The following is a 114241-nucleotide window of genomic DNA, read 5'->3' as shown; positions in this document are numbered from 1 at the left end:
TAGTTTCCGGATCTAAGATCAAGAGCTAACCCCCTCACCCCAACCCTCTCCCCCAAGGGGGCGAGGGAGGAAAGGGAGCCGATCTCGGTCGCTTTCCAGACCTGAGTTCAACTCGGTGTTTCAAGTCAGCGTAACTCGAACATCCACCTCGGTCAGTCCCCTCTCCCTCCGGGAGAGGGTTAGGGTGAGGGCTGGTTTTTCAGGTTGCCGAAAATCGCCCTAAAAACGCGACCCCGGCTCTTTCAAAAACGCCAACTCCTCAACCGTAGACTCCCGCCCCAACACCGCATTGCGATGCGGAAACCGTCCAAACCGCGCAATCACCCGTTGATGCCGCTCGGCATAATCCAGGTTATCGGCAAACACCCCGCGCTCCGCCTCCGGCTGTTCGGCCACCAATTCGATGAATCGCGAGACTGCTTCATTCTGCACCGCAAGGTTTTCGCAGTGTTCGAAGACGAGGTAGATGAAGAGGCGCTGAATCGGTTTCAACTGCCGGTCGAAATCCGCCGCGATGCCTTGGGCAACCAGTTTCTGCGCCCGCAGATCGCCGGAAAAAGCCTTGGGTGTATCGCGAAAGATCATTCGCGGGAGCTGATCGAGCAGCAGCACCACCGCCAGCCAACCTTCGGGACGTTGCGTCCACTCGGTCAATTCGCCGGCGAGGGCCTGATCGACAAAGACCCCGAAACGCTCACGCGCTTCGAGGTCCTGACTGTCTTTCTTGCCGAACCACAACTTGCCCTGTTGTGCCGTCACTTCAGTCGCTGACTCGGCATGACCGAACCACCAATCGAGCAACGGCTGCCAGGGCGCGGTCATGGTTTATTCCTTGTGGTAAGCCGTGGCGCGGGCGACTTCTTCTTTCGAGCCGAGGAACACCGCTACGCGCTGGTGCAGGCCTTCAGGCTGGATGTCGAGAATGCGCTGGTGACCGTCGGTGGAAGCGCCGCCTGCCTGTTCCACCAGGAACGACATCGGGTTGGCTTCGTACATCAGGCGCAGTTTGCCTGGCTTGGACGGCTCGCGGCTGTCGCGCGGGTACATGAACAGACCGCCACGGGTCAGGATGCGGTGCACGTCGGCAACCATCGCCGCGACCCAACGCATGTTGTAGTTCTTCTTCAGCGGGCCTTCTTCACCGGCCAGCAGTTCCGAAACGTAGCGCTGTACCGGGGCTTCCCAGTGACGCTGGTTGGACATGTTGATGGCGAATTCCTGGGTGCTTTCAGGAATGGTGATGTCTTCGTGGGTCAGGACGAAGCTGCCCATTTCGCGATCAAGGGTGAAGCCCTTCACGCCGTTGCCCAGGGTCAGGATCAGCATGGTCTGCGGACCGTAGATCGCGTAACCGGCTGCAACCTGCTGGGTGCCCGGCTGCAGGAAGGCCTTTTCATTCAGGGCTTCGTTCTGGCTCAGGTATTCGTTCGGGCAGCGCAGTACCGAGAAGATGGTGCCGACCGGCGCGTTGATGTCGATGTTCGACGAACCGTCCAGCGGGTCGAATACCAGCAGGTAGGCGCCTTTCGGGTATTTGCCCGGGATCTGGTAGGCGTTGTCCATTTCTTCGGACGCCATGCCGGCCAGGTGACCGCCCCACTCGTTGGCTTCGAGCAGGATTTCGTTCGACAGCACGTCGAGCTTCTTCTGCACTTCGCCTTGCACGTTTTCCGTGCCCATGCTGCCCAGAACACCGCCGAGGGCGCCTTTGGACACGGCGTGGCTGATCTCTTTGCAGGCACGCGCCACCACTTCGATCAGGAAGCGCAGATCGGCAGGAGTGTTGTTGCTGCGGGTCTGCTCAATCAAATAGCGACTCAGGGTAACGCGGGACATGGACGGCTCCGGTGGAATGGGGGGCTGAAAACCCGCGCAGTTTACAGGGAGTCTGAAACCGTAGCGAGCAATGACGCCCGCTAACGTGCGTCGGGTGCAATTCCTGCTATCAGACGTGATCGAACCGGGAGAGTTCAGGCACGGGATTCAGCGTAGTTGGAAACCCGACGGGTGTGGAGGCCACACCCGTCTTATTCAGGGCTTCGCCGGCGGCTTGCGCAGCAGACTGAAGGCCATCGCGGCCAGAAACAGCACACTCAACAGTAATACCGCCCACAATCCGATTTTCTTCCAGTTGGTCTCGGCGACAGCTGCTGTCGTCGCCGTCGTTGTCTGCGTCGCGACTGCATCGCCCTGTACCGTGGCCTTGCCCAACGTGGCCAGTTTCTCCGGTTTGAAATCGGGGATCAGCGTGCTCAGCGGCAGGTTCGCCGTTCTCACCGTCGGATTGCCCAGCGCCAGGCTGTAAGGCCCGTCACCGCGTGCAAGAAAGATCACCTGAGTGGCGCGCACCGCGTACTTGATGCTCGGCGCCTGTTCGCCGAGGCCGCCGCCGCGTTCGTCGACTGTCAGCTTCAACTGCTGGACGGTCTGCCCGTAAAGCTGCAATTCGTTCTGCACCACGTCCTGGCCATTCTGGGTCAGGCGATAGAGCAGACCGCTGCTCAACGGCTGCCATGGCAGACTGGTTTCGCGGCGTCCCGCCAGCGTCACCGGTGCCAGGCTGTTGGGCTGTTTCAATTCGACCTGGACCCGCTCGACATTCAGCCCCATCGGCAACTGCCAGGTGTATTCCCCGGCCTTGGTGCTGCTGCCGGCCAGCGCTGGCGACCAGACCAGCGGCAACGGCAGGTTTTGCGGGTCGCTGCTTTTCAACTGCGCCGAAGTCAGGGTCGGGGCCGCATTGGGCGAATCCCACAACAACCGCAGATAGCGCGCCGATTGCCCCGGCAGCGCGACTTCATGCTGTTCGATGCGTTCATCGGAAAAAGTCAGGCGCGCGACCTGGCCTTCACCCCAGGGTTGCCAGTGCTGCAGGTCGTCGCTGGCCTCGATGCTGAAACGCTGGAAACCGTCGCGCTCGCTGGTCCAGTCGAGGATCAGTTGCTGCAACGGTGCCTTGATCGCACTGGCATCCAGCAGCCAGCCGCGCAGCACTTCCTCGCCCGCTTCCAGTTGGCTGGAGGGTTGCACTTCCACCAGCGTGCCGGTGGTCGTCGACTGCACGCGCACACTCGGCGCGCGTTCGGTGGCATCCGCCGAGTTGTACAGCGGGAACCACTTCACCGTGTTCATGTGGCCGTCGTCACGGGTTTGCGCCGATTCCCGGGCCAGCGCATAGGCCTGCGGTTCACCGGCGGCGTTGAACACCCGCAGGTCACTGAGATCGGTCTGGCGGGCCTGCAATTGCACGCTCAGCGGCAGTTCGAGGCGATACCACGGGCCGGAGCCGCTGACCGACAACGGCACCTGCGCGGCAAAGTCCGCCGGTTTTTCCTGGGCGCCGGCCGTCATGGCCACACCCAGCAACAGCCACCCGAGATTAAGCTTGCGACTCAAGACGACACTCCTTCGGTTTCCGGGGCCGGTTTGTCCGCCGCCGGTGCAGCTTCGACGCGTTTGGGCGGCAGTGGCGCGAAGTAACCCACCACCAGCAGCAACACGCCGACGCCGATAAACGAGACGATCCGCGCCAGTCCGCCACGGTTGCTCAATTCGACAAAAATCAGTTTGGCCACCACCAGCGCAATCAGCGCCGCACCGATCAGCCACACTTCGCGGCGATGGCGCAGGTGCCCGCCGATCATCAGCCCTAGCGCCATCAGCGTCCAGACGATGGACAGCCCCGCCTGCACCAGCATCGATTCGAGCAGCAGGTCCAGCTCGAACGGGATCCCGGCCCAATGGTGCGCGGCGCGGGTCACCAGCGCGGTGCAGAAGGCGAACAGCGAAACACCGGCGATCAGTTGCGAGGCGTGAGCGGCGTAATCCTTGCGGATCGACAGCTTGGCTACCGCGCTACGCGACCAGACATAAACACTGAACAACGCGATCAGCAGGCCCAGCTCCAGCGGGTTGATCAGCGGCACGTAAGGCAGCGGTTCGGCGTTGCCGTCGCTCACCCCGTTCGCCAGCCAGAACCAGACGAGCATCAACACCGCCAGCGGCGCCGCCGCGTACAGGCGGTACTCGCGAGGGAACGCAGCCACCGGCCACGGCCAGTTGCGCGGTGCAGCCATCAGCAACAGATACACGCTCGGCAGAATCGCCCAGCCCAGCCAGCGCCAGGCGTTGTATTGCTCGGACAACAGCAGCAAGCCGTAGCGCAACTCCAGCGCCAGCATGCCGATCAGCAGCCAGCAACCGAGCACATGCGCCATGCTCAAGGCTCGCGCCGGCAGCATCGGCGCCAGACGCCGCAGGCTGAAGAAATGCACCGCGAACACCGCCGCCCACGCCAGCCAGCCGAAGTTCGCCGCCGGGTGATAACGCGAGTGCCACGCTGCAAGCAACACCAGTCCGGCCGCCGGAATCAGTAGGGTGCAGAGCAACCCGAGCGACGGCCATTTCAGGCGCAATGCCAACAGCGTCCACAACGCGACACTCAACGCGGCGACCAGCAGCAACAACGTCGCTTGCAGATTCAGCGGCGCAAAACGCAGCACCTCACTGATCCACGCCAATGCCCACCAACCGGCGCCCCACACCAGCAGCACTTCGGACAACCGCTGCAAACTCAGCACATCGAATGCCGAAGCGTGATTACCCAATTGCAGGCGCCACGCACCGATCATCGCTGCCAGCCCAAGCACCAGTGGCGTCCAGAATCCGCCATGGGCCAGCGGTCGCAGACCCTCGCTGGACAGCGGCCCGAGCAGTTCGGGACCGGCCAGCAAGAACGCCGCGCCGCCGATCAACTGCAACAACAGACCGAAGACAAAACTCACGCGCTGCTTGAGGTACAGACTGAGCCAGATGATCAGCAAGCCACTGGCCGCCCACACCGCGCTTGCGGTCTGCCACGGCAGCACGAACAACACCGCCAGATTGATCAGCACCAAACCCGCCAGCAGCACTACCGACAAGCCGCGCAGCAGGCGAACATCGCTGCGCACCATCTCGTCGCGCGCCGCCAGCAACATGCCGGCGATCAGTGCCAGACCGATCAGCGAGGCGCTGAGCAAACCGCTCCAGCCAGCGCTGAACACGGCCGCCGAGTCCTCGCCCGCCCCTTGCAGACGCAACAGGAACAACGCACCGCCGAGCAGTTGCACGGCAAATGCGGTGAACAGGAATGTGCGCGATTGCAGGCGCAAGCCGGCGAACAAGGTCACCAATCCGGCCAATGCCCAACTGATGGCCGTGGCCTGAACGAAGAAAAACAGCGGCGCCAGCAGATAGAGGAAGCCCAGGCCCAGACTGGCCATCACCGGCAAGCTCTCGCGCTCCCACGCCGAAGTCTGGTCCGGCAACGCCTTGCGCAATTGATAGAAGCTGAATAGCAGCGCCAACCCGAGCATCAACGCGCCCAGCGGCGCACCGTCGAGCAGACTGGCTTCGCCAGCGCGCAAGTGGCTGGTAAACGCCAGCGCCGAACCCAGTTGCAGAAGCATCGCAAACGCCCGGGCCAATGGGCGATGTTGACGCAGACCCAGCCAGAAAATCCCCGCGCCCTCCACCACCCAGGCCGCGGAGGTCCAGCGCGCATCCAGCCCCAGCGGAATCGCCAGGCTGGCGAAAATCACCCCGAGTGCCAGGCAAGTTTCGCCCAGCAGCAGCGCTCGGCCACCCATCAATACCCGGGCGAGCGCCATGTAAATCATGCCCAGAGCCAATGCGCTGAACGCGGCGGCAAATTCCAGATGCTGCACCAACGCAAATTGCAGACCGAAACCCACCAGCGGCGGACCGAACAGCATGGTGCCGTCGACGTAATCACCCTTGCGCGTCGACCACTGCAGCAGCGCCTCGCGATCGCCTTCCGCCGGGGCGTCCGGCATGTCCAACAACTTGCGCCGGGCGAACAGCAGGCCGATGGCCAGGTACATCAGGAAGAACAGAATCAGGAACGGCTCGGTGCTCCACAGCAATTCCGGCGCATACGAACGCAGGCCCCATGCGAAACCGATGCCGAAGGTGCCGACGAAGCCGATCAGGTTGAGCAGGCGCCAGGCCTTGAACCAGGCGATGGCCAGAATGCCGGCGTTGAGCAACGCGAAATAGCTGAACAGCGCGACATGGTTGCCGGCGCCGGTAGAGGTCAGGATTGGCGCGGCGAAACCGCCCAAGGCCGCAACGCAGGCCAAAGCCAGGGAATCCTGAGTGATGGCCAGAATGGCCGAGAACACCGTCACGGCGACCAGCAATCCCAGCGCGGCAGACGGATCGAGCAGCGGGTGCAGGCGCATCGCCGCAAACACCGTCAGGTACAACACCGCGATCCCGGTGCCCTGCAGCATCAAGGCGTAGCTCGTGTTGCGATGGCGCAACCACCAGCCCAGCGCCAGCAATCCCAGCGCCGCCGCCGCGACCCCGGCGTAACGCATTTCGATCGGCACCACCATGCCTTCGGTGGCGTAGCGCAGCAGGAAGGCCAGGCCGAAGAACAGCAGCACCACACCAACCCGCAGCACGGTGTTGCCACCGAACAGCCAGTTGCGCGCAGCACTGATGCCGCGCTCGATGAGGTTCGGGCCACGGGGTTCGGCAGGTTGCTGCGGTTCGGGAGTGTCGGGGGTTACGGCGTCGAGCTGCCAGACATCCGCCGGCAAAGGTTGACTGGTTTCGCTGGCCACAGCGGAGATCGGTTCAAGTTCGGGCGGCAGTTCCCAGACCAGCTCGGGGGCATTGGCAGGGGCTTCTTCGGCGACCAGGACCGGCTCGACAGCGACTTGGGTAGTCGGCTCGACACTGGGCGGCGTGGTACGCACACCGGCGCCTTCGAGCAGGAACAGCCGCTGTTCGACAGCCTGCAGAGCGACTTTCGCCTGTTCAAGTTGAGTCTTGTGCTCGGCACTTTGCGAGCCGAGCCGGGCGATCCGGATCGTCTGGCCTATCACCAGGCCCAGCAGCGCGCCCAACAGCGCGGAACTGAACGACTCGTCGAGCAGCCAACCGAGCAGCAGCCCGATCAACATGAACATCCATTGCATGGTCGATATCCCTGAGCAGCCCCGGAACGGGGCGAAATCAGGGCTCAGTATATCGGCCCGGCCCAACAAGCGTGGGGCCGGGCGCACATTTGTCGCTAAAAGTTACTCCAGCGCCTTCCAAATATCCGTGGCGTACTCGCGAATCGTCCGGTCCGACGAGAACCAGCCCATCCGCGCGGTGTTCAGCACCGCCGAACGCCACCAGTTGTTGGAGTCGTGCCAGAGCGCATCGACGCGCATCTGCGCTTCCCAGTAAGAATCGAAGTCGGCGCAGACCAGGAAGCGGTCGTAGTCCACCAGCGAATCGATCAGCCCGGTGTAACGCGACGTGTCATCCGGCGAGAACACGCCGCTGCGGATCGCCTGCAACACGTCATTGAGGCGATGGGACGCCGCAATGTCCGGCACCGCGCTGAACTCGTGATTCTGCTTGCGCGCTTCGACCTGCTGGGCGCTCAGACCAAAAATGAACATGTGCTCGGCGCCGATGCGTTCGCACATTTCCACGTTGGCACCGTCGAGGGTACCGATGGTCAGCGCGCCGTTGAGGCCGAACTTCATGTTGCTGGTGCCCGACGCCTCGAAACCGGCGGTGGAGATCTGCTCGGACAAATCCGCCGCCGGGATGATGCTCTCCGCCAGACTGACGTTGTAGTTGGGCAGGAACACCACCTTCAGCAACCCGCGTACGGTCGGGTCGTTGTTCACCACCCGGGCGATATCGTTGGTCAGTTTGATAATCAGCTTGGCCTGGTGATAACTGGCCGCCGCCTTGCCGGCGAAGATCTTCACTCGCGGCACCCAGTCGGTTTCCGGCTGGGCACGAATCGCCTGATACAAGGCCACGGTGTGCATGAGGTTGAGCAACTGACGCTTGTACTCGTGGATCCTTTTGACCTGCACGTCGAACATCGCCGCCGGGTTGACCGCAATCCCCAGACGCTCGTGGATCAGGTAGGCCAGCGCTTTTTTGCTGTGCAGCCGCTGCTCGGCGAAGGCCTTGCGGAAGGCCGCTTTTTCGGCGAACGGTTCAAGGTCCAGCAGGCGCTCTTCGGGGTTGTCCAGCACATCCGGGCCGAGGGCATCCACCAGCATCGAGGTCAGTTCGGAGTTGGCCTGGTACAACCAGCGGCGGAAGGTGATGCCGTTGGTCTTGTTGTTGATCCGCTCCGGATAGAGCTTGTGCAGTTCGGCGAACACGGTCTTGCGCATCAGTTGCGTGTGCAGGCCCGACACGCCGTTGACGCTGTGGGAGCCGAGGAACGCAAGATTGCCCATGCGCACCCGGCGGCCGTTGTCTTCCTCGATCAGCGACACCGCGCGCAGCACGTCGAAATCGTGAATGCCCTTGGCCCGCAACGAATCGATGTGCTGGGCGTTGATCAGGTAAATGATCTGCATGTGCCGCGGCAGCATGCGTTCCATCAGGCCCACCGGCCAGGTTTCCAGTGCTTCGGGCAGCAGCGTGTGGTTGGTGTACGACAGCGTATCGACGGTGACTTGCCACGCCGCGTCCCAGGCCACGTCGTAGACATCCACCAGAAGACGCATCAGTTCGGCGACGGCGATCGAGGGGTGAGTGTCGTTGAGCTGGATTGACGCGTGATCGCCGAGGGTCAGCACCGAGGTGTGCATGTTGCGATGACGGCGCAGCAGATCCTGAAGCGACGCCGCGACGAAGAAGTATTCCTGACGCAGGCGCAGTTCCTGACCGGCCTCGGTGCTGTCTGCCGGATAAAGAACGCGGGAGATACTTTCGGCCCGGGCCACTTCGGCCACAGCGCCCAGGTGGTCACCGGCGTTGAAGCGCTCCAGGTGCAAGTCCTCCATCGCCCGGGCGCGCCACAAGCGCAAGGTGTTGACGCTCGCCCCGCGCCAGCCGACCACCGGAGTGTCGTAGGCAATTGCCCGCACCGTTTCCGCCGGGTGCCAGACCTGTTTGCTCTTGCCGCTGACATCGGTGACGGTCTCGACGCTGCCACCGAAGCCGATGCTGTAGACGACCTCCGGCCGCTCGAACTCCCACGGGTTGCCGAAATCCAGCCAGTGCTCGGTCTGCTCCTGCTGCCAGCCGTCGACGATGGCCTGGCGGAACAGCCCGTGCTCATAGCGAATGCCATAACCGTGACCGGCGATGCCCAGGGTCGACATGCTTTCCATGAAGCACGCCGCCAGCCGTCCGAGGCCACCGTTGCCCAGCGCGGCGTCGGGCTCCAGCAGGCGGATGCGCTCCAGATCCACACCCAGTTCGGTCAGCGCCTCACGGGCGACGTCGAGCAGACCGAGGTTGCTCAGGCTGTCGTACAGCAAACGGCCGATGAGAAATTCCAGCGAGAGGTAATACACCCGCTTCTGACCTTTGCGGTAGATCTGCCGGGTGTGGTCCATCCAGTGCTCGACCATGTGGTCCCGGGCTGCCAGGGCGATGGCTTCGAACCAGTCATGGTCGAAGGCGTGATCCGGGTCTTTGCCCACCGCGTAGGTGAGTTTGGTCAGGACGGCGTCGCGGAATGCGGCCACCTCTGCTTCGCGAACTAGTGGTTCTTGAGTCATCGATAGGACCTCGAGCGAGCGGGGAATTGTCAGAGCCTAGACGGTCTGACCGACGGTGGTGGCTCTGGTTCGGCAGTTTTTCCTGAGAGTGCGGGATCGTCCGGCAATACCTTGGCGAATGCCTGAATGAATGCAGGGGCCGTGCCGAATTCTCGACCCTGCTCATGACAGAAAGAAAAAATCTGGCGAAAGGTTGTTCAAAAATCCACCAGTCCCGGTATGATCGCGCGCCCTGATGCACACGCCTGGTAAACCCCGATGATGAAGCCCAACCTGATCGCCGCAGCCGAGATCGACCGTCTCGATACCTGGGCCAAATATTCGGCCCCGATGTGCGGCTCGTGCGTTTCCAGCTGCTGCACGCTGCCGGTCGAGGTCAAGATCAAGGATCTGGTGCGCATCGGTGTGGTCGACGAGTTCGAACTGGGCGACCCGCCGAAGAACATCGCCAAGCGCCTGCAAAAGGAAGGTCTGGTGGAGCGCTTCAACCAGAAGTCGGGGATCTTCACCCTGCAGCGCATGAGCAACAACGATTGCTACTACCTGGATCGCAAGAGCCGGCTGTGCACCATTTATGACAAGCGCCCGGACACCTGCCGCAACCACCCGAAAATCGGCCCGCGCCCGGGGTATTGCGCATACAAGCCGAAGGAAGTGGAGCGGGTGCAGAATTCGCGGTCGATCGAACGGTTCTAAAAGCCGACCCTCACCCCAGCCCTCTCCCGGAGGGAGAGGGAGCCGACCGAGGTGTCTTGCGCCATCCATCAACCTGAAAAACCGTGTTGATTATGGATTCGGTAAAGGCCTATCAAGTCGGCGTAATTCTTGAGCATCCCCGTACCAGTCCCCTCTCCCTCCGGGAGAGGGCTAGGGTGAGGGGCTCTTGATCTTCAAGGTCCACTCCACATTCCCCCAGACAAACAAAAACGCCCCCGGTCTCTCGACCGGGGGCGTTTTTTTAAGCCAGGGCTAAATTACGCCTTGGCTTTCTTGGCAGCGCGGGTACGCTCGCTTTCGTCCAGGATCTTCTTGCGAAGACGGATGGACTTAGGAGTAACTTCGCACAGCTCGTCTTCCTGGATGTATTCCAGAGCCTGTTCCAGGGTGAAGCGAACAGGTGGGACCAGAGCGATGGTTTCGTCTTTACCCGAAGCACGCATGTTGTCGAGCTTCTTGCCTTTGGTTGGGTTCACGCCCAGGTCGTTGTCACGGGAGTTCTGACCAACGATCTGACCGTTGTAGATCTCCTGGCCGTGTTCTACGAACAGCTTGCCACGAGCCTGCAGGGTTTCCAGGGAGTAGGTCAGTGCCTTGCCGGTTTCAACCGAAACCAGAACGCCGTTCTGACGGCCGGACATGTGGCCCGACTTCACTGGAGCGTAACGATCGAAGATCGAGGTCAGGATGCCAGCACCGTTGGTCAGGGTCAGGAACTGGTTACGGAAACCGATCAGACCGCGAGCAGGGATGTTGTATTCCAGACGAACACGGCCCTTGCCATCCGGCACCATGTTGCTCAGGTCGCCTTTACGCAGACCCATTTCTTCCATGACCTTGCCCTGGGATTCTTCAGGGATGTCGATGGTCACGTTTTCGAACGGTTCCTGCTTCACGCCGTCAACTTCACGGATGATCACTTCAGGACGGCCCAGGGCCAGCTCGAAGCCTTCGCGACGCATGGTTTCGATCAGTACCGAGAGGTGCAGCTCACCACGGCCGGATACCTTGAACTTGTCAGCCGAGTCGCCTTCTTCAACGCGCAGTGCAACGTTGTACAGCAGCTCTTTGTCCAGACGATCCTTGATGTTACGGGAGGTCACGAACTTGCCTTCTTTACCGCAGAATGGCGAGTCGTTTACCTGGAAGGTCATGGAAACGGTTGGCTCGTCAACGGTCAGAGGCTTCATCGCCTCGACGGTGTTGATGTCGCACAGGGTGTCGGAGATGAACAGCTCGTCGAAACCGCTGATGCAGACGATGTCGCCCGCAGCTGCTTCTTCAACGTCAACGCGGTGCAGACCGTGGTGACCCATCAGCTTCAGGATACGACCGTTGCGGCGCTTGCCGTTGGCGTCGATAGCCACAACCGGAGTGTTCGGCTTGACGCGACCACGAGCGATACGGCCAACACCGATAACACCCAGGAAGCTGTTGTAGTCCAGAGCGGAGATCTGCATCTGGAACGGACCGTCACGGTCAACAGCTGGCGCTGGAACGTGGTCGACAACCGCTTGGTACAGCGCGGTCATGTCTTCGCCCATGGCGGTGTGGTCCAGACCGGCGATGCCGTTCAGGGCCGAAGCGTAAACAACCTGGAAGTCCAGTTGTTCTTCGGTAGCGCCCAGGTTGTCGAACAGATCGAAGATCTGGTCCAGAACCCAGTCAGGACGCGCGCCCGGACGGTCAACCTTGTTGATCACCACGATCGGACGCAGGCCGGCTTCGAAAGCCTTCTTGGTCACGAAACGGGTTTGCGGCATAGGGCCGTCTTGGGCGTCGACCAGCAGCAGCACGGAGTCAACCATGGACATTACGCGTTCAACTTCGCCGCCGAAGTCGGCGTGGCCCGGGGTGTCCACGATGTTGATGTGGTAGCCGTTCCAGTTGATGGCGGTGTTTTTCGCCAGAATGGTAATGCCGCGCTCTTTTTCCTGGTCGTTGGAGTCCATCACGCGCTCGTCGTTGAGCTCGTTGCGCTCCAGGGTGCCGGATTGACGCAGGAGTTTGTCTACCAGGGTGGTCTTACCATGGTCAACGTGGGCAATGATGGCGATGTTGCGTAGATTTTCGATCACTTGTGTATCTCGATCAGAGGATTCGGTTTGCTGACAAGTCTTGGCAGCGATTAGCAGTAGTGTCCGGCATGGCCGTTACAGCTTGACGGCGGTGTCGGGGGGCCGGTGACGCAGGCCACAGGCAAACAGCCCCGGGCACTTAGCTCGGTCGATAAACGCGCACATTGGCATGCCCCTCACTGAGCAAATGGTGAGCATGCAGGCGACTCATCACGCCTTTGTCGCAATACAGCAGGTACTGGCGAGTAGGGTCCAGTTCCTTGAAACGTGCGTTCACTGCATAGAACGGCATCGTCTGTACTTCTATGCCCTCGAGTTCCAGCGGCTCATCCTCGGCGGCATCCGGGTGACGGATGTCGATGACGATCTGGCCGGCCAGTGCCTCGCTGACTTCTTCGATTTGCAAATCCTGGCCCAATTCGTCGATCACCCGATCGATCGGCACCAGTCTGGCGTTTGCGAGCGCACGCTCGAGCACCGCCATGTCGAATTCCTGCTCTTCGTGCTCGACCCGGCCACGTTTGGCGGCGGTCTTCGGATTGACCGAAATGACCCCGCAGTACTCCGGCATGTGCCGGGCGAAATCGGCGGTGCCGATCTCGTTGGCCGTGTCGATGATGTCCTGCTTGTGGGCGACGATCAGCGGACGCAGGACCAGTTTGTCGGTCACGCAGTCGATCACCGACAGGTTCGGCAGCGTCTGGCTCGACACCTGGGAGATCGCCTCGCCGGTGACCAGCGCATCAATATGCAGGCGCTCGGCGATGGCCGAGGAGGCGCGCAACATCATACGCTTCAATACGACGCCCATATGACTGTTATCGACCTTGCCGAGAATTTCGCCCAGGACTTCTTCAAATGGAACACTGACAAATAGCACGCGTTGCGAGCTGCCGTACTTCTTCCAGATGAAATGCGCGACTTCCATCACGCCCAATTCGTGGGCACGACCGCCCAGATTGAAGAAGCAGAAGTGCGCCATGAGGCCGCGACGCATGATCTGGTAGGCCGCAACCGTCGAGTCAAAGCCCCCGGACATCAATACCAGCGTCTGCTCCAGCGCACCGAGCGGGTAGCCGCCGATGCCATTGTGCTGGCTGTGGATGACAAACAACCGTTTGTCGCGAACTTCGATGCGGACTTCGATTTCCGGCGCTTTCAGGTCGATTCCGGCGGCACCGCACTCACGGCGCAGCTTGCTGCCGACGTATTTTTCGACGTCCATCGAGCTGAATGCATGCTTGCCCGCACGTTTGCAGCGCACCGAGAAAATCTTCCCGGCCAGTGCATCGCCGTAGTGCTGCTTGCACTTCTCGGTGATGTCGTCGAAGTCGCCCAGCGGGTACTCGTCGATCTGCAGAAAGTGCGCGATGCCCGGCATGCAGGTCAGGCGCTCCCCCATCTCTTTCAGGGCCTTGGGATCGGTCACGCGGGTTTCCAGCTCGAGATTGTCCCACACGCCGTTCACCACCACGGCCGGGTCCAGGTCGCGGAGCACGGTGCGGATGTTCTTGGCCAGCTGGCGGATGAATTTCGTCCGGACAGGTCGGCTTTTGATAGTGATCTCGGGGAAGACTTTTACGATTAGTTTCATGAAAACAGCGCGCGCTGGGCCAGCCGAAAAAGGGGGCGCGGATTATAGCGGAAATTGCTCAAGGTTTAACCAGTTAATGTGCAGAAGGTTTTGCATGCACCAAAACGGGTCATTTTCGACTTATGGCGCTACATTAAAGGGCGAGATTTTCAGCCTTTATGCGTTTCGCACCTTAATAAGCGTGAATTTGGGGCAAAAAACCCATGCTGGGGCACTGGCATGCAATTTGCTCCCTTGTGAGGCAGGTTGCCTTGGCAGAGTATTCGCGCCGGCATCACCAACATTTAAGGGCATCCACTACCAGCCCTAAGCCACCCGGAGGACACTATGTCGAAGTCGGTTCAACTCATCAAAGATCATGACGTCAAGTGGATTGATCTGCGCTTCACGGACACCAAAGGCACTCAGCACCACGTGACCATGCCGGCTCGCGATGCGCTGGAAGACGACTTCTTCGAAGTTGGCAAGATGTTCGACGGTTCCTCCATCGCTGGCTGGAAAGGCATCGAAGCCTCCGACATGATCCTGCTGCCGGACGACGAAACCGCCGTTCTGGACCCGTTCACCGAAGAGCCGACCCTGATCCTGGTCTGCGACATCATCGAACCTTCGACCATGCAAGGTTACGATCGCGACCCGCGCGCCATCGCCCACCGTGCCGAGGAATACCTGAAGACCACCGGTATCGGTGACACCGTATTCGCCGGTCCAGAGCCTGAGTTCTTCATCTTCGACGAAGTGAAGTTCAAGTCCGACATCTCCGGTTCGATGTTCAAGATCTACTCCGAGCAAGGCTCGTGGATGTCCGACCAGGACGTGGAAGGCGGCAACAAGGGCCACCGTCCAGGCGTGAAAGGCGGCTACTTCCCGGTTCCGCCGTTCGACCACGACCACGAAATCCGTACCGCCATGTGCAACGCACTGGAAGAAATGGGTCAGACCGTTGAAGTTCACCACCACGAAGTGGCGACTGCCGGTCAAAACGAAATTGGTGTCAAGTTCAACACCCTGGTGAAGAAAGCTGACGAAGTTCAGACTCTGAAATACGTTGTCCACAACGTGGCCGATGCCTATGGCCGCACCGCGACCTTCATGCCGAAGCCTCTGTACGGCGATAACGGTTCGGGTATGCACGTTCACATGTCCATCGCCAAAGATGGCAAGAACACCTTCGCTGGCGAAGGTTATGCCGGCCTGTCCGAGACCGCCCTGTACTTCATCGGCGGTATCATCAAGCACGGTAAGGCCCTGAACGGCTTCACCAACCCGGCCACCAACTCCTACAAGCGTCTGGTGCCAGGTTTCGAAGCTCCGGTGATGCTGGCCTACTCGGCTCGCAACCGTTCCGCCTCGATCCGTATTCCTTACGTCAACAGCCCACGCGGCCGTCGTATCGAAGCACGTTTCCCGGATCCGGCTGCCAACCCGTACCTGGCTTTCGCAGCACTGCTGATGGCCGGTCTGGACGGTATCCAGAACAAGATCCACCCAGGCGATGCCGCTGACAAAAACCTGTACGACCTGCCGCCTGAAGAGGCGAAAGAGATCCCGCAAGTTTGCGGCAGCCTGAAAGAAGCCCTGGAAGAGCTGGACAAGGGCCGTGCGTTCCTGACCAAGGGCGGCGTGTTCTCCGACGACTTCATCGATGCCTACATCGCGCTGAAATCCGAAGAAGAAATCAAGGTCCGCACCTTCGTACACCCACTGGAATATGAGCTGTACTACAGCTGCTGATCCGGTAGCGCTGCGCTACGCGGCGTGACAAAAGAGAGGCCTCCTTCGGGAGGCCTTTTTTATTGGCCGGATGTTTACCACCCGAGCCATCCCCGCCCGACTGGCCTATGCTGCAACCCATCGTTTTCGTTTCCGGTCGATTTCATGGGTCGCACCTTTCTCTACATCCTGTTGCTGATCGCCCTGCCCGCCGCCGCGCAGATCTACAAGTACACCGACGCCAACGGCAACACGGTGTACAGCGATCATGCGCCGGACGGCGTGAAGGCGCAGCCGGTGGAGTTGCCGCCGCTCAACAGCGTCCAGCCTCAGGCACCGAGTGCGCCGTCGTCGGACACGGCCAACCGCGCGCCTGCGCGCAATGCCTATGAAGTGCTGGAGCTGACCGGCCTCCCCACCGAAGAAGCCCTGCGCGCCAACAACGGCACGTTCACCGTCAGCGTGCTGATCAAGCCGCGCCTGCAACCGCCGCATCAATTGCGTCTGTTGCTGGACGACGCGCCTTACGGCCAGCCGAGCAATGTGCCGATCCTGCAACTGGTGAACGTCGACCGGGGCGAGCATCGGCTGGCGGTTCAGGTGATCGATGGCGAGGCGATCATTCAGCAGAGTCCGGCGGTGGTCTTTACCGTGCAGCGGGTGCACAAGCCATGACTCGCGGATTGATTGCCGTGTGTCTGGCCCTGTTTGCGCTTGGCGCATCCGCCGAAGTCTTCACTTATGTCGATTCACAGGGCAATCGGGTCTATACCGATCAACCGCGCGGCAACGCCAAGCGCGTGCCACTGGCCACCAGCAATCGCATGGCCTCGAACCCGACCGGGGCGGCGCCCATCACCACGGCAAAAAAATCAGCGGAGCAACCGCTGTTCCGCTACGACATGCTGCGGGTGCTGGTTCCCGAGCCGGACGCGACCATTCGCAGCAGCGCCGGCGAATTGATCGTCAGCGTCACCAGCGAACCCGGTCTGCAAAAAGGTCATCGCTATCGCCTGCTGCTGGACGGCCAGCCCACCGGCGAACCCGGGCTGAGCCCGGTGTTCCCGCTGAGCAATATCGATCGCGGCAGCCATAACCTGTCGGTGGAGATCCTTGATGCGCAGGACCGCATCGTCGAGCGCACGGCCAATCAGCCGTTCCATATGCAGCGCATTTCCTTGGCCCAGAAGCGTCAGGTCAAACCCTGCACCACCGACGACTACGGCGTTCGCCCGGAATGCCCGTTGAAAGACAAACCCGTCGAACCGAAAAACCCCTTCCTGCGTTTCTTCTAACGCCGTTCAGCTTTGCGCACTATATTGGTGCAACAGTCTGCACCGTACTCACAATCCAACCCATTTTGGTTCGAAAGTACCCGCCAGGGCCGGCTGATCGCCACGCAAACGAGCGTCAAACGCCCGTTTCAGGGGATGAACGCTTCTTTTCGGAGCCTTGGTTTGGTTTTTGCATTTTCCTCGCACCGGCGCTTCGTTTCTCGCGCACGCCTTGCTCCAAAAGAGGTCCTGATGACCATAAGCGACGCACTCCACCGATTGCTGCTCGACAACCTGACCACCGCCACCATCCTGCTCGACGCCGAATTGCGCCTCGAGTACATGAACCCTGCGGCGGAGATGCTGCTGGCCATCAGCGGTCAGCGCAGCCATGGCCAGTTCATCAGCGAGCTGTTCACCGAATCCACCGAGGCGCTCAATTCGTTGCGCCAGGCGGTGGAACAGGCGCACCCGTTCACCAAGCGCGAAGCGATGCTCACCGCCCTCACCGGCCAGACCCTGACCGTGGACTACGCGGTGACACCGATCCTGAGCAGCGGCGCGACCCTGTTGTTGCTGGAGGTTCACCCTCGCGACCGCTTGCTGCGGATCACCAAGGAAGAGGCGCAACTGTCCAAGCAGGAAACCAGCAAGATGCTGGTGCGCGGCCTCGCCCACGAGATCAAAAATCCGCTGGGCGGCATCCGTGGCGCCGCGCAATTGCTGGCCCGGGAGCTGCCGGAGGACAGCCTGCGCGACTACACCAACGTGATCATCGAAGAGGCCGACCGCCTGCGCAATCTGGTCGACCGCATGCTCGGCTCGAACAAACTGCCGTCGCTGGCACTGTGCAACGTCCACGAAGTGCTGGAGCGCGTCTGCCAGCTGGTCGAGGCCGAAAGCCAGGGCTGCATCACGCTGGTGCGCGATTACGACCCGAGCATTCCGGACGTGCTGATCGACCGCGAGCAAATGATTCAGGCAGTCCTGAACATCGTGCGCAACGCGATGCAGGCGATCAGCAGTCAGAACGAGCTGCGCCTGGGCCGCATCAGCCTGCGCACCCGCGCCATGCGCCAGTTCACCATCGGCCATATCCGCCATCGTCTGGTGACCAAGATCGAGATCATCGACAACGGCCCGGGGATCCCGGCGGAACTCCAGGAAACCATTTTCTTTCCCATGGTCAGCGGACGTCCGGACGGTACCGGACTCGGCCTGGCCATCACCCAGAACATCATCAGCCAGCACCAGGGCCTGATCGAGTGTGACAGCCATCCAGGCCACACCACCTTCTCGATCTTTCTGCCACTGGAACAAGGAGCCACATCGACATGAGCCGTAGTGAAACCGTGTGGATCGTCGATGACGACCGTTCTATCCGCTGGGTCCTGGAAAAAGCCCTGCAACAGGAAGGCATGACCACCCAGAGCTTCGACAGTGCCGATGGCGTGATGAGCCGCCTGGCCCGCCAGCAGCCGGACGTGATCATCTCCGACATTCGCATGCCGGGTGCCAGCGGTCTGGATCTTCTGGCGCGGATTCGCGAGCAGCACCCACGACTGCCGGTCATCATCATGACCGCGCACTCCGATCTGGACAGCGCTGTCGCCTCCTATCAGGGCGGCGCATTCGAATACCTGCCCAAGCCGTTCGACGTCGACGAAGCGGTGTCGCTGGTCAAGCGCGCCAACCAGCACGCCCAGGAGCAGCAAGGCCTGGAAGTGGTGCCGGCCCTGACCCGCACCCCGGAAATCATCGGCGAAGCGCCGGCGATGCAGGAAGTGTTTCGTGCCATCGGGCGTCTGAGCCACTCCAACATCACCGTATTGATCAATGGCGAATCCGGCACCGGTAAAGAACTGGTGGCCCATGCCCTGCACCGCCACAGCCCACGGGCGGCTTCACCGTTCATCGCGCTGAACATGGCGGCGATCCCGAAGGACCTGATGGAATCCGAGCTGTTCGGCCACGAGAAAGGCGCGTTCACCGGCGCAGCCAACCTGCGTCGCGGGCGTTTCGAACAGGCCGATGGCGGCACGCTGTTCCTCGATGAAATCGGCGACATGCCGGCAGACACCCAGACCCGACTGTTGCGGGTGCTGGCCGACGGCGAGTTCTATCGCGTCGGCGGGCATGTGCCGGTCAAGGTTGATGTACGGATCATCGCCGCGACTCACCAGAATCTGGAAACCCTGGTCCACGCCGGGAAATTCCGTGAGGACTTGTTCCACCGCCTCAACGTGATCCGCATCCATATTCCGCGCCTGTCGGACCGTCGCGAAGACATCCCGACCCTGGCCAAGCACTTCCTCAGCCGCGCCGCGCAGGAACTGGCGGTGGAGCCGAAGTTGCTGAAAAGCGAGACCGAGGAATACCTGAAGAACCTGCCATGGCCGGGCAACGTGCGGCAGCTGGAAAACACCTGCCGCTGGATCACGGTGATGGCGTCCGGGCGCGAAGTGCACATCGGCGACCTGCCACCGGAACTGCTGAGCCTGCCGCAGGATTCTGCACCGGTGACCAACTGGGAGCAGGCGCTGCGCCAGTGGGCCGATCAGGCTCTGGCGCGCGGTCAGTCGAGCCTGCTCGACAGCGCGGTGCCGGCGTTCGAGCGGATCATGATCGAGACGGCGTTGAAGCACACTGCCGGGCGTCGCCGTGACGCGGCGGTGCTGCTGGGCTGGGGCCGCAATACCTTGACCCGCAAGATCAAGGAGCTCGGCATGAAGGTCGATGGCGGGGATGACGATGAGGGTGATGAAGGCTGAGATTCAGAGCCAGCCTGCACCGCCGCAAGGCACCGTGACCCGTAATCGGGCACGGTCGCTGACTCAACCTGGTATCGCAACACGCTGAAAAAGCCTTCCGGTGAAAAGACGAAGGCCCCGTATTACGGGGCCTTCGTCATGGTGTCAGGCTTTTTTGTTTCAAAACGATAAAAACTGGCACGCCCCCTGCAATAACCCTTTCAGGTGATTCGATTCACCCACCCTTTCGGGGGCCTTGGTACAGGCAGGCCGGGGATTCCCCTCTTTACACCGGGCTCATCAAGCCCACCCTTTTGGGGCCCTTGATACAGGCAGGTCAGGGGTTCCTTCTTTACACCGGCTCAGCACGCCATGCGATGAGCCCGCCCGTTTCGGGAACCTTGGTACAGGCAGGCCGGGGATTCCCTCTTTTATTGCTCCCGGAGACGGATCTCCAGCCGCCAGCGGTCATCGACCGCCTGGCCGGCCCACTCCCCTTGCAGCGGCCGCGCTGCCAGCACCGTCAACAGCAAACCACCGTCACTCAACCGAGTCCGCCAGTTCACGTCCTTGCCGTTGAGCTTCAACTGGCCCTTTTGTGCCTTGCCCTCGGCCTGAAACAACAGGGCGAGCGTGCCATCGACGATTTCGCCATGCAGCTTCGGTTCATTGTTGAACCAGACCGCCAGACCGCCATCGATCACCTCGACCTGCTGCAGGACGCTCGGGTCAGGCGTGGTCAAACGGCCGATCATCATCCCGACCATCAGGCCGAAAATCGCCAGCGAAGCCATGACTCGCGGGAATAGTTTCGAACGTGGGTCGGCTGGCGGCGTAGAATGCGCGTCATCTTTACCTTCGGAGCCGTGCATGTTTCACGTCATCCTTTTTCAACCGGAAATTCCACCGAACACCGGTAACGTTATCAGGCTGTGCGCCAACAGCGGCTGCCACCTGCATTTGATCGAACCGCTGGGCTTCGAGATGGACGACAAGCGCCTGCGTCGTGCCGGTCTCGACTACCACGAGTACGCCACGCTGCAACGCCACGCCGACCTCGCCAGCTGCCTGGAAAGGCTCGGCCACCCACGGCTGTTCGCCTTCACCACCAAGGGTTCGCGACCGTTTCACGATGCCGCGTTCGTCCCGGGCGATGCCTTCATCTTTGGCCCGGAAAGCCGTGGCCTGCCGCCGGAAGTGCTGGATGCCCTGCCTGCCGAACAGCGCCTGCGTCTGCCGATGCGCGAAGGCTGCCGCAGCCTGAACCTGTCCAACACCGTGGCAGTGGCCGTGTACGAAGCGTGGCGGCAGAACGGCTTCAAGTAACGATCACCGCCCATGAAAAAAGCGCCTGTAACGGCGCTTTTTTCGTTGTTGCATCGACCGCTTACTGAACGGTCGGAGTCTCGCCGGCTTCCTGCATGCGCTGCAGCTCTTGCGCGTACAAGGCGTCGAAGTTCACCGGGGCCAGCATCAGGGCCGGGAACGAACCGCGGGTCACCAGGCTGTCCAGGGTTTCGCGAGCGTACGGGAACAGGATGTTCGGGCAGAACGCACCCAGAGTGTGGCTCATCGAAGCCGCGTCCAGGTTCTTGATCAGGAAGATACCGGCCTGTTGCACTTCAGCGATGAAGGCGACTTCTTCACCGTTTTTCACGGTGACGGACAGGGTCAGCACGACTTCGTAGAAATCGCCTTCCAGCGCTTTCTGACGGGTGTTCAGATCCAGACCGACGGTCGGGTCCCACTGCTGGCGAAAGATCGCCGGGCTTTTCGGCGCTTCGAAGGACAGGTCGCGAACGTAGATGCGCTGCAAGGAGAATTGCGGTGCGGTTTCTTCTTCGCTGGCTGCAGTGTTCTGTTGGTCAGTCATCTCAGATCCTTTCTGATCTTGGGTCTTTTGGGTTCTTGGTGAGGTGCAGCAGTTCAGGCCTTGAGCAGCGCGTCGAGCTTGCCGGCGCGCTCCAGGGCGTACAAATCGTCACATCCGCCGACGTGGGTGTCGCCGATCCAGATCTGCGGCACGGACGTGCGTCCGGCTTTCTGGGCCATGGCGGCGCGCACTTGCGGCTTGCCATCGACCTTGATCTCTTCGAACGCCACGCCTTTGTTCGCGAGCAGGTACTTGGCGCGCGAGCAGTAAGGGCAGTAATCGCTGGAGTAGACGATGACTTCGCTCATATCACTTCACCAGCGGCAGGTTGTCGCCTTTCCAGCTGGAAATCCCGCCGGACAGCTTGGCGGCGGTGAAGCCGGATTTCATCAGCTCGCGGGCGTGGGTGCCGGCAGTCTGGCCCAGGGCGTCGACCAGAATGATGGTCTTGGCCTTGTGCTTTTCCAGCTCGCCGATACGGGCGGCTAGTTTGTCCTGGGGAATGTTCACTGCGCCAACGATGTGACCGGCGGCGTATTCCTTGCTCGGACGGATGTCCACCACCACGCCGGCTTCCTTGTTGACCAGTGCGGTCAGCTCGCCCGTGCTCAGGCTTTTACCGCCGCCCTGCACCGTATGCGCCAGCAGCAAAGCCAGCAGTACGACGAAGATACCGACAAGAATGTAGTGGTTAGTGGCAAATTCAATCAGGTGAGCAACCATCGAAGGAGGTTCCAGGGCGTTAAAATGTCGGCCAGTATACACAGCCACTATGGTCGGCCAAACCCCGTCCGGCGGTGACGCCGCAGGAACTTAGCTTTAAACTGCCACTCCCTTTTCCATCGCCCTCTTCTTTATTAGCCACGAGTGGATTCCATGACTACCACGCCTAAACCTTTGGTCCTGATGATTCTCGACGGCTTCGGTCACAGCGACAGCCCCGAATCCAATGCCGTCTTCGCGGCCAAAAAGCCTGTGCTGGATCGCCTGTGGGCCACCGTGCCGAACGGCCTGATCTCGGGCAGCGGCATGGACGTCGGCCTGCCGGACGGCCAGATGGGCAACTCCGAAGTCGGCCACATGAACCTGGGCGCCGGCCGCGTGGTGTATCAGGACTTCACCCGCGTGACCAAGGCGATCCGCGACGGCGAGTTCTTCGAGAACCCGACCATCTGCGCCGCCGTGGACAAAGCCGTGGCTGCCGGCAAGGCCGTGCATTTCATGGGCCTGCTGTCGGACGGCGGTGTTCACAGCCACCAGGACCATCTGATCGCCATGGCCGAGCTGGCCTTCAAGCGTGGCGCCGAAAAAATCTACCTGCACGCCTTCCTCGACGGCCGCGACACCCCGCCGAAAAGCGCCGCGTCGTCGATCGAACTGCTCGACGCGACCTTCCAGGCCCTCGGCAAGGGCCGCATCGCCAGCCTCATCGGCCGCTACTACGCCATGGACCGCGACAACCGTTGGGATCGCGTAGCCCAGGCCTACAATCTGATCGTTGATGGCAAAGGCGAATTCAACGCCGCCACCGCCCAGGAAGGCCTGGAAGCCGCTTACGCCCGTGGCGAGAGCGACGAATTCGTCAAGGCCACCAGTATCGGCGAGCCGGTGAAGGTCGAAGACGGCGACGCCGTGGTGTTCATGAACTTCCGCGCCGATCGCGCACGCGAGCTGAGCCGTGTGTTTGTCGAAGACGGTTTCAAGGAATTCGAGCGTGCACGCCAGCCAAAAGTGCAGTACGTGGGCCTGACCCAGTACGCCGCCAGCATCCCGGCCCCCGCAGCCTTCGCGCCGGGCAGCCTGGAAAACGTGCTCGGCGACTACCTGGCGAAAAACGGCAAGACTCAGTTGCGTATCGCCGAAACCGAAAAATACGCCCACGTGACTTTCTTCTTCTCCGGCGGTCGCGAAGAGCCGTTCCCGGGCGAAGAACGCATCCTGATCCCGTCGCCAAAAGTCGCCACCTACGACCTGCAACCGGAAATGAGCGCGCCGGAAGTCACCGACCGCATCGTTGAGGCCATCGAGAATCAGCGCTACGACGTGATCGTAGTCAACTACGCCAACGGCGACATGGTCGGCCACAGCGGCGTGTTCGAGGCAGCGGTGAAAGCCGTTGAATGCCTGGACACCTGCGTCGGCCGCATCGTCGAAGCCCTGGAAAAGGTTGGCGGCGAAGCCCTGATCACCGCCGACCACGGCAACGTCGAGCAAATGGCCGACGAAGCCACCGGCCAGGCGCACACCGCGCACACCACCGAGCCGGTGCCGTTCATCTATGTCGGCAAGCGTGACCTCAAGGTCCGCGAAGGTGGCGTACTGGCGGACGTGGCGCCGACCATGCTCAAACTGCTGGGCCTGGAAAAACCGGCGGAAATGACTGGCACTTCGATTCTGGTCTGATATCAAAAACGCCCTGTAATCAGCCTGAAACGGCTTTTTATGACGAACGCCTCAAAGCAGTTGGCTTTGAGGCGTTTTTTTTGCCGCGTGGGGCGGGCATACTAGGCCGTCCCTTACCCTGGTGCCGCCCGCCCCTATGCTTCGCGTCCTGATCGCCCTCGCTCTGACATGCCTGCTCCAACCGGCCTTCGCTGACGAGCGTGCGCAAACCCAACAGCAGTTGGACGCCACGCGTCAGGACATCGCCGAGCTGAAAAAGCTGCTGGGCAAGCTCCAGGAAGAAAAATCCGGGGTGCAAAAGGAGCTCAAGGGCACCGAAACCGAGATGGGCAAGCTCGAAAAGCAGGTCGATGCCCTGCAAAAGGAGCTGAAGAAGAGCGAATCCGAGCTGCAGCGGCTCGATGCGGAGAAAAAAACTCCAGAGCGCGCGCACTGAACAGCAGCGACTGATCGCCATCCAGGCCCGCGCGGCCTATCAGAACGGCCGGCAGGAATACCTCAAGCTGCTGCTCAACCAGCAGAATCCCGAGAAATTCGCCCGCACCCTCACCTATTACGACTACCTGAGCCAGGCCCGCCTGGAGCAGCTGAAGAATTTCAACGAAACCCTGCGCCAGCTGGCCAATGTCGAAAAAGACATTTCCTCGCAGCAAGCCCAGTTGCTGGTGCAGAAAAGCGATCTGGACACCCAGCGTGACGCCCTCGACAAGGTTCGCAAGGAGCGCCAGCAAGTGCTGGCCAAGCTCAATGACGACGTGAAAGCCCGCGACCAGAAACTGGCCGCCCGCGAGCAGGATCAGGCAGACCTGTCTAAAGTCCTTAAAACCATTGAAGAAACCCTGGCCCGCCAGGCCCGTGAGGCAGAAGAAGCGCGGCAGAAAGCGCTGATCGCCCAGCAGGAAGCCGAAAAAAAGCGTTTACGTGAGGCCCAGGCCCGCGTTGATGCGGACTCGGACACCAGCGACGCCCCACGCCCAAAAGCCAGACCAACCCCTGGCGCGCTGGTTTCCAGCAGCGGCGAGACGTTCGGCGGCCCTTTTGCTGCCACTCGGGGAAAACTTCCATGGCCGGTTGATGGTCGACTGCTGGCACGCTTCGGTGAAACTCGTGGCGACGATGCCCGCACCAAGTGGGACGGCGTGATGATCAGCGCCGCCGCCGGCAGCCAGGTGCATGCCGTACACGGCGGGCGCGTGGTGTTTGCCGACTGGTTGCGCGGTGCCGGGCTGCTGGTGATCCTCGACCACGGCAACGGCTTTCTGAGTCTTTACGGTCATAACCAGACGCTGCTGAAGTCGGCTGGTGACGTGGTAAAAGCCGGTGAGTCCATCTCCACTGTCGGTAACAGTGGCGGGCAGGACACACCAGCGCTGTATTTCGCAATTCGTCAGCAGGGTCACCCGAGTGATCCGGCGCAATGGTGTCACGCGCAAGGATAAGCGCGTCGCCTAATTCAGGAGTTCGTTCGACATGCTGCATTTGTCCCGCCTTACCTCGCTGGCCCTGACGATCGCCCTGGTGATCGGCGCGCCTCTGGCGTTCGCCGCTCAACCGGCCCCGGCTGTCGCTCCGGCAGGCACTGCCGCGACTTCCAAGGCCCCGTTGCCGCTGGAAGAGCTGCGCACCTTTGCCGAGGTCATGGATCGGATCAAGGCCGCCTATGTCGAACCGGTGGACGACAAGACCCTGCTGGAAAACGCCATCAAGGGCATGCTCAGCAACCTCGACCCGCACTCGGCCTACCTCGGCCCGGAAGATTTCACCGAGCTGCAGGAAAGCACCAGCGGTGAGTTCGGCGGCCTGGGCATCGAAGTCGGCTCGGAAGACGGTTTCATCAAGGTCGTGTCGCCAATCGACGATACGCCAGCCTCGAAGGCCGGCATCCAGGCCGGTGACTTCATCGTCAAGATCAACGGCGCACCGACCCGTGGCCAGACCATGACCGAAGCCGTGGACAAGATGCGCGGCAAGATCGGCCAGAAAATCACCCTGACCCTGGTCCGCGATGGTGGGACGCCGTTCGACGTGACCCTGGCCCGTGCGGTGATCCAGGTGAAGAGCGTCAAGGCGCAACTGCTCGAATCGGGTTACGGTCTGATCCGCATCACCCAGTTCCAGGTCAAGACCGGCGAAGAAGTCTCCAAGGCCCTGGCCAAGCTGCGCAAAGACAACGGCAAGAAGCTCAACGGCATCATCCTCGACCTGCGCAACAACCCGGGCGGCGTGTTGCAGGCAGCGGTGGAAGTGGTCGACCACTTCATCACCAAGGGCCTGATCGTCTACACCAAGGGCCGGATCGCCAACTCCGAGCTGCGCTTCTCCGCCACCGGCAAGGACGAAAGCGAAGCGGTGCCAATGGTTGTGCTGATCAACGGTGGCAGTGCCTCGGCTTCGGAAATCGTCGCCGGCGCCCTGCAAGACCAGAAACGCGCCGTGGTCATGGGCACCACCAGTTTCGGCAAAGGCTCGGTGCAGACCGTGCTGCCGCTGAACAACGACCGTGCGCTGAAGATCACCACCGCGCTGTACTTCACGCCGAACGGCCGCTCGATCCAGGCCCAGGGCATCGTCCCGGACATCGAAGTGCGCAAGGCCAAGATCACCAACGAGGCGGACGGCGACTACTTCAAGGAAGCCGACCTGCAGGGTCACCTGGGCAACGGCAACGGCGGCGCGGACAAACCGACCGGCTCCGGCGGCAAGCCGAAAGCCATGCCGCAGGATGACGATTACCAGTTGGCCCAGGCCCTGAGCCTGCTCAAAGGTCTGAGCATTACGTCCGGCCGTTGAGGATGTCTTTGCGTTTCGTCTTTGTCCTGCTGTGCTGTCTGGCGGGTGCTGTTCAAGCAGAACCTGCCAGACCGACACCGCAAAAAGCCTACCTGACACTGATCATCGACGACCTGGGGCAGAACCTGCCCCGGGATCGCCGCGTGCTGGCCCTGCCCGGGCCGGTGACCACGGCAATCATGCCCGACACCCCGCACGCCACCGAATTCGCCCGCGAAGCCCATCGCGCCGGCAAGATCGTGATCCTGCACATGCCGATGGACCCGGCCACCGGCCCGTTCGCCTGGCATCCCGAACTGCCCATCGAGGAGCTTGAGAAGCGTCTCGACGCTGCATTCAAAATGGTCCCCTACACCGCCGGCATCAACAACCACATGGGCAGTCGCATGACGGCTCAACCGGTGGCGATGGCGTGGTTGATGGGTGAGCTGCAACGACGCCACAAGTTCTTCGTCGACAGCCGCACCAGCGCCCAGACCGTCGCGGCGCAACAGGCGCAGAAGATCGATCTGGCGAGCGTTTCGCGGGATGTGTTTCTCGATGACGAGCGCACCGAAGCGGCGATTTACACCCAGTTGCAGACAGCAATCAGTCTGGCGCGTAAACAGGGTTCGGCGGTGATGATCGGCCATCCTTATCCACAGACCCTGGCGGTGCTGGAGCGGGAGCTGCCGAAGCTGAAAGCTCAAGGCATCGAGTGGATCGACATCAAGCAGATGATCAGTGTGCGCAGCAATCGCGCCACGGCGGCCCATGGCAAAGACGGTGTCTACCGGTAACAAGCGGTCACGAAGCAATAGATAGATACCGCAGCCAGCCCCCTCCCTACCCGGATATTGACACCCGTCGCGGCGACTTCAGGCCGCTTTATTCGGGATCAATCATGAACATCCAAACGTCTCTCAACTCATCTGTTCGGCAGATGGAACCCATTGCGGTTGAAAACCTGCTGATCAATTTCACCACCGAGTTTCACCGGATCTGGGACAACACCGGATCGAAGTCAAAACCCGGCAGCTTCTGGCGCCCGACACCGGCTCCCGACCTGCTGCCCGGGTATTTTCCGCTGGGCGATCTCGTTGTCTCCGGACGGGACAATATCAACGACAGGCAGGTGATGGCGGTCGTCCGTGAGGGCGATCCGCAAAACGCCGGAACCGGCAAGGGGCCGGCACTGAGCAGGCCTGATGACTACCAATGGGTATGGAGTGATTCAGGTTCGCGCGCCAACGGTGACTGCTCCGTCTGGCGGCCCATCCCGCCCGAAGGTTATGTCGCACTCGGAATGGTCTGCTCCAACGACGGCAGCAAGCCTTCCTTCAACGCCGTTCGTTGTGTGCGAGCCGATCTGGTAGTCGCCTCGAGTGCCAACGCCTTGATCTGGAGCGACAAGGGCAGCGGAGCCGACCGCGACTTCAGCACCTGGAGTATCAAGCCCCCGAGCGCACCCGCCGGGGAGATATTCTTTGCCCCTGGTACCTTCATCGGCGTCAGGGGCTACAGCAAACCTGGGGCCCCCATGACGGCCTACGCCTTGCGGATGCCAATCCCGCTTCAGGTCGAAGCCCCACTGGCCGCCCCGGTACTCACCGGGCATGATGCCGCCGCCGCTCTCCCCCTTCAAAAGTCACGCAAGTCGTCCGGCTGCCGTGGTTTGCGGTCAGCGATCCGGTGATGACCAGCCTTGTACAACTGCGTCACTCACCGTTCTATCGCATGGAACGAACCGACCGCTACTTGCTCGTCGGCCAGGGCAAGAACAGCACGGATGTGCACCAGGCATTCAGGTGGAGGGCCGGCCGAGCCCAGTCATTCGAGATGATGCGCGCCTTCGCCCGCAACACCGGTATCGATATCGGCAACCAGTGGCCGTCGGAAATGAATACGACTCAACCGGTCATCGCCTGCTCGGCCAGACTGGGCGACAGTTTCTGCAACACGGAATCGGCCCCCTATGAGTGGGCAAACTCCTCGGAGGCAGAGGTGATCGCGCTGGTTGCGCAAAAAAGGTTTGCCGCCGTGTATCTGGTGCAGAGCGACTACCGACTGCTGCGCGGAGATGGCTCACCCGTGGAAGGTCATCTCAGTTATACCGACATGGATAGCCTGCACCTGGTTGACTACCCGTCCGAGCCGGAACCCGCGCAGGAGCCGAAGACCGAGCCAGAACAACGGCTGCCGATTGAACCGATGAAAGAACCTGCAAAGCAGCCGACAGTGGAACCTCAGGTCGATCCGCAACTGCCGGTCGAGTCAGCGATGGTTACAGATACCGTCCCATGATCTCGTCGACCACGCCATCCTTGCGCATTTGATCCAGCGCAGCCTGCAACTTGGCAACGGTTGCATCCGGCACTTCCTTGTTCAGCGCCAGATACAGTTCGGCGCTGTTGAAGCGCAGCACGGTTTTCAACCCGGTCACGCCATCCTGCCGCGCCAGATAACGCCCGGCAGGATCGCCGGTGGCCCACAGGTCGATCTGGCCGCTGACAAGTTTTTTGGCGTTGTCCTGATCGCGCAATACCACCACCGGTTTCAGCCCCTGCTTGGCCAGGGTCTCGGCAATCGCGTCGCCCTTGTAGGCGCCGATCTTGTATTTGCGTGCGTCATTGAGGGTTTCGAGGGTGATCTTGCTGTCGGCCTTGGCCAGCATGACCCAGTCATCCGGGCCGATGGGGCCGACCCACTTGAACAGCGTCTCGCGATCCGGCAGACGTGCCATGACGAACGCACCGTAACCGGGATTCTCCAGGGCCAGCTTGTAGACCCGCTCCCAAGGGAAGCGCAGGGTCAGGCTGTAAGTGATGCCGGCACGCTTGAACATCTCGCGCACGATATCTGTGGCGATGCCATTGATGTTTTCGTCCTGGGCGAAATTCTTGCCGTTCTTCGCCATGTTGTACGGCGGGAAGTTTTCGGTGAGGAGCACCAGATCGGTGTCGGGATTTTCTGCGGCGTGGCCAGTGTTGATCAACAACACGGAGGCACTGGCGAGGGCGAGAAGCAGGCGTTTGATCATGTCGGGCTACCGAAATCCATGGCGTGCCCAAGAGTGCCTCGGGTACGCCATGCTGTCCACTGGCCTGTATGGTTTAACGCATTACGATGCCGCGTTTGGCCATGTAGGCCTTGGCTTCCTGAACCGTGTATTCGCCGAAGTGGAAAATACTCGCCGCCAGCACCGCGCTGGCATGACCTTCAAGGATGCCGTCAGCCAGGTGCTGCAGATTGCCGACACCACCGGACGCAATCACCGGAATGCCCAGCGCATCGCTGATGGCGCGGGTCACGCCGAGGTCGAAGCCGTTTTTCATGCCGTCCTGATCCATGCTGGTCAGGAGAATTTCACCGGCACCCAGGCCTTCCATTTTCTTCGCCCACTCGACCGCGTCGAGGCCGGTCGGCTTGCGGCCGCCGTGGGTGAAGATTTCCCAGCGCGGGGTTTCGCCCGGGCCGGAAACCTTCTTCGCGTCGATGGCGACGACGATGCATTGCGAACCGAAATGCTGCGCCGCTTCGCCGACGAATTCCGGATTGAACACGGCAGCGGTGTTGATCGACACCTTGTCCGCACCGGCATTGAGCAGGTTGCGGATGTCCTGCACGGTACGCACGCCACCGCCGACGGTCAGCGGGATGAACACCTGGCTGGCCATGCGCTCGACGGTGTGCAGCGTGGTGTCGCGGCCATCGACGCTGGCGGTGATGTCGAGAAAGGTAATCTCGTCGGCACCCTGCTCGTCGTAGCGACGGGCGATTTCCACCGGGTCGCCGGCGTCACGGATGTTCTCGAACTTCACACCTTTGACGACCCGGCCGTTGTCCACGTCCAGGCAAGGGATGATGCGTTTGGCTAACGCCATTGGCTTAATCTCCGATTAAGAGTTGCAAGCTTCCAGCTGCTAGCTGCAAGAAAGAGCAGATCGCGACCGCGCCTCTGACTTGCAGCTCGAAGCTTATAGCTTGAGCTGGCCGCGTAGCCATCACAAAAAGCCTGTGCCTCTGCAACATCCAGAGTGCCCTCATAAATCGCGCGCCCTGTGATGGCGCCGATGATGCCCGGTGCCTTGGCGTCGAGCAGCGACTTGATGTCACCCAGGTTGTGAATACCGCCGGAAGCGATCACCGGGATCTTGGTCGCGGCAGCCAGCGCAGCGGTGAACGGTACGTTGCAGCCCTGCATCATGCCGTCTTTGGCGATGTCGGTATAAACGATCGAGGATACGCCGTCGGCTTCAAACTGTTTGGCCAGGTCGATGACCTGCACCTGGCTGATTTCAGCCCAGCCGTCAGTGGCGACAAAACCGTCTTTGGCGTCGAGGCCGACGATGATTTTTCCCGGGAACGCGCGGCAGGCTTCGGCAACGAACGCCGGCTCTTTCACCGCTTTGGTGCCGATGATCACGTAGCTCACGCCAGCCTTGACGTAGTGCTCGATGGTTTCCAGCGAACGGATGCCGCCGCCGATCTGGATCGGCAGGGTCGGGTAGCGCTTGGCAATCGCGGTCACCACTTCGCCGTTGACCGGCTGGCCTTCGAAAGCGCCGTTCAGATCGACCAGATGCAGACGACGGCAACCGCCCTCCACCCACTTGGCAGCCATGCTCACCGGGTCATCGGAGAACACTGTGGAATCTTCCATGCGGCCCTGGCGCAGACGTACGCAGGCACCGTCTTTGAGATCGATAGCGGGAATAATCAGCATGCTTTTTCCTTCGTCAAAAGAGCTGCAAGCTGCAAGCCATAAGCTGCAAGCGCGCACGCGTGTGTACTTCTTGCAGCTTGCAGCTTGAAGCTTGCCGCTGCCCTAATTCTTCTCGAGCGCCCACAGGTCGCTTTCGATGCTTTCAAACCGCTCCTTGAGCTGGGTCTGTACATCGAAAATCGCCCTGTTGTAATAGTGCGGAGCAATTTCGCGGGTAAACAGCTCAAGAATTTCCGCCGCCTCGAACGAACCCAGGTCCAGTTCGAAACGATCCTCCATGAACCGCTGGATCTTGCGATTGGCGTCGCTTTCCTGCTCGGGCGTGAGGGTCAGGATCGGCGGTTTCTTCTTGGTGGCCATTTACCAGCGACCGTCCCACGCTGCGAAGTTCTGCAGCAATTGCAGGCCATGGGTATGGCTCTTCTCCGGGTGGAACTGCACGGCGAAACGCGACCCTTCGGCCAGCGCTGCGGCGAAATCGACACCGTAATGACCGCTGCCGACCACCTGCCGCGGGTTGCCGGCGGCGATGTAGTAGCTGTGCACGAAGTAGAAACGCGCCAGGTCCGGGATGTTGTGCCACAGCGGGTGATCCACCGACTGCTTCACTTCGTTCCAGCCCATGTGCGGGACTTTCAGGTGCTCGCCGTCTTCATGCAGGTCTTTGCCGAAGAACTTCACCGCGCCCGGGAACAGGCCGATGCAGTCGACGCCGTCGTTTTCTTCGCTGGTGTCGAGCAAGGCTTGCATGCCGACGCAGATGCCGAGGAACGGGCGGTCCTGGCTGACTTCACGTACCAGCGAGTCGAAACCGAGGCGACGGATCTCCGCCATGCAATCGCGAATCGCACCGACGCCGGGGAAAACCACGCGGTCGGCTTCGCGGATCACGTCCGCATCGCTGGTGATCAGCACCTTGCCGGCGCCGACGTGCTCGAGGGCCTTGGCCACCGAGTGCAGGTTGCCCATGCCGTAATCGATGACTGCAACCGTCTGCATTACAGCACGCCCTTGGTCGAAGGCATCTGGCCGGCCATGCGGTCGTCAAGCTCGACGGCCATGCGCAGTGCGCGGCCGAAAGCCTTGAACACGGTTTCGATCTGGTGGTGGGTGTTGGTGCCACGCAGGTTGTCGATGTGCAGACTGACCAGCGCGTGGTTGACGAAGCCCTGGAAGAATTCCTGGAACAGGTCGACGTCGAAACCGCCAACGGTGGCGCGGGTGTACGGCACGTGCATCTGCAGGCCCGGACGGCCGGAGAAGTCAATGACCACGCGCGACAGCGCTTCATCGAGCGGCACGTAGGCGTGGCCGTAGCGACGGATGCCTTTCTTGTCGCCGATGGCTTGTGCGAAGGCCTGGCCGAGGGTGATACCGACGTCTTCCACGGTATGGTGGTCGTCGATATGCAGATCGCCCTTGCATTGGATATCCAGGTCGATCAACCCGTGACGGGCGATCTGATCCAGCATGTGCTCAAGAAAAGGAACACCGATGTCGAATCGGGCCTTTCCGGTGCCATCAAGGTTGATCGAGGCTTTGATCTGGGTTTCCAGAGTGTCGCGCTCGACAGACGCCTTACGTTCGGCCATCACCAGCTCCGCAAAATCATTGGGCGAAAAAGGCAGCCATTATAGGCACGCGGGGCCGAAACAGAAACACGAGACGTGATATGGCAGACGGATAGAAGCCCCGGCTGTCGCGGGTAGACATGTCCATACAAGCCATTACAGGCAGCCTGAAAGCAAATGTGGGAGCGGGCTTGCTCGCGAAAGCGGTGGGTCAGCCAACAGTGATGTCGACTGACCGGACGCCTTCGCGGGCAAGCCCGCTCCCACAGGGGTTCTGCGTTTTAACGGTTACTTAGTGAAACAGAACCGCCGTCTTCTGCAAGGTCACCCACACACCCCACGCCAACGGAATCCCGACCACCAGCCACGCAGCGATTGCCAGCGGCTTGCTGCCCGGCGCGGCTTTCCACTCCAGCACGGTGCTGCTGTCAGCACCCTTGTCGTGGCCCAGCGCCTGCTCGGCCGCCAGTTCGGCGTCGGTCATGAAGTACTTGTCCGCCACCGGGCGCACCAGCAGGTTGCACAGGAAACCCAGCACCAGCAGGCCGGCGAGAATGTACAGCGTGATGTCGTAAGCCGCGGCGCGTTCAACGCCGATGCTCAGCTGATACTCACGCAGGTAGTTCACCAACACCGGACCCAGCACGCCAGCGGCGGCCCATGCCGTCAGCAGACGACCGTGGATCGCGCCGACCATTTGCGTGCCGAACAGGTCGGCCAGATAGGCCGGAACGGTCGCAAAACCACCGCCGTACATCGACAGGATGATGCAGAACGCCGCCACGAACAGCGCAACGTTGCCCAGGTGACCGAGGTTCGGGATCAGTGCGTACAGCGCAAAACCCAGCGCAAAGAACACGAAGTAAGTGTTCTTGCGGCCCAGGTAGTCCGAGAACGATGCCCAGAAGAACCGACCGCCGATGTTGAACAGGCTCAACAGACCGGTGAAACCGGCCGCAATCGCAGCGATGGAAGCCAGTTGACCGGCATCCAGTTGACCGAACGGCAGATCATTGCCCAGCAGCTTGCCGCCGAACACTTCCTGCAACAGTGGCGAAGCCATACCGAGGATGCCGATACCGGCCGACACGTTCAGGCACAGCACCAGCCACACCAGACGGAACTGCGGGGTTTTCCACGCCACATTCACGTGAACGTGACGGTGGGTGATCATCGCATTCGAGGCTTTTTTCGCCGGCGCGGTCCAGCCTTCAGGCTTCCAGCCGGTTGGCGGCACGCGGTAAGCCAGCGCACCACCGATCATGAACACGAAGTAGATCGCGGCCATAGCCACGAAGCTCTGCCATACGCCCACGCCAGTTGGCGATGCGAAATGGCTCATCAGTGCGGTTGCCAGTGGAGCACCGACCATCGCGCCGCCACCAAAACCCATGATCGCCATGCCGGTGGCCATGCCGCGCTTGTCCGGGAACCACTTGATCAGGGTCGAGACCGGCGAGATATAGCCCAGGCCCAGACCGATACCGCCGATCACGCCGGAGCCGATCCACATCAGCCAGATCTGGTGGGTATAAATACCCAGCGCGGAAATCAGCAGACCACCGCACCAGCACAGTGCCGATACAACGCCGGCCTTGCGTGGCCCGGCGTGTTCGAGCCAGCCACCCCAGATCGCTGCCGAGCAGCCGAGGAAGATGAAGAACAGGGTGTAGATCCAGCCGAGCATGGAGATCGGCCAGTCGCATTGCGACGAGAAGACTTGTGCGATGAAGCCCATGTCCGGCGCGCAAGCCACCGGCGCGGTGATGCCCAGTGCCTTGGACAGCGGCAGCCAGAACACCGAGAAACCGTAGGCCATGCCGATGCACAGGTGAATGGCCAGAGCGGCCGGTGGGACCAGCCAGCGGTTGAAACCGGGCTTGGCGATGATGCGTTCCTTGGACAGGAACGCAGGCTGGGCGGCGCTGAGGCCGTCCGCCGTGATGCTCGTGCTCATTGTGTATCCCCCAATTATTAGTATGTGTTCGTCAGCCACTGCTCACCCCCGGCCTTTATGCACGCAGGCATGACCGTGTTAGTGGGTGGAGCTCCTTGAAGCGCGACCAAAAGTCGCAGAGGGACGGACGAACGGGCGAAGGTTACCATCTGCACGTGACAGAAAAACCAAACTGATATCACCTTTTTCGAGTCATCTGATCTCATATCACCGGGGAACCCTCCCGCCGACCGTTGTCGAAGCGCTGCACGCCGCGGTTCAAGAGGCTCCTCAGGACACCGCACCAGCACGGGGTCAGGCAGCGCTATACTCCCCGGCTAAATTACGAATTCGACTAACTACAAGGACTCGCCCATGAAAGCGTTCGGCAAAATCCTGGGTCTGGTACTTCTCGGGTTGTTGCTGATCATTGTGGCGGCGGGCTTCGCCCTGACCCACTTCTTCGATCCCAACGACTACAAAAACGAGATCCGCCAGATAGCCCGCGACAAGGCCCACATCGAGCTGACGCTCAATGGCGATATCGGCTGGAGCCTGTTCCCGTGGCTCGGCCTGGAACTGCACGAGGCCAGCGTCGCCACCCTGATCAAGCCTGACGAGCCGTATGCCGATCTGCAGATGCTCGGTCTGTCGGTACGCGTGCTGCCGCTGCTGCGCCGCGAAGTGCAGATGAGCGACGTGCGCGTCGAAGGCCTGAACCTGCGCCTGAACCGCGACAAGAACGGCCACGGCAACTGGGAAGACATCGGCAAGCTGCCGACTGCCACCCCTGCGCCGGGCAGCACCCCGCCAGCGGCCGCCGGCGAACCGGTCGCCGAAACGCCTGCCCAGCCGGAAAAGCCGCCGCAGCCGATCCGCCTCGACATCGACAGCCTGACCGTCAACAACGCCCGGGTTGAATACAACGACGAGCAGACCGGCAAGCAGTTCAGCGCCGAAAGCATCCAGCTGAGCACCGGTGCGGTGCACGATTCGACCAACATTCCGCTGAAAGCTACGGCGTTCCTGAGCACCAATCAGCCCGTGCTGCGGGTACGCACCGAGCTGAACGGCGAGCTGCGCATCGAGCGCGCCCTGCAACGCTACAAGTTCGAAGACCTGAAGCTGTCCGGCGAACTGACCGGCGATCCGCTGCAAGGCAAGGCCATGACATTCTCCGCCCAAGGGCAGATGCTGCTGGACAAGGCAGCAAACGTCGCCGAATGGACCGGGATCAAGATCTCCGCCAACCAGTTGCGCGCACTGGGCGAACTGAAGGCCAACGATCTGGACAAGACCCCGCAAATCACCGGCGCGATCTCCATCGCCCAGTTCGACCTGGCGAAGTTCGTCGACAGCATCGGCCAGACCCTCCCGGCTATGGCCGAAGGCAGCCTGAGCAAGGTCGAGCTGGTCAGCCGTGTCGCTGCCACACCGACCAGCCTGGCGCTGGACAACATCAACCTGAAACTCGACGACAGCAGCTTCAGCGGCCGCATCGCCGTCGAAGACTTCGCCAAGCAATCGCTGCGGGCGATCCTCAAGGCCGACACCTTTAACGTCGACCGCTACCTCCCGCCGAAATCGGAAAAAGCCGCCAGCGCCACCCAGGCACGTCAGACCGAAGTCGCCAGCACCGAAGCCGATGCCATGGCCGGCGCCGGCAGCACCCCGCTGCCGGACAAGCCGAGCAAAAGCGCCTGGAGCACCGAGCGCCTGTTCCCGGTGGAGCGCTTAAGCAAGCTGGACGTGAACGCCGACCTGACCTTCGGCCAGTTGACCCTCGACAAGCTGCCGATCCAGAACGCTGCGCTGAAAGCCACCGGCCAGGGCGGCCTGCTGACCCTGGAGAACCTGCGCGGCGAGTTGTACAACGGCGACTTCGAAGCCAAGGGCACGCTGGACGTGCGCCCGAATGCACCGCTGTTGAACCTGCAAACCCGAATCAACCGCGTGCCGGTGGAAAAAATCCTCGAGAGCCAGGGCAAGAATCCGCCGGTCAAAGGCCTCGTGAACCTCACGAGCACCGTCACCGGTAGCGGCAACAGCCAGCAGGCGCTGATCGATACCCTCAACGGCAACGCCAGTTTCGTGATCAACAACGGCGTGTTGCTCAACGCCAACCTTGAACAGCAACTGTGCAAAGGCATCGCCACCCTCAACCGCAAATCCCTGAGCGGCGAGCCGCGGGGCAAGGACACGCCGTTCCAGGAACTCAAGGGCAACCTGACCTTCCGCAACGGTGTGGCCAATAACCCGGACCTGAAAGTGCGCATCCCGGGCATGGCCGTCAACGGTGACGGCGACATCGACCTGAAAGTGCTGGGCATGGACTATCGCGTCGGCATCATCGTCGAGGGCGACACCAGCGCCATGCCGGACCCGGCCTGCCAGGTCGGCGAGAAATTCGTCGGCATCGAATGGCCGCTGCGCTGCCGTGGCCCGCTGGAACTGGGCGCCAAGGCCTGCCGTGTGGACAACGAACGGCTCGGCCAGGTCGCGACCAAAATGGCCGGCGACAAGCTCAGCGAAAAAATCGACGAGAAACTGGGCGACAAAGTCAGCCCGGAACTGAAAAACGCATTGAAGGGGCTGTTCAAGCGATGAGAGCGGAGCAGTTTTCCACGGCGGTGCTGGAATGGTTCGACCGCCACGGCCGCCATGATTTGCCCTGGCAACAGAACATCAACCCGTATCGGGTGTGGGTGTCCGAGATCATGTTGCAGCAGACCCAGGTCAGCACCGTGCTCAATTACTTCGACCGGTTCATGACTGCGCTGCCAACGGTCGAGGCTTTGGCCGAAGCACCGGAGGACGAAGTGCTGCACCTGTGGACGGGCCTGGGTTACTACACTCGTGCGCGCAACCTGCAGAAGACCGCGAAGATCGTCGTCAGCCAGTACGGCGGCGAGTTTCCCCGGGATGTCGAAAAGCTCACCGACTTGCCGGGCATCGGCCTGTCCACCGCCGGCGCGATCGCCAGCATCAGCATGGGCCTGCGGGCGCCGATCCTCGACGGCAACGTCAAGCGGGTGCTGGCGCGTTTTACCGCGCAGGAGGGCTATCCGGGCGAGCCGAAGGTCGCCAAACAGCTGTGGGCCAACGCCGAGCGCTTCACGCCGCAGGATCGGGTCAACGCCTACACTCAGGCGATGATGGATCTGGGCGCCACGCTGTGCACCCGCAGCAAGCCGAGCTGTCTGCTGTGTCCGCTGGAAAAGGGCTGCGAAGCACACATGCTTGGCCTGGAGACCCGCTACCCGATCCCCAAGCCGCGCAAAGCCATTCCGCAGAAACGCACGCTGATGCCGCTGCTGGCCAACGAGGACGGCGCGATTCTGCTTTACCGCCGCCCGTCCAGCGGATTGTGGGGCGGTTTGTGGAGCCTGCCGGAGCTCGACGACCTCGACGACCTGCAACACCTCGCCGCACAGCACTCGCTGGAACTGGGCGAGCAGCAGGCGCTACCGAGCCTCGTCCATACCTTCAGCCATTTCCAGTTGTCCATCGAACCCTGGCTGGTTCAGGTGCAGGAAGCCGGCGGTCACGTGGCCGAGGCCGACTGGCTCTGGTATAACCTCGCCACCCCGCCGCGCCTGGGCCTCGCCGCCCCGGTCAAGACCTTGCTCGAACGCGCGGCCACCGTCTTGAATGCAGGAGAGTCGACATGACCCGCACCGTAATGTGCCGCAAGTACAAAGAACAACTCGAAGGTCTGGAGCGCCCACCGTACCCGGGCGCCAAGGGCCAGGACATCTTCGAACACGTCTCGGCCAAGGCCTGGGCCGACTGGCAGAAACACCAGACCCTGCTGATCAACGAAAAGCGCCTGAACATGATGAACGCCGAAGACCGCAAATATCTGCAGGGCGAAATGGATAAGTACTTCTCCGGCGAGGAATACGCCCAGGCCGAAGGCTACGTTCCGCCAGCGGAATAATCAGCGGAAATCGGGGGTCTGATCGTAAGCGACGGAATTAATTTAAGAAATTTTAAAAAAGTCGTTGACGTAAATCCGAAAAACCCTTTTAATGCGCCCCGTTGCCCAGATAGCTCAGTCGGTAGAGCAGGGGATTGAAAATCCCCGTGTCGGCGGTTCGATTCCGTCTCTGGGCACCAAATACCGAAAACCCTGAATCGCAAGATTCAGGGTTTTTTTATGCCCTCAAGAAAGTAAAGCCCACGAAGCCGGGGCTGAGCGCCACGTAATCAGATCTGCAAGGAAGCTAGATGAGCAGCAATGGAAGCACGCAACGAGACAAAAACGCTGATGGCTCAAGATTCCAGACGTTGGACAAGCTCCTCAGCTTTATCGAAAAGCACAACTGGAAGCTGTTTAAGGTTGCATCGCTGGCCTTCGGATTTTTGATCTTCCTGGTCTACTTTTGCCAAAACGGTTTTTATCCAGACTTCGACCTGTTTAGCTTCGCATCCCTGCTGGCAGCGGCGGCCCTCATTGGAGGAGCAGTTGTGGCGCTGGTCAGTGTGGGATTGGTGGCGCCGGGCTGGTTCTGGTCCGAGTTGTTTTTTGAAGAACGCTCCATTCGCGAGGAGCTCAAAAAACACTTCAATGACGAAAAATCTCAGCACAGACTGAATCATCGGTTGGTAATCGGCTATTTCCTCCTGCCTACATTTCTCTGCCAATTCGTATTAGTCATCGCTCTTTACTACACACAAGGCGGAGCCTCTGGACTCACAATTGGACTATTTATTTCGCCTTTGATCGTAAGCCTGTTGTTCGGAGCTGCCATACAGAGAGGCTATTCGCTCCCGTCAGGAAGCTGGTGGAAATTCGCCATCACCGCGCTCGGCTCTGTCTTCCTGTCAAACCTTATCGCCATGCTATTCAGCGGTTTTGCAGCCGCGAGAATCCTCCCGACTCACGCATACATTGGCCAATACCCATTCATGGCAGCTGGCCTGTTCATCACGCTACTGACATTTACACTTCTCACAATCGCCTTGAGAGATGGCAAGCGCTACGCGCTTATCTTGGGGCCATTGCTGGCGATCGCCTTTATGGCCAGCATCAGGACGTGGGAAGTACTACCGAGCAATATCGTCAAACAGCTCGGCATTGGTAATTACGAAGCGGAGCAATTGCTGCTAGACGATGACCTTTGCGAAAAGTACAAAGCCATCGAGAGCTACGGACTCAAAAACGACTGCGCCTTGAATGACGTCCACGTGGTTTGGTCGATGGGCGGTCTTTCCGTGGTGAAATGGCAATTTAACGGCAAAGAGATAAAGGTGAAGATCTCCAGCGATTCGATCCTTTCCACAAAGGTTGCAGTTCAGCAAGCCTCTCCCAAATCGTAATTAGCTCTGCCTGGATCAGGATCAGAAGGTGCCCCAGACACCAATTACTGGCATCCTAGCGCCCATCAAGTCGCCTGAGGGCGACCCGCCTTTTCAGGGCCTTGCTGCACAGGGATGATTGTTCTCCAGCCGGGTTATCCCGCTTTACGTCCTCCCTTGCTGCCTGGCCCGTGCCGGTGTTTACCGGCCGCACGCAATGAGAGGAACACCCGTGAACCAGCAAAACCTGGCCGATTTCATCTGGAACGTTGCCGACGTCCTGCGCGGCGATTTCAAGCAGTCCGAGTTTGGCCGCATCATTTTGCCGTTCACGGTGCTACGCCGACTGGAATGTGTGCTGGAGCCAACACGGGACAAAGTACGGACCCAGTTCACGGCACTCAAAAGCACTAGCGTTGATCTGGACCTTATTCTGCCGGGCGTCGCCGCAGCCACGTTCTACAACACGTCGCAGTACGAGTTGGCCAATGTTGGCGCCACCAGCACACGGGCCAACCTTGAAGACTACATCGCCAAATTTTCAGCCAACGCCCATCAGGTATTTCAGCATTTCAACTTCAGCGACTGGCTGAACCGCCTCGAAGGCGCCAACCTGCTTTTTCTGGTCACACAGAAATTCGCCGGAATCGACTTGCACCCCAACACCATCAGCAACCATGAAATGGGCTTGGTGTTCGAACACTTGATCCGCAAGTTCGCTGAGTCAGCGAATGACACTGCCGGTGAGTTTTTCACCCCGCGCGATGTAGTGCGACTCACCACCACGCTGGTGTTTGCGCCCGACCATCAAGCGCTGAATGCCAAGGGCGTAGTGCGTACGGTATACGACTGCGCCGCAGGCACTGGCGGCTTCCTGTCGTCCGCCATCGAGCAGGTTGCCGAGTGGAACCCCAATGCTCGTCTGGTCCCGTACGCGCAAGAACTGAACCCCGAAACCTATGCGATCTCGCTGGCAGACAAGTTGATTCAGGGTTTCGAGACCAAGAACATCAAGCTGGGCAACACCCTTTCCCACGATCAACTGCCTCACGAGCAGTTCGACTATTGCCTGGCCAACCCACCATTTGGCGTCAAGTGGGAGAAGGTACAGAAACAGGTTCAGGATGAGCAGAAACACAAGGGCTTCGCAGGTCGCTTCGGTGCTGGTCTGCCTCGGGTGGGTGATGGCTCGTTGCTGTTCCTCATGCACTTGTTGTCCAAGCGCAAACCTGCTGAACAGGGCGGCAGCCGTATGGGTATCGTGTTGTCAGGGTCGCCATTGTTTAACGGCGGCGCCGGATCGGGAGAGTCCGAGATTCGCCGCTGGATTCTGGAAAACGATTGGCTGGAAGCCATCGTCGCGCTGCCTAACGACCTGTTCTATAACACTGGCATCGGCACTTACATCTGGATTCTGTCCAACCATAAAGACGCTGCTCGCAAAGGCAAAGTCCAGCTGATTGACGCCACAGCGATGCACGCCCCAATGCGCAAATCCTTGGGGAGCAAACGCAAGCTGCTCTCGGAAAGCCAGATTGCCGACATCGCCCGCCTGTATGACGCAGGCGAAGATGCATCGAACAGCAAAATCTTCGACACCACGGATTTCGGCTACCGTCGCATCACCGTCGAACGTCCGTTGCGCCTGCGCTTCAGCATTTCGCCAGAGAAAGTAGCGGCCTATGCCCAAACCAAGGGCGCCGACTACATCGATCAGTTCGCGGCAGTGTCGGGCAGCTTCGACAATCTGCCTGCATTCCTCAAAGCGGCCGGTGTGAAAAAACTCGGTAAACCGGCCCAGAAGGCCCTGTTCGCATGTTTCGGTGAGCGAGACCCTGAAGCCCAACCTGTTCTGGACGACAAAGGTCAGCAACAAGCTGACAGCGACCTGCGAGAAAACGAAAACGTCCCGCTCAATCAGCGTATCGAAGACTACTTTGCCCGTGAGGTGCTACCGCATGTTCCCGATGCGTGGATCGATACCAGCAAGTGTGATGAGAAGGATGGGCTGGTCGGCATCGTCGGTTACGAGATCAACTTCAATCGCTACTTCTACCAGTACCAGCCGCCCCGCTCGCTGGCCGAGATCGACGCGGACCTGAAGGCCGTAGAAGCAGAAATTGCTGCGCTGTTGAACGAGGTGACGGCATGAGTCATTACAAGCCGTATCCGGCTTATAAGGATTCTGGGGTGGAGTGGTTGGGGAAGGTACCGGAGCATTGGGTAGTAAGTCGATTACGCTTCGCGGCAGAACTCAATCCCCCCATCAGTCAGGCAGTTTTATCGAATCTGGACGCAGAAGTGTCTTTTTTGCCTATGGAGAAGATAGGAGAAGATGGCTCCATCAATTTGGAACTCACACGCCCAGTTGCGGATGTGCGTAACGGATACTCCTATTTTGAGAATGGCGATGTGGCTTTTGCGAAGGTCACGCCTTGCTTCGAGAACGGAAAAGGCGCGTTGTTGCGTAATCTCGTCGGTCACATAGGATTTGGCACTACCGAAATTACTGTCCTGCGCGCCAAAGAAAAAATAGACCCCCGCTTTCTAAACTATGTCGTTCAAAGTGATCGGTTTAGAGGCTTTGGGTCAGGAGCGATGACGGGAGCCGGGGGCTAAAACGCGTTCCTGATGAGTTCACTCGTAACTTTCAGGCTGCATGGCCTACTCCGTTGGAGCAAACCTACATTGCTGATCATCTTGATCGAGAAGTGACACGCATAAACAAATTGATTTCTAAGAAAATCCGTTTCATCGGATTTCTACGTGAGAAACGCCAAGCTCTCATCACTCACTACATAACCAAAGGGCTTGACCACACAGTAGAAATGAAGGACTCAGGCATTAGCTCAATCGGGACCATGCCAAAGCATTGGACCGTCACATCTGTAAAGAGAGTCGTTACTTCAATCGAGCAAGGATGGAGCCCGGAATGTGAGTCACGCATAGCAGAGGAAGGTGAATGGGCAGTTTTAAAGGTTGGCTGTGTAAACGGTGGCAACTTCAGAGCTGCGGAGAATAAAGCCCTCCCCTCTTTTCTAGAACCTCGCCCTGAACTTGGACTAAGCAAAGGGGATATTCTTGTTTCGCGCGCAAACACTCGAGAACTAGTTGGTAGTTGCGCAGTTATCCATCGAGACTTTTATAACCTGCTGCTATGCGACAAACTCTATCGACTTAGAGCAAATCATCTAGTAAACAGCGAGTACCTTGCCGCTATTATTTCCATCCTTGGGCGCAGAGAAGTTGAAATTGAAGCTACTGGCGCTAGTTCATCAATGGTTAACATAGCGCAGTCCGTCATCCTCAACTTGAAATTTGGCCTTCCTCCCGAAAAAGAACAAGCTCAAATTATCAGCACAACTAAGTCTGGCAGCACTCGCATCGATACTTTAATCAGTAAAACCGAAAGCAGCCTAGCCTTACTAAAAGAGCACCGCACCGCCCTAATCACCGCAGCAGTCACCGGCCAAATCGACCTAAGGGAAGCTTCATGAGTCAAGGACGCAGTATTCGTTTGTTTCTGGTCGACGGCACGCCAAGCGGTCTGTTGACCGCCGAAATCATCAACTGGTCCGGCCACGTGCTCACGGGGCCGCGCAGCAAATTCGCAGAGCTGGTCCAACGACCAGAATGTGGGCGCACCGGCGTCTACTTCCTGATGGGGCCCGATCCAGATGGCAGCCCATTGGATCGCGTGTACATCGGAGAATCCGACGATGTTGCTCGGCGCCTCAAGGAACACAATCAGGGCGAGCATCTCGGTGGCAAGGACTTCTGGGAGCGTGCCTGTCTGGTCACCAGCAAGGACTTGAACCTGACCAAGGCCCACGTCAAGTACCTGGAAACCCGCCTGATACGTATCGCCAAAGAAGCCGGGCACTCCATCGTCATCAATACGGCAGATAGAATTTACGACAATTTGCCGGAATCGGATCAAGCCGACATGGCCTTCTTTCTGGAACAGATCCGTACCGTATTACCGACCTTAGGCCTAGGTTTTCTGCGCGAAGTCACCAAGCCTTCGCAACTCCAGGAAACTTCCAGCGTCAGCATGAAAATGGTTACCCATTCGCCTGTCTTCGAATTGACCAGTAAAAATCGGTCGATCACAGCATATGGACAAGAAGTGAATGGCGAGTTCTTCGTTCTGAAAAACTCCTATGCCAGTGAAGAATGGACAAGCTCCCCCCATAGCTATCAGACACTGTTCGAGCGAGTCGTCAAGGAGGGTGCGCTGTCAGCACCGGAAAATGGTACGCGCAGATTTATTGACGACTACGCGTTCAACAGTCCCAGCGCCGCTGCTGCCGTAGTCCTGGGTCGTAACGCTAACGGGCGTACAAGTTGGACAGTGAAAGATTCCACGCTGACCTATGCCCAATGGCAAGACGAGCAGGTTGCCGCAATGGATCAACCCGAAGCTGACTTGGCCCTTACGGAATAACTCAATGAACGAAGCCGACCTTCAACTGTACTTGCGCGAAATTTTCCCCAAGAAAAGCGCTGCCTGCGAGTGGAAGGAGTTCAAGAACCTCACCCACGCCGTGTCGGGTCGCAAGGGTGAGGACATTGCCAGCTACTTGTCGGCAATTGCCAACATGAAGGGCGGCCATCTGGTCATTGGAGTGGAAGATGCTTCTTTACGCATTGTCGGCATCGAAAAATTTCACGACTACACACCAGAAAATATTCGCCAGCGCTTATTGGGGCGCTGTACCAATCTGGATTCGGAAGGCTTCCGAATTGAGGCCATCAAGACCAGTGACACCAGCAAAGTCGTGTGGATCTTCCACATTCCGCAGCACCAGCCTCGGTTACCGGTGTATGCCCATGACAAAGCCTGGCAACGTCTCGACGATGCCTTGATCGAAATGCGTCCAGAGCGCCTTCATGCGATTCTGGGTGAGCCTATCGATAATCGCGACTGGTCTGCCGAAACCGTTGAAGACGCCACTCTCGCTGATCTGGATGAACAGGCGTTGATAGTGGCGCGGGAAAAGTTTTCCGAAAAGTACCGTCACGCACCCTTCGCAGCAGATATCCCAAACTGGGATACCGCTACTTTTTTGGACAAAGCGAAGATCACCATCCAAGGTCGAATCACCCACACTGCGCTATTGCTGCTTGGCCAGCCTCAGTCCAGCCACTTCCTGCCGACACTGGCACAAATCACATGGAAGCTGACCGGCGAGGAGCAAGCCTATGAGCATTTCGGTCCGCCGTTTCTGCTGGCGACGACTCAAGTCCTCCACCGCATCCGCAACATTGGCTACAAGCTATTCCCGCAAAACCAGTTGCTCGCCACAGAAGTCAGCAAATACGACCCTCGCGTGATTCTTGAAGCTCTGCACAACTGCATTGCTCACCAGGATTACCAACTGAAGTCTCGAATCATCGTTACCGAACGCATTGATCGATTGGTCTTTGAAAATGCCGGCGGATTTTTCGAAGGCAAGCCCGAAGACTACTTTAGCGGTGAACAAACCCCGACTCGCTACCGCAATCCATGGCTGACTCAAGCTATGGTCAGCCTCAGCATGATCGATACCATGGGTTTTGGTATTCGCACGATGACCCTCTCACAACGCAGTCGTTTTTTTCCACTACCCGACTACAGCAAGTCAGAGGCACACAAGGTTGTGCTTGAAATCTATGGTCATGTGATTGACGAGAATTACACTCGCCTGCTGCTCGAACATGAGGACCTGCCGCTGAACACAGTGATGCTCTTGGACAGTGTTCAGAAAAAGCAGCCAATCAACGATGCAGCTGCGGCGATGCTGCGCAAGCAAGGCTTGATCGAAGGTCGCAAGCCGAACTACTACACGGCGGCACAAGTGGCAAAAAGCACGGGAAACAAAAGCGACTACATACGCAATCGAGCCTTCAACGATGCCTATTACAAAACGTTGATTCTCGACTACCTGAAGCACTATGGCTCGGCCTCTCGTGATGAGCTGATCACGCTGATCCTAGACAAACTTTCAGACGCCCTAGACGAAAAACAGAAGCAGAATAAATTCCGCAATCTCCTGAATGCGATGTCCACCAGGGACAAAACCATTGAGAAATCAGGGGGACTGCACAAAGGCCGCTGGGCTCTAAGGCCCCCTGAAAGCCGCTGAATTTAGACAAACTTTAGTCAAACTCAAGACAAACTCCCCGCGCAAACCGGGCTCAATTTAGCTGTGAAGGATCGCTCGCCTATGTCCCACATCCACCATGAATGTGAACTGGAACACCACATCATCGAACAGTTGTCCGATAGTGGCTGGCTTGTGGGCAAATCCAATGGCTATGACATCGCCCGAGCCGTGTATCCGGAAGATGTGATCGATTGGTTGAACGACGCTCACCCGCAGCAACTGGCTGCGTTACGCAAAATGCACGGCGAGAGCACACGGGCCGTTCTGTTTGACCGACTGGTTGCACAGCTCCAGAACAAGCTGGGCGGCACGATCAATGTGTTGCGTCATGGCTTTACAGTTTCAGGTGCGGGCGTGCTAACCATGAGTCAAGCGCTGCCCGAGGACGCCCGCAACGACACTGTCATCGCTCGCTATGCCGCGAACCGTCTGCGAGTGGTGCCACAGATGCGTTACTCTCAGGACAAAGGCGACGAAATTGATCTGGTGTTTTTCATCAATGGTCTGCCGGTGGCAACCGTTGAGCTGAAAACTGACTTCACTCAATCCGTTGAAGCAGCGATGCAGCAGTATTGCCAGGACAGGCCACCCAAAAGTCTGAAGACTGGACTGGCCGAACCACTATTGGCATTTCGACGTGGGGCGGTAGTTCACTTTGCGATGAGTGACAGCGACATTCGCATGACCACCCGGCTGGCGGGCGACTCGACATTCTTCCTGCCATTCAATCGTGGCAACGACGGCGCCGCAGGAAACCCGACGAATAAGGACGGCAGCTACCCTGTCAGCTACCTGTGGCAACAAGTACTTCAAAAAGACAATTGGCTGCGCATCTTCCATCGTTTCGTGCTGCTGGAGCGCAAAGAAGTACAGGATGCGAAGGGCATCGCATCCTTCAAGGAAACAATGATCTTTCCTCGCTTCCATCAGTGGGAAAGCGTGACAAAGATGCTTAACACAGTGGAGCAAGAAGGCGCAGGCCAGCCTTATTTGATCCAACACAGCGCTGGCTCCGGCAAAACCAACACCATTGCCTGGACCGCTCATTCGTTGATTCGCATTCGCCGACCGGATGGCGAGCCCTACTTTCACAGTGTACTGGTGATCACCGACCGCCAGGTGTTGGACAAACAGCTGCAAGATGCCATCAGACAAATCGACCACCAGACAGGGCTCGTGCGGGCCATCGATCGCGAAACAAGCAGCCTGCCAAAGAGTGTGCAGTTGGCCAACGCGATGTTGGAAAGCACCCCAATCATCATTTGTACATTGCAGACGTTTCCACACGCTCAGGCGGCAATTCTTGGTGAGACATCGTTACGTGATCGGCGATTCGCAATCATCATTGACGAAGCCCATAGTTCCACTGGCGGTACCACTGCTGATGACCTGCGCTATGTACTCACCGGACAAAGCGAAGATGAATGGGAAAACCTCAGTAAAGAAGAGCGACTCTCTGTCTGGCAGTCCTCGCGCCAGCGCCCCGGTAATGCCAGCTACTTTGCCTTCACCGCGACGCCCAAACACTCAACCATCAGCCTTTTTGGTCGTCCACGACAACCAGAAAGCCCTGTGAGCATCGAAAACCCTCCGGTGCCCTTTCACCTGTACACGATGCAGCAGGCAATCGAGGAAGGATTTATTCTCGATGTGCTGAAGAATTACAGCAGCTACAAAGTCGCGTTCAAAATTGGCTCGGCGTTCCTGGACAGCCAGGACGAGAGAGTTGACGAGAAAAGCGCAAACCGCGCACTGGCCAAATGGCTGGCACTGAACCCGGTCAACGTGGGGCAGAAAGTCGAACTGATCGTTGAACACTTCAAGAAGAACGTCAGCCATCTGCTCAATGGCCAGGCCAAAGCAATGATCGTGACCCCTTCTCGCGCTTCAGCAGTCAAGTATCAATTGGCCCTTCAAGACTATTGCGAACGCAACAATTACGCCCATATCAAATCGATGGTGGCGTTTTCGGGTGATGTTCCGAACTCGGAGGTCCAAGCGGCCGATTTCAGAGAAGACCATGCATTCAGCGAAACCAATCTGAACCCGAGCCTCAACGGTCGAGATATGCGCAAGGCTTTTGATACTCCTGATTACCGCGTGATGATCGTTGCCAATAAATTTCAGACGGGGTTCGACCAGCCAAAACTGGTTGCCATGTACCTGGACAAGAAAATCTCGGGCGTCGAAGCCGTGCAGACATTATCTCGTCTAAACCGCACATATCCCGGTAAAGACAAAACGTACGTAATCGACTTCGCCAACGAGGCTGAAGAGATCCTGAAAGCCTTCAAGACTTTTTATCGAGATGCACAAGTCGCTGATATTCAAGACCCCAATATCGTCTATGACATCAAACAGCGACTCGACGAAATGTACATTTACGATAGCGCCGAAGTCAGCGCGTTTGGGGATGCCATTGTTGATCGAAAGGTCACCCACCAGAAACTCTATGCCTTGACTCAACCCGCTACCGACCGTTTCAACGGCAAGTTAAAGATGCTCAATGATGGGATCGACCAATGGGAAAAGGCTTGGGAAGTCGCTAATGAACAGGGTGATGAGCAGGACATGCAGAATGCGGATGTTCAGCGTGCCGAATTTGCAAAGAAACGCGACGAATTGATGATATTCAGCGAGAGCCTGACCAAATTTGTCCGCACTTATGAGTACGTGGCGCAGCTTGTCGAGTTCGCCGATCCGTCGTTGGAGGCATTCGCCAGTTTCGCTCGTTTGTTGCGTAAACGCTTGAAAGGTATCGGTTCCGAACAGGTTGATCTCGCTGACCTGACTCTCAGCCACTTCAAGATCAACAAAAGTGACTCACTGGGGGGCGTCCCCGTTACAGGAGAAACTCCAACGTTGTACAGCGTGACGGATAACGGGTTACGGGACGCGCGGGATCGGGAGAAAAAGTACCTTTCTGAACTGATTGAAAAACTGAATGAAGCGTTCGGAAAAAATATCAACGACACCGACAAAGTAGCTTTTGCGGTGCATGTATCAGAGAAGCTCCGATCCGATACGGTAGTGATGGACCAAGTTCAGAACAACACTCGCGCACAAGCAATGAAGGCGGATCTTCCAAGAAAAGCAATTCAGGCAATCGCAGAGGCAATGGGTAGCCACCAAAGCATGGCGACACAGTTGCTCAGCGATGAGGCGACCAGAGATGTGTTTCTCACTGTACTTTATGAATTGCTCAAAAAAGATGTGGGTTCCGAACTTCTTAGCCAAACCAGATAGCAAATAGCTAATTTTTTCCGCGAGTAGAGAAACCCGCGATCCCTTTCCAGAGATCGCGGGTTTTGTCTTTTTCAGCCGATCAATAAGCCATCGACCAGCTCAACGTATACGTCCGCCCACGCCCCTGATAGTCATACAGGTACGCCGGGCCGTAGGTCGGCGAGTAGAACAGCGTCGCCCGCTGACCCCAGACCGTGCTGTATTGCTTGTCCAGCAGGTTCTGGATGCCGCCGCTGAAGGTACCGAATTCGGTGTCGCGGCTGCCGAGCAGGTCGAAGGTGGTGTAGCCGCTGATTTTGTGGTCGGCGTCGTCCTTGAGGGTGAAGGCGTGATTGCCTTGCAGGCGGGCGCTGGTGCGGTCGCCCCTCCAGCCGATGAACGCGGTGGATTTCGACAGCGAAGCGTAGCGGGCGTCGCGCTTGATCCAGCCGCCGTTTGCGCCCTCCTCTTCCGAACGCACCAGGTGCAGGGTGCTGCCCGCTTCCCAGCCACTCTGGAAGTGTCGGGTCAGCGCACCTTCGAAACCGTAGTCGCGGCTCTTCTGGTCGATCACGTCGATGGTCAGGGTGGCGCTGTCGGTGGTGATGACTTTGTCCGACCAGATGTAATACAGCGCCGCCTGGGCGTCCCAGTCGCTGTCGGAGTAGCGCCAGCCGGTTTCCACCTGACGGCTCTTGATGCCGGCCAATGGGTTGTCAGCGACGCTCAGGCCCGGCTTGCCGTAAAACTTGGCCGGGTCCGGCAGATCGAAACCTTCGCCGTAGTTGACCCACAGCTGATGACCGTTCTTGAAATCGTAAATGGTGCCGAGGTTGTACAGGTTGACCGCGTAATCGTTGCTGCCGCCGGCGATGCCTTTGAAGTTGCCGACGTCCACGTCCATCTGCTGACGACGCATGCCGCCGGAGACGGTCAAGTTGTCCGTGGCGTACCAGTCAAGCTGGCCGTAACCGGAGAGACCGTCGACGCGGTAACTCGGATAGCGCGGTGCCTTGCTCAACGTATCCAGATCCAGCCCGCCGCTTTCCGAAGACACGCGCTGATCGAAGGTGCTCTGCTCGGCATTGAAACGCTCGCGGTCCAGATCCACGCCATAGGTGAACTTGAAGGATTGCCACTCCTTGGCGAACAAAGCCTTGAGGCTGCTGACCTCGAAGTTCTGCTGCGAAGCGGCGAAGTACACACCCTTGGAACCCACCGGTTTACCGGTGTTGTAGTAAGGGAACGGGTAGAAGTTGTTGTCTTCCTTGCGATACGACGCTTGCAGGTAGAAGTCTTGCCCCAGCACATCGCTGTGGTGGTAGTTGGCATTGAGCAGCACGCGCTTGGTGCGCGGATCGAGGTCGGTGGAATAACCGCTGCGCAGTTCGGCGTCTTCCAGGTTCGACGGCTTCTGGTATTTCAGGTTGGGAAAGTAGATGCCGGTGTCGCCGTTGTTGCCCGAGTCGTAATACTGCGCCAACAGATCGAGGGTCTGCTCGTCGTTGAAGCGCATCGCCAGGCTGCCCATGACGTCGATGGTGCGGTTGTATTGCAGGTCGGTCTGGGTGTTGTCGATGAAGATCTGGTCGCCGGCGCCGTCGTAGAACGCCTTGTTCTGCTCGCCGGCAACTCCGAGGCGGCCGCTGATATTGTCGTTGCCGCCGCTGACCGATTGCGCGATGCGCGTGGAGAGATCGTCGCTGTTGTTGAAGCCGCTGCTGGCACCGATCTGGGTTTCGAATTGCGCCGGGCCCGAAGTGGCCTTCTTGGTGACGATGTTGATGATGCCGCCGGTGGCGCCGCCGCCATAGATCGCACTGGCGCCGGACAGCACTTCGACGCGCTCGACGTTGAACGGCGAGATGCTGTCGAACTGGCGCGACAGACCACGCGAGCTGTTCTGGCTGACGCCGTCGATCATCACCAGCACGTTGCGCCCGCGCATGTTCTGGCCGTAGTTGGTGCGCCCTTCCGGCGCCAGGTCGAGCCCGGGCACCAGTTTGCCGATGGCCTCCTTGAGGCTGACACCGGTTTGCAGTTGTTCGCGCAACTGGGTCTGGTCGACGACCCACACCGTGCCGGGAATCTCACTGATGGCGGTGCTGGTGCGCGAAGCCACGCTGACTTCAATCGACTTGAGTGCCATGGCCGCCGCCGGCGCCTTTGCGCGACGCAGGATCACCGTGCGGGCATCGCTGAACTCCCAGCTCATGCCGCTGCCAGCCAAAAGCGCCTGCAACGCCTGGGCAATACTCATCGAACCGTTCAGTGCATCGGCCTGCACACCTTCGACATCTGCAGTGGTGTAGAGCAGGCGTAATCCGGCCTGATCGGCAAACGCGGTCAGGGATTGATCGAGGGACTGGGAAGGCAACGAGAGCGTCACCTGGCGCTGTTGTGCGCCGGTTTCCTGCGCGGCAGCATCCCTGGTCTGCGCCTGCACCAGGGTCGAACCGAACAGGCCGGCGATGACCGCCTGAGCCAACAGGGTCCGGTGCACGATGTGTCTGCCGTGGTTGCTGCGCGTCTGTGCCGACTGCTTGAACATACCTTTCACGTCTTCCTTCCCAGCCAAAATGAATGCGTCAATGAGAATGAGTTTCTTCTCAGTCCCACTACGACGATTCGGCAGGAAGGAACTTGCAGTCGCTTTATGAAAAAAGTTTCAGATCAGTGCAGCACCGCCAACCAGGGCAGGTAGGTGACCTTCAGCGGATAGCGTTGCTCCAGGGTTCGCAGCGAGCCTTGCGGGTCGTTGAGTTCGAACACACCGCTGACCGGCAGCGCCGCCAGTTCGCGGTCAGAGATCAGGATCCTGCCGTGCTGATAACGCTCCAGCTCGCCGATCACTTCGCCCAGAGGACGACCGTTGAAGATCAGCTTGCCGCGCTGCCAGGCCGTCAGGCTTGCGGCGTCGACTTTTTGCCCGGCGAGCAGCGGCTGGCCGGGCTGATGCTCCAGTCGCTGATTGGCTTGCACCAGCATCGGCTGGTGCTGGCCGCTGAGCTGAACCTGACCGGTGCTGACCACCAGTGTCACGGCGTCTCCGTCGCGGCGTACGCTGAAGGTTCCGCCACTGGCTTGCACACGCTCATCGCCTATGCGCACAACAAACGGCCGGGGATCGGATGCCGGTTCGAACAGCGCTTCGCCTTCGCGCAGGATCACGGTGCGCTCATCATTGGAATAGGCCAGCGAAAAGGCGCTGGCGCTGTTGAGGATGACCTGGCTGCCATCGGGCAGCGTCACGCGCTGCTGCTGGCCGACACTGGTGTGATAGTCGGAACTGAGCGCCGGCCATTGCTGCCAGCCTGTCACTCCGGCAATCGCCAGCACCACCGAGGCGGCCAGCGCAGGCCACCAGTGCCTGCGCCGGCGTGCAGCCGGGTGCGTTTTCAGGTGCTGCCTGGCGGTCGATGTCTGGCCGATCATCGACCAGAGCATCTGCGCCTCATCGGCCAGGGTTTGATGAACCGGACTTTCGCCACACCACTGCTGATAGGCGAGCCGATCGGCCGCAGTGGCCTTGCCCGAGTTGAGCAGCACCACCCAGTCGAGTGCGGTGTCTTCAAGGCTTTGCGAAGGGTCGGTCATGGCGGCATCGTGGCTGGAAAGGGAAAGGTCACGCATGGTTGGTCTTCAACCAGTCGCGACAGTGACGCAGGGCCTGGCCGATGTACTTGGCCACCATGCTTTCGGAGACGCCCAGTTCAACGGCGATTTGCGCCTGGGTCAAGCCTTCGAGGCGATTGAGCAGCAATGCCTGCCGCGCATTGGGCGACAACTGCTGCAGGGCGTCGTCGAGAATCCCCAGGCGTTCCTTGGCCAGAAACGCGGCTTCCGGCGGCGGTGCCGGATCGACGGCTTGGGAATATTCCAGATCGTCGCCGAAACTGCCGCTCAAGCGCTGCTCGCGACGCAAGGTATCGATCGCCAGATTACCCGCCACCCGGAAGATGAAACCCCGGTCGTTGAGCACCGCCACCGACTCATCGATGTTCAGCAGCTTCAGATAGGTTTCCTGCGCCACGTCGGCCGCCCGCTGCCGGTCGCTCATGCGTCGGGTCAGGTAATTCAGCAAGTCGTCATAGTGTTCCTGAAAACTCAGCAGCAGGCGGGGAGCTGGCGGCATCGAGGGGCGAGTCCGGGTTCGTTTGACTGAGCCAATGTGATCCTTTCACGGGCGTTAATGAGAAACAGTATCAGTCATAGTGCGATGAGTTTTCAACGCTGACGGGTTTCGGTCATTACGGATCCGCGATACTTTGGCCGCCCCTTACGGAAGAGGGTCATCTCATCGATGAACCAGAAACGAACCCGCGTCCCCCTGCCCCACCCGCCACCTTATCGGCAGAGCCGGACTTCGTTCTGGCTGACCCTGCTTGTCGGGCTGTTGATCACGTTCGCCATTGGCGCGTCGATCTACATGATCATCGACAGCCTGATCAGTGGCTCGATTACGACGACGAACCGCGGCCCGCGCACAACTTTCCTCCGGGATCTGCAACCGCGCAGGTACTGGTTCGAAGTCGTGTGGCAAAGCCACATTCCCCTAATGCTGGTGAGCGTTGCGCTGTTCGGCTTACGGATCTACCGGAAAGTACGCAAGTGATCGCGAAGGACGGGACTCAGGGCGAATCCCGTCCTGGCAGACGCTATTGATGCCAGTCCCAATGGAACACCAGATTGCTGGATGCGCCGCTGCCGACATTGGCAACGTCCCGGCGCACCTCGCCATTGCGGGTCGCGACCACGGTGTATTTGCCCGGAGGCAACTGTGCATAAACCAGAGGCCCGATCTGGTTCAGGTTCAGAACAGGCTGTCCTGTCGCTTTCTGCACCACCAGATCGACGTCGGAGGTGTACAGATTTTGCGCACCGACCGCGAAGGTCATGTGCAAGTTGTAACCAGCGGACTGTTGAATGGCCCGCGACTCGTCCAGGCCGATCCCGCCGGACAGGTAATTGATCCCGTTCTGCTGTTGCTGCTGGACTTGCACGCCGGCGCTTTCGACAGGCTCGGCACTCGTGGCTTGCGCCATGAGCGGGAACATCAGAATCGCCACAGCGGCGACGGGCAACATGAGTGAAGTGACGCGTTTCATGATGAGTACTCCCGGGTTCTCGCAGAACCCAATCGTTACTCCTGTTTAGATTTTGCGATGCGGGGCTGGTTTTAGATTGATTGGGAGTTGTCCTGGGTGCGAAAAGGACTACGCGTTGTATTCCCCAATCATTGCCGTAGTCGGTCAGATCCCGCAAAACCCGCTCACCCTTCCTTCAGTTGAACCAGACATGGCCGGCATCGCCAAGCCGTGGGTTATTGGCATGCTCTCGCTTCTGTTTCTCCTGAGCCGGAAGACCTGATGAGCCAACTTGAACCTGCTGATACGCAAGATCCGAAACTCGATTCGTTGCTGGGCAACCTCGGTGACTTGATACGTGAAGCGCGGAAGAAAGTATTACGAACGGTCGACACGATTCAGGTCCAGACCTGCTGGCAGATCGGGCGGCATATTGTCGAGTTTGAACAACAGGGGGCCCGGCGCGCGGGTTATGGAAAGCATCTGCTGGCTACGCTGGCCAAGCGACTGACCGAGGATTTCGGGAAGGGCTTCGATGCATCAAACCTCCGTTATATGCGCTTGTTTTATCAAGCATTTCCAATTCGTGACGCACTGCGTCACGAATTGAGCTGGACCCACTACCGCCGCTTGATACAGGTCGAAAGCGAATCAGCCCGGCAGTGGTACATGAACGAATCCGCCTCGCAAAACTGGTCCAGCCGCGCTCTGGATCGGCAGATCAACACGCTCTACTACGAACGACTGTTGATGAGCCGAGACAGAACCGACGTCTACGCAGAGGCAGCGACCAACATCGCCGCGATGAAAAGCAATCCCCGGGAGTTCATCCGCGACCCCGTGCTTCTCGAATTTCTCGGCCTGCCATCACCGGGCAAGCTTCAGGAGTCGGAACTGGAACAGGCCTTGATCGATCAACTTCAGGGATTTCTCCTCGAGCTGGGCAAGGGCTTCGCCTTTGTCGGCCGTCAGCAACGCATCAGCGACGGCGACGATGATTTTTACATCGACCTGGTGTTCTACAACTATCTGCTCAAATGTTTCGTCATCATTGACCTCAAGCGCGGCAAACTCAGCGCTCGGGATGTCGGGCAGATGGACATGTACATCCGCATGTACGACGACCTCAAACGCAGCGAAGGCGACGGGCCCACAGTCGGGATCATTCTCTGTGCGCAACAGAACGAGTCGGTTGCGCACTACTCGATGCTCAAGGGCAATGAACAACTGTTCGCCAGCAGCTATAAGCTGGTGCTGCCGAGCGAAGATGAATTGCGAGCGGAATTGAACCGTGAACAGCTTCAGCTTGAAGAGCGCCTGCGCAATCAACCGAGTGAATAAACACTGACGGATTGTTCACCAGGCTTGCCGAGACTATCGTTGGCAGCTACTTCGCGAAGGTCGAGAGCCATGGGTTTTCAAGAGACGCACGCACTGGAAAATGCTCAGGACAGAGTCGCCCTCACAAGCGACGTTCAGGACGAACCCTTCCGGGAGCCCGCCGCCGATGGTTATCCCCTTGGTGGTTTCACCTGGCGCCACGCTTCACCTGACCCACAGCGCCCGGTGGTCATCATTAACGCCGCCACCTCGGTGCGTTGCCGTCACTATTCGCGTTTTGCCGCCTACCTGTTCGCCCACAATTTTGATGTGATCATCTTCGACTACCGGGGCATTGGTGAATCGCGGCCGAAGTCGATGAGACACCTGCAAGCTTCGTGGATAGATTGGGGAGCACTGGATTTCGAGGCGATGCTCAATCGTGCTCAGCGGGAGTTTCCCGGCCAGCCGATCGATGTGGTCGGGCACAGCTTCGGCGGTTGTGCGGCAGGACTTGGCGCGTCCGGATCAGCGATCCGACGACTGGTAACCGTCGGTGCACAGTTTGCCTACTGGCGTGATTACGCCCCGGAACATCGCTGGCGCATGTTCGGCAAATGGCATCTGCTGATGCCGCTGCTAACGCTGTTCTGTGGCTACTTCCCCGGCAAGCGTCTCGGCTGGCTGGAGGACACGCCCGCCGGTGTGGTGCGCGACTGGAGCACGCCAAACGCGCGGTATGAACGGCGTCCGAGCGGTCGGGTGATGCTGGCGAAAAACGGCGACCTGCCCTTCGCCAACGTCCGAGCAAATACCCTTGCGATCAGCATCGGCGACGATCCTTACGGAACAATCCCGGCAACCGAACGCCTGCTCGATTACTTCCACAATGCGCAAAAGACCCACCTGCGAATCGAGCCGCAGGACATCGGTGAACAGGAAGTCGGACATTTCGCCTTTTTTCGCAGCGCATACCAAGCCACACTATGGCCCATCGCGCTGACCTGGCTGCAAACCGGCGCACTGGCCCCCGATACACCGGGGCGGCAAGTGCCGCGCAGTTGAGTCCCCTCCAACGCATCACGGAACACACACCATGGCTTCCGCCAACAAGCAGCAAAAACGCGCCGCCCGGGCCAAGACCAAGGCCAAGCAGAACCGCACCAAACGCGCCGAGGCACCGGTCGAGCTGGACCCGAACGACGACCGCATCGATTTCGAATCGGTGGACCTGACAGAACTGTTCAAGAAAATGATCGACGCCGAGAAGATCAGCCAGCAGGCCATGTGCACCGCGTTCCTCGAGGACCCGTTGCTGGAGCTGGTGTACGAGCAGGAAGGCGAAGAAGGCGCGATGGATTTCATCCTCGCCGCCCTGATCGAGTACCGCCAGTGGTCCACCGAAACCGACGAAGCCGGTGCTCTGGCGTGGATCGAATCGCCTGACTTCCAGAAAGACTATGTGGCCGCGTCCGACGCGATCGCCGCACAAACCCAACAGAAAGACTGAGTTCCCATGGCATCCCTGAACAAACAGCAGAAACGCGCCAAACGCGCCAAGGCCAAAGCCAAGCAGATCCGCATGGTCGGCCGCAAACCTCTGGCCCTGGACGATGACCACGGTCACCTGGCCGAACCGATTCCGGAATACACCCTGGCGATGTTCAGCAAAATGCGCGACGCCGAAGCCGTCAGCCGCGACGACATGCTGCTGACACTGCTGCGGGAACTGGCGTTCATCATCGTCGACCATCCTGAACTGCTGGACATGGAAAACGCCGACGACGAAGGCATGGCTGCCACTCACCTGGCCGCCGACATGCTGATCGACTACCGCATGTGGGCCGATGGCATGGATCGCGAGACGGCCCAGGCCTGGCTGAGCGAGCCGCAATTCATCACCGACTTCGGGAAGGCACTGGACACCTACGGCCAGTCGCTTGAAGTGCAGGAAGAAAAGAGCGAATAAACCTCGCCCGCAAACAAAAACGGCCGCTTGTCATCACTGACAGCGGCCGTTTTGCATTACGCGATACGGATCAGTTCAACACCACCGCACCACGGTTTTCTGCCTTGCGACGACGCGCCACGAGCATGCCGGTCGCGACAACCACCAGGCTCAGCAGGCCGGTCGCGAGGATTTCCACGCGATGGGCTTCCTGGAACAGCATGATGGTCAGGGCGGCCACGATGAACACGATCACCGCGTAGGTCAGGCCCGGGAACAGCCACATGCTGAAGACGATTTTTTCGCCGCGAGCCATGCGTTGCTTACGCATGCGCAGTTGCGAAACCGCGATCACCAGGTACACCAGCAGCGCGATGGCGCCGGAGCTGGCCAGCAGGAATTCGAACACCGCAGCCGGGGCCACGTAGTTGGCGAAGGTGCACAGGAACGCCGCGCCAGTGGACAGCATCACCGCCCAGTAAGGGGTGCCGCTCTTGTTGGTGCGGGTCGCCATGGCAGGAGCATCACCACGCTTGCCGAGGGAGAACAGCATGCGCGAAGAGGTGTACAGCGCCGAGTTCAGGCAGCTGGTCACAGCGACCAGAACCACGATGTCGACGATCATCTTGGCGTTAGGGATACCCATGCGCTCCAGCACAGTCTGGTACGAACCAAGGCTGGCCAGTGCAGGATCGTTCCATGGCACCAGGGCCACAACGATGAAGATCGATACGAGGTAGAACAGACCGATCCGCCAGATCACCGAGTTGGTGGCCTTGGAAATCTGCTTGCCCGGGTTCTTCGATTCCGCGGCCGCGATGGTCACGATCTCGGTGCCCATGAAGGAGAACATGGTGGTCAGGATCGCACCCAATACAGCGCCCAGGCCGTTTGGCAGGAAGCCTTGAGTGTCGAAGATGTGCGAAACGCCGCTCACCTGGCTGTTCGGCAGGAAACCGAAAATCGCCGCCACACCCAGGATGATGAAACCGATGATCGCCACGACTTTGAGCAGGGCGAACCAGAATTCGAACTCACCGTAGTTTTTCACGCTGAACAGGTTGGTCACGGTCAGCAGCATGGTGATGATCAGCGCGAAGGCCCAGATTTCCACACTCGGGAACCAGGCGTGCAGGATGGTCGCGGCGGCGTTGGCCTCCAGCGGGATCACCAATACCCAGAACCACCAGTAGAGCCAGCCGATGGTGAAACCGGCCCAATGGCCGATGGCGCGGTCGGCATAAGTCGAGAAGGAGCCGGTGTCCGGCGAGGCAACGGCCATTTCGCCGAGCATGCGCATGACCAGCACAACCAGCATGCCGGCAGCGGCGTAGGCCAGCAGCACGGCCGGGCCGGCGGCAGCGATGGCGTGGCCGGAGCCGACGAACAGACCTGCACCGATCACACCGGCGATCGACAGCATGGTCACATGACGCGGTTTGAGCCCCTGTTCGAGGCCATTGGAGCTTGGGGTACTGCTCATTGAAACTACCTTTGCGAGGAAAGCGATTGCGTCCGGCCCGTCTGGCGTTCCTTCTCGTAAAAAGAATCCAACGGGGCGTTCCAGATTCTGCACGCAATAATTGCGCCAAAATGTTTCAAACTCTTCTGGCCCGCGGTTTTTAGCGCGACCGGACAGTCATCGCAAGTCCTTGAGAATACTGGCCTTTCGCCAAAGCGTTACCCTGCGACTCACTTTTCAAACGAACGAGCGCACCAGAAACACACTGAAAAAGTGCGGGATGCACAATAAAAGGGCGAATGAGGAACGTTCGGCCGGATAGCGCTTCCAACACCCCGCCAAAGGTGGCAACATCGCGCCTTTTTTTACGCGACACCCACGGGAATCAACGTTCAAACGCCCGTTCGGTTGTTGACGGGGCGACAGTCTGCTGCGCTGATGCGACAACCTGCCACACGCCATCCGTTTACCGCTCGTAGCGCTGTTGGCTGCCATTGAAACGCTATGCTAGCTTGGCCGCCTCGCCAGGAAGGCCACCAACAGCTGGAGCGCAACATATATGAGGAACGCACATGGCTGAGGCCACGCCCGCGCTTGAAATCCGCAACCTGCACAAACGCTACGGACAGCTTGAGGTGCTCAAAGGCATCTCGCTGACCGCCCGCGACGGCGATGTGATCTCGATCCTCGGTTCCTCCGGTTCCGGCAAGTCCACGTTCCTGCGTTGCATCAACCTGTTGGAAAACCCGCACCAGGGCCAGATCCTGGTTGCCGGCGAAGAACTCAAACTCAAGGCCGCCAAGAATGGCGAACTGGTTGCCGCCGATGGCAAGCAGATCAATCGCCTGCGCTCCGAGATTGGTTTTGTGTTTCAAAACTTTAATCTGTGGCCGCACATGAGTGTGCTCGACAACATCATCGAAGCCCCGCGCCGCGTGCTCGGCCAGAGCAAGGCCGAAGCCATCGAAGTCGCCGAAGCCCTGCTGGCCAAGGTCGGCATCGCCGACAAGCGCCACGCCTACCCGGCGCAACTGTCCGGCGGTCAGCAACAGCGCGCGGCGATTGCCCGCACGCTGGCGATGCAGCCCAAGGTGATCCTGTTCGACGAGCCCACCTCCGCCCTTGACCCGGAAATGGTCCAGGAAGTACTTAATGTCATCCGCGCATTGGCCGAAGAAGGCCGCACCATGCTGCTCGTGACCCACGAAATGGGGTTCGCCCGTCAGGTGTCCAGTGAAGTGGTGTTCCTCCACCAGGGCCTGGTCGAAGAGCAAGGATCGCCACAGCAGGTGTTCGAAAACCCGCTTTCGGCGCGCTGCAAACAATTCATGTCCAGCAACCGCTAACGGAGCTACCCGCATGCAGAACTACAAAAAGGTCTTCCTGGCCGCCGCCGTCTCCCTGGCGTTCAGCGCCGGCGCCATGGCCGAGACCCTGAAGATGGGCATCGAAGCCGCTTACCCGCCGTTCAACAATAAAGACGCCAGCGGCCAGGTTGTTGGCTTCGACAAAGACATCGGCGACGCCCTGTGCGCCAAGATGAAAGTCGAGTGCAGCGTCGTGACTTCCGACTGGGACGGCATCATCCCGGCCCTGAACGCAAAGAAGTTCGACTTCCTGATTTCCTCGCTGTCGATCACCGACGAACGCAAGGGCGCGGTGGACTTCACCGACCCGTACTACTCGAACAAACTGCAGTTCATCGCGCCGAAAAACGTCGATTTCAAAACCGACAAGGACGCGCTCAAGGGCAAGATCATCGGCACGCAGCGCGCAACACTGGCCGGCACCTGGCTTGAAGACACTTACGGTAGCGATATCCAGGTCAAACTGTATGACACCCAGGAAAACGCCTACCTCGACCTGACCTCCGGTCGTGTCGATGCCATCCTCGCCGACAAGTACGCCAACTATGACTGGCTGAAAACCGACGCCGGCAAGAACTACGAGTTCAAGGGCGACCCGGTCGTGGAAAGTGACAAGATCGGCATCGCCGTGCGCAAAGGTGACCCGCTGCGTGAGAAGCTGAACGCCGCATTGAAGGAAATCGTCGCCGACGGTACCTACAAGAAGATCAACGACAAGTACTTCCCGTTCAGCATCTACTGATCCTGACGTGCGGGACCTGCGCCGTGATCCGACGGTGCAGGCTCCCGGCCTTGCCTGCCGCGATTTGAAAAGAAATCCATGATTATCGACCTCTACGGATTCGGCCCGGCGCTCGCCGCCGGCGCGCTGATGACCGTCAAACTGGCACTCACGGCCCTGTGCCTCGGGCTGGTGCTCGGTCTGCTCGGCGCCCTGGCCAAGACTTCCCCGTACAAGCCGCTGCAATGGCTTGGCGGCACTTATTCGACCCTGGTGCGCGGCGTCCCGGAATTGCTCTGGGTGCTGTTGATCTACTTCGGTACGGTCAACGCCATGCGCGCACTCGGGGAGTTCTTCGGCAATCCCGAACTGGAACTCAGCGCCTTCGCCGCCGGCGTCATCGCGCTGGGCCTGTGCTTCGGCGCCTATGCCACGGAAGTGTTCCGAGGCGCGATCCTCGCCATTCCCAAGGGCCACCGTGAGGCCGGCGTGGCCCTGGGCCTGTCGAAATGGCGGATCTTCACCAAGCTGATCATGCCGCAGATGTGGCGCATCGCCCTGCCCGGTCTGGGTAACCTGTTCATGATCCTGATGAAGGACACCGCACTGGTGTCGGTCATCGGTCTGGAAGAAATCATGCGTCACGCACAGATCGGCGTGACGGTGTCCAAACAGCCGTTCACCTTTTATATGGTCGCCGCCCTCATGTACCTGTGCCTGACGGTGCTGGCGATGACCGGCATGCACTTCCTGGAAAAACGCGCCGCCCGCGGCTTTGCGAGGAGCGCTCAATGAACTGGGAAGTCATCATCAAGTGGCTGCCGAAACTGGCGCAGGGCGCGACCCTGACCCTGGAACTGGTGGCCATCGCAGTCATTGCCGGTCTGCTGCTGGCAATCCCGCTGGGCATCGCCCGCTCTTCGAAGCTGTGGTATGTGCGCTCGCTGCCCTACGCCTACATCTTCTTTTTCCGTGGCACGCCGTTGCTGGTTCAGCTGTTCCTGGTCTATTACGGCCTGGCGCAGTTCGACGCGGTGCGCAGCAGCGCGCTGTGGCCATACTTGCGCGATCCGTTCTGGTGCGCGACCGCGACCATGACCCTGCACACCGCCGCCTACATCGCCGAGATCCTGCGCGGCGCGATCCAGGCGATTCCGCCGGGTGAAATCGAGGCGGCGCGGGCGCTGGGCATGTCCCGGCCGAAAGCGCTGTTCTACATCATCCTGCCGCGCGCTGCGCGCATCGGCCTGCCGGCCTACAGCAACGAAGTGATCCTGATGCTCAAGGCCAGCGCCCTGGCCAGTACCGTGACGCTGCTGGAACTGACCGGCATGGCCCGTACGATCATTGCCCGCACTTACCTGCCGGTGGAAATCTTCTTCGCTGCCGGCTTGTTCTACCTGGTGATGGCCTACGTGCTGGTTCGCGGTTTCAAATTGCTGGAACGCTGGCTGCGCGTCGATGCGTGCCAGGGACGCTGACTCTTCTGACGTGCTGACGGGCGAGGCCCTACTCGCCCGTTTCACCGCACTGGATAAATTTCTCACAGCACATCAGGCGCTGTGGAAGCCCCGCCCGTTTACTCATCTGCAACCTCCCTGGGAAGCGTCCTGCCCGGAACTGTCCGCGTGGCTACGTGGACGCTCACTGGAAGATGCGGAAAACGCCCACAACAACCCTGCCGAACTCTTGAGTGCGCCGGAGCCGTTTGCTTCATTGGCAGCGTTGTCGCTTGAACTGAGTGCAGTGGGTGAGTTGCCTGCACATTCACTGGAGGCTGCCGGCCATCGCCTGAATGTCGATGTACCGGGGCGCAAATGGCAGCAGATCGAGGCGTTCGCCAGCCGCTTGTCGTTTGCCTCACAACCGAAGCACTGGCTGGATTGGTGTTCGGGTAAAGGCCATTTGGGTCGGCGCCTGCTCGGCGCTGGTCAGCAACTCACTTGTCTGGAATATGACCCGGCGCTGGTCGCCAGCGGCCAGGCACTGAGTGAGCGTCATCACCTGCATGCGCTGCATGTCGAGCAGGATGTGCTCGCGGCGGACGCGGCTTTATTGCTGAACAGCGAACACACACCTGTTGCCCTGCACGCTTGTGGCGACTTGCATGTGCGGCTGATGCAACTGGCTTCGGCGGCCGGCTGCCGACAATTGGCGATCGCACCGTGTTGCTATAACCGGATCAGTCGTACTGAATATCAGGCGTTGTCCTCCGCTGGTTTGCGATCAGACCTACAGCTCTCGCTGGAAGATCTGTCGCTGCCGATGAGCGAAACCGTCACCGCCGGTGCCCGCGTCCGACGTCAACGTGACACCTCCATGGCCCGCCGGCTGGCTTTCGATCTGCTGCAACGGCAAGTACGCAGCGTCGACGAATACCTGCCGACACCTTCCCTGCCGAGCGCCTGGCTGGAAAAACCTTTTGCCGATTACTGCCGCGATCTGGCGGCGCTGAAAGAGTTATCCACAATCGGCGAGCAGGATTGGCCGGCACTGGAAATCGCCGGTTGGCAGCGATTGGCCGAAGTTCGTAACCTGGAATTGCTGCGAGGACTGTTCCGACGTCCACTGGAGCTTTGGCTGGTGCTTGATCGCGCTCTGCTGTTGATGGAGCGGGACTACAAAGTGCATCTGGGAGAGTTTTGCCCGACAGGCCTCACGCCGAGAAACCTGATGTTACTGGCTGAGCGTCACCAAACCCTCCCCTGAGCAATGAATGCTCCTGATGCGCTCAATTGGAGACGAGCAGTCGGTTGACCTCCTGCAGGTCAACCTCTGTGAGCCCGCCAATCGCAGCTTTCAAGCGTAGCTTCGCCAGTAAAGTGTCATAGCGCGCCCGCGACAGTTGCCGCACGGTCTCCGTAAAACGACTTTGAGCCTCAAGCACATCAATGCTGATGCGTACGCCAACCTTGTAGCCTAACTGGTTGGCCTCAAGCGCAGACCCGACGGAAATCTTCGCTGCCTCCAGTGCCCGCACTTGCGCCATACCGCTGTGCACCCCCAACCAAGCTTCGTGAACCTGCATTTGTGCGGTGCGTTTGGACTCTTCATAGTGCGCTTCCAGCTTTGCGCTCAACGCCTGCGCCTCACGCACCGCAGAGTTCGTGCGCCCACCGGCATAGAGAGGCAGGCTCAAGCGCAAGCCGATACTGGACAAATCACTGCGCTCAGCGCCTACGGTAGGGCGTTGCTGCATGCTTTGAGTAGCGACCAAGTCGACTGTTGGCAAATGATCGGCCTTGCGGCTACGAACTTCATTACGTGCGATCTCGAGCAAAAGCGCTTGCGCCTGAACCTCAAAACTATTCTGAAGCGCTGCCACAACCCACTCGTTGATATCAGCGGGAAACGGCGGCTCTAGGTGCACCCTCTCACGCAGACCGGGCAACGACGGCGGTTGGCGGCCAATGATATGCGCCAGGCCTTGCCGCGCCAGTTCGACGTCACTTCGGGCCTTGATGGCGACGGCCACACTACTGTCGGCACTGGCACGTGCTTCATGCACATCGGCAATACTGACATTACCCAGTTCGAACTGTTTGAGAGCGCTAGCCAACAGTCGAGTATCCGCCAGTTGCTGCTGGAGCAGCGCCTGCATTCCCTCCTCTGCACTCAAGAGCTGGAAGTACGCCTGAGCCACGCGCAATAACAGGCTTTGTTGAGCACCGTAGAAACGGCTGGCAGCAAGCGCTGACTGTTGGCTTCCTTGCTGGTAGAGCAGCCAATTCTTCCAGCGAAATACCGGCTGAACCAGTTGGACACTGTAGGTCTGATTCTGTCGTCGCTGTTCAACGGCGCCGCCCTCGAATTGGTACTCGTTACGGCTCCAGACGCTCTGGGCTTGCACGGAGAGTTCCGGCAACAATCCGGCTCGAGCTTGAATTACTGTTTCAAGCCCAGCCTGGTGTTCGGCTTGCGCAGCAGAAAACTGCAGATCATTGCGCAATGCCTCTTGGTAAATGCTCACCAGATCGTCAGCGCACGCGACTGCCAGCAGCTGTAATTCCAGACTGGCCAAGACCAAAAACAATAACCACCGGGACATCAGGCAGGCACCAGCTTCTGGTCATTTCGCAGATCACTGATGATCGTACCTGCATCCATACACACTACGCGCCTGGCCAGGGCTATCGTTTCCTGGCGATGAGCGATGCTTATCCGCGTCATATGCATACGTTGCATGGCGCTCACCACACACTTTTCGCTGTGCAGATCGAGATGACTGGTGGCTTCATCCAGGGCCAGAATCTTCGGCTGTTTGTACAAGGCTCGCGCCAACAGCACGCGCTGTCGTTGCCCCCCGGATAGTCCGCTGCCCATTTCCGCAACCAGCGTCTGATAGCCCATTGGCATACGACTGATCGAATCATGGATATAAGCATGCCGCGCAGCCTCTTCGACCCGCGATTGGTCGGCCTGAGGATCAAAACAGGCGATGTTCTCCGCAAGGGATCCCGCCAGCAACTGATCTTCCTGCATCACGGCGCCTACCAGGTTGTGCAGCCCATCAAGGCCAAGCTGGCGCACCGGAATTCCACCCACGCGGATTTCACCCTCGGTCGGCTGCAGCAAACCTAGCATCAGCTTGAACAAAGTAGATTTGCCACAGCCTGACGGTCCTACGATCGCGACCGAATCTGCGGCCTCGATGACCAAAGAAATATTACGAATGATCCACGGTTCGCCTTCGGCATAACGGAAAGAAACATTCCTCAGTTCCAGGCTGGGTTCGATTCGCTGTAGATCGGTTTCCAGTAAAGGCCAGGGCTCGACGGGTTCCAGAGCGATATCGGCCAACCGTTCGGCGTGCAGCGACAACATCCTGATTTCGACACCCAGATCGATCAGCTTGCTGGCACGCCCGGTGAACTGACTTTTGTAGGCCAGAAAGGCCAGCAACATACCCAGTGATAAACCGCCCTCGAGTACGGCCAGGCCACCGACGTAAAGCAGCAACATCCCCTCAATCCCGAAAATCAGGGTGTTGAGGCTGGCGAACATGAGCAACAACTTCTGGCTGGTGATATCCCGATTCTGTACGGCGGCCATCATGTTTTGCCATGTTGCCAGCCGTGCCGATGTCATATTGAACAACTTCAGCGGCAGTACCGCTCGTATGCTCTCGAGGAAATACGAGTTCTCCCGAGCCGCGAGCACGATGCGTTCTTCCGAGGCATTTCGCAGCGGGTGATAGAAGATCACCCGCAACAAGCCATACATCGACACCGCCACCATGACGATCGCGGTCAACGCTCCGCTGTATAACAGCATCATGCCGAGGGTGATTAGCGTGACCAAACCATCCAGCACGACATTAATGGCACCATTGGCAAAGACGTTGCGAATCGCCGCCAACGATTGAAACCGCGCTGTGATATCACCCAACTGACGTTTTTCAAAAAACGGCCAGGGCAATCGTAGTAAATGACTGAAGAGATTGCCGGACCACTGCAGAGCCAACTGTTGATTGAGCCGCAGGCCCATCCAGCCTTGAGCCATACGCAAGACGAAATCGAACAGCAACAATAAGCAACCGCCCATTACCGCCAGCAGCAACAAATGCTGGTCGGCCGATACGAGTGCTCCATCGACGATCGATTGCGTCACTTGCGGCGAAAGCAGTGCCACCACCTCCAACGCCAATGCCAGAACAAAGATGTTGCCCAGTGCCCGTTTCAACCCTCGTACCCGGCCGATCAGCGCTCCGAGATGCAATTGCGGCTTGTGTTGAGCAGGAACGAAATCAGCATTGGGTGACAACTCCAGAGCGACACCGGTGAAGTGCCGAGACACTTCCTGCGGTGTCATCACATGTCGCCCACGCGCAGGATCAAGAATCACCAAACGGTCACCCCGGCACTTTTCCAGAACGACGAAGTGATTCAAATTCCAATGCAGGATGCATGGGGTGCGAAGCTGGCGGATCTCCTCCAGCTCAAGGCGCAAAGGCCGGCAGGAAAATTCCAGATTTTGTGCATAGCGAATCAACTGGGTCAGATTCGTGCCTTTGATGGAAATGGCAAAGCGCCGACGCAGTGTGGCCAGATCGAGATGCAGGCCATGCGCTGCGGCTACCATCACCAGACAAGCCAGTCCACACTCCTGGCTTTCCGCCTGTAACGTTACGCGCACTGGAACGGCTCCCACCCTGTGTACTTCATGGCGAGCATCAAGCGCGAATCAGCTCAAGCACATCCTGACGACATAGCTCGAAGATCAATCCGCGAACTTTTTCAGGGTCAATATCGGGTCGGCGTGAAAGCAGGTCGAGTACCGCTGTCCCCGGCGTAGCTTGAATATCGTGGATCAGTTTCAGGGCTGCTTCGTCGAGATTGATGCGCGTACCGTTGGCGAACAAGTAGCCTTCATCAATCATCACCAAATTGTTGGCAGCCAGTTGCAGGCCAACGTCATCCGGTAACTGCTTGATCTCGGCATTGGCGAAGAGATCGATTGCCAACGGCGTCTCCACGCGATGCGATGCGTTGAATTGATCCATGAAACGTTGGTACTGTACAGGATCTGTCAGCCACTCACTGATCTGGTCAGCGAGTAACAAAAGTGTGTCCCGATCCTCGTCGAAAGAGCCCAGGGCCTGCCGTGCCGCAGCAACATCGGGCAAATTTTGCATTGACCATTGCACGTACTCGAAGGCATGAGCCGGGAAGGTACCAATGGAAAGGTGAAAGGTTTCTTCATCAAACGGCAACGGATTGTGCCACCAGCCTCTGGGCAGATAGAGCACATCGCCTGGCTCAAGAACGAACTCCATGAACGGCTGCTCCGGGCATGGGTATTCCTTTTCGTAATCCTTGCTTTGCTGCATGAACAGCGGCTCGTTGAAACTTGGTTCAAAAACGGTCCAGTGCTTACGGCCAATCAACTGAATAGCGAAGATATCGCGAGTGTCCCAATGCGTCTGGAAAGATTCCTGACGGCCGAATGCGGCATAGGCGCTGCTGACTGTCTGGCGCCCCGTCAACTGTGCAATCTGCCGGGCAAAGGCATGAACATGCGGCTCATTGACGATTTTGTTGGCGATCAATGTCGCGCCACTTTTCATCCTTTCATAGACTGCCGACTTTATAAGTCGATGCCTGACCATACCGACGTCGTAATAGGTTTCGACATATTCCTGTTTTGGAACGAGACCGTTATGCAGAATCTTGAAATCGCTGGATTCAACACTGTTGCGCTCAATGATCCGGTTGGCGTCTTTCCAAGAGAATGACTGCGACACCGCAAAGGCATTTTTTATCAACAGGGGTTGCTTGCCTTGATAACGCTCGGAGAACTCAGCCTTTGAAACCTTGAAATCAATCTTCACAACGCACCTACGATAAAAACCACTATCCGAACCGAGACTTTCAGGAGCAATTTGCAACCTGCCGCACGGGTTTCACTCAACGAGATTAAAAACTCTCGCGAAAAGACCGATCAAGTTATTGGAAATCATTGCCGCGAAAATCGCCGGAACCGCGATGACCAACAACATCTCTAGAGATTTTGAAATATTCGCCACTTTCCCATTCAACAGGAATATCAACCCTTTCATCAACAACGCACCAAGTACAACAACACCAAAACTGGCGCCGAATTTAACAAATTCAATATCACTCATCATTCCCCCCTGTACGCTGAAACTTTCAACCGCGCGTGTTTTTCCAACCACTCTCTACACCATCCCTGGCATCCAATCTTTTCTAGTAATTTAGAAATACTGTCCGCCAGGTCTGGCAGAACGAGTTATCGGTTGTAGTTGGTACCTGCCGCATCCATTCCGCTGGTAATCATCCCGCCCATCATTCCACCGTAGAAACTGGCCTGCCCTCCGCCAATGGCTAACGAAGTGCTGGCGCTGATGCCAGCCGGCCCGGTAAAGAAGCCAACGGCGGCACCACCGGCCACTGTGCCGATGAAGCCGTTCATCGAACCGCCCCCGGCCATTGCTTCATAGCCTATGTATCCAGCACCCGCCACCACAGCTCCCGCCGCAGCGCCGGGAATTCCAAAACCGCCACTGACCACTTCGAGGTCTTCAATGGTAATTTCCTTCACTTTTTTCCTCCTCCAGCAACTAATTTCTTATTGAATAACCACCGGAGACTCACGCGCAAGACAACACTTCAAGCACTACAAACTTGAATTTGACGTGCGAATTAAAATTGTGATTCCTGTCAAAGTCGGTGAAATACCCGGGAGCTCCGACTGCCATGATAAAGATCCTCGGCAGTGCAGACGATCCTACATATGTAGGGGATAAAAACGAGATTACCGGCAATACGTAGCTTTATGAGTTAAAACACATTAGTTATTTTCTGATTTGCAGAACAACCAACTCCATCCGAGTACTGACACCGCACTTGCGTAGCAGCGAAGACACATGATCGCGTACGGTGTAATCACTAATACTTAGGTGTTGAGCAATTTGCTTATTGGTTTTCCCAGCCAACAGCAAATGCAAAACATCCGACTCTCGTTTAGTCAGGCTCATAAGAGCTCCATTATTTTTCTTCGTAGTTTTTGCAAACCGTGGTGCACCTTGCCAGTCAGGGCTACTCGTGCAGTTTTCCAGTGACCGAATAAAGCGGCTCCAGTGCCCATTCGTAAAGCCGGCGCCGATCCTGTATGACATCTGCGTCCAACAACATGCCCGCCTGTAGCATTTGTTTTTTTCCGTAGGTATCTATGCTGGGTGATTCGAGCGCAACCGACACCCGATAGAACAGGTCTGCTTCTATCCCCTGCCCCTTCAACGCAGTAGCGATGTGGGGCTGCAACTCTTGGGGGGCATAGGGGCTCTTCGAGACATTCGTAACTTGGCCGCGCGCCATGCCGAACTTCTGATACGGGTAAGCCGCATAACGCAGCAATACCTTTTGCCCCGACTCTATGAAGCCAGCCTGACGGGGAGCCACATAGAGATGGGCGGTCAAGATTGCACCTTGAGGAATCAAACTGGCCAACAGTGAGCCCGCACTGACCTGTTGACCAATTTGTGCATTCAACCCGGTCACCGTTCCGGCAAAGGGAGCGACACTGATCTGCTCGCTGCGCACTTCGTTTTCAGCCTGTTCTTGTTTGATCAGTGCCGTAGCGCTTTCAACCTCGCTGATTTCACTGCGATGACGCAACTCGGCTTCCTGGCGCTGGGCCAGTAGTCCGGTTCGCTCACGTTGCAGGCTGGCTCTGGCGCGTTGGTTGCTTTGCTGATGCCCCTGCAGGATCAACAGTTCCGCTTCAGCCTGCTGCAATTGCGCAACGGAGATGAACCCGGAATTGACCAATTCCTGCTGCCTGCTCAAGTGAGCCTGAGCGAGTTGTGCTCGACGCTCCAAAAGGCGGACCTCTTCACTGAACTGCCGGAGCTCACTATTGATCGTCGCCAGACGGCTATCAAACATGTGAACCTCACTCACCAGGCGCTCATCCGTCAGCACTTTATTACGCAGCATGACGTTCAAACGCTGGTCCAACTGTTCGGAAATCAGCGCTTGTGTACCTCCCACACCCGACTGCCGCTCGCCGGAAATTACAAAAAGTGCATCACCTTTCTGAACCTGCTGCCCTTCACTAACACGCACATCCGTGAGAACCCCGAAACTGGATGCCGTCAGACGCAACATTCCCTGCTCAGGCATTAGCAAACCACGCGCTGTAGCCTTGCGTGTGTAGGTACCAAAATAGGCATAAGAAATAATCAAAATGATTAGGATGCCCACCACGCCAGCTACCAGACTAAAGCCCCAAGGCTGATGAATCAGAGTGTTTCCGAATCGGTTTTGGTGAATTGCGGCCAGTGCCTCGGATCGAAACAATGATGGGGAGTCTGGAGAGGAGTTGGGCATCAATGCGTACTTCTTGAATGATCATGAGCGTCCTGCGCGGCGTGGATGATAATCCATCGCAAATACAGCTGATATTCATTAATGAAAAAAACCGAACAGATGTATTTCCAGTCATGTCTTCTTTTCATGCCTGTTTAAAGAACGATTCCGCGTCGTGCAGCGCAGAGAACTGCAAGTCGAAGAACAACAGGTCCTGTTCTCACTAAAAGATCGCAGGACATTAACCGCTGACATCCTGTGGATAACTCTGTTGATGGAATTCTCGTGGATCCAATATCCACGCCTGTTTCAAGCCATTAACAGCCTTGGTCATTTTTTGTTCACACAAATAAAAAACCGGTAAAACAGGGATTTGCGCATCAAATGAGAACCCGTCCACAAAATCCCCTCTAAGCACGCCCTCTTCAAAGCCCGTTGTGCATAAGCCCCCAAGCAAAAGGACATAACCGCCGAATCGCGGACGGGAGGAGCGGAAAATTGCACCGGCCAACCACCCTTGCTATACAGGCTCACACCGTGACACCAGTGCACGCACGAACAAGAAGAAACCGACCGACAGGGAGTGACCGTGACGTTCATCTCTTACGCACAGAATTTTGAGGACGTTCGCCTTTGGCGCGCCTTGCAGCATTTTGGAAACGGTTTTTATATCGACGTCGGCGCCAATGACCCGATCCACGATTCGGTCACCAAAGCCTTTTATGATCGCGGCTGGCAGGGCATCAATGTCGAACCGATGCAGAACTATTACGACTCGCTCCGCCACCATCGCCCTCGCGATACCACGCTGCAATGCGTGGCCAGCGACCAGCCGGGCGAACTGACCTTCTACGGCATTCCCGGCACCGGCCTGTCCACCGCCGACCCGGTGGTTGCGCAAGAACGCAAAAACCTTGGCATGGACGTGCAAAGCCTCACCGTCAACGCACGCACACTGACCTCGATCTGTGAAGAACACGCCGGTGAACGGCCGATCCACTTTCTGAAAATCGACGTCGAAGGTCACGAAGAAACCGTACTGCGCGGTATGGACTTCAGCCGCTTCCGCCCATGGATCATCCTCATCGAAACCCCATGGGAGCGCGACCACACCTGGGAACACCTGGTGATCGACGCCGGTTACACCAACGTCCTGTTCGACGGCCTCAACAGTTTCTTCCTCGCCAACGAACACATCGGCCTCAAACCCGCGTTCGACCTGCCACCGTGCAACCTCGACAACTTCCAGCTGTGCAAAGGCCACAACCTTGCCCACCCGGTAAACCCGGCACTGGAAACCGCCCTGCAACGCGCCGAACAAGCCGAAGCCGAACTGCGTGCCATGCAAAACAGCCGCGCCTGGCGCGCTGTGCAAAAACTGCGCAACGTCCTGCGCCGGGCGTGATTCGCAGAGGGCACAAAAATAGTCTGAATTCAGGGGTTTACAGAAGCACCCGAGTCGCTATAATCGTCGCCCACACGCCGGTATAGCTCAGATGGTAGAGCAACTGACTTGTAATCAGTAGGTCCCGGGTTCGATTCCTGGTGCCGGCACCATACAAAACAAAGCCTCTGCAGAAATGCAGGGGCTTTGTTGTTTCTGGAGTGTCCACATTTCGTCCACATCTCCGATCGTCGGCAACCGCATTGCCAGTTCTAATCGGAACAATCCGTAGACGATTTCACCTCAGGCTGGCTGCAAATCCCGCAATGCTTCCGGATGCTGGCTAGCAACACGCAACAGAGTTTGTGCCGCACCTGTCGGCTGCCTGCGACCCTGCTCCCAATCCTGCAACGTCCGTAGACTCACACCGATCAACTTGGCGAATGCACTTTGCGAAACACCCACCTTGGCCCGCGCTTCAGCGGCCGCCGAGAGTGGCACCTCTGTCACACGACCTGCTTTTCCCGCCTTCATTTGGCGGACAGAGTCCAGCAAGTCCTGCTGGAATTGCTCCAGTTCATTGACCATCGCTGATTTCCTCCTTCAATTGCTTAAGGAAGGCTGCGGGCAGGTTGTCGAATTTGGCCTTGGTGTAGGCAATCAGCAACCAGATTGAGCCTTCGGAAAGCGTGTTGTAATAAATGACACGTGTACCACCTCGCTTGCCCATGCCGCTACGAGACCAGCGAACCTTGCGCAGGCCTCCGCTACCCGGAACGACGTCACCGGCCAGCGGGTTCGCGGCAAGCCACGTTATGAATTCATGCAGCTCACCATCGGCCCAGATACCGTCAGCATAGCGCTTGAAAATTTCGGTTTCGATAATGGTATACATGGGCGGCACTATACGGCCTTGCCGTATAGGTGAGCAATGTACGTTTGTCTGATGCAGAATCTGGCGGACCTGGGAGAACTGGAGCTTCCCAGTATCGAAGGAGTATTCGAAAAATAGATCTGTCACCTTTTCTCGCCGGTATAGCTCAGATGGTAGAGCAACTGACTTGTAATCAGTAGGTCCCGGGTTCGATTCCTGGTGCCGGCACCATACAAAACGAAGCCTCTGCAGAAATGCAGGGGCTTTGTTGTTTCTGCAGCCTGGATTTTAAAAGCCCCGCATCTTCGCAAAGGCTTGGTGCAACAGCATCAATCAGTGCCCAGCACTCTGCCCACCATCCACATGCAGAATCTCGCCAGTCACAAAATTTGCGTTATCGAGATACACCACCGCCTGCGCAATATCGTCGATCTCGCCCATGTGCCCAACCGGATGCAGCGCACCCAGTGCCGCGTGGGTTTCTTCGCCGTGCATCGGCGTCTTGATGATGCCCGGTGATACCGCGTTCACCCGGATTCCGCGTTTGGCGTATTCGATGGCCAGGGATTTGGTGGCGGCGTTGAGGCCGCCCTTGGTCAGCGAAGCGAGGACCGAGGGCACGCCGTCTACCGCGTGGTCAGTCAGGCTGGTGGTGATGTTGACCACGTGGCCCTTGCCCTGTTTTTCCATCTCGGTGATGGCCAGTTGGGTGATGTAGAAGAATCCGTTGAGGTTGACCGACAGCACCGCCACGTAGTCTTCCGGGGTGTAGGCGGTGAACGGTTTGGCGACGAAGATGCCGGCGTTGTTGACCAGGGTGTCGATGCGGCCGAAGCGTGCCACGCCTTCGCTGATGACGCGTTGAGCAGTGGCCGGATCGCCGATGTCACCGGCGATGGTCAGGATCTGTGGGTCATTCGACGGTTTGATCGAGCGCGAAGTGGCGACGATGTTGTAGCCCAGTTCACGGAAGGCCTTGACCATGCCTTCGCCCAGACCCTGGGAGGCGCCAGTAATGACGACGGTTTTTTTCGAGTGGCTCATGATGAAATCCTCAACAGATTTATGGTGATCGACAAGACAGCGGGCGCGGTCAGGACTGATTCCGCTCCGCCAGCTGTCGGCGGTATTCGGTGGTGGTGATGCCGGCGTAGCCCCAGTTATCGGTGTCGACTTCTTCGATCACGATGTGGGTCAGGTCCGGGCGTTTGTTGAGGACGCGCTTCAGGGTTTCAGTGATTTCGGCGATCACCTGAGCTTTCTGCTCACGGGTAACACCGTCGCGGGTGATGCGTACGCTGACAAATGGCATGACGACGACTCCAGTGGCCTGCCCTCGGGATGATGGTCAGGTGTTGGAGCTCAATTTAGGCGTGTGCCGGGAGGGGAAAAAGTAGGGGTTGGGTACTTCATTTGTGAGGTGGTGTAATGAATAGCCTGTCACAACAACATCAGAACTCAAGCAAAGGAACGCGCCAGTTCAGCGTGATTTAACGCCTTTTTCTGCATCCTCTTGAGCCTTCAGCAGCTCATCAATCGAACCAAAATACTGGCGAAGCAGGAGTGCTTCCCTCATGGCACGGACGGTCTTCTGCGAGGGTATCCGCACATGTTCGGGTTTTCGTTGAACCACCATCGAAATTACCTATTTCCAGACAATGCGACCTATTAGATGCGCTTACTCTGGCAGTCGATATCAGCTCATTCGCAGTAAACTCTGAGACCTGTCCGTAAAAATTGCGGGCAAAAGGCATCCTTCACGTCAGTCGTTTCCCTTGGAAAATCCCCCCAAAAGCACCCAAACCGTGCACTTTTTTTGACCCCAATCACCCCCGCGTCACCAAAAACCCCGATCCTGTGTCAGCCTCCAGCCATCGGCAGGGACATCAATTCGCTACTAATTGCGCGACAACTATGCTCAGGTACAGGAATATAGCCGGCAAATGGAGCCGTTCAGGCCGTCACGTACACAACAATACCCAGCCCACTTCAGAGGGCATTACCCATGGATAGCAGAACCTTACGCAACCTCATGCGCATCGTGCAGACCGGCTCGTTGTCGGCCGCAGCCGAGCATTCGTGCCTGACTGTGCAGGCCCTGGCCGCGCAGTTGAACAAGGTCGAAGAACAGTTCGGTTTCCGCTTGTTTCGCCGCTCCAACAAGGGCCTGACGCTGACGCCGCAAGGCACCGAGCTGACGCCCTATATGGACAGAGTGCTGATAGCCACGCGGCAGATGGAAGAGAAAGTCGAGGCGTTGAAGGTACCGGGACAGCGCACGTTGAAAGTAGCGTTGAACACCACGCTGGACCCGGACTTCAACCGGCGACTGATCGGACGTCTGATCGATGTGTTCCCCGACTATCAGATGGAATTCAGCTACGCCGAGTCGATGGAAAATCTCAGCAAGCTGAAGAACGAAGACTTCGACCTCGCGGTGCTGATCGGCCCGCAGCGTCCGGGGTTGCCGAGCATTGTCCTGCCGGAAGTACAGGTGCAGGTGGTCGGCGCTCATTGCGGTCAGGAGAACGATCCGCTGACGTTGCTTGGCAACAAGTTTCAGGTACGTCCTGCAGAAGATTGCCCGTATTCCCACAGCTTTTTGCGTTTTCTCGACGCCGGGCTGGGCAATCACGAGAACAGTCAGCGGACGATTTATTCCTGCAGCGAAACGCTGACACTGTCGCTCATCACGCAGATGGATGCCGTCGGCATGGTCTCTCGCGAGGCCGCGCAGAAGAACGGCCTGACGATTTTCCCCGGGTTCGAGGATTTCCTCGAAGTGCGCCTGGCGGTGAACAACCCGGATCTGTCCGGCCAGGCGTTGAACGACGTGGTCGATCTGCCGCTACATGAACGAGCCGAGCGCAATGTACGCAGCCGTCCCAACCGCCACACTGAGAAAGAGGTTTTTGCTGAAATACGCACATAACAGCGTCGGAATCGCTGCATAGAATTCCGGGCGGTCGAGCTGTATGTGCTGATCCTTGATCAACAAGGGTGTCAGGCTGATCGCAGCGACGATCGCCACCGGCAGGTATTCCAGTGCCCGGGCGACGAAGGGTGGCCAGTGCTCGGTGTTGACCTGCAACGGTAGCGCCCGTGGCAGAAAGGTCACGGCCATCATCAGCGCGACCACCAGAATCAGGAACGTTTGGTCAGGCATACACCCACTCCGCAGCCCACAAACGTGGCGATGAAAACGTTGAACGGCGAGCTGCCAACCAGGCTCAGAGCGCCCATGCAGACCACAGCGGCCAGGGCGGCGATGAGTTTGTTGCGGGTGTTGCACAGCGAGACCAGCACGTAGAGCATCATCGCGGTCAGCGCGTAGTCGAGCTGGTATTTGATCAGATGCGACGCGTACTGCGCACATAAGGCCCCGAGCAATCCGCCGATCACCCAGGAGGTGTGGCAGAACAGGTTGAAGCCGATCAGATAACGGATGTTCACCGGCGCCCCGGTGCCGAGCTTGACGCTGTGGAAGGCGAACGATTCATCGGTCAGGCCGCCGGCGTAGCACCAGCGCTCCATGCGGCTCAGGCCCAGTGCCCGCAGGGCCTTCGCCATGTAGACCGACATCAGCATGTGCCGCGCGTTGATCAGAAACGTGGTCAGAACGATGGTGGTCAGCGACGCCCCGCTGCTGATCAGTGCCAGCGCTGCGAATTGCGAGGCCCCGGCATACACGAACAGACACATTGCCACCGGCAGCCACAGCGGCAGCCCGGCGTTGACCGCCATCAGCCCGAACACGAACGACACGGTGAAATAACCGGCCACCACCGGGCTGGCTTCGGCAAACGTGCGCGACGGCTGACGGTCGACCATCAGCGGCGCACTGCCGGATGTTTCATTCATAGATCCCTCTCAAATGTCCGTTCGCCGTGAGGCTCGCAAAAACCCTGGGCAGTCCAGAAACGCTTGCCCGCGAGGTTAGCATCGTCGACGAACAGAAACATCCGTAGCACACCGACCCGTTTCATGTCGGCCGACGCCGCTTCCACCAGTCGCTGGCCGACGCCCTGGCTGCGATAACGCAGGCTGACCGCCAGATGGTTGATGGTGCCGCGACTGCCGAGCATGCCGCCCAGCACCGCCCCGACGATCTCGCCTGCGACATCGAAGGCCAGATACGCCGTAGTGGTTTTCTGGATCAGCACACCGCGCAGGCATTTGGCGTCCTGCCATTCGCAGAACGACACTTCGTCGAACTGGCGGAAGAAACGCTCCATGCGCTGCGCATCCTTGGCCGTCGCGCGCCGCAGCACCACCGGCGTCGAGCATTCGACGCCGTCTATTTGGGTGATCTGATTAGCGAACAATGTCGAAAGCGGTCCCGGGCCGCGAGAAAGAAATCGCCAGAATCTGCCGGTACGCCATGGCATGGGAGTGGGTGTTGCGCGCCGGTGTCACGTAGTGGCGCATGTCGCGGTCGAGGAAGTAAGTGGTGTCGAGAATTTCCTGGTAGGTGGTCGACGCCAGTTGCTGCTCGTGAATGTCGTACAGGCGACTTTCGGCACCCTCGACATTGTTGCGGCCCCAGAAGTGCACACCGCTGAACGGATAACCGTCGCAGTGAATGCCTTCCGGCGTGATTTCAAGTTGTTTGCCGGGTTTGATCTCGATGCGGATCTGATGGATCTGGCATTGCCAGATTTCATCGTGCAACTCTTCCGGCAACACGCTTTTGTACACTTCGAAATCGGTGTCGATCAGGCTGCGCATCACCGGCGAGTCGATGACTTCGTCCGAGAAGTCCTGGAAGTGTCGCACCACACCGCCCACGTACGCGTTGTTCTCCTTGGACTGCACGTACGCGCGATGTTCCAGCTGCTTCAGCTCGCGCGTCTTGGGGTTGTATTCGAAGTCGCTGTAACGACGGTAACGCATGCCGGCTTCGGCCTGACCGTAGTAACTGTCAGGCTCCATGTTTTCCCAACTTTTGGTCAGTCTGACGAAGTCGGCGAAATGACCGTAGAGATTGAAGTCAGCACCCTGCACGTTGGCGTACTTGTCGCGCCGTAGCGATTCGCCCACTTCTCTGGTTAAAACGATCATTACCAAATTCTCCGCTGCATTGAGCGGCCTAATCTATTAGGTGGAGAATTTGCGTCCATGAGAAAGAATTTCAGGCATTTAAAGCCCTGTTTGAAACGCGGTTTGAAACGGCCTGAAAGTGCATTTCAAATGACAAAAACACGGGTTTTCATGTTTTTTTCAGAAAAACCGTCAAAAAAAAACCCCGAACCAGTCGGGGTTTTTTACCGCGTTTCGCGGGTTCAGCCGATCATCAGAAGACGTTGATCGGGTAATCCACGAACACACGCACTTCGTTGCCACCGACGTTGTAATCGCTGGACTTCTGCGACACGCGCAGGATCGAGCTGCGCACCTTCACGCTCAGGTCTTTGGCCGGGCCGCTTTGCACGACGTACTTGAACTGGTTGAAGATTTCGCGCTCGGTGCCACCGGTGCTGGTGTCTGTGGTGATGTTGTCGCCACGCACGTATGCGAAGTTATAGCTCAGACCCGGCACACCGAATGCGCCGAAGTCCAGGCCGTAGCCCAACTGCCAGCTGCGCTCGTCTTCTGCGTTGAAGTCCGACCAGTAGGAGTTGGCCAGGTAGATGGTGTTGCCGCCATCACCCTGACGTGCACCGGCGTTCTGATAGCCGCCGTACGGATAACCCAGGTTGCTGTCGCCGGTGCTGCGCTGGTGAGCCACGGTGAACGAGTGCGGGCCAGTGGCGAAAGTAGCTGCCAGGCTCCAGATCTTGTTGTCCTGGCCGCCGGAGTTTTTGAGTTCGGCGTAAGACTTGTCCAGCTTGGTGCGATAGCCGTTGAAGTCCAGGGTCAGGGACTGATCCTTGTCGATCGGGAACACGTAGTTGGCGTTCACGTACTGCTTCTTCATCACGTCTTCGACGTCGGACGCGTACAGCGCAGCCTTGAACTGTTCGGTGAACTGGTAGCTACCGCCCAATACGTTGATCGACTTCAGACCACCGCTGTCACGGCCTTCAGCACTTTTGCGCGATTCGGCGGTGAAACGACCGGCATCCAGTTGCAGGCCCTTGATCTCTTTGGAGGTGATCAAAGTACCGGTGTAGCTTTCCGGCAGCAGACGCGAGTTGTCGTAGTTCAGCACCGGCAGGGCCGGCATCTGGTCGCCGTAGGTCAGGGTGGTGCTGGACAGACGGAATTTCACCGCTGCGCCGCCCTTGGACAGGTCGTCAGCCGCGTTGCCGCTGTCACCCTGCTTGAAGAAGTCGATACCGCCAGCGCCGCTGCGACCCTTGCCGCCGTCCAGACGCAGTGCGTACAGACCGAATGCATCCACACCCACACCGACAGTGCCCTGGGTGAAACCGGACGAGAACGTACCGATGGCCGCCTGGCCCCACTCGGCTTTGTCCTGGGTGCGGTCTTTGTAGTCACGATTGATGTAGGCATTGCGCAGCAGCACTTTCAGGCTGCTGTCTTCCACAAAACCCTTGGACTCGGCCTGGTCGTTAGCCATGGCCTGAGTGGCGCTCAACATCCCCAATGCGATCAGACTGATCCGCTTGTTCAACATTTTGTTTTCCTTATTACGGGTTGAAACGCGCTGTGTCGAACGGCTGAAACGGCGCTTGATGCACTCTTTTATTCACCCCGAAACAAAAAGGCCCGCTCAAGACAATGTCATGGCGGGCCTGCTCCTGATTTTGAGTCATGGCGGTTAGCCACAGGCGTTGGGCCGAATCGTAGCCGCGCCCTGAACAATGTGTCAATTTCAAGAATCGTCTTTAAATAGGCAAAAATCGTCTAATAAAAGTAAATTTTTCGAAAGCTTCGTGCGGGGAAATGCCTGTAGTCAGGGATTTGATGCCCAGTCATGCACAACCGTCGAGGCCACAGACCGGTAAAGCTTGCGCGTCGGGTGCCGACGGAATCGACTCGCTCAACCATTGTGCAAACGCCTGCGGTTTGCCGAGCCACGGGCCGATATCGATCAGGGTGAACTGGCCGTCCTGTTCCAGCGCGAAGGTCGGAAAGCCCTGGCCCCCGAGTTTCGCCAACAGTGCGCGGCTGTTCTTTATGTGTTGATCGGTGTCGGTTGTTTGCAGTGTCTTGCGGAAAGTGTCCGCCTCGTAGCCCAGTGCTACCGCGCATTCCACCAGCACGGCCTCATCGGCAATTCGCCGGCCTTCTACATAGTGTGCGGTTTGCAATCGACCAAGCAGTTCCAGGCCTCGTCCATCGATGTTTTCTGCTGCCATGACTGCCGCAATCGGTGGCGCGGAATCAAATACCGCCGTGTGATCACGCAACAGGCCTTCGAAATAGGCTTCGCCGAACGGCTGTCCGGTGTATTCGGCAATGCGACGGTCGTGGGGCATCACGTAATTGCGCAGTTGCGGTGAAACGCTCTGGCGATTGGCACCGGTCATCATGCCGCCCGCGTGGGCGATAACCGGCAGCACTTGCTGGGCGGCCTGTACCAGCGGTTTGGCGCCATAGCACCAGCCGCACAGAGGGTCGTAAATGTAGTGAAGGATCATCTGAAAGCTCCGGGAAATCGATGGCAGCCACGTTAGTCCCTCGGCGGTTGCGGAAAAACGCCGGAATGGCTTTCAGTCTGTTTCGGCAATCGGTCGAATGCAGTCGTTATCCGCTCAGATACAAACCAGAAACAAATTGACACAATCAAACCACGGAACCTTTCACGAATAATTAACGAGAGCAAATGCAAAGCATTACCATTCGCGCGCTCGAATTCTTCCACCCTTTCGGATGCGCTTTTCAATGCCTGCCCCGTTCCGTCTCACGCCCGTCACGCTTGGGCTTTCTGCCTTTTTGTCCTCCGGTTTCGCTTACTCTGCGACCGAGCTCCCCGCTACTTCGATCAGTGCCGAAACGCAGGTCGACGACCCACGCGTAAAAGTCAGCAACACCGCGACCCGCACGTCCACCCCGGTGCGCTACGTGCCGCAGGCGATCGATTCGATCAAGACCGCCAACGTCGCGGATTACGGCATCAATGACATCGAAGACGCCCTGAGCGGGATTCCCAACGTCAGCGGCGGAGGCGACACGCGCTTCGACAGCCTGCGCATTCGTGGTTTCGATGCCAGCAACGACTTCTATCTGGACGGCATCCGCGACGACAGCCAGTACAAGCGCGACCTGCACAACATCGAACGCGTTGAGGTACTCAAAGGCCCGGCCGCTGTGCTGTACGGCCGTGGCAGCCAGGGCGGAATCGTCAATCGCGTCAGCAAGGCACCCGAGGCCGGCCGCCGCTCGACCATCGAGGCCCAGGGCGGCAGCGAAGATCTGCGCAGCCTGTACGCCGACCTCAGCGCCGACCCGAGCGAGAACATCAGCCTGCGCCTGAACATGGGCAACATGGACGAGAACAGCTTCCGCGACGGCGTCAGCGGCAACCGCAAACTGTTCGCACCGTCGATGAGCTGGCAGCTCACGCCTGACCTCAACTGGCTGGTGCAATACGAATACAGCCGCTACAACCGCACGCCGGATCGCGGCATTCCCGGGGTCGGTGGACGTCCGGCCGATGTCGGCCGGGATACGACCTACGGTAACGATCACGACTTCATCGACGACAAGACGCAATCCCTGCGTTCCCGACTCAGCTATGAACTCAACGACAACTGGCAACTGCGCCACACCCTCGGTGTGTTCAAGCTCGACAGCGATTTCGACAACACCTACCTCACCAACTTCGACCCGAAAAACAACAAGGTCATCCGCCAGCACTGGCAACAGGATCTGACCACTCGCAATGTCTACAACAACGTCGAGCTGGAAGGTGGATTCGACACCTTCGGTCTCGAGCATCGCCTGTTGACTGGCATCGAGACCGGCAGCCAGCGCCGCGACCCGACGCTGTACAACGCTGTAACCTCCGGACGCGGCAGCTCCGCAGTGCCATCGCTGGATCTGTACAACCCCGATCGCAATCTGCGCCACACCGGTCGGATGCAGGTGTCGAGCAGCAGCCACACCGAAGTCGAAAGCCGCGCGATCTACGTTCAGGATCAACTGCGCCTGAACGATCAATGGCAACTGCTCGCCGGCTTGCGCTACGACACCTTCGACATCGAGTCGACCAACAAGCTGCGCAACATTTCCGAGGATCGCGACAGCCACAGCACCAGCCCGCGTTTCGGCGTGGTCTGGACACCGTTGCAGAATCACTCGTTCTACGCGTCGTGGACCAAGACCTTCTCGCCGGTCGGCGGCGGTCTGATCGGTATCACCCCGGGCGTGGCCGGCAACAGCAATGACCTGAGCCCTGAGCTGACCAAGCAGAAGGAAATCGGGGTCAAGAGCGACTGGCTCGACGATCGCCTGAGCACCACCCTGGCGATCTACGAGCTGGAACTCTACAACCGCCGCACCACCGACCCGGTCGATCCGACTCTGACCGTGATGAGCGGTTTGCAACGCTCGCGCGGGATCGAACTGACCGGCACCGGCAACATCGTCGGCAACTGGTATGTACGCGGCGGCGTCGGTGTGCAGGACGCGACCATCGAGAAGGACAACAACGGCCTGGAAGGCAAACGCGTCAACAACGTGGCCAAGCGTAACGGCAGCCTGTTCCTGACCTGGAAACCGGAGATGGGCTGGTACGGTGAAACCGGCCTGACCCTGGTCGGCCAGCGTTACGCCGACAACGCCAACACCACCGTGTTGCCGGGCTACGGGCGCTGGGACGCGCTGGTCGGCTACCGGCACAAGGACTGGGACCTGCGCGCAGCGTTGAACAACATCACCGACCGCGAGTATTACGCTTCGGCTACCAGCGCCTTCCAGATCCAGCCAGGCGCGCCGCGCAGCCTGGTCATGACCGGCACCTACAGCTTCTGATTCGCGCCCATAAAAAAAGCGCTGCCATCCCGGCAGCGCTTTTTACAATCCTTGTTTGTTCTTCTTATCCTTCCATCACATCCCAAAGTGCGTCCAGTTCGGCCTCGCTGAACAGGCCAGCGGGGTAACGCTCGATCATCATCCGGCGCGGATCAGGTTCCCTGATCTGACGCGTTCCATTGGACTTCAACCAGTGCGCGACAATCTGGAGCGACTCACTATTTACAGCCATGGGATGCAACGTCCGCTCGCTGATTACGTTCACTTCGGCGTTCATTTCAGCGCTCTCTCCCCGTTCGTGAGCGGCTAAGTTATCCAAGGTTTATGACAGAACTGTTGAAGTTCTCCCCCTCCCTAGTGCGTCATGAGCGATACAAGAGCTATGCCAACGTAATCAAATTGTCGACCAGCGGACATAAAGAAACCCGCAGTCCTGACGGGCTGCGGGTTTCTCTTCAAGCGTGGGCAACAAATGACTGCCCGGTCGATTTTCCAATCAACTCAAGCTGTTACATCCGCACTCACTCTTTGTGCGGCGCGGGCTGCTGTTGGGTAAGGCAGTGAATGTTGCCGCCCCCCAGTAACAGTTCGCGACCCGGCACCATCACCACTTCGTGTTGCGGGAACAGCTTCTGCAGAATCTCCCGGGCCGGAGCGTCCATCGGGTCGTCGAAGCTTGGCGCGATGATGCCGCCGTTGACGATCAGGAAGTTCACGTAGGAACCGGCCAGACGCACGCTCGGATTGCGCTCCTGAGTGCCGTCCACCGGGTCCACGCCCGCGCATTCCTCTTCGGTGGCAAACAGCGGCCCCGGGATCGGCATCTTGTGCACCGTGAACGGGCGGCCCTTGGCGTCGGTGCTGCTTTCCAGCACTTTCATCGCGGCCTGGCAGCGCGGGTAGTTCGGATCCTGCGGATCGTCGGTCCACGCCAGCAGCACTTCGCCAGGGCGCACGTAGCAGCAGAAGTTATCCACATGGCCGTCGGTTTCGTCGTTGAACAGGCCATCCGGCAGCCAGATGATCTTGTCCACCGACAGGTTGTCGCGCAGCACCGCTTCGATTTCTTCGCGGCCTAGGTGCGGGTTGCGATTGCGGTTGAGCAGGCATTCCTCGGTGGTGATCAGCGTGCCTTCGCCGTCGACGTGAATCGAGCCGCCTTCCAGCACAAAGCCCTCGGTGCGGTAGCGCGGGCTGCGCTCGATTTCGAGGATCTTGCCGCCGACCTGGGAATCGCGGTTCCACGGCGAATACAAACCGCCGTCAAAACCGCCCCAGGCGTTGAAGTCCCAGTTCACACCGCGCACTTCACCACTGTTGTTGATGACGAAAGTCGGACCGCTGTCGCGAACCCAGGCGTCATCGCTGGACATTTCGACCACGCGGATATTCGGCACGTCGAGACGAGCGCGAGCATTTTCGTACTGGCCAGCGGACACCGCCACGGTCACCGGTTCGAAACGCGCGATGGCCTTGGCCACCGCAGCGTGGGCGGCCTGCGCCGGCTTGCCGCCCAGACGCCAGTTGTCCGGACGCTCAGGCCAGATCATCCAGGTCTGGGTTTGCGGTGCCCATTCGGCCGGCATGTAGAAGCCATCGGCGCGTGGGGTACTTTTCAAGGTGGTCATGTCGATCAGGACTCCAGGGAACGGTCGAGGTTGTTCAACGCGCCGAACAGGTTTGGACGACGGACGATGGCGACTTTATAAACGATAAATATCGACTTTAAAAGCTAAAAACAAATACCGAGTTTTGTTTTTACCGATTAATACCGATAGAAATCGGCATTAATCGAACTACAACAGGCTCAGAGGCCTTCTTCCAGCACCTTCGACAGCATGTCGACAAAGAAATCCACGCTTTGGCGCGAAGTGACCATCGGCGGTTTGATCTTGAGGATGTTCAGGTCATCGCCGGTCGGCTGCATGAAGATCCCCAGCTCTCGCAGACGATCGCACAGCAGCGTGGTTTCTTCGGTCGCCGGCTCCAGGGTCTGCCGATTGCGGATCAATTCGACCCCCAGATAGAACCCCGAGCCATGCACCGCGCCGACCAGCGGATGTTTATCGATCAACGCCTCCAGCCGCTGCTTGAAGTGCCCGCCGACGACCTGAGCGTTTTCCCAGAGCTTTTCTTCCTCCATGACATCGAGCACCGCCATACCGACCTGGCAACTCACCGGGCTGCCGCCGGCGGACGAGAAGAAGTAACCCTCAGCCTCCAGCGCTTCGGCGATTTCCCGACGGGTGATCACCGCACCCAATGGCTGGCCGTTGCCCATGCCTTTGGCCATGGTGATGATGTCCGGCACCACGCCCTGCTCTTCAAAGCCCCAGAAGAAGTGGCCCATGCGCCCGTAGCCGACCTGTACCTCGTCGGCGATGCACACCCCGCCCCGGGCGCGCACCAGTTCATAGACTTTCTTGAGGTAGCCCGGCGGCAACGAGATCCCGCCCGCATTGCCGTAGACCGGCTCGCAGATGAACCCGGCCAACTGCCGTTTCTGTTCATCGATTTTGGCCAGGTTGTGTTCAACGCTGCGCACATAGTCCGGTGCCGAATCGGGGCCACGGAATTCGCCGCGATAGATGTTCGGCGCAGTCACCGGGTGCACCCAGTCCGGACGGCTGCTCAGGGCTTGCGGGTTATCGGCAATCGACGTCGATACCGCGTCCGCGCCGACGGTCCAACCGTGATAGGCCTCCAGCACACTGAGCATGTCGCGTCCGCCGCTGTAGGCCCAGGCTAGGCGAATCGCCAGATCGTTGGCCTCGCTGCCGCTATTGACCAGGAACACCCGATCCATGCCCTCCGGCGCCAGTTTCAGCAAGCGTTCGGAAAACTCCGCGACCGCCGCATAGTTGAAGCGCGAGTTGGTGTTGAGCAACGACCACTGCCGGCTCGCGACCGCCGCCATGCGCGGATGACCATGCCCGAGTACCGCAACATTGTTGAGCATGTCGAGGTAGGAGCGGCCCTGCATGTCGATCAGGTGATTGCGCCAGCCGCGCTCGATACGCGGCGGGTCGACGTAATAGTGTTTTTGAGTGCGGGCGAAACTGGCGTCGCGGCGGGCCAGCAGGGTTTTCGCGTCCAGCTCCGGCTCGGCGTCGCAGGCCAGGCCCAGCAGTGCTGCCGGTGATGGCGACAGCGCCTGCCACGCCGGCGCGCGGGTCGGCGTGCAGAACAGCGGCGCCTCCAGATGCGCATCGCGAAGCAGTTGCACGATCAACGGGCCATCCACCGTCCCCAGCACCTGACCTTTGACCAGCGCCGCACCGCCATGCAATGACGGCGTCACGCCCCAGAGGCGCAGGCTCAGTTGCGGGCCGTCGAGTCGCAGCGCACCGTCAGCCGACAGGTGCAGAACGCCGGCGAACGGCGCTTCGACCGCTGTCCCTTGAGGCACACGCAACTCAACGTGCAGCGGGAACGTCTCGGGCTCATCGGCGCTGTCAGGCCGGGTACGTGACAAACGGTACTGCCCGTATCGACTGGCAGCCAGGCCATGGATCGCGGCGGCTTCATTCAACAGGCGTTGATCGATGCCTGGCTGTTCCCAGTTACCCGCCTCGAAATGCACGCTCAATACACCCAGATCAATCAGCGCAAACTCGCGCCCCACCAGACCCGGCAACAATGGTGCGAAGCCTTCACTGTCGATGGCCGGCAATGCCTGCCCGACCGCCGAGAGAATCGCCGCCTCCATCAACGCCAGCGGTACCGACGCGGCGACCCGGAAGATCTCCCATTCGTGGGTGAGGTTGTCGCGACTGTAGGTATTGCCCGGATCGATGCTGACCTGTTGCTCGCCACTGAGCACCAGCACCGCTGCCCGCGCCACGATCAGCGACCACAGCGCCTGCAATTCTTCGGGTTGCAGCGGATTGACCGAGTGATAGGCCTGCACGGCCGGCAGGATCACGAACGGATCACCCCCGGCGTGATGCAGCAACGCGGCACAGGTGACCGACAGGTCAGTGATCCGCCAAGTGCGGACCAAATCACCGAAATCGATGACACCCTGCAACTGCCAGTGCCGCCGGGCATCACGCTGCCAGACCACGTTGTCATCGGTGATGTCCATGTGGATCGCCTGCACCGGCAGCTTTTCCAGCAACGGCTGCAGACGGCGACGGGCCTGCTCGGCGGCCTCGGCAATCAATGCGCGCTGGTGCTGATCCCCGATCACCGGCAACAGATGCTCGATCAACGCACTGGCGTGGCGTGCGTCCCACTGCAAGGTGCGTTCGAGTCCGGGATGGTCGAACCCGGCCAGGGCCAGGTCCATTTCGCCGCAGAGCCGGCCGAACCCGGCGACGACTTCGTGGCCAAGATGATCGAGCGCGGTCAGCGGCTGACCTTCGATGTAATCGAGCAGCCGCACGTGCACCGCTTCACCGCCGATCTCCAGCGACAACAGGTCCTGGCCGTCATTGGCCGGGATGACCCGGGGAACATGGACATCGCAATGTTCAGCCAAATACTTCAGGCCGGCGTGCTGGGCCTGCAGCTCCACCAGCGAATAGTCGCCCCGGCAGATCTTCAGCACGAACCACCCACGCTCACTGTCCACGCGATAGTTGAGGTCCTGTTGGCTGCCCAGCGCCTGCAACGTGCCGCTCAGCCCGTAATGCTGCGACAGAACCTGCAAGGCCTGCTCTGCAGTGACCTGTGGGCCTGGAAGACTGGCGCGGTGAATCAACGTGGCGAACGACATGGAACGACCCCTGAAATTTTATTAGGCGCTTATATCGCCACTGCTTCCGGCGATAAGCAACCCCCGACCATCCGTCCCTCTGCCTGTGGAGACGAGGGCATTTTACAAGTCTGCACTCGTACCCTTTGGTACTTTGCGCAAGAATGTCGGCCATCCGTACCAGCCACTGGAAAACATTCATGAATGTAATCACCACCGACCTGCCCGGCGTTCTGATCATTGAACCCAAGGTATTTGGTGACGAACGCGGTTTCTTCTACGAAAGCTTCAACGCCAGGGCCTTCCACGATGCAACCGGTCTGAGCCCGCTATTTGTCCAGGACAACCATTCCCGCTCGCAAAAAGGCGTCCTGCGTGGTTTGCATTACCAGCTGGAAAACACCCAGGGCAAGCTGGTCCGCGTCACGGCCGGTGAAGTGCTCGACGTGGCCGTCGATATCCGTCGCAGCTCGCCGCACTTCGGCAAATGGGTCGCCGTACGTCTGTCCGCCGGCAATCACCGTCAGCTGTGGGTGCCGGAAGGCTTCGCCCATGGTTTCGTGGTACTGAGCGAATTCGCTGAATTTCTCTACAAGACCACTGACTACTACACCCCGTCGGCCGAACGCAGCATTCGCTGGGACGACCCGGATCTGGACATCGACTGGCAACTGGACGAAGCCCCGAAACTGTCAGCCAAGGATCAGACAGCGGTGTTGTTCAAGGATGCCGACGTCTTTTCCTGAAGTGCCCCGAGCCTAGGCATAATGCGCCTGTATCCACAGGCGCTCGATGCTCATGACTCCGACCCTTCCCCGTCGCCCCCGCTGGCGCAGCCTCGCCCTGCTGGCCCTGTGCCTGGCTCCACTGCTGTGGCCGCTGCAACATCTGGCCGAGCGCTATTACCGCAGCGAACTGATCGGGCAGAACCGCCAGACGCTCGACCTCTACGTCGCCAACCTGCTGGGCACCTTGCATCGCTACGAAGTGCTGCCACAGATCCTCGGGGACCTGCCGGCCCTGCGGGCGATCATCGGTGCGCCGGACGACGGCGTCACCCAGGGCAACGCCAACCGCCTGCTGAAGAACATCGCTTCCCAGACCGGCGCCGAAGTCATGTACCTGATGGACACCACGGGTCGAACGCTGGCGGCGTCGAACTGGGACAAGCACGACAGTTTCGTCGGGCGCAATTTCTCGTTCCGGCCTTACTTCAGCGAAGCCATGGCCGGTCGCTTGGGCCGCTTCTTCGGCCTTGGCACCACCTCTGCCAAGCGCGGCTACTTCTTCGCCGCGGCCGTGCGCAATGGCGAAAAAATCATCGGTGTGCTGGTGATCAAGGTCGATCTCGACCACACCGAAAGCCTGTGGGGCAAAACCCCGGAGCAACTGCTGGTGACCGATCACAACGGCGTGGTCATCCTTACGTCACGTCCGGAATGGCGATTCCGTTCAACCCGTCCGCTAAATGACAATGAACGCTCGGCAATCACCGCCATTCAGCCCTACCCCACTCGCTCACCGCGCCCATTGAACCTCAGCCCGACCGCCTGGCTGACCCAGACCCGGGACATCGAAGAAACCGGCTGGAGCGTCAGCATTCTGGCCCCGCGCACCCTGATCGACCGTCCGGTGCGCACCGTGGTGGCCGTCGGCGGCGCCACGTTGCTGGTGGTCATGTTATTGCTCGGTCTGATGATGCAGCGCCGTCGTCACTATCTGGAACGCATCGCTTTCGAAGCCAAGGCGCGACGGGAACTCGAAGGCCGGGTAGCCGAACGCACCAGCGATCTGGAAGGGCTCAACCGACGCCTGAAACAGGAAGTGCTGGAACGCGAACAGGCCCAGCAGGAACTGGTCCGGGCCCAGGACGATCTGGTGCAGGCCGGCAAACTGTCAGCGCTCGGGACGATGTCGGCGAGCATCAGCCACGAACTCAATCAACCGCTGGCGGCGATCCGCAGTTACGCGGAAAACGCCGAAGTGCTGCTGGACCACCAGCGCACCGACGACGCTCGCGGCAACCTCAAGTTGATCAGCGAACTGACCGGGCGCATGGCGTCAATCATCGCTCACCTGCGCGCCTTCGCCCGCCGCGATCGCCACGCCCCGGAAAGCGTGGCCCTGCAACCGGCGCTGGACGATGCCTTGGCGCTGCTGGCCAAACGTCGCCGGAGCATGGATGTGGAGCTGATCCGCGACCTGCCTGCCGCAACCTTGTGGGTCGAGGCCGGGGAAACCCGTCTGCGCCAGGTCCTCGGCAACCTGCTGGCCAACGCCCTCGATGCCCTGACCGAAAAAGGCCCGCCGCGCAAATTGTGGCTGAGTGCCGAATCCACCGGCGAGGGCGTCAATCTGTACATTCGCGACAATGGTCCGGGTTTCTGCATGGAAGCCCTGGGCCGCGCCAGCGAACCGTTTTACACCACCAAGACCCGCACTCAGGGGCTTGGTCTGGGGTTGGCCATTTGCGAAACCCTGATGCGCGCCTTCGGCGGTGAACTGTCGTTCGCCAACCACAAGCAAGGTGGCGCCTTGATCACCCTGCGGCTGCGCGCCGGCGCGCCCGGGGTCAGCCTGCAACCGTCCGAGGATCGAAGTGCATGACCATCGACAACCGCATTCAGGTGGTGCTGATCGACGACGATCCGCACCTGCGTCAGGCCCTCGGCCAGACGCTGGATCTGGCCGGCCTGAAAATCCTTCCGCTGTCCGAAGCCAAGGGGCTGGCCGCGCAACTGGAGCGCGACTGGCCCGGCGTGGTGGTCAGCGACATCCGTATGCCCGGCATGGATGGTCTTGAGTTGCTCCATGAACTTCACGCTCAGGATCCCGAGCTGCCCGTGCTGCTGATCACAGGCCATGGCGACGTGCCGTTGGCGGTGCAGGCCATGCGCGCCGGCGCCTACGATTTTCTGGAAAAGCCTTTCGCCAGCGACGCCCTGCTCGACAGCGTGCGCCGCGCACTGGCCCTGCGGCGTCTGGTGCTGGACAACCGCAGCCTGCGCATGGCCCTGAGTGACCGCAACGAACTTAGCGCCCGACTGGTCGGCCACTCGGCCCCGATGGCACGCCTGCGCGAGCAGATCGGCGCACTGGCCGCGACCAAGGCCGATGTCCTGATCCTCGGCGAAACCGGTGCCGGCAAGGAAGTCGTCGCCCGTGCGCTGCACGACCTGTCGAGCCGGCGTAACGGCCCGTTCGTGGCGATCAATGCCGGGGCACTGGCTGAGTCGGTGGTGGAAAGCGAGTTGTTCGGTCATGAGCCCGGTGCTTTCACCGGTGCGCAAAAACGCCGAATCGGCAAATTCGAATTCGCCAATGGCGGCACGTTGTTCCTCGATGAAATCGAAAGCATGAGCATGGACGTGCAGGTAAAACTGCTGCGCATGCTGCAAGAGCGAGTCGTCGAACGCCTCGGCGGCAATCAGTTGATCCCGCTGGACATCCGCGTCATCGCCGCGACCAAGGAAGACCTGCGCCAGGCCGCCGATCAAGGACGGTTCCGGGCGGACTTGTATTACCGCCTCAACGTCGCGCCGCTGCGCATCCCGCCACTGCGTGAACGGGGCGAAGACGCGCTGGTGCTGTTCCAGCACTATGCCGATGAAGCCAGCGCCCGCCACGGTCTGCCGCCCCACGAGCTGCAACCGGCGCAACGGGCGTTGCTGCTGCGTCACGCATGGCCGGGCAATGTGCGGGAATTGCAGAACGCGGCGGAGCGCTTCGCCCTCGGCCTGGAGCTGGCGCTGGACAACACTCAACCCGACGGCGGCAGCGCGACCATCGAGATCACCAGCGGTGGCCTCAGTGAACAGGTGGAACATTTCGAGAAGTCATTGATCGCCGCCGAGCTGGCCCGCTCGCACAGCTCGGTGCGCAGCCTCGCCGAAGCCCTGGGCATCCCACGCAAGACCCTGCACGACAAACTGCGCAAACACGGACTGAACTTCGCCGACAGCAGCAACCATGGAGACGAATCCGAATGAAGCACGACAGCCAATATCTGGAATCCGTCCTCCATCACGACATCCCTCTGACCCGGGACATGGGCCTCAAGGTGCTCGACTGGCACGAACAGCAACTGCGCCTGCATTTGCCGCTGGAGGCCAACGTCAATCACAAGAGCACCATGTTCGGCGGCAGTCTGTATTGCGGCGCGGTGCTGGCCGGCTGGGGCTGGCTGCACCTGCGTTTGAAGGAAGAAGGCATCGACGACGGACACATCGTCATTCAGGAAGGACAGATCAGTTATCCGCTGCCGGTAACCGGCGATGCCATCGCGATCTGCCCGGCGCCGAGTGCAGCCGTGTGGAAGAAATTCCTGGCGATGTATCAGCGTTACGGGCGGGCTCGATTGACCCTGCAGACGCGGATCGTCAATGCGGGCAGCGATGAGGGGGCGGTGACCTTCAGCGGGCAGTACGTGCTGCACCGCTGAGGTATGGGAGTGCGCTTACGAGCGGGCCAGCTCCAGCAGCTTCGCGCGCCATGCGGCTTTTGCTGGCAGCGCCAGGAAGAACTCGTTCAGCAGTGATTCCCGCGCCGGGTAACAGAACGCTTCACCGTTCAACCCCAGCACCTCACCACCCGCGCCTTCCAGCACGCCTTGCGCCGCCGCCGTGTCCCACTGGGATGTCGGTGCCAGTCGCGGATAACAATCTGCCGCGCCTTCGGCCAACAGACAGAACTTCAGCGAACTGCCGATGTTGGCCAGTTGCAACTCGCCAAGGCTTGCGCTCAATCCGGCCAGCAAGCGTTCCTGCTCCGGGCTGGAATGACGGCGGCTGGCGACCACGGTGAAAGCCTCGCCAGGGCCAGGCACGTCACGCACCCGAATCGCCACCGGCGTGCCGCCCGTATCGCCCCGCCAGGCACCGAGCCCGGCACCGCCGACGTAGTAGCGCCCATTGGTTGGCATCGAAACCACCCCGAACACCACGCGGCCATTTTCGATCAGGGCGATGTTGACGGTGAACTCTTCGCTGCCGCTGATGAACTCCTTGGTGCCATCCAGCGGATCCACCAGCCACCAGCGCTGCCAGCCGGCGCGCACGCCTTGCGGGATGTTGGCGTCTTCTTCGGACAGCACCGGGATGCTCGGATCCAGCGCCGTCAGGCCTGCGACAATCACATGGTGCGCGGCGATATCCGCCGCCGTCACCGGCGAATCATCGGACTTGGCGGTGACAGCCACATCGGCGCGCCAGAACGGCAGGATCGCCTCGCCAGCCCGCAGCGCCAGTTCAACCACCGGCGCCATCTTCGGATGGGGAAAACTCATCGACATCTCACTCATGACTGGAAAACGCCGCGCTGGGTCAGCAGATCGCGGGCCAGGTACAACGCCGCCAGGGCACGACCTTCGGAAAATTGCGGATTTTGCGCCAGCGCCGAGAGATCCCGCAGGTTGATCTTGTCCACCCGCATCGGCTCCGGCTCATCGCCTTCCAGTCGCTCTTCGTATAGATCGCTGGCAAGCACCACCTGGATTTTCTGGCTCATGTAACCGGGGGACAACGACAACTCGGTCAGGTGTTCCAGTTGCCGTGCACCGAAGCCCGCCTCTTCCTTGAGCTCACGCTCGGCCGCCGCCAGTACATCTTCGCCCGGCTCGATCAAGCCTTTGGGCAAGGACAATTCGTACTCGTCGGTACCGCCGCAGTATTCCTCGACCAGCACCGCGTGCTCGGCATCAAGCATGGCCACGATCATCACCGCGCCATAACCGGCGCCCTTGCCCACCAGCCGCTCGTAGGTGCGCTCCACGCCGTTGGAAAAGCGCAGCTTCAGCTCTTCGACGCAGAACAGACGGCTGGTGGCGACGATTTCCCGGGCGAGTACGGTTGGTTTCTGGCGCATGCAAAGCTCCTTGGCGTGAACGCGCTACTATAACGCGGCTTTTCCGATTGTTTGTGTCGGATATCTTTCTACCGTTCGAGACGTTGCCATGCCTTCATTACCGTGGTCCGACATCGATACCGTTCTGCTGGACATGGACGGCACGTTGCTGGATCTGCACTTCGACAATCACTTCTGGCTGGAACACCTGCCACAGCGCTACGCCGAACTGCATGGCGTGAGCCGGGCCATGGCGGAAATGGAATTGCAGCCGTTGTTCGAGCGCCATGCCGGTCAATTGCAGTGGTATTGCCTGGATTTCTGGAGCACGGAACTGAAGCTGTCGGTGCGCGAGCTGAAGCTGGAAACCGCTCACATGATCGCCCTGCGCCCCGACGCCGACACCTTTCTGGCCGCGATCAAACGGGCCGGTAAACGCGTAGTGATGATCACCAATGCGCACCGCGATTCACTGTCGCTGAAACTGGAACGGGTTGAACTGGCGCCCTACTTCGAGCGGCTGATCAGCTCTCATGATTACGGATTCCCCAAGGAGAACCCGCAGTTTTGGGATGCCTTGCAGGCGGATATCGGATTCGATCCGGCGCGCAGCCTGTTCATCGACGACACCTTGCCGATCCTGCGCAGTGCACGGGATTTCGGGGTGGCGCATTTGCTGGCAGTAAAGGAACCGGACAGTCGCAAGGGGCCGAAGGACACGGCGGAATTTGCGGCGGTCGAGGATTATCGGGATTTGCTTAAAGGGCTTTAGACCGCGCGGACTTCATCGCGAGCAGGCTCGCTCCCACAATTGAAAGGCATTCCAATGTGGGAGCGAGCCTGCTCGCGATTGCGGTTTCGAAAATTAATCAGGAATACGCAGCGTCTGCCCCGGATAGATCTTGTTCACATCCTTGAGCATTGGCTTGTTGGCCTCGAAGATCTTGTTGTACTGATTGGCGTTGCCATACACCGCCAGGGAAATCGCGCTGAGGGTGTCGCCCTTTTTCACCACCACAAAACGTGCGGCGGCCACCACCGGCCCGGTCACAGTGATCTGGTCATCGACACTGCCCACGCCTTCGATGTTGCCGACGGCCAGCAGAATCTTCTCTTTCTCTTCCTGGCTCGCCACCTCACCGGTGACCGTCACCTTGTCGCCGTCCACGGTGGCCTGGACATTCGGGTTACCCAACCCGACTTTGCTGATGTGTTCCTTCAACTGCTCACTGGCATTGGCGTTGCCGGGGGTCAGCAGGTCGATCAGCTTCTCACCCGCCTCTTTTACAAAGCTCAAAAGACTCATAGCGCACACTCCTTGATTTAAGTTCCAGACGCCCAAGCCTAGACCACCCCGAACCCCACCGGTTCCGGCCCGACCAATGACCCTGCCCCCGTGCAAGCGGTAGAATCGCCCACCCTTGCCAGCGCCCCGGAGCGAAGATGGACATCAAGCAGCTGAAATTCCTCATCGCCCTCGACGAAACCCGCCACTTCGGCCAGGCCGCCGCCCGCTGCCACATCACCCAGCCGACCCTGTCGATGCGCCTGCGCAGCCTCGAAGAAGAACTCGACCTGCCGCTGGTCAATCGCGGTCAGCGCTTCGAAGGCTTTACCGCACCAGGCGAGCGAGTGCTGGCCTGGGCCCGTACCGTGCTGGCGGCTTATGACGGCTTGCAGGCGGAAGCGGCGGCCTGTCGCGGCAACCTGATCGGCACCTTGCGCCTCGGGGTGGTGCCGCTGTCGAGTTTCGATCCGCTGCCGCTGATGCAACGCCTGCACGCTGCACACCCGGAGCTGCGTTTCGAACTGTCGGCACTGAGCTCCGAGCAGATCCTCGAACAATTGGCGGACAACCGGATCGACATCGGCGTGTCCTATCTGGATCGTCTCGACAACGAACGTTTCGAATCCCTGGCCTTCGACGAAACCCGCATGGGCCTGCTCTACGATCAGCGCTCCTTCAGTTTCGGCGAAGCACCGCTGAGCTGGCAGGCGCTGATCGAACTGCCGCTGGGCATGCTCACCAGCGGCATGCACTTTCGCCAGTCGATCGACCACAACTTCCATAGTCGCGGCCTGACACCGCAGCCACTATTGCAGACCGACGCCGTGCATCAATTGTTACAAGCTGTGCACGGCGGATTCTGCTGCGCGATCATGCCGCTGGACGGCGGCCTCGAAAGCCTCACCGATCACCTGCGGCTGCAGCCTATCGAAAACGCCCAGACCCTCGCCCGACTGGGGCTGATCATGCGCCGTGGCGCCCCGCGCTCGGCACTTGCCGAGGCCTGTTTCGCGCTGTATCAGAAATCGCCAGCGGCCGCTTGATCGACGGCATCTATCGATAGATCGACACTAGCGATTAGACGCGACAAGTTGCCGCGCCTAGTCTTAACGTTGATCAATCCGTCGGTGATGCCATGAACGCCAAGCGCCCGGCCTGCGCGGCGCCTGCACTCGAAACGCCCGCGCCCGCCGCCAGTCAGACCTACAGCTACAGCGACCTGCCCCTGGCGGAGTCGGCCAGCACCGCGCTGGCCGAGGAAGTCGCGCTGGCGATTGCCTACAACGGCATCAGCCAGGCCGTGATGCTGGTGACACCGACCGACCTCGAAGACTTCATCGTCGGCTTCAGCCTCGGCAGCGGCATCATCGAAGACGCCACCGATATTTACGACCTGCAACTGACCGGCTCAGGCTCGGCGCAGTACGCCCAGGTGACCATCGCCAACCGCGCCTTCTGGAACCTCAAGCAACAACGTCGGCAACTGGCCGGCACCAGCGGCTGCGGATTGTGCGGCGTGGAAGCGGTGGAACAGGCGTTGCCCGACCTCAAGGTTCTGCCCGGCGCGCCTTTGCCGCCGGTCGAATGGCTCGACGGTCTGCGCCAGCGCATCGGCGCGTTCCAGCCGCTCGGCCAGCATTGCGGCGCGGTGCACGCGGCGGTGTTCATGAACGCCAGCGGTGAATTGCTGCTGGGCCGTGAAGACATTGGCCGGCATAACGCTCTCGACAAACTGATCGGCGGCCTGATCCGGCAAAAGATATTCACTACCGGCGGCCTGGCGATTGTCACCAGCCGTTGCAGCCTCGAATTGATTCAGAAAGTCCTGCGCGCCGGGATCCAGACCCTCGTCAGTCTGTCCGCGCCCACCGGCCTCGCCGTGCAGTGGGCCCGTCGGCACAACCTCAATCTCATCCACCTGCCGCAGAAAAACGCGCCGCGGGTGTATAGCCCAGAAATGGAGAAACACCCGTGAGCCAACACCATCAAGCCGACCAGAAACCCGTCCCGCGCTACAAGCCCTACAAGGGTGCAGCCGGCGGTTGGGGCGCACTGATCAGCGTGGCCCAGGCCTGGTTGACCAGCGACAACGCGCTGAAAAATCTGCGCATGATGCTCAAGACCAACCAGAACGGCGGCTTCGACTGCCCGGGCTGCGCCTGGGGCGATTCGCCGGAAAGCGGCATGGTCAAGTTCTGCGAGAACGGCGCCAAAGCGGTGAACTGGGAAGCGACCAAGCGTCGAGTGGATGCAAAGTTCTTCGCCAAGCACAGCGTCACCGCTTTGCTGGAGCAGAGCGACTACTGGCTCGAGTATCAAGGTCGCCTGACCGAGCCGGTGGTGTATGACGCCGAAACCGATCGCTACAAGCCGATCAGCTGGGACGATGCCTACGCCCTGATCGGCAAACACCTGCAAGCGTTGTCGAGCCCGGACCAGGCCGAGTTCTACACCTCGGGGCGCGCCAGCAACGAAGCGGCGTATCTGTATCAACTGTTCGTCCGCGCTTTCGGCACCAACAACTTCCCCGACTGCTCGAACATGTGCCACGAGGCCAGCGGCGTGGCGCTCGCGCAAAGCGTTGGTGTCGGCAAAGGCACGGTGACCTTCGACGACTTCGAACACGCCGATGCGATTTTCGTCTGGGGCCAGAACCCCGGCACCAACCATCCGCGCATGCTCGAACCGCTGCGTGAAGCGGTGAAGCGCGGCGCTCAGGTGGTCTGCATCAACCCGCTGAAAGAGCGCGGCCTGGAACGCTTCCAGCACCCGCAGCACCCGATCGAAATGCTCACCAACGGCGACAAACCGACCAACACCGCGTATTTCCGCCCGGCACTGGGCGGCGACATGGCGGTACTGCGCGGCATGGCCAAATTCCTGCTGCAATGGGAGCGGGATGCGCAGAAGGCCGGTGCACCGGCAGTGTTCGATCACGACTTCCTCAATGAACACAGCGTCAACGTGCTGGAATACCTCGGTGTCGTCGATGACACGCCGTGGGAGCAGATCGTCGCGCAGTCCGGCCTGACCCTGGTGGAAATCGAGCAAGCGGCGCGCATGTACGCCAAAGGCAAGAACGTGATCATGTGCTGGGCGATGGGCATCACCCAGCACCGCCACTCGGTGCCGACCATCCAGGAAATCGCCAACCTGATGCTGCTGCGCGGCAACATCGGCAAGCCCGGCGCCGGTCTGTGCCCGGTGCGCGGCCACAGTAACGTGCAGGGCGACCGCACCATGGGTATTAACGAGCGTCCGCCGGTGGCGTTCCTCGATTCCCTGGAGCGTCGCTTCCAGTTCAAGGTGCCGCGCCACAACGGGCACAACGTGGTCGAAGCGATTCACGCGATGGCCGAAGGTCGCGCCAAGGTGTTCATCGGTCTGGGCGGCAACTTCGCCCAGGCCACGCCGGACAGCCCGCGCACCTTCCAGGCCCTGCGCAACTGCGACCTGACAGTGCAGATCAGCACCAAGCTCAACCGCAGTCACCTGGCCCACGGCAAGGACGCATTGATCCTGCCGTGCCTGGGCCGTACCGACATCGACATCCAGACCGAAGGCCCTCAAGCCGTCACCGTGGAAGACTCGTTCAGCATGGTGCACGCCTCCAACGGTCAGTTGCAGCCGCTGTCGAACCAGATGCGCTCGGAGCCGTCGATCATTGCCGGCATCGCCGCCGCCACACTGGGCAGCAAACCGGTGGACTGGAACTGGCTGGTGGCCGACTACCGGCGCATCCGCGAACTGATCGCCGACACCATTCCGGGCTTCAAGGGCTTCAACGAGAAGGTCAAGAACCCGGGCGGCTTCTACCTCGGCAACAGCGCCGGCGCGCGCAAGTGGAACACCACATCGGGCCGGGCCAACTTCAAACCGAACATGCTGCCAAAAGACCTGATTCACGAGCGCACCCGCGCCACGGGCAAACTGCCGGATCTGATCCTGCAATCGATGCGTTCTCACGATCAGTACAACACCACGATTTATGGCCTCGACGACCGTTATCGCGGCGTGAAGGGACAGCGGGACGTGCTGTTCGCCAACGAGGCGGACATCATCCGCCTGGGCTTCAAACCGGGGCAAAAGGCAGACATCGTGTCGCTGTGGGATGATGGCCGCGAGCGTCGGGTTAAGGGCTTCACGCTGCTGGCGTTCGATATTCCGGCAGGTCAGGCAGCTGCCTACTATCCAGAGGTCAATCCGCTGGTGCCGCTGGAAAGCACCGGGGATGGCAGCCATACGCCGACGTCGAAGTTCATCGCCATTCGTTTGGAAGCGGCGAGCGAGACAGGGTTGATCATGGCCAAGTCGGCCTGATACAAAACTTTTCTGCGCCCACAAAAAAAGGCCGCTTTTGCATAAAAGCGGCCTTTGTGAAGTAGCTAAAGACCGGCGAAAATCGGTTAAGTTCCGCATAAAAAACAGTAGCTTGCATAATTGTATACAAGTCGTGTTATTCGTCGGATTTCGATTGTCAGCCTTGTTACACAGCCTCAGGATCGCGCCGTCATCCCTTTGAGGCTCCTCTATGAAGTTCTCCCAGATTCTCTTGTTGTCCCTTGGCCTGGTCAGTGGCTTCGCTTCTGCCGGAGGCACCACCGAAGCAGGTGTGGGCGGCGCATTGGGCGGGGTTCTTGGCTCGGTCGTCGGTCAGTCTTTAGGCGGCAGCACAGGTTCAACCATTGGCGCGGCCCTGGGTGGCGCGGGTGGTAGCGCGGTTGGCGCCAACAAACACAGCCGTGGCGAAGCCGCCATTGGCGGTGCGCTGGGCGCAGCCGGCGGTAACGTGGTCGGCCGCAGCATGGGCGGCACCACCGGCAGCCTGATCGGCGCCGCAGCAGGTGGCGGCGCCGGTGGTGCGCTGGGCAACTACATGGGCAACGAAAGCAATCGCGAAGACCGTCATTACGATCGCGGCCGTGACGATCGTCGCTACTACCGTGATCGTCACCATGGTCGCGGTCATGCCTACGGCCATCGCAAGCATCACCGCTACTACCGCGACTGAGGCCTGACCTCGTTGCCGGTACAGCCAGATCGCAGCTCCCCCGAGCTGCGATTTTTTTTGCCTGTCAGACGGCAAGGCGTTCCAGCGCTCCGCGCAAACCGGCCGGGATCGCCACTGGCTGATTCGACGCCCGATCAACGAATACATGAACGAAGCGCCCCGCCGCACAGGCTTCATGTTCGCCAGCCTTGAACACCGCCAGCTCGTACTGCACTGAACTGTTGCCCAGTTTGCCGACCCGCAGACCGATCTCGATCCGGTCCGGAAACGCAATCGAGGCGAAATAATCGCAGGACGAACTCACTACAAATCCCACCACCTCGCCGTCGTGAATATCCAGGCCACCGACCTGAATCAGGTAGGTGTTCACGGCCGTGTCAAAAAAAGCTGTAGTAGGTGACGTTGTTGATGTGACCGTAGGCATCGTTGTCGTGCCAGCGTGTGGTGATCGGCTGGAAATGCGGGTAATCGGTGCGTTGCGGCATCGGGTTGGACATCAGTGTCGATTCCTTGAGTGATCGGCCCAGTCTAAAGGTAAAAACCCTTTCCTCGCGCTGCCAGCTCGCCAATCAATTGTGCCGGCCGCCATTGATCGCCCTGCCGCGTTTCCAGTGCCAGCAGCCGCTTGTGAATGTCTGCCAGGCCCTGATCGTCCGCCCAGGCCATCGGCCCGCCCCTCTCCGCCGGAAAGCCGTAGCCATTCAGGTAAACCTGATCGATGTCATGGGCTGACTCGGCAATCCCTTCCTGCAGGATTTTCGCGCCCTCATTGACCAACGCCAGAAGGCAACGCTCAAGGATCTCCTCGGACCCGATGTCACGGCGATGAAACCCCAGACCTTCGCTGACGCTCAACACCAGCGCGTCCACCTCGGGGTCATGTTCAGCCTGACGACTGCCGGGCTCATAGTGGTAGTAGCCGTTACCGGACTTCTGTCCGAACCGCCCCAGCTCGCACAAGCGGTTATCCACCTGAACCTCTGGTGCATCCTGACCCTTGCCGGCCAGCTCCCGGGCACGCCACTCCAGGTCGATGCCGACCACGTCGTACATGCGAAACGGCCCCATGGCAAAACCGAAGCCCTGCAACGTCGCGTCGATCTGCTGTGGCCAGGCCCCTTCGAGGAGCATCTTGCGCGCCTCGAGTACGTAAGGATGAAGCATGCGGTTGCCGATGAAACCGTGACAGTTGCCCGACACCACACTGACCTTTCCCATACGCTTGCCCAGTTCGAGGGCCGCTTCCAGCACGGCCGGCGAGGCTCGCGCGCCACGGACGATTTCCAGCAATTTCATGATGTGCGCCGGGCTGAAAAAATGCAGGCCCAGCACTTGAGTTGGGCGTCGTGTCGCGGCGGCAATTGCATCGATGTCCAGCGCCGAGGTATTGCTCGCCAACAGCGCCTCCGGCTTGAGCAAGCCATCGAGCTCACGGAAGATCTTCTGCTTGAGCTCGAGATTCTCGTACACCGCTTCGATCACCAGATCGACATTGCGGATCGCCACATAATCCGCCGCCGCGCTGACCCGGGCGATTCGCGTATCGGCCTCGGCCTGATCGATCCGCCCCTGACGCACGTTGTGCGCATAGGTATCGGCCACCGCCTTCAGCGCCTGCTCGAGCATCTGTGGATTGTTGTCGACCCATTGCACTGACACGCCGGCGTTGGCCAGGCACATGACAATGCCGCGGCCCATGGTGCCGGCGCCGATCACGGCGGCCTGGCGGATTTCGAAGGATGTCTGGCTCATGTTGTGCTCTTGTTGGAGATCCAAAGACAGCCTTCACCATAGTCAGCCACCGGGCATTTTTGAAGTTTATTGCCGTGATGATCGACATTCAGCAGATGGATTCGCCGCTCAGAGATGCGCCTGAGCCCATGCCCTTACATCCGCGTAGGGATACTCCTCCAGTGCCGCATACCCGGCAATCGTCCGCGCCTTGAGCCTGGTGAACAGCGGCACACTGATCCCGCACAGAAAACGCGTCAGCCGTTCCGCTGAAGGCGCACTTCCGGTCTGTTGCTCGTGCCTGTGGATAAAGTCGCCGCCTAACGCCGGGAAACTTTTATCCACAAGCGCCGGCAATTCCGGAGGCGCCGGCAACCGGGCAATCTGCCCGTGACACACCGAGCAATGCCCGCACTGCTCGGGGGCATTGTGATCACCGAAGTACTCCGCCAGTCGATAGCCCAGGCAGCGCTCGGTGGCAAACAGCTCGAGCATCGCGTGAATCCGCGCCACCTCGGTCTGTTCGTGGCGGGAGAAGTAATCATGCAGCTCGCCACTCAAGCCCTGACTGTCGAAGCTGCTGTGCAGCACGTTGTAGACCTCGGTCATCTGCTTGCTCTCAAGCTCGACCCAGCCCTTCTCCTGAAAGTAATCCAGCGCCTTCACCACGCGGTTACGCTCAGCGGAATGTTGCGTGTACATCGCCTCGAAATTCACCGTGGCCCAGGTCCGTGCGCGGCTCGAGGTCTGGATGATCGCCGCGACGAAATCCCTGCGCTCACCCTCGAAACGCTCAAGCAACGCCTCGGGTTCCAGCAGGTATTTGAAACGGTATTCGGCGTAATACGCGTAGCGCGGGGCTATCAGCCCTCGCAGCTCCAGTTGCACCAGCAATGTCTTCAATGGCAGCGCACGGATGTTGCTCTGATCCGCCAATGGCCCGAGCAAAAACTCCCACTGACCTTCAGGCGCAGCGGCCTGCAACTCATCCAGCACATGGCGAATGCCATCGCGCTCCGGAGTGTCGCCGTAGACAAAATTTTCCAGCACATTGAGGCTGTCGCGGTTGGCCAGCACCAGGCAGTCGGACGGTTGCCCGTCACGCCCGGCGCGGCCGATTTCCTGGCTGTAGTTTTCGATGGATTTGGGCAGGTCGAAATGCACCACATTGCGGATGTCGCTCTTGTCGATGCCCATGCCGAACGCGATGGTGGCGACGATGCAATTGGACTGCCCGCCCATGAAGCGCTTCTGGATCGCGTCCCGTTGTTCGTGAGGCAGCCCGGCGTGGTAAGCCTCGGCCTGAATGCCATTGCGCCCCAGATGCTCGGCGATGTGCTCGGCGGTTTTTTGCAGGGTGACGTAGACGATGGTCGGCTGGCCCGCCCGCTCGGCCATCCACTGCACCAGCCGTCGACGCTTGTCCTCACCGCGTACCGGCTCCACCAGCAGATTGAGGTTGGGTCGATAGAAACCGGTGGTCACGACGTCTTCGGCGGCGATAGCGAATTTCGCCTGCATGTCGGCGATGACTTTCGGCGTTGCGGTGGCGGTCAGCAGCAGGGTCTGCGGGATGTTGAACTGGCGCTGGTAGTCCGGCAGCTTGAGGTAGTCGGGCCGGAAGTTGTGGCCCCATTCGGAGATGCAGTGCGCCTCATCCACCACCAGCAGCGAGATCGGTATCTGCTGCAAAAAATTGCGAAAACGCTCGTTCTTCAAGCGCTCGACAGAAATCATCAGGATCTTCAGCTCACCCGAACGGGCGCGGGCCATCACATCATTGGCATCTTCGCGGCTTTGTGCCGAGTCGATGCTCCCCGCCGAAATGCCGTGACGCCGCAAGAACTCAAGCTGGTCCTGCATCAGCGCCAGCAACGGCGAGACCACCAGCGTCAGGTGTGGCAGCAGGAGAGCCGGCACCTGGTAGCAAAGGGACTTTCCCGACCCGGTGGGAAAGATCGCCGCCGCCGAGCGCCCAGCGAGCACAGCGCTGATTGCCGCTTCCTGACCGGGTCGAAACTGTGGATAACCGAAAACCTGTTCCAGGGTGTTATGCATTCGCTGTCACTCCGTTGACCGCTGTGATGCCAACAGCCTAGCGGGCGATCGCAGCGAATCGAGAAAAGGTCGGGGGGCAAATCGATACGGGATGATACAGCGTCGGCGGCCACGCCACGGGATCAAACAAATGAAACACTTTGTTCATCGCCGTGTGAATCGACCTGAAGGTAATGTCCGTCACGCGTCGAGCCAGGACGGCCGATGCCCATGGATTTTTATCAAGGAGTGAACATGTCGAACCCTTTGAAACTGCCCTTCGCCCTGATCTTTGCATCCCTGTTATTGAGTGGATGCACGCCCTCTCCCGACAACTTCCCCCGCCGTGGGCGTCCGCCGTGACAACGAGTGAAACCTCTTCGGCCTGACACCCGCAAAAGCAGCTTTATGGCCGCAAGACGGCCACCCGCAGTTGCTCATCCAGTACCCGCTCATGCACGTCCAGGCTCTTGCTTGCCCATTGTGCATGGGCCGGGCTGATATCGCCGGTGAATGCCGCCGCCAGCTGGCGCAGATCGGCGACGCTGCGCACCCGTGGGCAAAACGCTTGTTCATCACAGTTCTGACTGGCATTGCGATAGGTGTTGAGCAGGCGATCCCACAGACCGTCGCGCACTTGCCGGATCGACTTGAGCTGCATTTGCTGCACGCCCAGTCGTTGCTTGAGTCCCGTTTCGTCCAGCGCTTCGCTGGCCAACAGAGCCTTGCCGAAGATCAGCACTTCCGCGCGGGAAGCCGTATCGATGTTGTCCTGAGTGGTGAGCGCTTCCGGCCACCCACTGCGTTCCAGATTGGCAAGCGCCAGCCCGTTGGCCGTATCGGAGGCCATTGCCACGCGACAACCACTGGCCCACAGCAAAATGATCGAGGCCATTCGTAGCCACTGCATACCTAATTCCCTTTAAGCGTGTGTCGGACGTCTGGAAACGCCCTACGGATTCTGGCGCGCACCATACAGAGGTTTAACGGGAATCGCCCGACAAACACGTGGGAAATTTCGCTGATCAGGGTTTGGCTGTGAAAAAGCTTGAAAAACGCGTAAGGCAAATGCCCGAACCCCGGAAAAACCCCTACGAATTCTGTCCATCGTGGCTGTCTTGTTCCTCTCAAGGACGCCCTTCTATAGTGGCCGGCGCGACTGAAAACATTGTGTCGGCCCGCCAAAGCGACTTCGTAAAGGACACACCCGATCATGAACATGTTCAAACCGCTCAACACCCGATATCGCTCACTCACAACCAGCTATAGCGAAACGCCCGTGCTGGTCATTGATACGGAGGCGGGCCACCTCGATCTCCTCGATGCCGCCGATCAGCGGCTGCGTGCAGCCAACAACCTGCTGGAAACTCTTTACTGCCTGTGTTTCAAACAGGCCGATGTGAAAGACATCCCCAACATCGTCAATGCGCTTTATTTATTGACGCAGGACGGCTGTGACTTGCTGGAAGTTGCCAGGCAACGAATAAACAATTGACGCCATCCGCCAAACTTACAAAGTTCGCAACAACCCTTCGCTTCCATTACTGCAAAGTTCAGAACTAGCCTGTTTGCTCTTTCATCAACCAAGAGCAACAACATGACTACGCTGACTATTTTCTTTTGCGGTACAGGTTCCACAAAGTTTGATAATGCCCATGAAAACTATTGGGATGGTGAACTGGTTTCCACACTCGCCTCCCATCACGCCGGTCGCGAGTTTGCCGAATGGATCGTGGTCGATGGCCCCGGCACCAGCAACCTGCAGGCCGATGATCTGTTCACCAAATCCAAGGACTATGGCCTCAGCGGAACCCTGTTCGGCAAGGGCTGGGAGGAAAACGTCCAGCACGCGATGAACATCATCAAAGGCAAATGCGACTGGCAGCGCGAGCAGTTGACCGAAGCAGAATACAAACGCCTCAAAGCTGCCGGCATCCCGATTGAAGATGTACAGGTCGAGGGTTCCTGGCTATGGCGCAAATATAACTATGGCGAGCGCAGCGTCACGCAACAGAAGTTACAGGAGCAGATCATCAAAACCTTCCGCAAGGACGGCGTTATTCCAACAAAAGTCAATCTGGTGGGCTGGAGCCGTGGCGGCATTAGTTGCCATATGCTGGCCAATGCCATGTTCAACGACAGTGCGCTGAAAAACATTCCGGTGAATATCTTCGCCATTGATCCCGTGCCCGGTATCGGTAACTTTCAGGAACACCGGGTAAAGCTCAACTACAACGTGAAAGAGTACGTGGGCTTCTATGCACGAGACGAACGCTCCAAGGGTTTCAGCTGCGTCATTCCGCAAACCGCGACCGGCACCAAAACCAGCATATTCCCCATGCCCGGGCGTCACGCTACCCTGGTAGGTAACGCCTCCGCCGATGGCGTCAGTGGTCCGAAGGTTGTGGCCGAACCTGGCCTGATCGTCCGTCACTTTGCCGAGGTGTGCCTGAAACGCTGGGGCACCGTGCTCGACAAGAACCTCAACCTTACTGACGCCGACCTTCGAAACCACACCGCCGCCATCGTCAACGCGGCAGCGAAATACAAGGCCATGGAGAAGTGCTCCTACACCTGGTTCACCGAACTGGACCAAGGCGAACGCTACGTGTCGCTGGGCAGCAAGGGCGTCCCGTTCTCGACGGTGAAAGGCACGATCTACACCCCGGCGACCGGGCTGACGACGAGTGTGCTGGATGTTGAGGCGTATAGAGCGATTCGTTGAAAACCGTGATTGATCTGTAGGAACGGCCTGCTCGAATCTGCATCCCGTTCCTACACGCAGCGGCGCCTTGTCTTCTATCGGCGCCGTTAGGTCGAAACCTATAGTTGTGACTGTCGCTGCCAATTCAGCGGCTCGGGCTTGGTCACCCGATTGGATCATGCATTCGCGTCCGCTGTATGCTGCCGGCACTCAATTGCCAGCAGCGTTATGGTGGCTGTGTTTGGGACGCTTTCGAGCGTGCCGGGTATGTGCATGATCCTCACCGGTTGACCAACCCGAACACAGTCGCCTCCAGTCGCTTGGTCACGATTTGGTGGCTTCATTCGAAGCAATTGAGGATCTAAAAAATGAAATCATGGAACGAGCTCCACTCCGATCGCTACCGTCCACTCGACTCCAACCTCACCGACACCAAGCCCCTGGTCATCGACACCGAAGCCAACCCGCAAGACATCCTCGAATGCGCCGTCCAGCGCCTGCGTGCTTCCAGCGACCTGCTGCAAACCCTCTACTGCCTCTGCTTCAAACACGCCGACGTCGAAGACATCCCGCACATCACCCACGCCCTCTACCTGCTGACCAAAGACGGCTGTGACCTGCTGCAAGTCGCCCAGCAGAAAATGCTCAGTTGGAAAGCCCCGGCCTGACGAACTTCGGGCAGGCGTGTTCATGGCTAGAACTGCCTGCCTCTATCCAGAACACTGACGCTGGCATTTCCGGCGCAAAACTTTAAGGACCTGAATTTTGCAAACTATTATTGATTGCGTACGATGGGAGCCATTGTTCAACCAAGGGCTTGCCTTCATGACCACTGAAACCATTGATCACAGCACTCTCACCCGACTGTTTGAGAACGGTTCGATCAGTAGCGCACATATCGTTGCCAAGCCCGGTGGCTGGTCGATTCAAATTCAGCAAGGAAGCAAAGAGTATTCACTGGCAGCACAACGCAGTGGTCAGGTGCGACTGTTCAAGCGGTTCGAAACGCTGGTGACCTATCTGCAAGGAGTGGGTATCAATCACTTCGATGTGGACGCCTCCAGTTATGATCCTCTTCAAATAAAAACCTATGCTCGCCCTGATCGCGCCGAAGCGATGAAGCAAGCTCATGAAGCCGCTGCATATGAAGAATGGGTCAAACAACAGGTACAAATCAGCATTGATGACCCAAGACCCAGCGTCAGCGATGAAGACGCTCGCAGGATATTTGCCGCCAAGCGGGATGCCCTGCGTCAGCGAGTACGTTGATGAGGTTGGTCTGGCGCCAAGAGGCGCTGGATGACCGAGACAACATCATGAAGCGTATCGGACAGGAAAATCCCGTTGCAGCGATTGAGCTCGATGAGGTTTTCGAACTGAAAGGAGAAAGCGCTCGCAAGCACCCAGCCATATACCGAAAAGGTATCACGGAAGGCACCCGCGAAATCGTCGTCACTCCAAACTACGTCATCATCTACGCAATCAAATTTGATGCTGTGGAAGTGCTGCGAGTGCTGCATACCAGAAGGCAATGGCCATGATGACTGGAGAAAAAATGCTTAGGAGTTCGCGGACCCTTAAGTAGCATTATTCTGGCTGTTTAGCGCGGACTCTGCGGGAATAATGGCAGTTGATCTGACAACGAGGTCCAACTAATCACCCACAAAAAAGCCGCCCTCAAGAGGCGGCTTTTTCATTCACAAGAACTAAGTCTTACAACTTAGGCCCGGCAGCCTTGATCGCGTCGCTCACGTCGAACTTCTTGAAGTTCTCGATGAACAGACCGGCCAGTGCTTTGGCAGCTTCGTCGTACGCAGCCTTGTCAGCCCAGGTGTTGCGCGGGTTGAGCAGGTTGGTTTCGACGCCCGGTACGGCCAGTGGCACGTCCAGGTTGATGGTGTCCAGGTGTTCGGTTTCGGCACCGACCAGGGCACCGCTCTGGATCGCAGCGATCACGGCGCGGGTGGTCGGGATGTTGAAGCGTTTGCCGACGCCGTAGCCACCGCCGGTCCAGCCGGTGTTGACCAGGTAGACCTTGGAGCCGAAGCCCTTGATGCGTTTGATCAGCAGCTCGGCGTATTCGCCAGCCGGACGCGGGAAGAACGGTGCGCCGAAGCAGGTGGAGAAGGTCGACTTGATGCCGCTGCCCGAACCCATTTCAGTCGAGCCCACCAGTGCGGTGTAGCCGGACAGGAAGTGGTAGGCCGCCTGCTCATTGTTCAGGATCGACACTGGTGGCAGTACGCCGGTCAGGTCGCAGGTCAGGAAGATCACAGCGTTCGGCTCGCCGCCCAGGTTCTTCTCGGAACGCTTGGCAACGTGCTCCAGCGGGTAGGCTGCGCGGCTGTTCTGGGTCAGGCTGACATCGGCGTAGTCGGCGTGCTTGGCATCGTCGATCACGACGTTTTCCAGGACTGCGCCGTGCTTGATGGCTTTCCAGATGACCGGCTCGTTCTTCTCGGACAGGTCGATGCATTTGGCGTAGCAGCCGCCTTCGATGTTGAAGACAACGCCTTCGCCCCAGCCGTGTTCGTCGTCACCGATCAGGTAACGGCTTTCGTCGGCGGACAGGGTGGTCTTGCCGGTGCCGGACAGACCGAAGAACAGGGTCACGTCGCCTGCTTCGCCGATGTTGGCAGCGCAGTGCATTGGCAGCACGTCGGAAGCCGGCAGCAGGAAGTTCTGCACCGAGAACATGGCTTTCTTCATTTCACCGGCGTAACGCATGCCGGCGATCAGCACTTTTTTCTGGGCGAAGTTGAGGATCACGCAACCGTCGGAGTTGGTGCCGTCACGCTCAGGCACGCACTCGAAGTTGGCGACGTTCAGCACTTGCCATTCTTCACGACCGGCCGGGTTGTACTGAGCCGGGTTGATGAACAGGCAACGACCGAACAGATTCTGCCAGGCAGTCTGAGTGGTCATCTTCACGGCCAGGTAGTGATCTTCGGCCGCGCCTACATGCACGTGGGAAACGAAATGCTCTTGCGCGTTGTTGAACGCCTCGACACGAGCCCACAGCGCGTCGAACTTGTCGGCCGGGAACTTGCGGTTGATCGGGCCCCAGGCGATTGCGTCCTGGGTGGAAGGCTCTTCAACGATGAAACGGTCGACTGGCGAACGGCCGGTGCGGTGACCGGTGCGAACTACCAGAGCGCCGGTATCGGCAAGCTCGCCTTCACCGCGTTTCAGGGCTTCTTTTACCAGATCATCAACACTCAGATCGGTGTACACGGCGTTATTGGCTTGCGTCATGAGGTTCCCCGTCGGCCAGTGGCCGAGTGTGCTCCAAACGTTTTGTAGTAGAAAGTCGTGCACTACTACCGCGAAAAAAGTGGGCCGGATTATGCCAGAAAAGCCCAAAAAGAGTAGGGCCCTCCCGTCGTAACGGCGTTATTCCGTCGTTGAGCAGTGAATTTACCTGCGCTGAACCGTTTTAGTGCCGGGTATCTGACGGCGTCTCGACGCCCGCGCCAGCGAACAATTGAGCGATATCCGCCGCATCGAACAGGTAGCGCTGGTTGCAGAACTGGCAATCGATCTCGACGCTGCCACCCTGTTCGGCCACCAATTGCTGCGCATCTTCCAGACCCAGGCTGACCAGCGCATTGCCCGAACGCTCGCGGGAGCAGCTGCAGTGGAAGCGCAGTTTCTGCACATCGAACAGACGAACCTGCTCTTCATGGTAGAGGCGATGCAGGACTGTTTCGTTGTCCAGGCTCAACAGTTCATCAGCGGTCAGGGTGTTGCCCAGCGCGGTGATGTGCTGCCAGCTGGCGGCGCGTTCTTCTTCATCTTTCAGGCGATCGGCCGGCAGTTGCTGCAGCAGCAGGCCACGGGCGCGACGGCCATCGGCGCACAGCTTGAAGCGGGTGCCGACCTGCTGGGACATGACGAAGTAGTTGGTGAAGCAGTCGGACAGGGTTTCGCCGTCGAGGTCGACGATGCCCTGATAGCGCTGGCCTACGGTCGGGTCGATCGTCAGGGCCAGAACACCGTTGGGCATCAGGTCGGCGAGGGTCGCGTCAGGAGCGATCAGGTCTGCCTCGTAACGGGCCAGGCCACGGATTTCGCGTTCGCTGGAGCACTCGATCATCAGCAGCGGAATCGGGCCTTCGGAGCGTGCCTGAAGAATCAGCAAACCATCGAATTTCAGGGTGCCCACCAGCAACGACGCGGCAGCCATGAATTCGCCCAGCAATTGCGCAACCGGCTCCGGATACGGGTGCTTGGCGAGCACTTCGGCGTAGCTGCGTTCCAGCGACACCAGTTCGCCGCGCGTGTCGCTGTCATCGAAGATGAAGCGTTGGGTGTAATCGGTATCGAGGAAATCGGTCATAGGTCTAGGTATCTGATTTTAATGACAAAAAGGTTACAAAGAATGAAAATCCCGCGCTTCTGGCATCCATTTTGATGCCTATGTTCAGCCACGGGAGGCATTTTATGAACAATCCGGGTTTGTTCCAATCAAGGTGGAACCTCGGCCGGCTGGTTCTGTGCAATGCGGTGCCATTGGCACTACTGGCTTTCTGGTTATGGCCTACAGGCCAGATGCTGTGTGTGGTTTTCGACGAGTGGCTGTTCCGCTCACTCAATACTCCGCTGGCCAGCAACCCCATATGGCTCCACATCTGGGCAATTGCAAGTCTGCGCCCGTTCGATGTTGTCGTCGGACTGATTCTGCTGACGCTGCTGATCAAGGGCGACTGGGTATTCAAGGCAATTGACGTACGTCGCGCGTTCTTCGGATTTTTCTCGATCCTGCTGCTGATGGTGGTGATCCGCGCGCTGTTTTCCAAATTCGCCGACCACATGGGCTGGCAGCACAACAGCCCTTCCATGGTGCTCGAAGGCGCCGTCCATATGAGCGACTATTTCCCGCATCTGGAGAAGACCTTTGAGCTGAAGGATCGCTCGAGCCAGAGCTTTCCCGGTGACCACGCTTCGGTGCTGCTGATCTGGGCGTTGTTCATGGGTGTGTTCAGTCGCTCAGCCGGCCAGTTCCTGACGGTCTGGGGCCTGGCACTGCTGTTCATGCTGCCGCGCCTGGTGGCCGGCGCGCACTGGGGCCAGGACGATTACATCGGTGGCCTGCTGCTGGCGGTGTGGGCGTTGGGCTGGGGTTACTACACGCCGTTTGCCTATCACGCGGCGAACTTCTGGCTGAAGATCACGGCGCCGGTTTTCGGGCTGCTGGGCAAGTTGCCGGTGATTTCGCGGATGACCGTCGTGTCCGCACGATAATCGACGACCGCTGAAAAAATCGCAGCCATTGACGAGTCTTGAGTCAGGACCGGCAGGCTGCGATTTTTTATTCTCCGCCACTGTTCCCACGAAATTTAAACAGATCCCGGCGCTGCTTCTTGCTCGGTTTGCCATCGGTGGTCACACCCAAGGCGCCTGCCTTGCGCATCGCCGCAGCCGCCTCTCGCTTGGCGATACTGGCCTCGGTCTCGGCATATAGCGTCTGCGCTTCCGGTGCGCCACGACGCACGATCGACAGGGCTTGCACCACAACGGTCTTTTCATCGAAGCCGGTGCGAATCTCGAATTCATCGCCGATGCGTGGCTCTTTGCCAGGCTTGCAGCGCTCCCCCGACAATGCACCTTGCCGCTTTCAATGGCGGCTTTGGCCAAGGCACGGGTTTTGAAAAAACGTGCAGCCCACAACCATTTATCGAGACGGACCTTGTCGTCCTCTTCGCTTTTTTGTGCCATGGAATTTCCTCATTCTGAAATATTGATGAACTGTACTACCGTTTCTGTCGTGCCATGAATTGCACCGTCCCGGATTACAATGCGCACATTCCGGGGCTTGCTTGAGATGGCGCCAATCCGGGCCGTAGATATCTGTCGCCTTTTAACCACTATTCTGCGTGAATACCGCAAATCCGGCCCCCTGCGGGCTGATCGGTTTTCACCGGTTGAGCATTTTTTTGAAGACATTTGACCATTTGACCGTTGTCGGTCTGCGCGAGTGGGTGGCGCTCCCGGATCTGGGAGTCGCGGGCCTTCGGGCGAAAATCGACACCGGCGCCAGCACCTCCAGCCTGCACGCCACCGACATCGAGCCGTTCGAACGGGACGGCGAAAAGTGGGTGCGCTTCACCGCGCACCTGGGCACGGTGGTGCAGTTACGCCACCGGCGTTGCGAAGCGCCGCTGGTCACTCGCAAAACCATCAAGAGTTCCAACGGCCAGGCCCAGGTGCGCTATGTGATCAGCACCACCCTGGCCCTCGGTGATCGGGTCTGGCCGGTCGAGTTCACCCTCGCCTGCCGCAAGTCCATGCGCTATCGCCTGCTGCTCGGTTCCAAAGCCCTGATCGATGGCCAGCTGGTGGTCAATCCGGGCATCAAATATGTACAAGACAAGCCGGTGTTCCCGGTATCTACCTCCTCCACAGGTGTTGCATGAAGATCGCTGTGCTGTCGCGGAATCCGCGTCTGTATTCCACCCGTCGTCTGGTCGAAGCCGGAACCGAGCGCGGGCATGAAATGGTAGTGATCGATACCTTGCGCGCCTACATGAACATCGCCAGCCACAAGCCGCAGATCCACTATCGCGGCAAACCGCTGGAAGGATTCGATGCGGTGATCCCGCGGATCGGCGCGTCGGTGACGTTCTATGGCTGCGCAGTGCTGCGCCAGTTCGAAATGATGGGGGTGTTCCCGCTCAACGAATCGGTGGCCATCGCCCGCTCCCGGGACAAGCTGCGTTCGCTGCAACTGCTGTCACGCCGGGGCATCGGCCTGCCGGTGACCGGGTTCGCCCACTCGCCGGACGACATTCCCGACCTGATCGACATGGTCAACGGCGCGCCATTGGTGATCAAGGTACTGGAAGGCACCCAGGGCATCGGTGTGGTGCTGTGCGAAACCGCGACGGCGGCGGAGTCGGTGATTGAGGCCTTCATGGGCCTCAAGCAGAACATCATGGTGCAGGAATACATCAAAGAAGCCGGCGGCGCCGACATTCGCTGCTTCGTGGTCGGTGACAAGGTGATCGCGGCGATGAAGCGTCAGGCCAAGCCCGGGGAATTTCGCTCCAACCTGCACCGGGGTGGCAGCGCCAGCCTGATCAAGATCACCCCGGAAGAACGCATGACCGCATTGCGCGCCGCCAAGGTCATGGGCCTGGCGGTGGCGGGCGTGGATATCCTGCGTTCGAATCACGGGCCGCTGGTGATGGAAGTGAACTCGTCGCCGGGTCTGGAAGGGATCGAGACCACCACCGGCAAGAATGTGGCGGGGATCATCATCGAGCATCTCGAGAAGAATGGCGGGCCGAACATGACCCGCACCAAAGGCAAAGGATAGAAAACAGCAGCGAGCTACGAGCTGCAAGCAGCGAGTAAAATTCGCGTTTGCTTGCAGCTCGAAGCTTGTCGCTTGAGGTTGCCGTTAAACGGCATCCCGCGGCAGCATCAATCCCA

The 114241-nt window shown here is 59.3% G+C and carries 104 protein-coding genes, 3 tRNA genes and 5 pseudogenes (2 of these 112 running past the window's edge); 57 read left to right on the top strand and 55 right to left on the bottom strand.

The annotated features are described in order from the left end of the window. A protein-coding gene (locus R1A29_RS01260; protein WP_371320915.1) for a methyl-accepting chemotaxis protein crosses the window boundary here: on the top strand, nt 1-16 show its final stretch. Its footprint begins 749 nt before the window's first position; 16 of the gene's 765 nt are visible here — the last part of the coding sequence; its start codon lies off the left edge, out of view; it ends in the stop codon at nt 14-16. A gap of 203 nt (nt 17-219) precedes the next feature. Here the strand turns inward: R1A29_RS01260 and R1A29_RS01255 are convergent, their stop codons facing one another. From R1A29_RS01255 to R1A29_RS01235, 5 genes are all read right to left on the bottom strand, one after another. Next, nucleotides 220-822, bottom strand: a complete 603-nt coding sequence (locus R1A29_RS01255; protein WP_438300438.1) for a DUF924 family protein — start codon at nt 820-822, stop codon at nt 220-222. 3 nt (nt 823-825) lie between these two features. Next, the gene (locus tag R1A29_RS01250; protein WP_065261556.1) at nt 826-1836 is read right to left on the bottom strand and encodes a class 1 fructose-bisphosphatase; all 1011 of its coding nucleotides are present in this window, start codon (nt 1834-1836) and stop codon (nt 826-828) included. Between the two features lie 195 nt (nt 1837-2031). Further along, nucleotides 2032-3396, bottom strand: a complete 1365-nt coding sequence (locus R1A29_RS01245; RefSeq protein WP_438300437.1) for a DUF3999 domain-containing protein — start codon at nt 3394-3396, stop codon at nt 2032-2034. After that, complete coding sequence (locus R1A29_RS01240) at nt 3393-6989, bottom strand: DUF2339 domain-containing protein (protein ID WP_438300436.1); 3597 nt, start codon at nt 6987-6989, stop codon at nt 3393-3395. The genes R1A29_RS01245 and R1A29_RS01240 overlap by 4 nt, the downstream gene beginning before the upstream one ends. A gap of 102 nt (nt 6990-7091) precedes the next feature. Then, nucleotides 7092-9542: a glycogen/starch/alpha-glucan phosphorylase gene (locus R1A29_RS01235; RefSeq protein ID WP_134825186.1), complete on the bottom strand. Its 2451-nt coding sequence runs from the start codon at nt 9540-9542 to the stop codon at nt 7092-7094. Between the two features lie 258 nt (nt 9543-9800). Here R1A29_RS01235 and R1A29_RS01230 point away from each other — a divergent pair, with 258 nt between their 5' ends. After that, the gene (locus R1A29_RS01230) at nt 9801-10238 is read left to right on the top strand and encodes a YkgJ family cysteine cluster protein (RefSeq protein ID WP_007952500.1); all 438 of its coding nucleotides are present in this window, start codon (nt 9801-9803) and stop codon (nt 10236-10238) included. Between the two features lie 278 nt (nt 10239-10516). On the opposite strand, the gene typA is transcribed toward R1A29_RS01230, so the two are convergent. Together typA and thiI are read right to left on the bottom strand one after the other, a co-directional pair. Continuing rightward, nucleotides 10517-12337: a translational GTPase TypA gene (gene typA / locus R1A29_RS01225; RefSeq protein WP_085712784.1), complete on the bottom strand. Its 1821-nt coding sequence runs from the start codon at nt 12335-12337 to the stop codon at nt 10517-10519. A gap of 139 nt (nt 12338-12476) precedes the next feature. Further along, nucleotides 12477-13931, bottom strand: a complete 1455-nt coding sequence (gene thiI / locus R1A29_RS01220; RefSeq protein WP_085712783.1) for a tRNA uracil 4-sulfurtransferase ThiI — start codon at nt 13929-13931, stop codon at nt 12477-12479. Between the two features lie 327 nt (nt 13932-14258). On the opposite strand from thiI, the gene glnA reads away from it, so the two are divergent. The 5 genes from glnA to ntrC all read left to right on the top strand — a co-directional run bounded on the left by glnA (nt 14259) and on the right by ntrC (nt 19689). Beyond that, nucleotides 14259-15665 carry a glutamate--ammonia ligase gene (glnA, locus tag R1A29_RS01215; RefSeq protein ID WP_085712782.1) on the top strand — a complete coding sequence of 469 codons (1407 nt, stop codon included), beginning with the start codon at nt 14259-14261 and terminating at the stop codon, nt 15663-15665. 144 nt (nt 15666-15809) lie between these two features. Continuing rightward, the gene (locus tag R1A29_RS01210; protein ID WP_438300435.1) at nt 15810-16319 is read left to right on the top strand and encodes a DUF4124 domain-containing protein; all 510 of its coding nucleotides are present in this window, start codon (nt 15810-15812) and stop codon (nt 16317-16319) included. After that, nucleotides 16316-16939, top strand: a complete 624-nt coding sequence (locus tag R1A29_RS01205) for a DUF4124 domain-containing protein (protein WP_438300434.1) — start codon at nt 16316-16318, stop codon at nt 16937-16939. Before R1A29_RS01210 ends, R1A29_RS01205 begins: the two co-directional genes overlap by 4 nt. 231 nt (nt 16940-17170) lie before the next feature. Continuing rightward, the gene (gene glnL / locus R1A29_RS01200; protein ID WP_085712779.1) at nt 17171-18256 is read left to right on the top strand and encodes a nitrogen regulation protein NR(II); all 1086 of its coding nucleotides are present in this window, start codon (nt 17171-17173) and stop codon (nt 18254-18256) included. After that, entirely contained in the window at nt 18253-19689 is a 1437-nt protein-coding gene (gene ntrC / locus R1A29_RS01195; RefSeq protein ID WP_085712778.1) for a nitrogen regulation protein NR(I), read from the top strand. Before glnL ends, ntrC begins: the two co-directional genes overlap by 4 nt. Nucleotides 19690-20099: 410 nt before the next feature. Here the strand turns inward: ntrC and R1A29_RS01190 are convergent, their stop codons facing one another. Then, a complete protein-coding gene (locus R1A29_RS01190) occupies nt 20100-20540 on the bottom strand; it encodes a hypothetical protein (RefSeq protein WP_114881099.1) in 441 nt (146 codons plus the stop codon). On the opposite strand from R1A29_RS01190, the gene R1A29_RS01185 reads away from it, so the two are divergent. Beyond that, nucleotides 20539-20994 carry a tRNA (cytidine(34)-2'-O)-methyltransferase gene (locus R1A29_RS01185; RefSeq protein WP_438300433.1) on the top strand — a complete coding sequence of 152 codons (456 nt, stop codon included), beginning with the start codon at nt 20539-20541 and terminating at the stop codon, nt 20992-20994. The two genes, R1A29_RS01190 and R1A29_RS01185, sit on opposite strands and share 2 nt — an antisense overlap. Before the next feature lie 61 nt (nt 20995-21055). Here R1A29_RS01185 and secB read toward each other — a convergent pair whose 3' ends face one another. From secB to R1A29_RS01170, 3 genes are read right to left on the bottom strand one after another with little or no spacing between them, the layout of a single operon-like run. After that, on the bottom strand, nt 21056-21541 hold the full coding sequence (secB, locus tag R1A29_RS01180) for a protein-export chaperone SecB (RefSeq protein ID WP_085712776.1): 486 nt from the start codon (nt 21539-21541) through the stop codon (nt 21056-21058). 53 nt (nt 21542-21594) lie between these two features. Continuing rightward, nucleotides 21595-21849: a glutaredoxin 3 gene (gene grxC / locus R1A29_RS01175; protein ID WP_085712775.1), complete on the bottom strand. Its 255-nt coding sequence runs from the start codon at nt 21847-21849 to the stop codon at nt 21595-21597. A 1-nt stretch (nt 21850) separates the two neighbouring features. Next, a complete protein-coding gene (locus tag R1A29_RS01170; protein WP_085712774.1) occupies nt 21851-22264 on the bottom strand; it encodes a rhodanese-like domain-containing protein in 414 nt (137 codons plus the stop codon). A 153-nt stretch (nt 22265-22417) separates the two neighbouring features. Between R1A29_RS01170 and gpmI the strand changes: the two genes are divergently transcribed. From gpmI to R1A29_RS01140, 6 genes and pseudogenes are all read left to right on the top strand, one after another. Continuing rightward, a complete protein-coding gene (gpmI, locus tag R1A29_RS01165; RefSeq protein ID WP_438300432.1) occupies nt 22418-23944 on the top strand; it encodes a 2,3-bisphosphoglycerate-independent phosphoglycerate mutase in 1527 nt (508 codons plus the stop codon). A gap of 136 nt (nt 23945-24080) precedes the next feature. Beyond that, nucleotides 24081-25383, top strand: a pseudogene (locus R1A29_RS01160) (murein hydrolase activator EnvC family protein). A gap of 31 nt (nt 25384-25414) precedes the next feature. Then, nucleotides 25415-26734: a S41 family peptidase gene (locus R1A29_RS01155; protein ID WP_085712771.1), complete on the top strand. Its 1320-nt coding sequence runs from the start codon at nt 25415-25417 to the stop codon at nt 26732-26734. A gap of 2 nt (nt 26735-26736) precedes the next feature. Next, nucleotides 26737-27513, top strand: coding sequence for a divergent polysaccharide deacetylase family protein (locus tag R1A29_RS01150; RefSeq protein WP_438300431.1), 777 nt, complete (start codon nt 26737-26739; stop codon nt 27511-27513). 104 nt (nt 27514-27617) lie between these two features. Further along, entirely contained in the window at nt 27618-28409 is a 792-nt protein-coding gene (locus R1A29_RS01145; RefSeq protein WP_438300430.1) for a Vps62-related protein, read from the top strand. Continuing rightward, the gene (locus tag R1A29_RS01140) at nt 28409-29017 is read left to right on the top strand and encodes a hypothetical protein (protein ID WP_438300429.1); all 609 of its coding nucleotides are present in this window, start codon (nt 28409-28411) and stop codon (nt 29015-29017) included. Before R1A29_RS01145 ends, R1A29_RS01140 begins: the two co-directional genes overlap by 1 nt. Here R1A29_RS01140 and R1A29_RS01135 read toward each other — a convergent pair. The 7 genes and pseudogenes from R1A29_RS01135 to R1A29_RS01105 form a co-directional block, all read right to left on the bottom strand. Next, nucleotides 28998-29753 carry a substrate-binding periplasmic protein gene (locus R1A29_RS01135; protein WP_305833297.1) on the bottom strand — a complete coding sequence of 252 codons (756 nt, stop codon included), beginning with the start codon at nt 29751-29753 and terminating at the stop codon, nt 28998-29000. The genes R1A29_RS01140 and R1A29_RS01135 overlap by 20 nt on opposite strands. Before the next feature lie 73 nt (nt 29754-29826). Next, the gene (hisF, locus tag R1A29_RS01130) at nt 29827-30597 is read right to left on the bottom strand and encodes an imidazole glycerol phosphate synthase subunit HisF (RefSeq protein WP_007909211.1); all 771 of its coding nucleotides are present in this window, start codon (nt 30595-30597) and stop codon (nt 29827-29829) included. A gap of 107 nt (nt 30598-30704) precedes the next feature. After that, nucleotides 30705-31439, bottom strand: a pseudogene (gene hisA / locus R1A29_RS01125) (1-(5-phosphoribosyl)-5-[(5-phosphoribosylamino)methylideneamino]imidazole-4-carboxamide isomerase); the annotation flags it as partial. A gap of 102 nt (nt 31440-31541) precedes the next feature. Next, a complete protein-coding gene (locus R1A29_RS01120; protein WP_085733286.1) occupies nt 31542-31799 on the bottom strand; it encodes a DUF2164 domain-containing protein in 258 nt (85 codons plus the stop codon). Continuing rightward, nucleotides 31800-32438: an imidazole glycerol phosphate synthase subunit HisH gene (hisH, locus tag R1A29_RS01115; protein WP_085712765.1), complete on the bottom strand. Its 639-nt coding sequence runs from the start codon at nt 32436-32438 to the stop codon at nt 31800-31802. Continuing rightward, nucleotides 32438-33031, bottom strand: coding sequence for an imidazoleglycerol-phosphate dehydratase HisB (gene hisB / locus R1A29_RS01110; RefSeq protein ID WP_085712764.1), 594 nt, complete (start codon nt 33029-33031; stop codon nt 32438-32440). Before hisB ends, hisH begins: the two co-directional genes overlap by 1 nt. A 271-nt stretch (nt 33032-33302) precedes the next feature. After that, complete coding sequence (locus R1A29_RS01105) at nt 33303-34967, bottom strand: OFA family MFS transporter (protein ID WP_085712763.1); 1665 nt, start codon at nt 34965-34967, stop codon at nt 33303-33305. A 354-nt stretch (nt 34968-35321) separates the two neighbouring features. Between R1A29_RS01105 and R1A29_RS01100 the strand changes: the two genes are divergently transcribed. The 11 genes from R1A29_RS01100 to R1A29_RS01050 all read left to right on the top strand — a co-directional run bounded on the left by R1A29_RS01100 (nt 35322) and on the right by R1A29_RS01050 (nt 49642). Beyond that, a complete protein-coding gene (locus tag R1A29_RS01100) occupies nt 35322-37553 on the top strand; it encodes an AsmA family protein (RefSeq protein WP_438300428.1) in 2232 nt (743 codons plus the stop codon). After that, a complete protein-coding gene (gene mutY, locus R1A29_RS01095; protein WP_438300427.1) occupies nt 37550-38617 on the top strand; it encodes an A/G-specific adenine glycosylase in 1068 nt (355 codons plus the stop codon). Before R1A29_RS01100 ends, mutY begins: the two co-directional genes overlap by 4 nt. Then, complete coding sequence (locus tag R1A29_RS01090) at nt 38614-38886, top strand: oxidative damage protection protein (protein ID WP_085712761.1); 273 nt, start codon at nt 38614-38616, stop codon at nt 38884-38886. The genes mutY and R1A29_RS01090 overlap by 4 nt, the downstream gene beginning before the upstream one ends. A gap of 103 nt (nt 38887-38989) precedes the next feature. Next, nucleotides 38990-39065 (top strand) — tRNA-Phe (locus R1A29_RS01085). A 111-nt stretch (nt 39066-39176) separates the two neighbouring features. Next, complete coding sequence (locus R1A29_RS01080; RefSeq protein ID WP_438300426.1) at nt 39177-40268, top strand: hypothetical protein; 1092 nt, start codon at nt 39177-39179, stop codon at nt 40266-40268. Between the two features lie 196 nt (nt 40269-40464). Beyond that, nucleotides 40465-42399 (top strand): type I restriction-modification system subunit M, encoded by a 1935-nt coding sequence (locus R1A29_RS01075; protein WP_438300425.1) that lies wholly within the window; start codon nt 40465-40467, stop codon nt 42397-42399. Beyond that, nucleotides 42396-42866, top strand: a complete 471-nt coding sequence (locus tag R1A29_RS01070; protein ID WP_438300424.1) for a hypothetical protein — start codon at nt 42396-42398, stop codon at nt 42864-42866. Before R1A29_RS01075 ends, R1A29_RS01070 begins: the two co-directional genes overlap by 4 nt. A 53-nt stretch (nt 42867-42919) precedes the next feature. Beyond that, entirely contained in the window at nt 42920-43744 is an 825-nt protein-coding gene (locus tag R1A29_RS01065; protein WP_438300423.1) for a restriction endonuclease subunit S, read from the top strand. Next, the gene (locus R1A29_RS01060; RefSeq protein WP_438300422.1) at nt 43741-44694 is read left to right on the top strand and encodes a GIY-YIG nuclease family protein; all 954 of its coding nucleotides are present in this window, start codon (nt 43741-43743) and stop codon (nt 44692-44694) included. Before R1A29_RS01065 ends, R1A29_RS01060 begins: the two co-directional genes overlap by 4 nt. 4 nt (nt 44695-44698) lie before the next feature. Continuing rightward, nucleotides 44699-46375, top strand: coding sequence for an RNA-binding domain-containing protein (locus R1A29_RS01055; RefSeq protein ID WP_438300421.1), 1677 nt, complete (start codon nt 44699-44701; stop codon nt 46373-46375). Between the two features lie 81 nt (nt 46376-46456). Continuing rightward, nucleotides 46457-49642 carry a type I restriction endonuclease subunit R gene (locus tag R1A29_RS01050; protein ID WP_438300420.1) on the top strand — a complete coding sequence of 1062 codons (3186 nt, stop codon included), beginning with the start codon at nt 46457-46459 and terminating at the stop codon, nt 49640-49642. 79 nt (nt 49643-49721) lie between these two features. Here the strand turns inward: R1A29_RS01050 and R1A29_RS01045 are convergent, their stop codons facing one another. The 3 genes and pseudogenes from R1A29_RS01045 to R1A29_RS01035 form a co-directional block, all read right to left on the bottom strand. Further along, entirely contained in the window at nt 49722-52172 is a 2451-nt protein-coding gene (locus R1A29_RS01045) for a TonB-dependent siderophore receptor (RefSeq protein ID WP_438302001.1), read from the bottom strand. A gap of 122 nt (nt 52173-52294) precedes the next feature. Then, entirely contained in the window at nt 52295-53254 is a 960-nt protein-coding gene (locus R1A29_RS01040) for a FecR family protein (RefSeq protein WP_438300419.1), read from the bottom strand. Nucleotides 53255-53261: 7 nt separating this feature from the next. Continuing rightward, nucleotides 53262-53756: pseudogene (locus R1A29_RS01035) on the bottom strand (RNA polymerase sigma factor); the annotation flags it as partial. A 168-nt stretch (nt 53757-53924) separates the two neighbouring features. Here R1A29_RS01035 and R1A29_RS01030 point away from each other — a divergent pair. Continuing rightward, complete coding sequence (locus tag R1A29_RS01030) at nt 53925-54236, top strand: hypothetical protein (RefSeq protein WP_438300418.1); 312 nt, start codon at nt 53925-53927, stop codon at nt 54234-54236. 43 nt (nt 54237-54279) lie between these two features. Here R1A29_RS01030 and R1A29_RS01025 read toward each other — a convergent pair whose 3' ends face one another. Continuing rightward, nucleotides 54280-54729, bottom strand: a complete 450-nt coding sequence (locus R1A29_RS01025) for a carboxypeptidase regulatory-like domain-containing protein (protein ID WP_438300417.1) — start codon at nt 54727-54729, stop codon at nt 54280-54282. 261 nt (nt 54730-54990) lie between these two features. Here R1A29_RS01025 and R1A29_RS01020 point away from each other — a divergent pair, with 261 nt between their 5' ends. From R1A29_RS01020 to R1A29_RS01005, 4 genes are all read left to right on the top strand, one after another. Beyond that, nucleotides 54991-56049, top strand: a complete 1059-nt coding sequence (locus R1A29_RS01020) for a PDDEXK nuclease domain-containing protein (protein ID WP_438300416.1) — start codon at nt 54991-54993, stop codon at nt 56047-56049. Nucleotides 56050-56118: 69 nt separating this feature from the next. After that, complete coding sequence (locus tag R1A29_RS01015) at nt 56119-57093, top strand: alpha/beta hydrolase family protein (protein WP_438300415.1); 975 nt, start codon at nt 56119-56121, stop codon at nt 57091-57093. A gap of 31 nt (nt 57094-57124) precedes the next feature. After that, the gene (locus R1A29_RS01010) at nt 57125-57538 is read left to right on the top strand and encodes a hypothetical protein (protein ID WP_085712753.1); all 414 of its coding nucleotides are present in this window, start codon (nt 57125-57127) and stop codon (nt 57536-57538) included. 6 nt (nt 57539-57544) lie between these two features. Further along, the gene (locus tag R1A29_RS01005; protein WP_134825170.1) at nt 57545-57997 is read left to right on the top strand and encodes a hypothetical protein; all 453 of its coding nucleotides are present in this window, start codon (nt 57545-57547) and stop codon (nt 57995-57997) included. Between the two features lie 70 nt (nt 57998-58067). On the opposite strand, the gene gabP is transcribed toward R1A29_RS01005, so the two are convergent. Then, entirely contained in the window at nt 58068-59459 is a 1392-nt protein-coding gene (gene gabP, locus R1A29_RS01000; protein ID WP_134825169.1) for a GABA permease, read from the bottom strand. Between the two features lie 551 nt (nt 59460-60010). Here gabP and R1A29_RS00995 point away from each other — a divergent pair. The 5 genes from R1A29_RS00995 (at nt 60011) to R1A29_RS00975 (ending at nt 64235) form a co-directional block, all read left to right on the top strand. Then, entirely contained in the window at nt 60011-60784 is a 774-nt protein-coding gene (locus tag R1A29_RS00995) for an ABC transporter ATP-binding protein (protein ID WP_007897462.1), read from the top strand. Nucleotides 60785-60797: 13 nt separating this feature from the next. Next, the gene (locus R1A29_RS00990; RefSeq protein ID WP_085712750.1) at nt 60798-61547 is read left to right on the top strand and encodes an ABC transporter substrate-binding protein; all 750 of its coding nucleotides are present in this window, start codon (nt 60798-60800) and stop codon (nt 61545-61547) included. A 78-nt stretch (nt 61548-61625) separates the two neighbouring features. After that, nucleotides 61626-62321 carry an ABC transporter permease gene (locus R1A29_RS00985; protein ID WP_085712749.1) on the top strand — a complete coding sequence of 232 codons (696 nt, stop codon included), beginning with the start codon at nt 61626-61628 and terminating at the stop codon, nt 62319-62321. Then, complete coding sequence (locus R1A29_RS00980) at nt 62318-63007, top strand: ABC transporter permease (RefSeq protein ID WP_085712748.1); 690 nt, start codon at nt 62318-62320, stop codon at nt 63005-63007. Before R1A29_RS00985 ends, R1A29_RS00980 begins: the two co-directional genes overlap by 4 nt. Further along, nucleotides 62988-64235 (top strand): methyltransferase, encoded by a 1248-nt coding sequence (locus R1A29_RS00975; RefSeq protein ID WP_438300414.1) that lies wholly within the window; start codon nt 62988-62990, stop codon nt 64233-64235. The genes R1A29_RS00980 and R1A29_RS00975 overlap by 20 nt, the downstream gene beginning before the upstream one ends. 22 nt (nt 64236-64257) lie before the next feature. Here R1A29_RS00975 and R1A29_RS00970 read toward each other — a convergent pair whose 3' ends face one another. The 8 genes from R1A29_RS00970 to R1A29_RS00935 form a co-directional block, all read right to left on the bottom strand. Then, the gene (locus R1A29_RS00970) at nt 64258-65574 is read right to left on the bottom strand and encodes a TolC family outer membrane protein (RefSeq protein WP_438300413.1); all 1317 of its coding nucleotides are present in this window, start codon (nt 65572-65574) and stop codon (nt 64258-64260) included. Then, the gene (locus R1A29_RS00965; protein ID WP_438300412.1) at nt 65574-67661 is read right to left on the bottom strand and encodes a peptidase domain-containing ABC transporter; all 2088 of its coding nucleotides are present in this window, start codon (nt 67659-67661) and stop codon (nt 65574-65576) included. The genes R1A29_RS00970 and R1A29_RS00965 overlap by 1 nt, the downstream gene beginning before the upstream one ends. A gap of 37 nt (nt 67662-67698) precedes the next feature. Beyond that, complete coding sequence (locus R1A29_RS00960; protein WP_438300411.1) at nt 67699-68856, bottom strand: JmjC domain-containing protein; 1158 nt, start codon at nt 68854-68856, stop codon at nt 67699-67701. A gap of 72 nt (nt 68857-68928) precedes the next feature. Next, a complete protein-coding gene (locus R1A29_RS00955; protein ID WP_438300410.1) occupies nt 68929-69150 on the bottom strand; it encodes a hypothetical protein in 222 nt (73 codons plus the stop codon). A 125-nt stretch (nt 69151-69275) separates the two neighbouring features. Continuing rightward, entirely contained in the window at nt 69276-69587 is a 312-nt protein-coding gene (locus tag R1A29_RS00950) for a hypothetical protein (protein ID WP_438300409.1), read from the bottom strand. 253 nt (nt 69588-69840) lie between these two features. Then, nucleotides 69841-70023, bottom strand: a complete 183-nt coding sequence (locus R1A29_RS00945; protein WP_438300408.1) for a helix-turn-helix domain-containing protein — start codon at nt 70021-70023, stop codon at nt 69841-69843. A 61-nt stretch (nt 70024-70084) separates the two neighbouring features. Next, nucleotides 70085-71377: an HlyD family secretion protein gene (locus tag R1A29_RS00940; protein ID WP_438300407.1), complete on the bottom strand. Its 1293-nt coding sequence runs from the start codon at nt 71375-71377 to the stop codon at nt 70085-70087. Nucleotides 71378-71597: 220 nt separating this feature from the next. Next, the gene (locus R1A29_RS00935; RefSeq protein ID WP_438300406.1) at nt 71598-71867 is read right to left on the bottom strand and encodes a hypothetical protein; all 270 of its coding nucleotides are present in this window, start codon (nt 71865-71867) and stop codon (nt 71598-71600) included. Between the two features lie 78 nt (nt 71868-71945). Here R1A29_RS00935 and R1A29_RS00930 point away from each other — a divergent pair, with 78 nt between their 5' ends. Continuing rightward, nucleotides 71946-72761 (top strand): FkbM family methyltransferase, encoded by an 816-nt coding sequence (locus R1A29_RS00930; protein ID WP_438300405.1) that lies wholly within the window; start codon nt 71946-71948, stop codon nt 72759-72761. Between the two features lie 76 nt (nt 72762-72837). Next, nucleotides 72838-72913 (top strand) — tRNA-Thr (locus tag R1A29_RS00925). 130 nt (nt 72914-73043) lie between these two features. On the opposite strand, the gene R1A29_RS00920 is transcribed toward R1A29_RS00925, so the two are convergent. Beyond that, the gene (locus R1A29_RS00920; protein ID WP_438300404.1) at nt 73044-73328 is read right to left on the bottom strand and encodes a helix-turn-helix domain-containing protein; all 285 of its coding nucleotides are present in this window, start codon (nt 73326-73328) and stop codon (nt 73044-73046) included. Next, nucleotides 73318-73635 (bottom strand): transcriptional regulator, encoded by a 318-nt coding sequence (locus R1A29_RS00915; RefSeq protein WP_438300403.1) that lies wholly within the window; start codon nt 73633-73635, stop codon nt 73318-73320. Before R1A29_RS00915 ends, R1A29_RS00920 begins: the two co-directional genes overlap by 11 nt. Before the next feature lie 134 nt (nt 73636-73769). Between R1A29_RS00915 and R1A29_RS00910 the strand changes: the two genes are divergently transcribed. Continuing rightward, nucleotides 73770-73845: transfer RNA gene (locus R1A29_RS00910), tRNA-Thr, on the top strand. Between the two features lie 102 nt (nt 73846-73947). Here R1A29_RS00910 and R1A29_RS00905 read toward each other — a convergent pair. Continuing rightward, a complete protein-coding gene (locus R1A29_RS00905) occupies nt 73948-74658 on the bottom strand; it encodes an SDR family NAD(P)-dependent oxidoreductase (protein WP_438300402.1) in 711 nt (236 codons plus the stop codon). Between the two features lie 49 nt (nt 74659-74707). After that, nucleotides 74708-74926: a tautomerase family protein gene (locus tag R1A29_RS00900; protein WP_438300401.1), complete on the bottom strand. Its 219-nt coding sequence runs from the start codon at nt 74924-74926 to the stop codon at nt 74708-74710. A gap of 693 nt (nt 74927-75619) precedes the next feature. Here R1A29_RS00900 and R1A29_RS00895 point away from each other — a divergent pair. Continuing rightward, a complete protein-coding gene (locus tag R1A29_RS00895) occupies nt 75620-76546 on the top strand; it encodes a LysR family transcriptional regulator (RefSeq protein WP_085712740.1) in 927 nt (308 codons plus the stop codon). Here R1A29_RS00895 and R1A29_RS00890 read toward each other — a convergent pair. The 6 genes from R1A29_RS00890 to R1A29_RS00865 all read right to left on the bottom strand — a co-directional run bounded on the left by R1A29_RS00890 (nt 76463) and on the right by R1A29_RS00865 (nt 81161). After that, complete coding sequence (locus R1A29_RS00890; RefSeq protein ID WP_007952614.1) at nt 76463-76780, bottom strand: AzlD domain-containing protein; 318 nt, start codon at nt 76778-76780, stop codon at nt 76463-76465. The two genes, R1A29_RS00895 and R1A29_RS00890, sit on opposite strands and share 84 nt — an antisense overlap. Beyond that, on the bottom strand, nt 76759-77475 hold the full coding sequence (locus R1A29_RS00885; protein ID WP_085608636.1) for an AzlC family ABC transporter permease: 717 nt from the start codon (nt 77473-77475) through the stop codon (nt 76759-76761). The genes R1A29_RS00890 and R1A29_RS00885 overlap by 22 nt, the downstream gene beginning before the upstream one ends. Continuing rightward, complete coding sequence (locus tag R1A29_RS00880) at nt 77472-77849, bottom strand: GNAT family N-acetyltransferase (RefSeq protein WP_438302000.1); 378 nt, start codon at nt 77847-77849, stop codon at nt 77472-77474. Before R1A29_RS00880 ends, R1A29_RS00885 begins: the two co-directional genes overlap by 4 nt. Before the next feature lie 79 nt (nt 77850-77928). Beyond that, nucleotides 77929-78675, bottom strand: a complete 747-nt coding sequence (locus tag R1A29_RS00875; RefSeq protein WP_085712739.1) for a 2OG-Fe dioxygenase family protein — start codon at nt 78673-78675, stop codon at nt 77929-77931. A 232-nt stretch (nt 78676-78907) separates the two neighbouring features. Continuing rightward, entirely contained in the window at nt 78908-80194 is a 1287-nt protein-coding gene (locus tag R1A29_RS00870) for an OprD family porin (RefSeq protein WP_085712738.1), read from the bottom strand. A 298-nt stretch (nt 80195-80492) separates the two neighbouring features. Next, nucleotides 80493-81161, bottom strand: a complete 669-nt coding sequence (locus R1A29_RS00865; RefSeq protein WP_438300400.1) for a DsbA family protein — start codon at nt 81159-81161, stop codon at nt 80493-80495. Nucleotides 81162-81405: 244 nt separating this feature from the next. Here R1A29_RS00865 and R1A29_RS00860 point away from each other — a divergent pair, with 244 nt between their 5' ends. After that, nucleotides 81406-83496, top strand: a complete 2091-nt coding sequence (locus tag R1A29_RS00860; protein ID WP_438300399.1) for a TonB-dependent receptor — start codon at nt 81406-81408, stop codon at nt 83494-83496. A 64-nt stretch (nt 83497-83560) separates the two neighbouring features. Here R1A29_RS00860 and R1A29_RS00855 read toward each other — a convergent pair whose 3' ends face one another. The 3 genes from R1A29_RS00855 to R1A29_RS00845 all read right to left on the bottom strand — a co-directional run bounded on the left by R1A29_RS00855 (nt 83561) and on the right by R1A29_RS00845 (nt 88216). Then, the gene (locus R1A29_RS00855) at nt 83561-83773 is read right to left on the bottom strand and encodes a hypothetical protein (protein WP_065257771.1); all 213 of its coding nucleotides are present in this window, start codon (nt 83771-83773) and stop codon (nt 83561-83563) included. A gap of 244 nt (nt 83774-84017) precedes the next feature. Further along, nucleotides 84018-85124, bottom strand: a complete 1107-nt coding sequence (gene aguA, locus R1A29_RS00850; protein WP_119428634.1) for an agmatine deiminase — start codon at nt 85122-85124, stop codon at nt 84018-84020. A gap of 179 nt (nt 85125-85303) precedes the next feature. Beyond that, nucleotides 85304-88216 (bottom strand): aminotransferase, encoded by a 2913-nt coding sequence (locus R1A29_RS00845; protein ID WP_438300398.1) that lies wholly within the window; start codon nt 88214-88216, stop codon nt 85304-85306. 179 nt (nt 88217-88395) lie between these two features. Between R1A29_RS00845 and rfbC the strand changes: the two genes are divergently transcribed. Genes rfbC through R1A29_RS00825 form a run of 4 tightly spaced genes read left to right on the top strand, consistent with a single transcriptional unit; the run spans nt 88396 to nt 92636 of the window. After that, complete coding sequence (rfbC, locus tag R1A29_RS00840; RefSeq protein ID WP_438300397.1) at nt 88396-88941, top strand: dTDP-4-dehydrorhamnose 3,5-epimerase; 546 nt, start codon at nt 88396-88398, stop codon at nt 88939-88941. 52 nt (nt 88942-88993) lie between these two features. Beyond that, a complete protein-coding gene (locus tag R1A29_RS00835) occupies nt 88994-90802 on the top strand; it encodes a sensor histidine kinase (protein WP_438300396.1) in 1809 nt (602 codons plus the stop codon). Then, nucleotides 90799-92184: a sigma-54-dependent transcriptional regulator gene (locus R1A29_RS00830; RefSeq protein ID WP_438300395.1), complete on the top strand. Its 1386-nt coding sequence runs from the start codon at nt 90799-90801 to the stop codon at nt 92182-92184. Before R1A29_RS00835 ends, R1A29_RS00830 begins: the two co-directional genes overlap by 4 nt. After that, on the top strand, nt 92181-92636 hold the full coding sequence (locus R1A29_RS00825) for a YiiD C-terminal domain-containing protein (protein ID WP_438300394.1): 456 nt from the start codon (nt 92181-92183) through the stop codon (nt 92634-92636). The genes R1A29_RS00830 and R1A29_RS00825 overlap by 4 nt, the downstream gene beginning before the upstream one ends. 15 nt (nt 92637-92651) lie before the next feature. On the opposite strand, the gene cysQ is transcribed toward R1A29_RS00825, so the two are convergent. Together cysQ and nudE are read right to left on the bottom strand one after the other, a co-directional pair. Next, on the bottom strand, nt 92652-93479 hold the full coding sequence (gene cysQ, locus R1A29_RS00820; RefSeq protein ID WP_438300393.1) for a 3'(2'),5'-bisphosphate nucleotidase CysQ: 828 nt from the start codon (nt 93477-93479) through the stop codon (nt 92652-92654). 11 nt (nt 93480-93490) lie between these two features. Beyond that, complete coding sequence (gene nudE, locus R1A29_RS00815) at nt 93491-94057, bottom strand: ADP compounds hydrolase NudE (RefSeq protein WP_438300392.1); 567 nt, start codon at nt 94055-94057, stop codon at nt 93491-93493. An 88-nt stretch (nt 94058-94145) separates the two neighbouring features. Here nudE and yrfG point away from each other — a divergent pair, with 88 nt between their 5' ends. Continuing rightward, nucleotides 94146-94808 (top strand): GMP/IMP nucleotidase, encoded by a 663-nt coding sequence (gene yrfG, locus R1A29_RS00810; RefSeq protein WP_438300391.1) that lies wholly within the window; start codon nt 94146-94148, stop codon nt 94806-94808. A gap of 93 nt (nt 94809-94901) precedes the next feature. Here yrfG and lysM read toward each other — a convergent pair whose 3' ends face one another. Continuing rightward, a complete protein-coding gene (lysM, locus tag R1A29_RS00805; protein ID WP_065257779.1) occupies nt 94902-95342 on the bottom strand; it encodes a peptidoglycan-binding protein LysM in 441 nt (146 codons plus the stop codon). Nucleotides 95343-95479: 137 nt separating this feature from the next. Between lysM and R1A29_RS00800 the strand changes: the two genes are divergently transcribed. The 4 genes from R1A29_RS00800 to R1A29_RS00785 all read left to right on the top strand — a co-directional run bounded on the left by R1A29_RS00800 (nt 95480) and on the right by R1A29_RS00785 (nt 100335). Beyond that, complete coding sequence (locus tag R1A29_RS00800; RefSeq protein WP_085712727.1) at nt 95480-96367, top strand: LysR family transcriptional regulator; 888 nt, start codon at nt 95480-95482, stop codon at nt 96365-96367. A gap of 92 nt (nt 96368-96459) precedes the next feature. Beyond that, nucleotides 96460-97299 carry a formate dehydrogenase accessory sulfurtransferase FdhD gene (gene fdhD, locus R1A29_RS00795; protein ID WP_438300389.1) on the top strand — a complete coding sequence of 280 codons (840 nt, stop codon included), beginning with the start codon at nt 96460-96462 and terminating at the stop codon, nt 97297-97299. Further along, entirely contained in the window at nt 97296-99644 is a 2349-nt protein-coding gene (locus R1A29_RS00790; RefSeq protein WP_438300387.1) for an FdhF/YdeP family oxidoreductase, read from the top strand. The genes fdhD and R1A29_RS00790 overlap by 4 nt, the downstream gene beginning before the upstream one ends. A 211-nt stretch (nt 99645-99855) precedes the next feature. Then, nucleotides 99856-100335 carry a glycine zipper domain-containing protein gene (locus R1A29_RS00785; protein WP_408987162.1) on the top strand — a complete coding sequence of 160 codons (480 nt, stop codon included), beginning with the start codon at nt 99856-99858 and terminating at the stop codon, nt 100333-100335. 64 nt (nt 100336-100399) lie between these two features. On the opposite strand, the pseudogene R1A29_RS00780 reads toward R1A29_RS00785, so the two are convergent. The 4 genes and pseudogenes from R1A29_RS00780 to R1A29_RS00765 form a co-directional block, all read right to left on the bottom strand. After that, nucleotides 100400-100832, bottom strand: a pseudogene (locus R1A29_RS00780) (acyl-CoA thioesterase). 31 nt (nt 100833-100863) lie between these two features. Continuing rightward, on the bottom strand, nt 100864-102087 hold the full coding sequence (locus tag R1A29_RS00775; RefSeq protein ID WP_438300386.1) for a 3-hydroxyacyl-CoA dehydrogenase NAD-binding domain-containing protein: 1224 nt from the start codon (nt 102085-102087) through the stop codon (nt 100864-100866). A 108-nt stretch (nt 102088-102195) separates the two neighbouring features. After that, complete coding sequence (locus tag R1A29_RS00770; protein ID WP_438300385.1) at nt 102196-104124, bottom strand: RecQ family ATP-dependent DNA helicase; 1929 nt, start codon at nt 104122-104124, stop codon at nt 102196-102198. 385 nt (nt 104125-104509) lie between these two features. Next, entirely contained in the window at nt 104510-105013 is a 504-nt protein-coding gene (locus R1A29_RS00765) for a polysaccharide deacetylase (RefSeq protein ID WP_438300384.1), read from the bottom strand. Nucleotides 105014-105316: 303 nt separating this feature from the next. Here R1A29_RS00765 and R1A29_RS00760 point away from each other — a divergent pair, with 303 nt between their 5' ends. The 5 genes from R1A29_RS00760 (at nt 105317) to R1A29_RS00740 (ending at nt 108348) form a co-directional block, all read left to right on the top strand. Further along, nucleotides 105317-105598: a hypothetical protein gene (locus R1A29_RS00760; protein ID WP_438300383.1), complete on the top strand. Its 282-nt coding sequence runs from the start codon at nt 105317-105319 to the stop codon at nt 105596-105598. 102 nt (nt 105599-105700) lie between these two features. Beyond that, nucleotides 105701-106828, top strand: coding sequence for a hypothetical protein (locus R1A29_RS00755; protein ID WP_438300382.1), 1128 nt, complete (start codon nt 105701-105703; stop codon nt 106826-106828). A gap of 347 nt (nt 106829-107175) precedes the next feature. Beyond that, nucleotides 107176-107475: a hypothetical protein gene (locus R1A29_RS00750; protein WP_085684153.1), complete on the top strand. Its 300-nt coding sequence runs from the start codon at nt 107176-107178 to the stop codon at nt 107473-107475. Between the two features lie 157 nt (nt 107476-107632). Continuing rightward, entirely contained in the window at nt 107633-108076 is a 444-nt protein-coding gene (locus tag R1A29_RS00745; protein ID WP_438300381.1) for a hypothetical protein, read from the top strand. Beyond that, entirely contained in the window at nt 108076-108348 is a 273-nt protein-coding gene (locus tag R1A29_RS00740; protein WP_438300380.1) for a type II toxin-antitoxin system RelE/ParE family toxin, read from the top strand. The genes R1A29_RS00745 and R1A29_RS00740 overlap by 1 nt, the downstream gene beginning before the upstream one ends. A gap of 172 nt (nt 108349-108520) precedes the next feature. Here the strand turns inward: R1A29_RS00740 and R1A29_RS00735 are convergent, their stop codons facing one another. Beyond that, the gene (locus tag R1A29_RS00735; protein ID WP_085712715.1) at nt 108521-110062 is read right to left on the bottom strand and encodes a phosphoenolpyruvate carboxykinase; all 1542 of its coding nucleotides are present in this window, start codon (nt 110060-110062) and stop codon (nt 108521-108523) included. Nucleotides 110063-110243: 181 nt separating this feature from the next. Next, nucleotides 110244-111146, bottom strand: a complete 903-nt coding sequence (gene hslO / locus R1A29_RS00730) for an Hsp33 family molecular chaperone HslO (RefSeq protein WP_085712714.1) — start codon at nt 111144-111146, stop codon at nt 110244-110246. Between the two features lie 104 nt (nt 111147-111250). Between hslO and R1A29_RS00725 the strand changes: the two genes are divergently transcribed. Beyond that, entirely contained in the window at nt 111251-112051 is an 801-nt protein-coding gene (locus R1A29_RS00725; protein ID WP_438300379.1) for a phosphatase PAP2 family protein, read from the top strand. A 67-nt stretch (nt 112052-112118) separates the two neighbouring features. On the opposite strand, the pseudogene R1A29_RS00720 reads toward R1A29_RS00725, so the two are convergent. Continuing rightward, nucleotides 112119-112525 (bottom strand): annotated as a pseudogene (locus tag R1A29_RS00720) (RNA-binding S4 domain-containing protein). A gap of 251 nt (nt 112526-112776) precedes the next feature. Between R1A29_RS00720 and R1A29_RS00715 the strand changes: the two are divergent. Together R1A29_RS00715 and rimK are read left to right on the top strand one after the other, a co-directional pair. Continuing rightward, complete coding sequence (locus R1A29_RS00715; RefSeq protein ID WP_169432582.1) at nt 112777-113223, top strand: retropepsin-like aspartic endopeptidase RimB; 447 nt, start codon at nt 112777-112779, stop codon at nt 113221-113223. Beyond that, nucleotides 113220-114125 (top strand): 30S ribosomal protein S6--L-glutamate ligase, encoded by a 906-nt coding sequence (gene rimK, locus R1A29_RS00710; RefSeq protein WP_007949201.1) that lies wholly within the window; start codon nt 113220-113222, stop codon nt 114123-114125. Before R1A29_RS00715 ends, rimK begins: the two co-directional genes overlap by 4 nt. 84 nt (nt 114126-114209) lie before the next feature. Here rimK and R1A29_RS00705 read toward each other — a convergent pair whose 3' ends face one another. Further along, nucleotides 114210-114241, bottom strand: partial view of an ATP-binding protein gene (locus R1A29_RS00705; protein ID WP_085712711.1) — the 3' portion only. The gene runs 1282 nt beyond the window's last position; only the last 32 of its 1314 coding nucleotides appear in the window; its start codon lies off the right edge, out of view; its stop codon occupies nt 114210-114212.

The organism is Pseudomonas sp. NMS19W, assembly GCF_051554255.1.
Taxonomy (GTDB): Bacteria; Pseudomonadota; Gammaproteobacteria; order Pseudomonadales; family Pseudomonadaceae; genus Aquipseudomonas; species Aquipseudomonas kribbensis.
Note: the sequence above shows the minus strand (reverse complement) of the source record. Positions and strands in the feature narration are given on the sequence as shown.

What these genes read in the sequence shown, in the direction of transcription:
- R1A29_RS01185 (WP_438300433.1), top strand. Translation starts at nt 20,539, where the DNA reads ATGTTTCACGTCATCCTTTTTCAACCGGAAATTCCACCGAACACCGGT.
- R1A29_RS01210 (WP_438300435.1), top strand. Translation starts at nt 15,810, where the DNA reads ATGGGTCGCACCTTTCTCTACATCCTGTTGCTGATCGCCCTGCCCGCC.
- R1A29_RS00905 (WP_438300402.1), bottom strand. Translation starts at nt 74,658, where the DNA reads ATGAGCCACTCGAAAAAAACCGTCGTCATTACTGGCGCCTCCCAGGGT.
- aguA (WP_119428634.1), bottom strand. Translation starts at nt 85,124, where the DNA reads ATGACCACCTTGAAAAGTACCCCACGCGCCGATGGCTTCTACATGCCG.
- cysQ (WP_438300393.1), bottom strand. Translation starts at nt 93,479, where the DNA reads ATGAGTTTTCCCCATCCGAAGATGGCGCCGGTGGTTGAACTGGCGCTG.
- R1A29_RS00860 (WP_438300399.1), top strand. Translation starts at nt 81,406, where the DNA reads ATGCCTGCCCCGTTCCGTCTCACGCCCGTCACGCTTGGGCTTTCTGCC.
- grxC (WP_085712775.1), bottom strand. Translation starts at nt 21,849, where the DNA reads ATGAGCGAAGTCATCGTCTACTCCAGCGATTACTGCCCTTACTGCTCG.
- R1A29_RS00975 (WP_438300414.1), top strand. Translation starts at nt 62,988, where the DNA reads ATGCGTGCCAGGGACGCTGACTCTTCTGACGTGCTGACGGGCGAGGCC.
- gabP (WP_134825169.1), bottom strand. Translation starts at nt 59,459, where the DNA reads ATGAGCAGTACCCCAAGCTCCAATGGCCTCGAACAGGGGCTCAAACCG.
- R1A29_RS00800 (WP_085712727.1), top strand. Translation starts at nt 95,480, where the DNA reads ATGGACATCAAGCAGCTGAAATTCCTCATCGCCCTCGACGAAACCCGC.
- R1A29_RS00990 (WP_085712750.1), top strand. Translation starts at nt 60,798, where the DNA reads ATGCAGAACTACAAAAAGGTCTTCCTGGCCGCCGCCGTCTCCCTGGCG.
- R1A29_RS01170 (WP_085712774.1), bottom strand. Translation starts at nt 22,264, where the DNA reads ATGGTTGCTCACCTGATTGAATTTGCCACTAACCACTACATTCTTGTC.
- R1A29_RS00885 (WP_085608636.1), bottom strand. Translation starts at nt 77,475, where the DNA reads ATGAATGAAACATCCGGCAGTGCGCCGCTGATGGTCGACCGTCAGCCG.
- R1A29_RS00775 (WP_438300386.1), bottom strand. Translation starts at nt 102,087, where the DNA reads ATGAGCCAGACATCCTTCGAAATCCGCCAGGCCGCCGTGATCGGCGCC.
- R1A29_RS01090 (WP_085712761.1), top strand. Translation starts at nt 38,614, where the DNA reads ATGACCCGCACCGTAATGTGCCGCAAGTACAAAGAACAACTCGAAGGT.
- R1A29_RS01050 (WP_438300420.1), top strand. Translation starts at nt 46,457, where the DNA reads ATGTCCCACATCCACCATGAATGTGAACTGGAACACCACATCATCGAA.
- glnL (WP_085712779.1), top strand. Translation starts at nt 17,171, where the DNA reads ATGACCATAAGCGACGCACTCCACCGATTGCTGCTCGACAACCTGACC.
- hisF (WP_007909211.1), bottom strand. Translation starts at nt 30,597, where the DNA reads ATGGCGTTAGCCAAACGCATCATCCCTTGCCTGGACGTGGACAACGGC.
- hisH (WP_085712765.1), bottom strand. Translation starts at nt 32,438, where the DNA reads ATGCAGACGGTTGCAGTCATCGATTACGGCATGGGCAACCTGCACTCG.
- hisB (WP_085712764.1), bottom strand. Translation starts at nt 33,031, where the DNA reads ATGGCCGAACGTAAGGCGTCTGTCGAGCGCGACACTCTGGAAACCCAG.
- R1A29_RS01190 (WP_114881099.1), bottom strand. Translation starts at nt 20,540, where the DNA reads ATGCACGGCTCCGAAGGTAAAGATGACGCGCATTCTACGCCGCCAGCC.
- R1A29_RS01080 (WP_438300426.1), top strand. Translation starts at nt 39,177, where the DNA reads ATGAGCAGCAATGGAAGCACGCAACGAGACAAAAACGCTGATGGCTCA.
- nudE (WP_438300392.1), bottom strand. Translation starts at nt 94,057, where the DNA reads ATGCGCCAGAAACCAACCGTACTCGCCCGGGAAATCGTCGCCACCAGC.
- thiI (WP_085712783.1), bottom strand. Translation starts at nt 13,931, where the DNA reads ATGAAACTAATCGTAAAAGTCTTCCCCGAGATCACTATCAAAAGCCGA.
- R1A29_RS00785 (WP_408987162.1), top strand. Translation starts at nt 99,856, where the DNA reads ATGAAGTTCTCCCAGATTCTCTTGTTGTCCCTTGGCCTGGTCAGTGGC.
- R1A29_RS00755 (WP_438300382.1), top strand. Translation starts at nt 105,701, where the DNA reads ATGACTACGCTGACTATTTTCTTTTGCGGTACAGGTTCCACAAAGTTT.
- lysM (WP_065257779.1), bottom strand. Translation starts at nt 95,342, where the DNA reads ATGAGTCTTTTGAGCTTTGTAAAAGAGGCGGGTGAGAAGCTGATCGAC.
- R1A29_RS01235 (WP_134825186.1), bottom strand. Translation starts at nt 9,542, where the DNA reads ATGACTCAAGAACCACTAGTTCGCGAAGCAGAGGTGGCCGCATTCCGC.
- R1A29_RS01100 (WP_438300428.1), top strand. Translation starts at nt 35,322, where the DNA reads ATGAAAGCGTTCGGCAAAATCCTGGGTCTGGTACTTCTCGGGTTGTTG.
- R1A29_RS01145 (WP_438300430.1), top strand. Translation starts at nt 27,618, where the DNA reads ATGAACATCCAAACGTCTCTCAACTCATCTGTTCGGCAGATGGAACCC.
- R1A29_RS01205 (WP_438300434.1), top strand. Translation starts at nt 16,316, where the DNA reads ATGACTCGCGGATTGATTGCCGTGTGTCTGGCCCTGTTTGCGCTTGGC.
- R1A29_RS00770 (WP_438300385.1), bottom strand. Translation starts at nt 104,124, where the DNA reads ATGCATAACACCCTGGAACAGGTTTTCGGTTATCCACAGTTTCGACCC.
- R1A29_RS01070 (WP_438300424.1), top strand. Translation starts at nt 42,396, where the DNA reads ATGAGTCATTACAAGCCGTATCCGGCTTATAAGGATTCTGGGGTGGAG.
- R1A29_RS00890 (WP_007952614.1), bottom strand. Translation starts at nt 76,780, where the DNA reads ATGCCTGACCAAACGTTCCTGATTCTGGTGGTCGCGCTGATGATGGCC.
- R1A29_RS01250 (WP_065261556.1), bottom strand. Translation starts at nt 1,836, where the DNA reads ATGTCCCGCGTTACCCTGAGTCGCTATTTGATTGAGCAGACCCGCAGC.
- mutY (WP_438300427.1), top strand. Translation starts at nt 37,550, where the DNA reads ATGAGAGCGGAGCAGTTTTCCACGGCGGTGCTGGAATGGTTCGACCGC.
- R1A29_RS00830 (WP_438300395.1), top strand. Translation starts at nt 90,799, where the DNA reads ATGACCATCGACAACCGCATTCAGGTGGTGCTGATCGACGACGATCCG.
- R1A29_RS00735 (WP_085712715.1), bottom strand. Translation starts at nt 110,062, where the DNA reads ATGACGCAAGCCAATAACGCCGTGTACACCGATCTGAGTGTTGATGAT.
- R1A29_RS01055 (WP_438300421.1), top strand. Translation starts at nt 44,699, where the DNA reads ATGAACGAAGCCGACCTTCAACTGTACTTGCGCGAAATTTTCCCCAAG.
- R1A29_RS00855 (WP_065257771.1), bottom strand. Translation starts at nt 83,773, where the DNA reads ATGAACGCCGAAGTGAACGTAATCAGCGAGCGGACGTTGCATCCCATG.
- fdhD (WP_438300389.1), top strand. Translation starts at nt 96,460, where the DNA reads ATGAACGCCAAGCGCCCGGCCTGCGCGGCGCCTGCACTCGAAACGCCC.
- ntrC (WP_085712778.1), top strand. Translation starts at nt 18,253, where the DNA reads ATGAGCCGTAGTGAAACCGTGTGGATCGTCGATGACGACCGTTCTATC.
- R1A29_RS00750 (WP_085684153.1), top strand. Translation starts at nt 107,176, where the DNA reads ATGAAATCATGGAACGAGCTCCACTCCGATCGCTACCGTCCACTCGAC.
- R1A29_RS00745 (WP_438300381.1), top strand. Translation starts at nt 107,633, where the DNA reads ATGACCACTGAAACCATTGATCACAGCACTCTCACCCGACTGTTTGAG.
- R1A29_RS00740 (WP_438300380.1), top strand. Translation starts at nt 108,076, where the DNA reads ATGAGGTTGGTCTGGCGCCAAGAGGCGCTGGATGACCGAGACAACATC.
- R1A29_RS01010 (WP_085712753.1), top strand. Translation starts at nt 57,125, where the DNA reads ATGGCTTCCGCCAACAAGCAGCAAAAACGCGCCGCCCGGGCCAAGACC.
- R1A29_RS00955 (WP_438300410.1), bottom strand. Translation starts at nt 69,150, where the DNA reads ATGAGTGATATTGAATTTGTTAAATTCGGCGCCAGTTTTGGTGTTGTT.
- R1A29_RS00920 (WP_438300404.1), bottom strand. Translation starts at nt 73,328, where the DNA reads ATGGTCAATGAACTGGAGCAATTCCAGCAGGACTTGCTGGACTCTGTC.
- gpmI (WP_438300432.1), top strand. Translation starts at nt 22,418, where the DNA reads ATGACTACCACGCCTAAACCTTTGGTCCTGATGATTCTCGACGGCTTC.
- glnA (WP_085712782.1), top strand. Translation starts at nt 14,259, where the DNA reads ATGTCGAAGTCGGTTCAACTCATCAAAGATCATGACGTCAAGTGGATT.
- hslO (WP_085712714.1), bottom strand. Translation starts at nt 111,146, where the DNA reads ATGACCGATTTCCTCGATACCGATTACACCCAACGCTTCATCTTCGAT.
- R1A29_RS01075 (WP_438300425.1), top strand. Translation starts at nt 40,465, where the DNA reads ATGAGAGGAACACCCGTGAACCAGCAAAACCTGGCCGATTTCATCTGG.
- R1A29_RS00845 (WP_438300398.1), bottom strand. Translation starts at nt 88,216, where the DNA reads ATGTCGTTCGCCACGTTGATTCACCGCGCCAGTCTTCCAGGCCCACAG.
- R1A29_RS01135 (WP_305833297.1), bottom strand. Translation starts at nt 29,753, where the DNA reads ATGATCAAACGCCTGCTTCTCGCCCTCGCCAGTGCCTCCGTGTTGTTG.
- R1A29_RS00985 (WP_085712749.1), top strand. Translation starts at nt 61,626, where the DNA reads ATGATTATCGACCTCTACGGATTCGGCCCGGCGCTCGCCGCCGGCGCG.
- R1A29_RS00835 (WP_438300396.1), top strand. Translation starts at nt 88,994, where the DNA reads ATGACTCCGACCCTTCCCCGTCGCCCCCGCTGGCGCAGCCTCGCCCTG.
- rfbC (WP_438300397.1), top strand. Translation starts at nt 88,396, where the DNA reads ATGAATGTAATCACCACCGACCTGCCCGGCGTTCTGATCATTGAACCC.
- R1A29_RS00970 (WP_438300413.1), bottom strand. Translation starts at nt 65,574, where the DNA reads ATGTCCCGGTGGTTATTGTTTTTGGTCTTGGCCAGTCTGGAATTACAG.
- R1A29_RS00875 (WP_085712739.1), bottom strand. Translation starts at nt 78,675, where the DNA reads ATGATCGTTTTAACCAGAGAAGTGGGCGAATCGCTACGGCGCGACAAG.
- R1A29_RS00765 (WP_438300384.1), bottom strand. Translation starts at nt 105,013, where the DNA reads ATGCAGTGGCTACGAATGGCCTCGATCATTTTGCTGTGGGCCAGTGGT.
- R1A29_RS00895 (WP_085712740.1), top strand. Translation starts at nt 75,620, where the DNA reads ATGGATAGCAGAACCTTACGCAACCTCATGCGCATCGTGCAGACCGGC.
- R1A29_RS01030 (WP_438300418.1), top strand. Translation starts at nt 53,925, where the DNA reads ATGAACCAGAAACGAACCCGCGTCCCCCTGCCCCACCCGCCACCTTAT.
- R1A29_RS00865 (WP_438300400.1), bottom strand. Translation starts at nt 81,161, where the DNA reads ATGATCCTTCACTACATTTACGACCCTCTGTGCGGCTGGTGCTATGGC.
- R1A29_RS01060 (WP_438300422.1), top strand. Translation starts at nt 43,741, where the DNA reads ATGAGTCAAGGACGCAGTATTCGTTTGTTTCTGGTCGACGGCACGCCA.
- R1A29_RS00940 (WP_438300407.1), bottom strand. Translation starts at nt 71,377, where the DNA reads ATGCCCAACTCCTCTCCAGACTCCCCATCATTGTTTCGATCCGAGGCA.
- R1A29_RS00900 (WP_438300401.1), bottom strand. Translation starts at nt 74,926, where the DNA reads ATGCCATTTGTCAGCGTACGCATCACCCGCGACGGTGTTACCCGTGAG.
- R1A29_RS01230 (WP_007952500.1), top strand. Translation starts at nt 9,801, where the DNA reads ATGATGAAGCCCAACCTGATCGCCGCAGCCGAGATCGACCGTCTCGAT.
- R1A29_RS01140 (WP_438300429.1), top strand. Translation starts at nt 28,409, where the DNA reads ATGACCAGCCTTGTACAACTGCGTCACTCACCGTTCTATCGCATGGAA.
- R1A29_RS01045 (WP_438302001.1), bottom strand. Translation starts at nt 52,172, where the DNA reads ATGTTCAAGCAGTCGGCACAGACGCGCAGCAACCACGGCAGACACATC.
- R1A29_RS01105 (WP_085712763.1), bottom strand. Translation starts at nt 34,967, where the DNA reads ATGAGCACGAGCATCACGGCGGACGGCCTCAGCGCCGCCCAGCCTGCG.
- R1A29_RS00760 (WP_438300383.1), top strand. Translation starts at nt 105,317, where the DNA reads ATGAACATGTTCAAACCGCTCAACACCCGATATCGCTCACTCACAACC.
- R1A29_RS00880 (WP_438302000.1), bottom strand. Translation starts at nt 77,849, where the DNA reads ATGGAGCGTTTCTTCCGCCAGTTCGACGAAGTGTCGTTCTGCGAATGG.
- R1A29_RS01015 (WP_438300415.1), top strand. Translation starts at nt 56,119, where the DNA reads ATGGGTTTTCAAGAGACGCACGCACTGGAAAATGCTCAGGACAGAGTC.
- R1A29_RS01155 (WP_085712771.1), top strand. Translation starts at nt 25,415, where the DNA reads ATGCTGCATTTGTCCCGCCTTACCTCGCTGGCCCTGACGATCGCCCTG.
- R1A29_RS01240 (WP_438300436.1), bottom strand. Translation starts at nt 6,989, where the DNA reads ATGCAATGGATGTTCATGTTGATCGGGCTGCTGCTCGGTTGGCTGCTC.
- rimK (WP_007949201.1), top strand. Translation starts at nt 113,220, where the DNA reads ATGAAGATCGCTGTGCTGTCGCGGAATCCGCGTCTGTATTCCACCCGT.
- yrfG (WP_438300391.1), top strand. Translation starts at nt 94,146, where the DNA reads ATGCCTTCATTACCGTGGTCCGACATCGATACCGTTCTGCTGGACATG.
- R1A29_RS01020 (WP_438300416.1), top strand. Translation starts at nt 54,991, where the DNA reads ATGAGCCAACTTGAACCTGCTGATACGCAAGATCCGAAACTCGATTCG.
- R1A29_RS00995 (WP_007897462.1), top strand. Translation starts at nt 60,011, where the DNA reads ATGGCTGAGGCCACGCCCGCGCTTGAAATCCGCAACCTGCACAAACGC.
- R1A29_RS01025 (WP_438300417.1), bottom strand. Translation starts at nt 54,729, where the DNA reads ATGAAACGCGTCACTTCACTCATGTTGCCCGTCGCCGCTGTGGCGATT.
- R1A29_RS01040 (WP_438300419.1), bottom strand. Translation starts at nt 53,254, where the DNA reads ATGCGTGACCTTTCCCTTTCCAGCCACGATGCCGCCATGACCGACCCT.
- R1A29_RS00725 (WP_438300379.1), top strand. Translation starts at nt 111,251, where the DNA reads ATGAACAATCCGGGTTTGTTCCAATCAAGGTGGAACCTCGGCCGGCTG.
- R1A29_RS01120 (WP_085733286.1), bottom strand. Translation starts at nt 31,799, where the DNA reads ATGGCCACCAAGAAGAAACCGCCGATCCTGACCCTCACGCCCGAGCAG.
- R1A29_RS00915 (WP_438300403.1), bottom strand. Translation starts at nt 73,635, where the DNA reads ATGTATACCATTATCGAAACCGAAATTTTCAAGCGCTATGCTGACGGT.
- R1A29_RS01150 (WP_438300431.1), top strand. Translation starts at nt 26,737, where the DNA reads ATGTCTTTGCGTTTCGTCTTTGTCCTGCTGTGCTGTCTGGCGGGTGCT.
- R1A29_RS00980 (WP_085712748.1), top strand. Translation starts at nt 62,318, where the DNA reads ATGAACTGGGAAGTCATCATCAAGTGGCTGCCGAAACTGGCGCAGGGC.
- R1A29_RS00870 (WP_085712738.1), bottom strand. Translation starts at nt 80,194, where the DNA reads ATGTTGAACAAGCGGATCAGTCTGATCGCATTGGGGATGTTGAGCGCC.
- R1A29_RS00945 (WP_438300408.1), bottom strand. Translation starts at nt 70,023, where the DNA reads ATGAGCCTGACTAAACGAGAGTCGGATGTTTTGCATTTGCTGTTGGCT.
- secB (WP_085712776.1), bottom strand. Translation starts at nt 21,541, where the DNA reads ATGACTGACCAACAGAACACTGCAGCCAGCGAAGAAGAAACCGCACCG.
- R1A29_RS00825 (WP_438300394.1), top strand. Translation starts at nt 92,181, where the DNA reads ATGAAGCACGACAGCCAATATCTGGAATCCGTCCTCCATCACGACATC.
- R1A29_RS01255 (WP_438300438.1), bottom strand. Translation starts at nt 822, where the DNA reads ATGACCGCGCCCTGGCAGCCGTTGCTCGATTGGTGGTTCGGTCATGCC.
- R1A29_RS01005 (WP_134825170.1), top strand. Translation starts at nt 57,545, where the DNA reads ATGGCATCCCTGAACAAACAGCAGAAACGCGCCAAACGCGCCAAGGCC.